We start from the raw sequence: 113,346 nt of genomic DNA, 5'->3' as shown, positions 1-113,346 counted from the left end.
AGTACGAGCTCTGGGACGCGCAGGTCGCCAAGTCCCGAGAGACAGTCGAAGCCGGCGGATCGAAGATCAACGAGCTCGACAAGCAGGCCTTCATCGATGCGATGAAACCGGTCTACGACAAGCACGTCACCGATCCTAAGCTTCAGGATCTCGTAAAGCGCATTCAGGAAACCCAGTAACGGGCTCCGATGCTCGGGAGACGGGTTCGCCTGTCTCCCATAAGGCAAATGAAAAAGCGGGAACGGTGATGGCAGAAGCTAAAAGCATCGGGGAGGCGCATGATACGGCCGAAAGGCCGCGCATGAACGCCGTCGTCCGATTGTTGAACAGGATTTGCAACGGAGCACTTTATATCGCGGGCGCGGGACTGGTCCTCATGACCTGTATCGTGTTCTGGCAGGTTTTTGTGCGCTATGTACTGAACTGGACGAATACCTGGACCGAACTCACGGCCGTCATGCTGATGAGCTGGTTCATCTTCCTGGGCGCCGCCGTCGGCGTGCGCGAGAATTATCACCTGGGCTTCGATGTCCTTCTCTATGCCCTGCCTCCGGGCGGCAAGAAATATCTGCGCGCGATCTCCGATTTGGTGGTGCTGGCCTTTGCCGTCGGGATGATCGTCTACGGCTGGCAACTGGTTCAGCTCCAGTGGCGGGCACGCCTGCCGGCACTCGGCATTCCCGAAGGCATCCGCTATCTGCCTCTGGTAGGCGGTGGCCTGCTCATCAGCCTTTTCGCCCTGGAGCGGCTGGTATTGCGCTTTTCCGGCTTCGACGTCGATGCCGATGCGGTGACCGAAGAGCCGATCCCGGCACTCGATCAGGTCAAGGAGGTCTGAGCCATGGAAAACTGGATCCTGTTCGGAACCTTCACGCTCCTGATGCTGATCGGCACGCCGATCGCCTTCTGCCTCGGCGTGGCGAGCTTCGCGACCATCCTCTATATGGGCCTGCCGCCGCTGGTCATTTTCCAGCAGATGAATTCCGGCATGAGCGTCTTCACGCTGCTTGCCATTCCCTTCTTCATCTATGCCGGCGACCTGATGGTTCGCGGTGGTATCGCCCAACGCATCGTCGCCTTCGCAGGCTCGCTGGTCGGGCATATGCGTGGCGGACTTGGGCAGGTGAACATCGCCGCCTCGACGCTTTTCGGTGGCATTTCCGGCTCCGCGGTTGCGGAGGCTGCCGCAGTCGGCGGGCTGATGATCCCGCAGATGAAGGCTCGCGGTTACGGCGCCGATTACGCGGTCAACGTCACGTCCATGGCTGCGCTCATCGCGCTTCTCCTGCCGCCGTCGCACAACATGATCATCTATTCGATCGCGGCCGGCGGGAAGATATCGATCGCCGACCTCTTCACCGCCGGCATCGTGCCAGGGCTGCTGTTTGCGGCAGCACTCATGGTAACCGCCTATTTCGTCGCCCGAAGCCGTGGCTACCCGACGGAGACTTTCCCGGGCTTCCGCCGCGTGGGCTATTTCTTCCTCAACTCGCTGCCGGGCCTGATGCTGATCGGGATCATCTTCGGCGGCGTGCGCTCCGGTATCTTCACGGCGACGGAAAGCTCGTGCATCGCGGTCTTCTACGCGTTTCTCGTGACGCTGCTGGTTTACCGCTCGCTGAGCTGGAAAAACTTCGTGCATTCGACGCTGGGTGCCGTGCGCACCACCGCCATGGTGCTCCTCATCATAGGCACGGCGGCGTCTTTCTCCTGGCTCATGGCTTACCTCCGGGTGCCGGCGCAGCTCATCGACCTATTGAACAATATCTCGCAGGATCCCTTGATGATCCTGCTCTTGCTCAACCTGCTCATGCTGCTGCTCGGCACGTTCATGGACATGGGGCCGATGATCATCATCTGCACCCCGATCTTCCTGCCGGTCGTCGTCGCCTATGGCATCGATCCTGTGCATTTCGGCGTGATCCTGATCCTCAATCTCGGTATTGGCCTCAATACGCCGCCCGTGGGAGCGGTGCAGTTCGTGGCCTGCGCGGTCGGCAAGATAACGGTCTGGGAGGCGATGCGCTCGATCTGGCCTTTCTATCTGGCCGGCATCGTGGTCCTGGGCCTGGTCACGTATATACCGGCCATCTCGCTGTGGCTGCCGAGTGTATTCCGGTAAAGGATGGACATGGCAAGCGACCTGACCGCGACTTCACGGGCCGAGCGGAAGCCCAAGCTCTCGGAGCGGATCGTCGCCGCCCTCCGCTCGAAAATCCTGTCGGGGGAAATCGGTCCGGCCGAGAGGCTGCCGACCGAGAGTCAGCTGACGGAGCTGTTCGGCGTCAGCCGGACCGTCGTGCGCGAGGCGATCGCCAGCCTTGCGGCCGACGGGCTCGTGGAATCGAGGCAGGGAGCCGGCATGTTCGTCTGCGAGCGGCCGGCCATGGCATTCAGTTCGATCACCCAGGACATAGGCAAGATATCGCATGYGATAAACGTCCTCGAGGTGCGCATGGGGCTTGAGATCGAAAGTGCGGGTCTTGCAGCCGTCCGCCGCAATGCCGCGCAGGAAGCGGCGATCCAGGAAGCCTTTTTCGAATTCGACCGGCTGCTTGAAAAGGGCAAGACGACTGGAAGAAGCGATTTCATGTTCCACAAGGCGATCGCGGAAGCCACCAACAATCCCTTCTATGTCGAAGTTCTCGATGCCCTCGGCATACGGGCCATCCCCTGCGACATCACCTCGCCCTGGGGAACCGATAGCACCTTGAGCCGGCAGTATCAGGAAGGGCTTCAGCAGGAACATCTTCGTATCCTGCAGGCCATTTCCGCCGGAGATCCTGAGGCCGCCCGGAATGCCATGCGGCATCATCTCACCGCGAGCCAGCAGCGCTACCGGGAGCGTTTGAACGACCAGAAGACCGAATACCGATTTGGCCGTGCGAACGTGCGTGCCGACCGATCGTGATACCAGGAAGGAAGAAGGATACCATGACCGAGAGCCACATCCGCCACACCACCCGTAATGCGTTCGATCCGGCGACCGCCGCCAAGATGGGAAGCGCGGACTTACGCGAAAATTTCCATATCGGCGGGCTGTTCGAAGCTGGAAAGATCAATCTCACCTACACGCATTACGACCGGATGGTGGTTGGCGGGGCGACGCCTGCTGGCGAGCCGCTGGCGCTGGAAACGATCCGGCCGCTCGGCACCAAGAGCTTTCTGGAACGGCGTGAGCTGATCGCCGTCAATATCGGGGGGGCTGGCTCGATCGAGGTGGACRGCGAGAAGTTCCCGCTCGGCCCGCGCGACATGCTCTATGCCGGCATGGGCAGCAACATGAGCTTTTCCTCCGACGACGCGTCTAGCCCGGCGAAATTCTACCTCCTCAGCGCGCCGGCGCATCAGAAACACCCGACCAAGCTCATCCGAATCGGTGATGCCAAGCGCCTCGACCTGGGCAGCCAGACGACATCGAATGAGCGTTCGATTTTCCAGTTCATTCATCCGGAAGGCGTCAAGACCTGCCAACTCGTGGTCGGCATGACGCAGCTGGCCACCGGCTCGGTATGGAACACCATGCCCTGCCACGTGCATGACCGGCGGATGGAAGCCTATCTCTATTTCGACCTGCCGGAAACGGCGAGAGTTTTCCATTTCATGGGAGAGCCGACGGAAACACGACACATCGTGATGGCCAACGAGGAGGCGGTGGTCTCCCCGCCGTGGTCGATCCATTCCGGCTGCGGCACTGCCAACTATGCCTTCATCTGGGCGATGGCGGGAGACAATGTCGATTACACCGACGTCGAAGTCGTGCCGATGGATGTCCTGCGGTGATTTTCGAGGGGGCCGGGCTTGCCGGCTCCAATCCCTTTGATGTGAGAAATGATATGACGACCAAGATATTTTCCCGGCAGAACGAAGGCGAGACGACCGATCTCGGGAGCGGCAACAAGCGCCGTGTCCTCCTTCATACCGATGAACTCATGATGGTGGAGTTCACCTTCGAAAAGGGTGGTGTGGGTGCGTTGCATTCGCACCCCCATGTGCAGGCAAGCTATGTCGCGGAGGGGCAGTTCGAGGTGACTGTGGGTGACGAGAAGGCGACGCTTTCGGCAGGAGACTCCTTCATCGTGCCTTCGAACGTGGTGCACGGCGTGGTGGCGCTCGAAGCCGGCAGGCTGATCGACAGCTTCACGCCGCATCGGGCCGATTYCCTCGCCTGACGGCCGGAATTACTGAGCAGGCGTCCGCCCGGCCTGGTTGCGCAGGGGCAGACGCCACAGCGCGGAGCGTTTCCCCTTGAGGAGGAGCTGGATCGGCCGCTCCAGGCATTCATAGGCGGCAATGCCGGCTATGGTGCCGACAATGACAGCGGCGAGCGCGATGGCGGGCACGGAGAGCGAAAGCGCGGTTCCGATGGCCGCGACGACCGAGATCGCGAATGTGTGCCAGAGATAGATGGAATAGGAGCTGTCGCCGAGATAGGTGAGCGCCGGGAATTTCGGAAGCTTGCCGTGGACCTCTATCGCAAGCGCCCCGGCAACGAGCATGATCGCCAGCGGGCCACAGGTCCAGGCATCGAATTCAAACCGCATCAGGTGTATCGTGGCAAAGCCCGCAATCGACAGGCAAACGAGAAGCAGGCCGATCCAGGGCGAGGGGAGGCGTCCGGCCTGCCAGATTTTCGCGATGGCGGCGCCGGCCACGAATTCCAGGATGACCGGTGCGGTATAGAAACCGGCGAGCGGATTTTCCGGCCGTAGCAGGGCGCCGCCGACGACGAGCAGACTGAATAGAAGCGCCAGAGCGGACAATCGCAGTGCCGGTTTCAGGAACAGGACGAGCGCGAAGACCGCATAGAAGAAGATTTCGTAATTCAGCGTCCACCCCTGAACCAGCACCGGCCAGAGGTTTCCGGAATTGGGCGAGGCGACCGGAATGAACAGGAACGATCCGGCGATGTGTGCCGGATCGAGCTTCAGGTTGGGAAAGAGGCCGAGGATCGCGCCGAGGACCATCACCACGGTCGCTATCCAGTAGGTGGGTGCGATGCGCAGGAGGCGGTTTCGGAAGAAACTCGCGGGTGAAGCCGGGCGGCTGTCGCTGATCGCCATCATGATGAAGCCGCTGACGACGAAGAAGATATCGACACCGGCGGCGCCAATCGTAAACGGCAGGCCCATGCGGTGGGCAGCATGAAAGATCACCACCGCGATCGCGGCGAATGCCCTGAGATACTGGATGGAATAGAGCGTCGGCATGCGGCTAGTCCTTCAGCCTGGCTGCGCGCTGCTGGAGCCGGAAACGAAGGGCTCGAAATGGGTTCGGACGGTGCGGCGCTCGGGAACCGTGAGCTTGCCCGCCGCGAAATAGAACAGGAAAGAGCCGATGTGATACGGGTGGATAATGTCCACTTCCACGAAGGAACGGACGAGAAGAAGGCTCGCCACGCCGAGGAGGACGAGCGATTCCGGGCTCCGTTCCACGGTCAGGAAACGTCTCAGATGGCCGGTGAGCGTCGAAAGCAGGATGAATGCCAGGATAAGGGTTCCGCCCAGCCCGGTTTCCACCATGGCTTCGATATAGGTGTTGTGGAAATGGAAGCCGCTTCGCGATCCGATATAGAACTCCTGCCACAGCCTCTCCGCCTCGGCAAAGCCCGGAACCCAGTAGCCCTGATAACCGACCCCGAAGAATGGGGTCTCGCCGGCCGCGGCAATACCCTGCTGCCAGAGATAGGTTCTGCCCGTGAGGGTGGAATCCTTCCCGAAGATTGCAAGGATCGCATCCATGGCCCCGAATTGCAGCGCGGCAGCGCCTGCGCCCGCCGCAAGCACGAGCGCCGCTCCGAAGAATAGCCGCCGGTTACGCGGAGCGAGCATCATGATGGCATAGAGACCGGCGCAGAGGGCGACGACGGCCAGCGTCGTGATGACGGAAGTCGCGGATTGGGAGGCGAAAAGGGAATAGGTGGAGAGAAGCCCGACCATTCCGCAGCCCGCAAGCCAGAGGTTGCGCGCGCGGAAAACCGCTGCCATTGCGAAGGAGAAGAAGACGCCGAGCGAGGCATAGAAACCGAGCTGGTTCTTCGAGGCGAAGGCGCCCACGAAGCTGTAGGTGCCGTCCAGCGCGTCGTAGTGGTAGCCGCCGAACAGAAGCGAGTAGACGAGCACGAGCCCGCAGCCGAGGATTGCTCCGCGGCAAAGGGTCTCGACGGACATCGTTCGCATGGCGATGAGCGCGCAGATGAGATGCGTCAGATACTGGACGGCCGCGCGCATCGAAACCGAGGGAGCAAGAGACCAGAACACCGATAGGAAGCAGAAGAGCGCGAAGCCGAAGATCCAGAGATAGCGGAAGGAATTGCCCGCCACGCGGCGATAGTCGACTAGGAGCAGGGGAAACCACAAGGCATAATAGGCCAGGATGGAGGCCGCTCCGAAATTGCTCGAATAGGCGAACACGAAGAAGGACAGGGCGATTGCCGCCATCCCATAGAGATCGTTACGCTGAGGCTCGATAAGAACCGACTTGGCGATCTTCATGCCATCCTCATTGCATCAGCAGTTCGGAGCTGACCTTCACCACATCACCGGGCCGAAGCTGTACGTGCTCATCGACGGAGACCTCTTTCGGTCCCTGACCTTCGTCGCGCACCACCACGTATTTTATCGTAGCAGCCTTGCCGTTCGGATCGAACTTCAGGGCCTCTGCCGATTGCGCCAGGGCTTCCGACATCAGTTCGCGGCTGGTGGAGATCTGCAGACCGAGCTTGTCGAGTTCGGCTTCCGTGTCCTGCAGCTCCTTGGCGCGCTGGGCCACCCAGTCGTTGCGGAGATTGATCTCGTCCTGGTTGGCCTTCGTTATATCCTGCTTGGCACGCAGGGTAGCGGTATCGATATCCAGAAGCGTCGATTCGACATCAGCGGCATCCTCCTCGACGGATAGACGCCGGGCGCTGGTGGCGAGGCCCTGTTCGGTGAGCCGGCTGACCCTGTCCCGGTCCTGCGTGACCAGTTCCAGCCGCTGCTTCTGGGTCGCGGCCTTCCGGCCGAGAGATTCGACCTCGGTCTCGAGGAGTGAACGCAGGTCGGCGAGCGCCTTGAGCTGCGCTTCATAGCGCTCCCGGCGGGACTTCATCAGCGCAGCCTCGCTCTCGATGAGTTCCTTGGCGTTGCCCACGCTCTCCAGTTCCTTGGGAACATTCAGTTCGCCAGCGCCGGAAACCTCCGCAAGCAAGCGGGCGCGGCGCGCCAGAAGGCGGCTGCGTTCGGAATCGTACACGGCGGCATCGCCGCGGGCATTGATGAAGTCACGAGCGAACCGCTGGCCCGCATCGGATCTGCGGAGCCCCCCGGCAAGGCTCACCGCCTTCAGCACGGTAAGGTTAGGCTTGAAGGGATATTCCCCCGGAGTATGGACGTCGCCCGCCACGAAAATCGGCCGGAATTCAGCGACTTCCACGGAGGCAGAGGGGAGATTGCGCAGGGCGAACTCGCTCTGCAGCCGTTTCCCGATCTCAGCCGCCACTTCGGACGTCGTTTTGCCGGCGGTATCCAGATCGCCGACAAAGGGAAGCGAAACGGCCCCCTGAGGGCCTACCGTATATTCGCCGCCGATCACATCCCAATTGCGGACGCTACCGTCAGCAGGCTGCCATTCGGCAACCCGGACACGGATCTTATCCATGACGCCAAGCTTGTAGGAGGTGTCCTCCGCTGCCGCAGCCGGGCAGGCGAAGGCAAGCAGAAGGAAGCCCGCTGCAATGCGCAGTCGTCCGGAGCTGCGGGCGGTAATGGAGTGGCGTGTCATGAAAGAATTCCTTCGTTCAGYGCGGGAATAGCCCCGCGCGAAGGGGCCGTGAGCCTGATCTGAATTGTGCATTCTGCTTCGGCTTGGCCGATGTTCAGTAGCTGCCGCGGGAGAGGCAAACGGCAGGTATGGTCATGGCGATGATCCAGACGTCCCGCCGCAGCGACCAGTTCTCGACATAGTGCGTGTCGAAAGCAATCCGGCGTTCATAGGAGACGTCGTTGCGGCCGCTGATCTGCCACAGACCGGTGAGTCCCGGACGAGTGCGCAGATAATAAACCGCAGAGGAGTCGTAGAGGCCGAGTTCCTCATCCACCACGGGCCGGGGGCCGACAACGCTCATCTCGCCTCGGATGATGTTGATAAGCTGGGGAAGCTCATCGAGGCTCAGTTTGCGCAGAACGGTTCCAACCGCGGTGACGCGTGGATCGTTTTTCAGTTTCCGGGTCGCGCGCCATTCTTCCGCGGCTTGCGGGTTCGTGGCGAGATGGTTCCGCAGAACCTCGTCGCCGTTGACGACCATGGTGCGGAATTTCAGGCATTTGAAATACTTGCCGTTATGACCGATCCGGCGGTGGCCGTAAAAGACCTTGCCCCCATCGGTGAACTTCACCAGCCCCATGATCATCAGGAAGATGGGGCTGAGCAGGACCAGGGCCAGAACGGCCGTGGTCACATCGAAACTGCGTTTTGCGATACCACCTATGGGCAAGGAGAGTTCAACCTCGCCGTTGGTCGAAAACGGAGAATCTGCCGAACGTGTCGCGGACTTCATAGAGAGAACTCCATTTAGGTTTTGCGATAGTCGGTGCCGTCGCTGGCATCATGCCGTAACGATGGGATAATATGTCTGTGTTCTGAATTTGATGCGAATGTTCTTTTTTCGAGGCAGCTGTCCTTGAGGGTAGAGGAAGGATTCGGGAGGGGCATTTGTACCCGGATCGGGTCGATTAAATCTCGCCTACGTCTAAATGATTACTTGGGCGGGTGCGTAAAGCCTCTGAAAAACATATTCGGTCTTTAGAGATCGAAGGGTGTTTCCGTGATTTCTTGTATGGGTAAGCCAAGATTAGCGCTTGCCTGTTGCAGCGAGCTCCGACCAAAGAATCTTCCCGTTAGGACCTAAGGCCTAAGTTTTTTGCACTGCAATACAATGCTGCAGCGCAAAGAGGCAGTTTGCCGGCTCAGAAGTTTGTAACAAAAGTTGATCGCAGTTCCGGGGAAACTTCACGGCCGAGCCCGCGATAGCCCCAACAATGAGGCCAACTGGGGCGATAAGGTGGCAAAAATGCGGCAAAGATCTTGCGGCGATGTTCTTTGCTCGGCCAAGAAAGCGATGAAAACTTACGAAAGTTTCACGAAATGCGTGGCATGAGATGGGTCGAAAACCTTGAAACATTGCAGTCATCCCAATATGGTTCTCGATGAGAGGAGCCAAGAGGACCGACAAACTGAGAAGATATCGGTTTGGGAGGAAAAGTTCATGTACGCACCACGTGTTTTTGTAAGCATGACTATGGCACTCCTCGCTTTCGCGATCGCCTCATACTTTATCAACGGTTCCATCCTGACGACGTTTGTACAGACCCTGATCTGTGCGGTTCTGCTGCAGGTCGGCTATTTTATTGGCGTGCTCTACCTTGTACGTCGCGAAAGGATGTCGCGACAGGAAAAAGCCACAGATTCGGCGGCAGTCAGGCGCAAGGGAGATGCGAGCCGGCACGATGATCTCCCGGCGAAGGCCGCCGCCAAGCTCGAGATTGGCGATCACTGAAGCAAACACGCGAATCCTCCCAGCCGGTGGACATAACCCCGGTCTCCTCCATACAGTCGTCATTTTCCTCACTTCATAGTCTGCGGGACAAAAGCGAAGGGAAGTGACATGAACGCCACCTCGACCGAAGCAATCTGCGTCATCATCGCCGCGAAGAACGCGGCAGGCACCATCGGGGATGCCATTCGTTCCGCGCTGCGGGAACCGGAAGTCGCCGAAGTGGTGGTGGTAGACGATGGATCATCGGATGATACGGCCCTTGCGGCGAGCCGCGCGGATGATCGCTCGGGACGGCTCAACGTCGTCTCGTTCAGCCAAAATCGCGGACCTTCGGCGGCGCGCAATCACGCGATCTCGGTTTCGCGCTCGCCCCTGATCGCCATTCTGGATGCGGACGATTTCTTTTTTCCAGGCCGTTTCAAGCCGATGCTGCAGGAGCAGGGGTGGGATCTGATCGCGGACAATATCGCCTTCATCCACGGCTCCTCGGGAGCGGTGGAACCAGCCCGCTTCGAGCCCCGGCCCCGCCAGATCTCGCTGGTCGAGTTCATCGAGGGAAACATTTCCAAGCGCGGGCTCAAGCGCGGCGAGATCGGCTTTCTTAAGCCGGTAATCCGCCGCTCGTTTCTCGACACGCATGGCCTTCGGTACAAGGAGGATTTGCGGCTCGGAGAGGATTACGAATTCTATGTCCAGGCGCTGGCGAAAGGCGCACGCTATACGGTGATCGAACATTGCGGCTATGGCGCGATCGTTCGCCACGACTCGCTCAGTGGTCGCCACCGCACGGAAGACCTGAGACGGCTCTATGAGGCCGACCGCGCACTACAGGCAGTTCCGGGCCTGCTGTCGCCCAAGGGAAGGGCGGCGATCGTCCGCCATGAGCGACATATCCGGGAACGTTATGAATTGCGGGCGTTTCTCGACACGAAGGCGCAGTCCGGCAAGGCGGCGGCGATTGCCTGGACATTGCGTCGGCCGATGGCGGTCCCGGCTATTGCTACGGGTATTCTCTCCGACAAGCTGGAAGCCCTGCGCAAGAGATCGGGCCTGGACAGGCCCGTTCCCACTCAGAACCTCCGCTACCTGTTGCAGGGCGTGCCGGCTGCTCAGAAGTAGTCGCGCCTAATTCCTTCCAGGACATCGCGGAAGCGCCCTTTCTGGCGCTCCAGCGCCTCGTCGGAGCTCAGTTGCGGTTCAGCGCGGCTTGCCTGCCAGAGCGCCAGCACGGAAGGGGCGGCGAGCAGCTGCTTCGCCATGCCCCTGAGACCGGCTTGGGATGGTGCGGGCCGCGTCAGCACGTCATCGCTTTGCTGGTGGCCATTATTCGGGGCTGTGGCGGCTCCCTGGGCATCGAAACGCATGCCCCAGAAACGTGAACGCTTGGCGATCGCCTCCGCGCGGGTCGAAACCGGAACATGGCGAGGCCGATAGGTTGCGCCGACGGTGCTTGCCCAATCGGTCCACTTGAAACCGTTGATCGCGCGCGACGTGCTGACGGCGATCCAGGGCACTCGGAAGGCGTCGGCAAGGATTGCGCCGTGCATGGATTCGGCGATCACGAGCTCCGACTGCGCGATGTGGCGAATGACGGATTTCGCCTCGCCGCGCGGATCGAGATAGGTGAGGCCGGCCGGTTCGCAAACTGCTTCCCACATGCCGAATTCGGCCGATTCCCAATGAGGAACGAAGGTCTTTTCGTAAAGCTTCGGCAGGTTCTGGAATTCCGGCATGTCGGAAATCATGACCGCCGGATCGGTGATCGCGCGCTCCGGCGGAAGCCCGAGCTTGCTGGCGGTCAGCGGGCCGCGCACGCACCGGACGTYCCATTCCGTCGTGTCGCTCACATCCGGCTGTGCGCCGTAGCCGGTGCCGCTGCCAACCACCAGCTTGCGGGTCCCGGCCGGCAGAAGATCGGGGGTCAGGACCGTTCCGACTCCGACAAGCAGCATGTCCGGCTGCACCTCCCGGAACCCCGGCAGGAGGAAATCCCATAGCCAGAGATTGAGGTCGTCGCCGAAGTTTCCGTGATGCGATTCCCAGTAGTAGGGCTTCATGATGGCCTCCTCGGGAGGGTTTCTGAGAATGGATGATTGGCTGTCATGCGATCAACGTCCGGCGCGGCTGAACTTTCCGGCGCCGAGTTCGAAGGCGGCTCGCAAGAGACCTGGATCACGGACGGCCCAGCGTGCGAGCAGGCTCAAATCGGGCACTCTGCGRCGCTTGACGAGGCCCGCCTGGCTCCACAGGGCCTGCCGCCTCGTGGTGTTCTTGTAGGAGGCGATCGAGGCGACGTCCTTCGGGCGCGCCGCAAACCGCTGCTCCAGGGTGTCAAGCGCAATCCAGGTGTTGAATTGCTGACGCAGGAACTGGGGCGATTGGTTGTCGATGCTGTGGAAGATGTTGAGGCCCCTGCCGCGGGTCGCACCGTCGTCATCGCACAGCAGGGTGCGGTTCGCCTTGAGTATGCAATCGCAGAAGAACAGCACGTCTTCTGCCGCAAGGCGCAGCGATGGTTCGAAGCGGACGTTTTCGAAAAGTGGCCTTCCGATCACCATGCAGGAGAGATGTAGGAAGCTCCAGTTCTTCAGCATCACGCTTGCGAGGTCCGGCATCTCGATCACCAGCGGAGCTTCGCTGAGACGTGTGCCGCCTTCCTGCTGCTCGAGCTCCGCCATGCCGAAGTGGTAGTAGAAGTCGTCACTCGCCTGCATCGAGGCCCAGTAGCACTCGGCATCGAAGCGGGTCATGGTGTCGTAGGCATTCTGCAGGTGATGCGGCAGCCATAGATCGTCGGAATCGAGAAGGGCCACGAAACGGGTGGAGGCCGGAACGTTGTTAAGGCCCGTATTGCGCGCGCCGCCCGGGCCGGCATTCGCTTGCTTGACCACCTTGATGCGGGATTTCTGTGCTTCTTCAAGAGGTTGAAGCTCGACATCCGCGGGGAGGGGTGACTCGTCGTCCACGACGATGATATCAAAATCCTGGAAGCTTTGTTCGAAGACCGATTTCAGCGCGCGGCGCAATATTCCGGATTCTTTCTGGTAAAATGGGATAACAACCGTGAACGTCGCCATTCTTTCGCCCCTGCTTTCTTCAAAGAATTGCCCGCCGAGGACCTCGTCGGGCTTGGGTAAGCGGCAGTTCGTGCCGTATTCCGGTAAACTCCAGCTATAGGAATCTAGATATGCCTCCAACGCAAGGCGTGAAAACGATCACGACGAACGTCGGCTGGAGCGTGCTATCAAAGACCGCGACATTCGGGCTGAAATTTGTCACGGTACCTATTCTGGCGCGGTTGCTCACTCCGGAGGACTTCGGCGCGGTCGCCGTCGCGCTGACGGTCGTGCAGTTTCTTGCCATGATCGGCGGCGCGGGTTTGACGTCTGCCCTGGTGGTCGACCGGGAAGGAGACGAGGAGACCACCCATACGGTCTTCTGGGCGAATCTGGCCATGGCCTGCCTGATGGCGCTGGCGCTTTTCTGGTGGTCCGACGAGCTTGCGGTGCTCATGGGAGCGGCCGAAAGCGCCTATTTGCTGCGGATCATGGCGTTGCTCATCCCGCTTCAGCTTGCAGGCGACGTCGCCTATTCGCTGCTCGCGCGGCAGATGAATTTCAGCAAGGATGCGGTTCTCAGCACGGTTTCCGAATGCGCCGCCGCGCTCCTCGCCGTGGCGCTCGCCTATTTCGGCTTCGGAGTATGGGCGCTCGTGGTGCAGCTCTTCTCCTCCGCGCTGATCCGGCTCGTCGGCCTTTATTTCATCTCGGGTTATGTCCCGCGTTTCGTCATGAAGCCGCGCAAGCTTGTTCCCCTGCTGTCCTTCACTTCGGGCATCATGGGCTCCGAAATCGCCAATTTCGTTACCTTCCAGTCGCCGATGATCGTCATCGCGCGTCTTCTCGGCCTCAGCGATGCAGGCGCTTTTTCCGCCGCGAACCGGTTTGCCAGCATTCCCAATCAGGTCGTGCTATCGGCCGTCATGGGCGTGCTTTTTCCGGCATTCAGGCTCATGGGCGACGACCGCAAGCGCCGCTCGGATGCCCTGATGCTGAGCACGCAGGTGACCACGGTGCTGCTGGCGCCTGCGATGTTCGGACTGTGGGCCATAGCGGAACCGGCCATGCTGGTGCTCTTCGGGCCTCAATGGGCCTATGCCTGGCCGGTGCTCGGCCTGCTGGCGGTATCGAAGGCGATCGTCACGCCCTGCAGCACCTTCATCCCCTATCTCAAGGGTACGGGTCACGGCCAGGTCCTATTCTGGTCGGCGGTCATTCGCGCGATCGCGACCACCGTGGCGATTGCCGGAGCCGCCTATTGGGGCGATCTCGTCGATGCCATGGTCGCGCTCTGCGTCGTCAACGCCATCACCCTCTTCGGGTATTCCTGGGCGGTATTCAGGGTCGATGATATTCCCTTCTTCAAGGGGCTGATGACCACCAGCCGTTCCATGATGACCGCGCTTGCGATGGGACTCGGCGTACGGCTCTTCCTGCACGCCTTCGCATCACAGTTAACCAATCCTTATCTGCAGGTGGCAGCGGGCGGGATTGTCGGCGCTGTCCTTTATGGAGTGCTGGTGTTGATCACCGAAAGGGCGTTGCTGCGGAAAATTTTCCAGATGGTCCGCCGGCGTGGAATTGCCCCGGAGAGTGCGATCTCTTCGGCCTGAGTTCGCCTTGCAATTGCCCATATTTTGCCACATTTGAGTCACGATGGCTCGCGGGCGCGTCTTCCCGCGAGCTCGGAACGGAGCTTTTCCACATCAACGGAAATTTATTTTTGGTGATGCTGCATTGCGGTAAAATGCAAAATAAGCACTTTCGAATTTAACCGATGTTCCAGGCGTTCGCGTACGACTGGAGGAGCGATTTAGGTCGCCGGCGGCTACGTTAGGTGACACTATCATGACAGTCGTTTTCGCAAGCCGCTGGAATTTTTGCTGCACCGCCACATTTTGTACCAAACTGGATATGATCCTTCTCGTTGCGGGCTCAAGTCTGCTCTGATTGAAATGGCGGTGACGGGAGGCACTGCCCCAAAAGGAGTGACTCGTTTTGACTGTCGATCAGAACATCTCCTCCCGTATCAATTTGATGCGGATCGTCCTGATCTCGGGYATTGTCTTCGTACATGTGCCCCACAATCCGGCAACGAGCCCCTTTCTGGGGGCGAACGGCCTATTCGACTGGTTGCGGGTTTTCATCGGCGATAGCCTGTTCCGCATCGGCGTGCCGTGCCTCAGTGTAATTTCCGGCTATCTCCTATTCCAGCGGGGACGGCAGGCGTTCGACTATGGCAAGGTGCTGCGTTCGAAGGCGAAGACCGTCCTGCTTCCGTTCCTCCTCTGGAATGGTGTGCTTTTGGCCGCCGTCCTCGCGATGCAGCACGTGGGGATCGGAGACGGCTATTTCCCGGATCTGTGGAGCGCCTCTCCCCGCGAGTTCGCGAGCCATGCCGTGGCAGYGGAAGGCTTCCCGATCAACCTGCCGCTCTATTTCCTGCGTGACCTGGTGGTCTGCATCCTGCTTTCTCCCATATTGGCGTTTCTGGTGCGCCGTTACGCGGCGATCACCCTGTCCGTGCTGTTCCTGCTGGCCATCCTGCCGGATGTGACGATGGGTATCGTGCTGAAGAAGTCGATCCTGTTCAGCTTCACCTTCGGCATCTTCCTTGCCCTTCGGCAATTCGATCCGAAAGCATTGGACGGATACGCGCTTGTGGGCTCCATCGCGGTGCTGGCAGCGGCGATCCTGCTCGCCATCGGGCAATATCACACCGGTCCGGATTTCCCCTTCTGGCTCGAGCTTGGCCGCAACACACTTGCGATCGTCGGCGCCATCGGGTTCTGGCTGATGTCTTCCTTCCTCATTCGAAGTTCGATCGGCAAGAAGCTCGCAGGCACCGGAAGTCTCAGCTTCTGGATGTTTTGCGGTCATTATCCGCTGCTGGTGCTTCTCTGGATGGTCTGGAACCGGGTCGGCAGCGAAGACGCCTACCCCTATTTCTATATCGGCGCGATCTCTCTCGTCTTCCTCATCCTCATCGTTTCGAACCGCCTCGTCCTGCGCGTGGCGCCGTCACTCTACCAGGTGCTGACGGGTAGCSGGGGGCGCAAGCGTTTGCCTCCGGGGCCGAACGAAGAACGCACACCCGTCGGCCCGAACGTGGCCGGCGAGGCAATGGTACAACAGCAGAGGTGAACGCCATGATGATTTCCCCGCATCTTCGACGAACCTGCAAATCGGGCGCTCTTGCTCTCGTTCTCACCTTCGGCATTGCGGCTCCGGCCGTATCGGCTCAGGATGATGCAAACGGAACGTCCTTCGTAGAGAACTTCGATCGGTTGGATAGCTCGTTCTGGTATGTCTCCGATGGATGGAGCAATGGCAGCCATCAGAACTGCACCTGGTCGAAAGGGCAGGTGCGCGTCGAAAACGGCGCGCTTCAGCTCGGATTTGTCGAGGCGGCTGCCGGTGAGCGGAAATATGCTTGTGGCGAGATTCAGACCCGAGCTCGTTTCGGTTACGGCACTTATGAGGTGCGGATGAAGACAGCAACCGGCTCCGGCCTGAACTCCGCCTTCTTCGGTTATATCGGTCCGGTGGATCATAAGCCGCATGATGAGATCGATTTCGAAGTCCTCGGCAAGAACACCGGCGAGGTGCAGGTCAATCAGTACATCTCCGGCAAGGGTGGTAATGAGAAACTCGTGCCGGTCGCCGGTGGCGCGGACCGGGACTTCAACGATTATGCCTTCATCTGGGAAGAGAACCGTCTGCGTTATTTCGTGAATGGCGAATTGGTGCAGGAGGTGACGGACGCGTCCAAGATCCCTTCCAATGCCCAGAAGATATTCCTGAGCCTGTGGGGTTCGGACACGCTGACAAGCTGGATGGGAGAGTTCTCCTATAACGGCCCGGTTTCCATGATTATCGATCGAGTTGCGTACACGGCGCTCGGAGAAAACTGCCACTTTCCGGAATCCGTCGTCTGCAAGCTCGACTGAACCGGTCGGCTCTTCCCACGAAAATGGAGTTGGAACGGGTGACCACGCATATCCTCTATCTGGCGCATGATCTCGCCGATGCGGCCATCCGGCGGCGTGTGCTGACTCTCAAGGCGGGAGGAGCGACGCTGACCATTGCCGGATTCCAGCGGGGAGAGAGCCTGCTGGCGGAGGATCCGGACGTCACGACCATCGAGCTCGGCAGGACCGCCGATGGTCGGTTCGCCCAGCGGATCGGTGCGGTGATCTCTGCGCGTTCGAAGCTGAAAACCCTTCTTACGGGCGTTCCGAAACCGGATGTCATCATTGCCCGAAATCTCGAGACGCTGGCGCTTGCCGGTAGTGCCGCCTCGCTCTTCGGTGGCGGCATTCCGATCGTCTACGAATGCCTCGACATCCACCGGCTGTTGCTCGACGAAGGTGTAAAGGGCCGTATCCTGAGGCTGGCGGAATGGTTTTACGGGCGACATGCGCAACTGCTGATCACCAGCTCGCCGGCTTTTGTCGAGAACTACTTCAAACCCCGCTCCGCGCTGAACCTGCCGGTCTTGCTCCTTGAAAACAAGGTGCTCGAACTCAATCCATCATCCGCGCCGAGCCCGTCGGCTGCACGGCCACCCGCTCCGGGAAAGCCGTGGCGCATCGGCTGGTTCGGAGCGCTTCGCTGCCGCAAGTCTTTGGAACGTCTGGTGGAATTCGCAAGACGGATGGATGGCCGCGTGGAGATCGTCCTGCGCGGCCGGCCCGCCTATAGCGAATTTTCCGATTTCGACGCGATCGTGAAGGCGGCGCCTCATATCGAATTCCATGGTCCCTATCGAAACCCCGAGGATCTGGCGACGATCTATGACGACGTTCAGTTCACCTGGGGGATCGATTTCTTCGAGGAAGGGCTGAATTCCGAGTGGTTGCTGCCGAACAGGCTTTACGAAGGCGGCTTGCACGGCGCTGTGCCGATTGCGCTTTCCCGGACCGAAACCGGCCGCTTCGTTCAGGAACGGGGCATAGGATTGACACTGAAAAGTGCCGATCCTGACGAATTGGTGACACTTTTTGAAACGATGGATGCCGCCCGTTACGCAACGCTCTTTACCCGCCTCGCATCGGTGGAGCGTTCGCAATGGGTAACCGGACCGGCGGAATGCCGCGGGCTTGTCGGCAAGCTAGCGGGGCTCGGTTCCGGGCGATCCTCACGGGCAACCAGTCCGGTCGTCTCAACCGTCCAATCCTGAGGTGGAAGTCATGATCTCGCGTCCTCTGCCCGATATGAAAACGCTGATCGTCATTCCCTGTCTCAACGAGGCGGCCAATATCGCTCGTCTCCTGCGCCAGTTGACCGATAGCCGCGGCAACATGAACTTCCTGATCGTCGTGGCCGATGGCGGAAGCACGGACGGGACGCGCGAAATCGTTAGTGGCCTGAAAGGCGAAATTCCCGATCTCGTACTATTGGACAACCCGAAACGCCTTCAGAGTGCGGCAGTCAACCTTGCCGTCGAGCGATACGGTGAGGGAAGGGACTATCTGATCCGCATCGATGCGCATGGCGACTATCCGGCGGATTTTTGCCAGGTCCTTCTCCAGGAGGCGGTCGATACCGGCGCCGATTCCATCGTGGTCGCGATGGATACGATCGGTTTCGGCACGTTCCAGAAGGCGACCGCCGTCGCGCAGAATTCCAAGCTCGGCAATGGCGGCTCGAAACATCGAAGCGGTGCCGCCGGGCAGTGGGTGGATCACGGTCATCATGCGCTGATGCGCATCGCGGCGTTCCGCACGGTTGCGGGTTATGACGAGAGCTTCAGCCATAACGAGGATGCGGAACTGGATTTCCGGCTGCGAAAGGCAGGGTTCCGAATCTGGATGACCGGCAAGACCCACATGATCTACTATCCGCGCTCGAGCGCGGGCAAGCTCTTCCGGCAATATCTCGGCTATGGGCGCGGGCGCGCCAGGAACCTCATCAAGCATCGCTCGGTTCCGAAGCTCAGGCAGGCATTGCCGCTGGCGGTGGTGCCGATTGCGATCGGCGCCTGTCTTGCCGTCCTGCACTGGTCGGCCGCCATACCCTTTCTTCTCTGGGCGGCTGCCTGCCTTGGCTACGGCATCTGGATCGCCATCGGCCAAAGGAATGCCTACGGGCCGCTTGCCGCGATCTCGGCGATGATCATGCACTTTGCCTGGTCTGCCGGTTTCTGGCTGGAGCTTCTGCGCATACCCTCTTTGCGCATACCGTCACGGAGGACGACCGGATGGGCGAGCTGATCAAGCTGCAAGCGCCAACCCGCATCGATATCGGCATCTGTACTTTCCGGAGGCCGGGGTTGGAAGACACGCTCCTGTCGCTTTTCGCCTTGCGGGTGCCGGAGGGCGTCAGGCTCCGCCTGATCGTGGCGGATAACGATGCCGGCCCGAGCGCCCGGCAGCTGGTCGATGGCCTGCGCCAGCAGTCGCCCTTCCCGATCGCTTATGTCCATTGCCCGAAATCGAATATTTCGATTGCGCGCAATGCCTGCCTTGCCGAATGCGATGCGGACTATCTCGTTTTCATAGACGACGACGAGACGGCATCGCCACAATGGCTGGCCGAGCTTTTGAAGGTCGCGAGAGAAACCGGAGCCGCCGCCGTCCTCGGACCGGTTCGCTCGCTCTATGATGCGGAAGCGCCCGACTGGATGCGGCAAGGTGATTTCCATTCGACCATGCCGGTCTGGGTCGGCAAGACCATCAGGACCGGCTACACCTGCAATGTGTTGCTGGATATGCGGTCCCCTGATGTGGAAGCACGGCGGTTTTCCCGGGCTCTCGGGCAGAGCGGCGGCGAGGATACGCAGTTCTTCTCAGATATTTTCGAATCGGGCGGCGTGATCGCCTTTGCCGAAGGCGCACTGGTCTACGAACCCGTGCCGGCTACCCGTGCGAGCCTGAGCTGGCTGGTCAAACGGCGCTTCCGCTTCGGCCAGACGCATGGGCGTATCCTCGCGGAAAAGAGCAATTCCCTCGGCGTGCTGAAGCACGCAGCCGTGGCGGGGCTGAAGGCGGCCTATTGCGCGGTCTTCACGGCGGCGACCTGCCTCTCGCCAGTGCGCCGCAACCGCAATTTCCTCAGAGGCGTCCTGCATGTGGGCACGCTGAGCGGTGTTCTTGGAATACGTGAAATTCGGCAATATGGGACTGCGGAGGCTGCATGATCGCGAGCACGGTTTTTCCTGACGTCAGCTTCGTGATAGCCGCCTATAATTCGGAGGATACGCTGGAGCGCGCGATCRACAGCGCGCTCGCCCAGGAAGCGGTGACCGTCGAGGTCATCGTTGTGGACGATTGCTCGACCGATGGCACGGCCGATCTCGTTCGCAGATATACCGATCCGCGGGTTCAGCTGATCTTGCAGGCCCGCAACGGCGGCCCCGGCGCGGCGCGCAATGCCGGTATTGCCGCGGCATCCGGGCGATGGATCGCTACCCTCGATTCCGATGATGCCGTATTGCCCCACCGCCTGGCATGCATGATCGCTCGCGCCGAGGCGGCAGGCGCGCAGATCGTCGTCGACAATCTCGACGTCGTCGCCATGGACGGTTCCAGGACGACGATGTTCTCATCGGACGATCTCGAACGGCGCGCGGTGGTGACCCTTCCGGATTTCATCCGCTCGAACGTGATTTTCGAATCGACCTTCAATTTCGGCTATATGAAGCCGATCTTCGAAAGGGCCTTTCTTGTTGAACATGGCCTCGGCTTCGATGAGGCCTTGAGGATCGGCGAGGACTACATCCTCTTCGCTTCGGCGCTTGCAAGCGGCGCACTCTGCGTCATCGAGCCGAAGGTCGGTTACATCTATCATATCCGCCAAGGGTCTATTTCGCGGGTTCTCGAGCATCGCCATGTCGAGGCGATGCTCGCCGCGGACAAGGTGTTCCTGTCGCGTTTCAAACTGGATGCCGAGGCTATGGCGGCGCAATATCAGCGCACCTCCAGCCTGGTGGAGGCGAGCTCCTTCCTGACGCTCGTCAATGAGATCAAGAAGCGGTCCATCGGCGGCTTTTTGAAAACCGCGATCGAGAATCCGCGTGCCCTCCGGCATTTGCGGATGCCGATCGCAATTCGCATGCGCCGGTTGATAGGAGCAGCCGGCGTTCACTGACCTGCCACCCGGACAAAGGGCAGCCCTTCAAGAAAGGACTAAGCAATGGAGCAGAACAGACCAGTTCGGAAAGCCGTTATTCCGGTCGCCGGAAACGGAACCCGATTCCTGCCGGCCACCAAGGCGATGCCCAAGGAGATGCTGACGATCGTCGATCGTCCGGTCGTGCAATATGCGGTCGATGAGGCGATGCAAGCCGGTATCGAGCACATCATCTTCGTGACGAGCCGCAACAAAACCGCAATCGAAGACTATTTCGACAGCGCGCCCGAACTGATCGCGACGCTTACCCGTTCGGGCAAGACCACGCAGGTCACACAGCTCGAGAAGATGCTGCCGGTGGCAGGAACCGTCAGCTATACGCGCCAGCAAGTGCCGCTCGGGCTTGGACATGCGGTATGGTGCGCGCGAGAGCTGGTCGGCAACGAACCTTTCGCGCTCCTGCTTCCCGATATGGTCTCCTATGGACGCCAGGGCTGCATGGCAGGTCTCATGGAACTCTACGAGGAAGTCGGCGGCAATGTCATCGCGGTGGAAGAATGCGCGCCGGAGGAAACCTCCAGCTATGGCATCGTTGCCATGGGCACGTCGGTACAGCATGGTTTCGAGGTAACGGGCATGGTTGAAAAGCCGGATCCCTCCGTAGCGCCGTCGAATTACTACATCAACGGGCGCTACATCCTTCAGCCGGAGATTTTCGAACTGCTTGCCGGGCAGGAGCGCGGCGCAGGCAACGAGATCCAGCTGACCGACAGCATGCAGCGTCTTGCGACGACGCAGTCGTTCTACGCCCATCCCTATCAGGGCCGTACGTTCGATTGCGGCAGCAAGCGCGGCTTCATCGAGGCGAATGTCGCGTTTTCCATGTTACGCGCGGACATGAGGGATCAGCTTTCCGTATCCCTGCCGGAGATTTTGTCTTCGCACGAAACGCGGGTTCAGGCCGCCTGACGGCATTCCGCAATCGAAGGAGATGACAGGGATAACCTGTCATCTCCAAAACAGAGTCCCATAGGGTAAAATGGCCATGGACCAGGTGAATTTCCGATCGAGAGCGGTCTTTCCGAGCGAACCTCGGGAAAACGATACCTTCATTGATCTCGACAAACTCTGGGCTGCGGCAGTGCGCCGTGCCGGCGTGATCGCGGCATGCGTCGGGGCTGCGGTGGTTTTGGCCGGTCTCTATCTCTTCATGGCGCAGCCGATGTATTCGGCCATGACCCAGATCCTGGTGGACGACGATCTTTCCCGCTATGCGGAGGAAGAGCAGAACGCCCAGACCAGCCAGCAGATCGACAACCGCATGTCGAGCGCGGTGGAAATCCTGAAATCCAAGGCGCTTGCCCTTAGGGTCGTGGACGACGCGGGCCTGGCAGACAACGAATTGCTGGCCAATCCGCCGCAATCCCCGGCTGCGCTCGTCAAGGGCAGCATCAAAAGCATCGTCTCCCTGCTGACACCCGGCAAGCCGCCGGTTTCGGAGGAGGCGGCAAGGGCCGGACGCCGGGAGACGGTGGCCGCCGTCCTGCAGCAGTCGCTGACCGTGGAACGGGTCGGCCGCAGCTCGGTGATCGCGGTCTCGATCCGCTCTCCCGATCCCCAGCTCTCCGCGATGCTGGCGCGCACCTACGCCAGCTCCTATCTGGAAGAGCAGCTCAACGCCAATTTCGACGCGACGGAGYGCGCCTCCGTCTGGCTGCAGGAAAGGCTCAACGATCTCAACACGCGCTCGCAGGAAGCGGCGATGGCAGTTGAAAAATACAAGATCGAAAAAGGGCTGATATCGCCACGCGGCGAACTCCTGTCCTCGCAGCAGCTGTCCGATCTCAACAGCCAGCTCATCGTCGCGCAGGCCGACGCGGCAACGGCATCGGCGCGCTACAATCAATACAAGGCGATCATCGACCAGGGATCGGAGGCGGCGGTCAACAATGCGGTCGTTTCCTCGCGAGATGCCGACAATTCGGTTCTCCAGGACCTGCGCAAGCGTTACACCRCCATCACCGAACGCGAACAGGGCATCATCCAGCAATTCGGCGCGGACCATCCGCAGGCCGTCGCGCTCCAGGCCGAGAAGGGCGATATCTCCAATCAGATTTATCGCGAGCTTCAGAACCTCACCGGCAGTTTCCGCAACGAATACGAAGTGGCGAGCTCGCGTGAGAGATCGCTGAGGGAAAGCATCGACCGCGTTGCCGGCCACAATTCCGAAGCCAATGTCGAAATGGTGCAGTTGCGGGAGCTGGAGCAGAAGGCGACGGCGTTGAAATCGCTCTACGAATCCTATCTCGGACGGTTCGAGGAGGCTTCGCAGCGGCAGTCCTTCCCGATCGCCAAGGCTCGCGTGATCTCCGAGGCAGGCGTGCCGACCGCGCCCTCCAGTCCGCGCAAGACGATGACCATGGCGCTTTCCCTGGTGCTCGGCCTGATGGCGGGCGGCGCGCTTGCGACGCTTCTGGAGTTTCGCGAGCGGTTCTTCCGTACCGGTCAGGACGTTCAGGACAAGCTCGGCGTCCGCTTCCTTGGTTATCTGCCGCTGATCGGCACTCAGCAGAATGCCGAAACGCCTGCGACTGCTGCCAAGGAGGAGCAGGATCAGACGAAAATGCCGGAAGGCGATCCGATCGCACTCCGGAAAATGATGCGCATTTCCGTCGATTCGCCCCGATCGAGCTTCGCCGAGACGCTGCGCAACACCAAGCTCGCTTCCGATATCGTGCTGCAGGGCAGAACCTGCCGGGTGATCGGCGTCGTTTCAGCGCTGCCGGGGGAGGGCAAGTCCACCGTCGCGGCAAACTTCGCCGGCCTGGTTGCTGCTTCGGGGCTGAGAACGCTGGTGATCGACGGCGATCTTCGTAATCCCGGCCTCAGCCGTATGCTGGCGACAGAGCCTCAGGTGGGGCTTGTCGAAGTCATACTGGGGGAGACGCCCTGGACGAGCGCTGCGCGCGTCGACCGCCGTACGCGGCTGACGATCATGCCGATGACTTCGCGCAGCAAGAAGCTGGCCCATACCAGCGAACTTCTTGCTTCGCAGGGCATGAGCAAATTCCTGGAGACCGTCAGCGACAAATTCGACGTCATCGTCGTCGACCTTGCTCCTCTCGTCCCGGTGATCGATGCAAAGGCATTCGCGCATAACGTCGACGGGTTCGTCTTCGTGACGGAATGGGGCGTCACGCCGGCCAAGACCGTTCAGAACGTGCTCAACAGCGAGCCGCAGATCGCCTCGAAACTGATCGGCGTGATCCTCAACAAGACGGATATGGAAGATCTGCATCGCTACGCTGACCCCGGCGCGCCGGAGCGGTTCCGCGAGCGGTATCTGTCCTATTACGGAGAAGAGGCTACTCTGAAAGGGTAGGCTAAATCAAATCTGTGTACCGATCGGATGAGGCCGCGCTTTCGGGCGCGGCCTTTTCGCTGCGGCTCGCCTGCCGGCCGAAGGTAAGGCGCCTCTATCGGTCAAAAGTCCGATAGCCGAAGGCAAAGGTCCGAAGCAGGAACAGCCCTCAATGGCGGGCGTTCTCCAATCAATCAGGAAAGGAGAATTGCGATGAAAAAGCTGCTTGTCATGTCGGCTGCGATCCTTGGCCTTGCCTCGGGGGCACAGGCACAGGAAAGCACGGTCAACGGTGCGGTGGGCGGTGCCGTGACGGGAGCCATCATCGGCGGGCCGGTGGGCGCTGCGGTTGGCGGCGCCGTGGGTGCGGTCGCAGGTACTGCCATCGATCCGCCGCCGGACAGGGTCGTGACCTATGTGCGCGAACAGCCGTTGCCGCCGCAGGCCGTGATCGTCGAACAGCCCGTGGTCGTGGGCAGGCCCGTTCCGGAGCAGGTCGTACTGATGCCGGTCCCCGAGGAACCTGCCTATGCCTATGCCGTCGTCAACGAACAGCGGGTGATCGTCGATCCGGGCAGCCGCACGGTCGTCCAGGTCCTGGACTGATGCGAACGGAAGGGCCGCGCAAGTCATCGTCCCCGCCGCCCCACGTGGCCCTTTCAAGAGCGGTGTGAAGTTTCCCTTTCAGCCGGGAACCTCACGCCGCTCCCTTGCCGATGATTAATGGCGCGCTAATTGAGCCATCCCTAATCCCATAAATATCGAGGGGTATTTCGATGCCGGACAAAAAATCAAACGAATCCGTGGTCATCGAGGAAACTGAAGCGGAACCGGTGCACGATGCTGCCGCCGAGATAACCCTGGCGGAGATAACCCGTCGTCTCGCCGAGCTTGCAGAACAGGCGAAGAGCCTCGTGGATCAGCCTCCGGAGGAAATGCCCTAATCGCTTTCCTGGAAATACCTGCTCGCCATCGCCATCTGTTCATTCGAGCAGATAACGGCCCAAGGAGGCCACATGATGACCACCACTACCGGCGCGGCCGGGTTCGGCGGGCGAGCACAGGATTTCGAAGGAATCGAACGGTTGCGCCGGTTAAGGCGCCTTTCGGCGCTCGCACGGCTCATGGATACCGCAATCCGCATTCCCGGCACGAATATCCGCTTCGGAGCCGATTCCATGCTCGGTCTTCTGCCGGTCGTGGGTGACGCGAGCGGCGCGCTCATCGGTCTGCTGATTATCAACGAGGCGCGCCGGATGGGTCTTCCGAAGGAGAAGATGGCGCAGATGTTCGGCAATCTCGCTGCGGATGCGGTCGCCGGCAGCGTGCCGGTCATCGGCGATCTGTTCGATATCTACTTCAAGTCACATCGGCGAAATGTGAGGATCATCCTCGATCACTTTGGACTGGATGAGGCCGATCTGAGGCGATCTCCTTGAACAGCACGCTTTGGTCGGTGAGATAGCGGGCAAAAATCGGCAGGCTGGCGCCGCCGACCGCGCGAGCCTGCGGACCGACCGCTCCCTCCACGATCTCGGGCATGACGACACCCTGAAGATCGAGTTTTCTCGCCTCTTCGTTTGTCGCCCGTACGATCCGTTCGCGCACCCAATCTGGAAAACCGCCGTCGATCACCGCAGCACTGAAATCGATGATGGAGGCGGCGGCCACGATCGCTTGCGCAAGAGCCTTTGCGGTTTCCTGAATCCAGCTTTCCAAAGGTTCACCGAAGTCGATCCACTCGTCGGCCGAGTACCACAGCGGCTCGGGATCGATACCTTTTTCCTGCAGCATCCGTTCCAGCACGAAAATGGAGGCGATCTCCAGGAGTTGCCGCGTTTCGCCGTTCTTTCCGCGTACGGGAAGCGGCCCCACCGCTCCCGCGGTTCCGGTGCGGCCGGAAAAGATCGCCGAATTCAGCACGATGCCGCCGCCGATGAAGGAGCCGATGAAGAAATAGACGAAATCCGGGTAGGAAGGGCCGATGCCGAAGACGAGTTCGGCTCCGCAAGCGCTGGTGGCGTCGTTCTGCAGATAGACGGGATAGGCGATTCTGGCGGATGCCTCTGCCTGCAGATCGAAATTGCGCCAGACATCCATCGCCCCTTCGGGCGCTCCCACTTCCTTTGCCCAGTTCCAGAGTTCGAAGGGGGCGGCGATGCCGATGCCGGCGATGCGGCCGCGCTGCGTTTCATCGAGCTTGGTTTCGAGCGCCGAAATACCCTTCGTAATGAAGGTCATGATGCGGTCCGGCAACGGAAAGGCGAAGGTCTCGTGAAGCTGGAGACGGATGCGTCCGACGAAATCCATCAGCACGAGATCAGCGCTGCGGCGGCCGATCTTGACTCCGAAGGAGTAGACGGCGTCCGGGTTCAACTGCATGGGAATCGAGGGCTGGCCCACCTTGCCGCGCACGGGCGCGCCGCGCAGCAGCAAACCTTCCTTTTCGAGCGAACGCATGATGACGGATGCGGTCTGGGCGGAAAGCCCGCTGCGGCGCGCGATCTCAGCTTTGGAAAGGGACCCATGGAGGCGGATAAGCGAAAGAACGAGCCGCTCGTTATAGGCCCGCACGCGCACCTGATTGGCTCCGCCGGCCGGGGTCAGCGTCGGTGAAAACGTTGATGTGTGAAGCATATCCTCCATGGACATTGGCATAACCTCCCGATGCCACGCCTGTCCAACCTTTACGTCCTCCCGATTAATAATTCAATCGGATTTATTTATTGACAAGAATTTCAAATCCCCCTTAATTAGCGGCTGTGAGGAGCGTGGCGGCTTGGAGGAGGTCTTGAGCAGTCTCTATGGCGTATGCCGCGCCCAATAGTTCTTGAACCGCTTTCGTCTGTAATTCTGGGAGGAGAAATCATGAAGAAGACCGTTTTATCAGCAGCTTTCGGTGCGCTTGCGCTGGGCGTCGCCTTTTCCGGGCCGGCATCGGCCCAGGAAGTATCCGCCTGCCTCATCACCAAGACCGATACCAATCCGTTCTTCGTGAAGATGAAGGAAGGCGCGACCGCCAAGGCAAAGGAACTCGGCGTGACGCTGAAATCCTATGCGGGCAAGATCGACGGCGACAGCGAAAGCCAGGTCGCGGCGATCGAAACCTGCATCGCCGACGGCGCGAAGGGCATCCTTATCACGGCTTCCGACACCAAGGGCATCGTGCCGAACATCAAAAAGGCGCGCGATGCGGGTCTTCTGGTGATCGCGCTCGATACGCCGCTCGAGCCGATCGATGCAGCCGACATGACGTTCGCCACCGACAACCTGCTCGCCGGCAAGCTAATCGGCCAGTGGGCGAAGGAGACGCTGGGTGATGCCGCGAGCGAAGCGAGGGTTGCCTTTCTCGATCTGACGCCGTCGCAGCCCTCTGTCGACGTGCTCCGCGACCAGGGGTTCATGATGGGCTTTGGTATCGACGCGAAGGATGCCAATCGCATCGGCGATGAGGACGATCCGCGGATCGTCGGCCACGACATCACCAACGGCAACGAAGAGGGCGGCCGCACCGCGATGGAAAACCTTCTCCAGAAGGATCCAACCATCAACGTCGTCCATACCATCAACGAGCCGGCAGCTGCCGGCGCCTATGAGGCGCTGAAGGCGGTCGGTCGCGAGAAGGATGTCCTTATCGTTTCGGTCGACGGCGGCTGCCCAGGCGTCAAGAACGTCGCGGACGGCGTGATCGGTGCCACCTCGCAGCAGTATCCTCTGCAGATGGCCGCGCTCGGCATCGAGGCGATCAAGAAGTTCGCCGATACCGGCGAGAAGCCGAAGCCGACCGAAGGCAAGGATTTCTTCGATACCGGCGTTACGTTGGTGACCGACAAGCCCGTTTCCGGCGTGCAGTCGATCGACACCAAGGAAGGCTTGTCCAAGTGCTGGGGCTGATGCCCGGCTGACACTCGCGCGGGGGCGCCTCGGCATCCCCGCGGCTTTCACCGATTTTTGACAGCGCGCCGAAGAAGGCGCAGCATAAGCCCGTCCCGCCAAGGGTTTCGTCTTGGCCGGATTACCGTGGGAGCGGGCTTGAGGCGGAGGAAACCCATGAGCGACCCAACGGCGGCCGCGCCGCATCACGATTACGAAAAGGTCCTGAAGGACAGTTCCACCGAGATCGCGTCATTCGATGGAAATGACCGCTCGGCGGTCCAAAAGTTCCGGCATTTCCTGCATACGAGCCCTTCGGCCGTATCGCTCATCGTGCTCATCATCTCGCTTCTGATCTTCGGATCGCTGCTCGGCACCAAGTTCTTTTCGGCCTTTTCGCTGACGCTGATCCTTCAGCAGGTGGCGATTACCGGTATCGTCGGAGCCGCGCAGACACTCGTCATCATGACGGCCGGCATCGATCTTTCGGTAGGCGCCATGATGGTGCTGTCGTCGGTGGTGATGGGCCAGTTCGTATTCCGTTACGGTCTGCCGCCGGAGATCGCCATTCTCTGCGGTTTCGGCGTCGGCGCGCTCTGCGGCTATATCAACGGGGTTCTGGTGGCGCGTATGAAGCTGCCGCCCTTCATCGTGACGCTCGGCATGTGGCAGATTGTGCTTGCGACCAACTTCCTCTATTCCGCCAATGAAACCATCCGGGCGCAGGATATCGAGACGACGGCGCCGATCCTGCAGTTCTTCGGCAGCACGTTTCGGATCGGCGGAGCAGTCTTTACCTATGGCGTGATCGCCATGGTTCTGCTGGTGGCATTGCTCTGGTACGTGCTGAACCATACGCCGTGGGGCCGGCATCTCTATGCGGTTGGCGACGATCCGGATGCGGCGGAGCTTTCCGGCGTGAACGTCAAGCGCATGCTCATCTCGGTCTACACCCTGTCGGGTCTCATCTGCGCGCTCGCAGGCTGGGCTCTCATCGGCCGCATCGGTTCTGTTTCCCCGACGGCCGGACAGTTCGCCAATATCGAATCCATTACGGCGGTGGTGATCGGCGGCATTTCCCTCTTCGGCGGAAGAGGCTCCGTCCTCGGCATGATGTTCGGTGCGCTGATCGTCGGCGTGTTCTCTCTGGGCCTGCGCCTTCTCGGCACGGATGTGCAGTGGACCTACCTCCTCATCGGCGTCCTCATCATCGTCGCCGTTGCAGTGGACCAGTGGATCAGAAAGGCGTCTGTCTGATGGCTCAGGAACAGAACAGAGAACCCATCCTCTCCGCTCGCGGGTTGGTAAAGCGTTACGGCCGCGTCACCGCCCTCGACCATGCCGATTTCGATCTCTATCCGGGAGAAATTCTGGCCGTTATCGGCGACAACGGCGCGGGAAAGTCCTCGCTCATCAAGGCGATTTCCGGCGCGATCCGTCCCGACGAGGGCGAGATCCGTATGGAGGGCAAGGAGGTGCATTTCTCCTCGCCCATGGAAGCTCGTGAGGCCGGCATCGAAACCGTCTACCAGAACCTCGCCCTTTCGCCGGCGCTTTCGATCGCCGACAACATGTTCCTGGGGCGCGAGATCCGCAAACCGGGCTTCATGGGCAAGGTCTTCCGCAAGCTCGACCATGGCGCGATGGAGAAATTCGCCCGAGCCAAGCTCTCGGAACTCGGACTGATGACCATTCAGAACATCAACCAGGCGGTGGAAACGCTTTCCGGCGGCCAGCGCCAAGGTGTGGCGGTCGCGCGTGCCGCGGCTTTCGGCTCCAAGGTCATCATTCTGGATGAGCCGACCGCGGCGCTCGGCGTGAAGGAAAGCCGTCGTGTGCTGGAGCTGATCTCGGATGTACGGCAGCGGGGCATTCCGATCGTGCTCATCTCCCACAATATGCCGCATGTCTTCGAGGTGGCAGACCGCATCCATATCCATCGCCTCGGCAAGCGGCTCACCGTCATCAATCCGAAGGATTACACGATGTCGGACGCTGTGGCCCTGATGACGGGTGCAAAGGCGGTAACCCCGGAAGCCGTGCCTGCATGAACGGACGCCTGGACGAGATCGCGGATGCCCTCATCGGCCGGGCCGGCGACGCGCGCCGTTTCCTGATCGCCATTGCCGGACCGCCAGGGGCGGGAAAGTCGACCTTCGCGGATAAGCTCGTCCAGGCTCTCCAAGAAAAGGGCGAGCTTGCGGAAGTCCTCCCGATGGACGGTTTCCATATGGATGACGCCGTCCTGAAGGAAAAGGGTCTGCTTTCGCGCAAAGGGGCGCCGGAAACTTTCGACGTCCGCGGTTTCATCGATATTATCAAGGCGGTACGGCAGGCGGAGGAAGAAGTGCTGGTTCCGGTTTTCGACCGGAGCCGCGAACTTGCCGTGGCGGCGGCGCGTGTCGTTTCTCCGGAGCATCGTTTCATCGTCGTGGAGGGGAACTATCTCCTCCTGAAAGAGGGGCGCTGGGCAATGCTCGCGGCTCTCTTTGACTATACGATCATGCTCACGCCGCCCGTCGAGGTGCTGGAGCAACGGCTCATTGACCGCTGGCGGCATTTCGGGCTTGCCGAGGATGCGGTCGAGAGCAAGGTTTCGGGCAATGATCTTCCCAATGGTCATCTGATCCTTGCGGGATCGCATACGGCCGACCTTACGCTTGCCGGAGCCGAGTGACGTTACCGATTACTCGGAGCCCTTTTGGGAGGCCTCGATCCGCTCTTGCACCTCCCGCTTCAGCTTTTTGCGGGGGCTCTCCGTCAACTTCTCCTTCGTCCGTTCGATCTGCCGGTCGCCGGCTTCGATCGGACTGCCTGAATCGTCCGGAATGCCGGGACCGCTTTGGGCGATCGATGCGGATTTCGGGCGGTCGTTAAGGCCGGTCGTGATCTTGCTGTTGCCGGGCATGGCGGCACCTCCTTTGGTCTCTCACCGTCAAGACCGGAACCGGCGCCCTAACCGATGGTTCCCGTTCTTTCGGCGGAACAGTCCTTCCCTGCAAAGGTTGGGACCGGTGAAGGAGGCAAAGAATGTTCAGGCAGAGAGATCGGTTTCGGATTGCCGCTGCGGCCTTGCTGATTGCGGTTTCGGGCCTTTTCGCGGCGCAATCCGGCTTTGCGGAGGAAAGAAGGCCGGCGAACGGAGACTGCGCCGCACCGCCCGATAGCCGGCCTCAAGACCGCTCCCAGCGCAATGGCCGAAATCTGTCGCAGAAGCTCGACCGCTGCAATGGTGAGTTGAAGGCGCCTGACGTCGGCGACAGCGATCTCGTGGAGCCTGCGCCTTCAATCGGAAATACACCCGTCATAAGGCCTGATGACCTGCCGCCCCATCGCAACCCTTCCAGCAATCCTGGCGGGCGATAAGCCTCTTCCTGGAACTTACGGGTTCCGGCTCGGTTCGGCCGTTTTTACCGCTGAGGATCAAGGAGGCCGCCATGGCTCATATAGACGCTGGCATGAGGGAGTGTATCGACAATTGCCTGAACTGCTACAGCATCTGCGTGTCCACGGCGATGAAGCATTGCCTGGAGGCGGGCGGCGAGCATACCGAGCCGGCGCATTTTCGCCTGATGATGGCTTGTGCCGAAATCTGCCGGACCTCCGCCCATTTCATGCTGATTGGCACGCCGCATCACAAGCATACCTGCCGGGAATGCGCCGAGATCTGTGCCGAGTGCGCGGATGACTGTGAGCGGATAGGCGAGATGCAGGAGTGCGTCGATGCCTGCCRCAAATGCGCGGAAAGCTGCCGCCGCATGGCAACCTGACCGGCTGCCATGCTCTTCTCACAGGCCGAAGGGATAGGTCTCCGGCTGTCCTTCGCGGGGATGTTCCGGTCCGAGCGGGGTGACCGGAGTGGTTTTATCGAACCAGACGAAAGCATCGAACTGCCTGGCGAGCGAAGCATACATATAGTGGCTCAGCCGCTCCGTTTCAGGGCGGTAGATCACGCCGATGAAGCGTTCCAGCAGCGGCTCCTCGAGACGCTGCCGGAGCGTCGCATCTCTTTCGAAATCCAGCAGAAACCGCTCCTCGCCCGCCTGATGAAACAGCTCCTCGAAACTGTCGCGCATCGCCGGGCGAATGGTCTTGATCTCCATGTCCCCGTCCCAATCCGTCGCTGCGGCAACCTCGCCCTCATGCGTGCCGAAGCCGATCAGGGCAGCCTCGTCGCCGAAACGCTCGCGGCAGAGCTGGCCGATGTTCACCTCTTCGCGCGCGTTGCCCATGTCGGTGTGGCGGGCGTCTCCGATATGGGAATTATGCGCCCAGACGACGGCCTTCGCCTCTGCGCCACGCGCGTCAAGCACATGTTCCAGCGTCTCGAACATATGCGTATCCCGCAGGTTCCAGGACTCGGCCCCGCCGTAATACATGATGCGATAATAGCGTTCCGCGGAAGCGACCAGCCTGGCGTTCTGAGCGGCATCCAGCAGGTCGTCTCCGTCCCTGGAGGCGCGGTCGAGCTGACGCCCGAGCATCTCGCGGCATTGGGCGATCACCGCCTCTTCGCATCTGCCGTAGCCTTCGGTCAGCACCGCGCGTCCATAGGTCGAAGGCTCGTTCTGCCACGGTGTAAGGCAGCCGTAGCGCTCCCGGGCGATCTTCGCCGCTTCCGGATCGGTCCGGTCGAGATAGGCAAGAACGGCGGAAATCGAGGCACTCATATTGTAGATGTCGAGGCCGTAAAAACCCGCCCGGCGCTCCGGATCGGCAATCGAAAGATTGTGTTCGCGCATCCAGCCGATGAAATCCGCCATTTCACGGTTACGCCACATCCAGGTGGGGAAACGCTGGAAAGGCGGTTCCATCGGCCTCCCGCCCGGACGATCCCGGACATAGCGGTCGATCGCGCTCGCATCCGGCCAGTCGGCTTCGACGGCGACGATGGTGAAACCATGTTTTTCGACAAGGCGGCGGGTGATCGCGGCACGGGCGCGGTAGAATTCCGAGGTGCCGTGGCTCGCCTCGCCCAGCAGAACGACCCGCCGGTTGCCGTAGCGGTCGAACAATCGGCCGAAAGCGGGATCATCGAAATCCGGCAATGTTTCGGCCACCTCGGCTATCCGCAGCGGCAGAGTAGGGGCACGCGCCGGCCTCAACCGTCCGAAGCGATCATCCCTCCAGCCCTGTTCGCCGATGAGCGGCACGAAGCGCACGCCGCCGAAGTCCTCTTCCTCGAAGGTTGTCGCGCTCATGCGGGTGATCCGGACGAGCCGCTGTTCTCCAGCCGAGYCGATCGGGATGATCAGGCGTCCACCGATCTCGAGCTGTTCCTTGAGGGCTTGCGGGGCCGACGGCCCGCCTGCGGCGACCAGGATCGCATCGAATGGGGCGGTTTCCGGCCAGCCTTTGGTGCCGTCGCCTATCCGGACGACGATATTGTCGAAACCGAGCTGGTTGAAACGGCGCCTGGCCTCTTCGCCAAGGCTGGCATATCGCTCGATCGTATAGACCTGCTCGGCGATCCGGCTCATGACCGCGGCTGCGTAGCCGGAACCGGTGCCGACGTCGAGCACGGTATCTCCGGGAGCGATCTCGGCCATCTCGATCATCAGCGCGACGATATAGGGCTGGGAAATGGTCTGGCCTTCGCCGATCGCCAGCGGCGAATCCTCATAGGCGAATTCCTCAAAGCCGGGGTCCACGAAGACTTCCCGCGGAACCTCGCGCATGGCACTGAGCACATGCGTATCCTTCAAGCCACGTCCGGCAAGGTGGACGTCGACCATCCGGTTTCGTGCATAGGAGAGGTCCAGCATGATGTCAGCCTCGGCTTGGACAAGAAGCCGCTTTCAGCTCTGCTAACTTTTTGCGGGAAGATAGGTTTCAGCGGAAGCTGATCTTCCTCGACAGGCCGCCTGCCTACCCGGTCGAGCGATAGATGCGGTCGAGCACATCGGCGACATCCACCAGCTTTTCGCAGGCTGCATCATAGGTCTCGCCTGCGGCCAAGCGCATCGCCCATTCGGAGGCGGCCCGGCCGCCCCAGGCATCCGGCGGTCCGCTCAATAATTCCGTGGAGGTGCCTTGGTACCGCTCAGCCTTGAAATCGTAGAACGAGCCGTTGACGTTCCGCATCGCGGCGCCGCCATTCGTTCCGAAGAAGCTCGCGCCGATGACGGCCTCCCGGCCCGCTTGCAATCTCCAGGAGCAGGCGATCCGCACGATTGCGCCGCCTTCGAGCACCAGCGTGGCGATGGCGAAGTCCTCGACCTGATCGCCGTCTGCCGGCAGGGGATTTCCGCCGCTCATCAAATGGCTTTGAACATGGGTCACCTTCGGAAAGTCGAGCGACCAGAGCGCCATATCTACGAGATGCACACCGAGATCCATCACGCAGCCGCCGCCGGAAAGTGCCTTGTCATAGAACCACGGCTTGTCGGGTCCGTAAGCATTGTGAAAGGTCAGGTCCGCCGCGAAAATCTTGCCAATCTCACCGGATCGGATCAGGCCGCGGATTTTCCGCATGGCTTCCGTCTGGCGATAGGATAGGTCCACCGCGAGCAGCCGGTCGGCGGCGCGGGCCGCTTCCACGACCGATCGAACTTCTTCCGCGGTGCGGCCTAGCGGTTTCTGACAGAAGACGGAGATGCCGTTTCGCAATGCGCGGATAGACTGTTCCGCGTGCTGGGCACTCGGGGTTGCGATTACGATACCGTCCAGTTCATGGGCGAGCAATTCATCGAGGCCGGAGGCAAGCTCGGCTGCCGGGGCGAGTTCTCGCGCTTCCGCCGCCATTTCGGGGGAAGGATCAGCGATCACCACGGCCTCCGCTGCGCCGGTATTGAGGATCGCCTTCATCCGATGACGGCCGATCCAGCCGACTCCGAGAAAGCCCAGCCTCACTGGTCTGGCAGGGGAAAGCAGATTTCGGTCCGGAAGCGCTTGGTTCATGGATAGATCACCAAAGCCTTGAGGAAACCTTCGGGGTGATCGCGCGTGGCGTTTAGCGCCTTGTCCAGTTCTTCCAGCCGATAGCGATGCGTATAGAGCGGCAGCGGATCAAGCCTGCCTTCCACCACGGCGTCGACGGCTTCCCGGATGCCCTGTATATAAACTCTCGGGTCCCGCTCGTGGGCGTTGACGACATCCAGGCCCCGCCAATTCCAGAGCTGCATGTTCACCTGTCGCGGTCCATCCTGATGATAGCCGGCGATGATAAGTCTGCCGCGTTCGCGGGTCAGCTCGGCGGCGAGATCGAGCGGCCATTGCTTACCGGTGGCCTCGATCACCCGGTCGCAGCAATCTCCGCCGGTGAGTTGCTTTACCTTCTCGATGATCTCCCAATGATCCTTCATCTCGATCGCATCCGCAGCGCCCATGGCCTTCGCCAGCTCGAGTGAGAAGCGACGCCGCGAAATGGCGATCACGTGTGCTCCCGTCCTTGACGAAAGCTGCGTCAGCAGGGCGCCCAGAAAGCCGATGCCGATGATCGCCACCGTCTGCCCGGCGGAGATTTCGGCGCGGCGGACGATGTTCATGGCACAGCCGAGCGGTTCTCCGGGAAACGGTTTGCCGGCGAGCTCTCTGGGCAGCTTGACGACCGCATCGGCCGGCGCGATATCGTATCCGGCATAGGCGTGATAGCTCAATGCGGCGACACGATCCCCCACATCAAGCCCTTCAACTCCTTCACCGATCGCGTCGATCGCTCCCCAGCCCTCATGGCCGAGGCCACCGGGCTCCGTCGGGAAGCGCATCCACTCAGGTCCGGCCCAGGGAGCGAGGTTGGATGCGCAGACGCCGCACCCTTCGAGCTTCACGCGCACCTCGCCGAAGCTTGGCTCCGGGACAGGAACGTGCCGCACCTCCAGTCGGCCGGGGCCGGTGACTACGGCGGCCGGCATCATCCGCACCTTTGTCATGACGCTGTTCATCCTCGCCCTTTCCGGTTTTGTTCAACCGCAATCTCGTGAAGGGATTAATGGCGAAAGCCCGGTTGGGTTCCCGGCAAGGAAGACATTGAAGTTGATGTCAAAGATGAACCTGCGGCTAGCCCCTTCGCACACAAGGGAAATTGGCCGGAACATTTTGGCTGAAGCTTAGTTCCGCCCTCGTCAGCATCATCATCATCCCTCAAACGACAGGTGAGCCCAGTGCCTCAGAAAGTGCTCGTTACCGGAGGATGCGGCTTTATTGGCCGCTATGTCACAGAGGAAATGCGCAGTGGCGGCTATTCGATCCGCATCCTTGACGCGATGATCGATCAGGTCCACGGCGATGGCTCGGCCACAGTACCCGAAGGTGTCGAATTCCTGCGCGGCGATGTCTGTGACAAAGGAGTTGTGACCGAGGCTTTGCAGGATGTCGACGCCGTCATCCATCTCGCCGCGGAAGTGGGCGTGGGGCAATCCATGTACGAGATCGCCCGTTACGTCGGCTGCAATGATTTAGGCACGGCTGTCCTGCTCGAATCCATGATCGGCATGCCGGTGAAACGCGTCGTCGTCGCCTCGTCGATGAGCGTCTATGGCGAAGGCCTATACAAGACCGCCGACGGTCAGCGGCTGGGGCAGATCCGGCGCAGGGCGTCGCTTGTCAAAGCGGGCGAATGGGAGCCGCTTGGTCCGAACGGCGAGGCGCTCACGCCGGTGCCGACGGATGAGGAAAAGCCGGTCGATCTCGCTTCCATCTACGCGCTTACGAAATACGCTCAGGAGAAGCAGGTGCTGATCTACGGCGAAGCCTATGGCGTCGAGGCGGTTGCCCTCAGATTGTTCAACGTCTTCGGGGCGGGCCAGGCGCTCTCCAATCCCTATACGGGGGTGCTCGCGAATTTCGCCTCGCGGCTAGCCAACGGCCAATCGCCGATGATCTTCGAAGACGGCAGGCAGAGGCGCGATTTCGTGCATGTGAAGGATGTCGCCCGGGCTTTCCGCCTTGCGCTTGAAAAGCCGAATGCGGCAGGCCACGTCATTAATATCGCGAGCGGCCAATCCTATACGGTCGCCGATGTCGCCCTGCTGCTGGCACAGGCGATGGGTGTGCCGGGGATCACGCCCGACATCATGCACAAGGCGCGCTCCGGCGATATCCGCAACTGCTTCGCCGACATCTCCAAGGCGCGCGAACTCCTGGGTTTCGAGCCTCTATACAGGCTGGAAAATTCGCTCGGCGAGTTCGCCGAATGGGTTCGCGGCGCCGTCGCTGTCGATCGCGGCGCGGAAATGAAACGGCAACTGGAAGAGCGGGGACTTGTGTCATGAGCGCATCCGGTTCCGCATCCCGCAAGGCGGCAAGGAAGCCGTCAGGCCCAATCCGGAGTATGGCTCCGATCGTCGTGACGGGCGGCAGCGGCTTCATCGGAACCAATCTCGCGGAAAGCTTTCTCGCCGAAGGCGAAGAGGTTGTTATCCTCGACAATCTCAGCCGGCCGGGAGTGGAGCAGAACCTCGCCTGGCTCAAGAAGCGGCACGGAGACCGGGTGCATCCGGTGCTGGCCGACGTGCGCGATTCAGGCGCCATCGAAGGGGTCTTTGCCGACGCCAAGGCGATCTTCCATTTTGCGGCCCAGACGGCTGTGACGACCAGCCTTGCCGATCCGATCGCCGATTTCGAGGCGAATGCCCGCGGCACCATCAATGTGCTGGAGGCGGTGCGCAGGGCCGGCAGAAAGGCGCCGGTGATCTTCGCAAGCACCAACAAGGTCTACGGCGCGCTTGAAGACGTCGGGATGCTGGAGCTGGCAGACCGCTATATTCCCGCCAGCGAGGACGTGCGTGAGCACGGTATCGGGGAAGACCGGCCGCTCGACTTCTGCACGCCCTATGGATGCTCCAAGGGTGTCGCCGACCAATACGTGCTCGATTATGCCAAATCCTTCGGTATTCCGACCGCCGTGCTTCGGATGAGCTGCATCTACGGACCGCGCCAGTTCGGGACCGAGGACCAGGGATGGGTTGCGCATTTCCTCATTCGCGCGCTCGCCGGTGAGCCGGTCTCCATCTACGGCAACGGAAAGCAGGTGCGCGACATCCTGCACGTAGACGATGCAGTCGCGGCTTATCGCACCGTCCTTGCAGCGATCGACCGGGTGAGCGGGCAGGTGTTCAATCTCGGCGGCGGTGCCGGCAATGCGGTCARCATTCTCTCCGTATTGCGCGAGATCGAGAAACTCACCGGCCGGYCGCTCGAAACCTCCTTCAGCGAATGGCGCGCGGGTGACCAGTACTTTTTCGTGGCCGATACCCGCAAGCTGGAAAGCCGTCTCGGATGGCAGGCACGGGTGCGTTGGCGGTCCGGCCTTCGGCATCTGGCCGAATGGCTGGTCGAGCATCGCTTCGGCGGCGCGCCGATCCTCGACGAACGACGGAGGGTGACGGCATGAACGGAACAAAGAACAAGATTGGTGTCCACCGCGTGCTGATGAGCCTGGATGCGGTCGGCGGGGTATGGCGTTATGCCATGGATCTGGCCGCCGCGTTGACGGCAAGGGGTATGGAGGTCGTCTTTGCCGGTTTCGGTCCACCGCCATCCGGTGACCAAGGGAAGGAAGCCGAAGCGATCGGCAAGCTCGTCTGGCTTCAGACGCCGCTCGATTGGATGGTGCGCGGCGAGGCTGCCGTCGAGGCCGTGCCGCGGCTGATAGCCGACCTCGTGGCGAAGGAGAATATCGATCTCGTCCATCTCAATCTTCCTTCCCAGGCGGCGGGGCTCCGCGTGCCGGTGCCGGTGGTGGTGGTTTCCCATTCCTGCGTCGTGACCTGGTTTGCGGGCGTGCGCGGTACGGCGGTTCCGGAGGACTGGCGCTGGCAGTATCGCCTCAACCGGGAAGGCTTCGACAGGGCGGATGCGGTGCTGGCACCCAGCCACAGCCATGCGCTGATGCTGGAAGAGGCCTATGGCCCGATCTCCAGCCTGCATGTGGTTCATAATGCCAGCAGCCTGGAAAACCTGCCGGGTCCCAAACGGGATTTCGTTCTTGCGGTCGGTCGCTGGTGGGACGAGGGCAAGAACGGCGCGGTCCTCGACCAGGCCGCGCGCACCATCGACTGGCCGGTGGTCATGGCCGGCTCGAATATCGGCCCCAACGGGCAATATCTGGAACTTGGCAACGTCGATCATCGGGGCGAACTCTCCCATCGCCGGGCCATGGTGCTGATGCGGCAGGCGGCGATCCTCGTTTCGCCATCGATCTACGAACCGTTTGGCCTCGCGCCTCTGGAAGCGGCGCGTGCAGGCGCCGCCCTCGTGCTTTCCGATATCCCGGTCTATCGGGAGCTGTGGGATGGCTGCGCGCTCTTTGCCGATCCGCGCGACCCACAGGCATTTGCCGATGCCGTCAATGGATTGGCGAAGAATACCGATCATCGGGCCGCGCTCGCGGTGAAGGCCTATGAACGATCGAATGCCTTCACCGTCGAGGCGCAGGCGGCTGTCGTGAAGAGCATCTACGAGCACCTTTTTCGGCGCAACCACACCCTGACGGCCGCGGAGTGACCATGAAGTTCGTCTTCTACACCCATTCGCTCGTTTCGGACTGGAACCATGGCAACGCACATTTCCTTCGCGGCGTAATGCGGGATCTCATTCGGCGCGGGCATCAGGCCCTTGCGCTCGAACCTGAAGGGGCCTGGAGCCGCGAAAACCTCCTGCGCCAACAGGGGCCGGCCGCGCTGCGGACATTCGGCGAGACCTTTCCCGCACTCAAGTCACGGGTCTATGGCGATAGCTTCGGCCACGAGGCCGCGATCGAAGATGCCGATGTGGTCGTGGTGCATGAATGGACCGAGCCGGCACTGGTGGCGAGGCTCGGCCGCGCCCGCAGGAATGGCGGCCGCTTCACGCTCCTCTTCCACGATACCCATCATCGTGCGGTCTCGGCCGAGAAGGATATCGCCGGCCTCGACCTCAGCGACTACGACGGCGTTCTCGCTTTCGGCGAAACCCTGCGCCAGCGTTATCTGCGGGCCGGCTGGGGCAGGGCGGTGTTCACCTGGCACGAGGCGGCGGACGACGTGTTATTCAGGCCGATGCCGGAGGTGGAAAAGGCGAGCGACCTGATCTGGATCGGGAATTGGGGYGATGACGAACGGTCCGCCGAGATCGCCGAGTTCCTTGTGCGGCCGACCAGGAGACTCGGGCTCAAGACCACGGTTCGCGGCGTGCGGTATCCCAAGCCGGCGCTTGCCGCGCTCAAGGACGCCGGCATTTCCTATGGCGGTTGGATCGCCAATGCGGAAGTTCCGCTTGCCTTCGCCCGGCACAGGGCGACGATCCATATCCCTCGGCGCCCCTATGTGCGGAACCTGCCGGGCATTCCGACCATCCGCGTTTTCGAGGCGCTTGCCTGCGGCATTCCGCTGATTTCGGCTCCTTGGGACGATGCCGAGCATCTCTTCCGTCCCGGCATGGATTATCTTCTCGCCCGCAGCGGAGGGGAGATGGAAAGGTTGCTGAACGAGATCCTTTCCGACCCCGATCTTGCAAAGGACCTTGCCGCATCCGGGCTCGAGACCGTTCGGGCGCGGCATACCTGCCGCCATCGCATCGATGAGCTGTTCGCCATCCTGGGAGAAGTCGGCACGGCTCGCGTCATGCAGAAACTGAAGCCAAGGGAGGCCGCCGAATGAAGATCGCCTTTTACGGATCGAGCCTTGTTTCCGCCTACTGGAACGGTGCCGCAACCTATTATCGCGGGCTGCTTCGTGCGCTGGCCGAAAAGGGATACGACATCACCTTCTACGAGCCGGATGTCTACGATCGACAGAAGAACCGCGATATCGACCCGCCTGATTGGTGCAAGGTCGTGGTCTATGAGGGCACGGTGGACGCGCTGAAGCGCGTGGCAGCGGAGGCAAGGCGAACCGATGTCGTCGTCAAGGCGAGCGGCGTGGGCTTCGAGGACGATCTCTTACTCGCGCAGGTGTTATCCGCTRCACAGCCCGATGCGTTGAAGATATTCTGGGACGTGGATGCGCCGGCCACACTTGCCGRACTCCGCGCAAATCCCGATCATCCGCTGCGCCTGGCGCTTGCAGATGTCGATCTTGTGCTCACCTATGGCGGCGGCGAGCCGGTGGTGGATGCCTACCGCACGGTCGGGGCGGCGGATTGCATTCCCATTTATAATGCGCTCGATCCCGAGACCCATCACCCGGTGCCGGAGGACCGGCGTTTTGCCGCCGATCTCGGTTTTCTCGGCAATCGGCTGCCGGACCGCGAGGCGCGCGTCGAGCATTTCTTCCTCGAACCCTCTTCCCGGCTGCAGGGGCAGACTTTCCTGCTCGGTGGCTCCGGCTGGCAGGACAAGTCCATGCCGCCGAACGTGAACTATATCGGGCATGTCTCCACCCGCGATCACAACGCCTTCAACGTCACGCCCAAGGCAGTGCTCAATATCTCCCGCGCGAGCATGGCGGAAACCGGCTTTTCGCCGGCAACCCGTGTCTTCGAGGCCGCCGGGGCAGGCGCCTGCCTCGTCACCGATCATTGGGAAGGAATTGATCTCTTCCTGAAGCCGGACGAGGAGGTGCTGGTCGCTCGCGACGGAAAGGACGTTGCCGATCTTCTCGCCGGCCTCAGCCGGGAGCGGGCGAAGGCGATCGGAGAACGGGCGCTCGCCCGCGTGCTTGCCCAGCACACCTATGCCCATCGCGCCGAGAAGGTGAATGCGATCTTCCGCGCCCATGCCGCCGCCAGAGGGGAGGCCGCCGCATGACGAAGCCGCTCGACATCGTCTTCCTCGGGCTGACGCTCTCTTCCTCCTGGGGAAATGGTCATGCCACCACATTCAGGGCATTGATCCGTGGCCTCGAGGCGGAGGGACATTCCGTGCTGTTTCTGGAGCGGGACGTGCCCTGGTATGCGAACCAGCGCGACCTGCCTGATCCGGACTTCTGCCAACTCGCCTATTATTCCGATATCGATGAGGTGGTTCGCCGCTATTCCGACCGCATCCGGTCTGCCGATGCGGTCATCATCGGCTCCTATGTGCCGGCCGGTATCGCRCTGATCGACAAGGTGACAGCGCTTCGGCCGAGGCGGCTCTGCTTTTACGATATCGATACGCCGGTCACGCTCGCCAAGCTCGACCGCGGCGATGAGGATTATCTGGCACTCAGGCAGGTGCCGCTCTTCGATGTCTATTTCTCTTTTTCGGGCGGCGAGGTGCTGGCGCGGCTCGAAAGGGAATATGGTGCTCGCAATGCGGCGGCGCTCTATTGCTCCGTCGATGCCGATCGGTACGGAAATACCGGCGAGGCCTTTCAATGGGATCTCGGTTATCTCGGCACCTATAGTCCGGATCGTCAGCCGTCGCTCGAACGCTTGTTGATCGAGCCGGCGCGCCGGCTGCCGCAGATGCGCTTCGTGGTGGCTGGCCCGAAATATCCAAGAGAGATCGATTGGCCGGAGAATGTCGAGCGGATCGAGCATTTGCCGCCGGCAGAGCATCCCTCTTTCTACAGCCGTCAACGTTTCACCCTCAACGTCACCCGATCCGACATGATCGCGGCGGGCTGGTCGCCGAGTGTGCGGCTGTTCGAAGCTGCAGCCTGCGGAACGCCGATCATCAGCGATTTCTGGCGCGGGCTGGATGACCTTCTGCCGGACGGCGAGGCGCTGGTGATCGCACGGCGGAGCGAGGACGTAATCGAGGCTCTGACACGGATCGATGAAGACCGCCGCAAGGCTATCGCCGCGGCGRCTGAGGCGCGCGTGATCGGCGGTCATACCGGCCTAGCCCGCGCCCGCGAGCTCGTCACCGCCCTTGAGACCATCGGGGAGCGGGCGCCAATCGCCACACAGGAACGGATTTCAGCTTGAAGCTCAAGGAGAGTGTCTAATGCTGCAACGGACCCGCAACGGAAAACGCAAGACCATTCTCGTGGCCGGCGGTGCCGGTTTCGTCGGCTCGCATCTTTGCGATGCACTGCTCGCCCAGGGTGACCGGGTGATCTGCATCGACAGTTATATCACCGGCTCCGAAACCAATGTTCGGCCGCTGATGAACCATCCCGAGTTTCGAATGATAGAGAAGGATATCTGCGACTTCCATGAAATGGACGAGCGGCTGAACCAGATCTACAATCTCGCCTGCGCAGCCTCGCCGCCGCAATACCAGGCGGATCCCGTTCATACGATGATGACCTGCGTTGCCGGCACCGGCAATCTGCTGGCGCTGGCCGAACGACATGAAGCTTCCTTCCTGCAGGCCTCGACAAGCGAGGTCTACGGCAATCCGGAAGTTCATCCGCAGCGGGAAGACTATCGGGGAAACGTCAACTGCACCGGGCCGAGGGCTTGCTATGATGAGGGAAAACGCGCAGCCGAAACGCTGTGTTTCGATCTGCTGCGCTCCGGCCGGGTGGACGCGCGCGTCGCCCGCATCTTCAACACCTATGGCCCGCGCATGCAGCCGAATGACGGACGCATCGTCTCCAACCTGATCGTCCAGGCGCTATCGGGTGAACCGCTCACCATCTATGGCAGCGGAGAACAGACCCGCTCTTTCTGCTATGTTTCGGACATGGTGGCTGGCCTGATCGCGCTCATGAATGTCGACCCCAATCCCGAAGCCCCTGTCAATCTCGGCAATCCGGGCGAATTCACCATCAATCAACTGGCGGACATGGTGCTCGCCATGGTGCCGTCCCCCTCCGAAATAGTCCACAGATCGCTGCCGAAGGACGATCCGCAACGCCGCCGACCCGACATTTCCCGGGCGAAGGCGCTTTTGAAATGGGAGCCGGCCATATCACTTTCGGAAGGGCTACGGCAGACGGTGGACTGGTTCTCCACGACGCCTCTCCGGCAGGAGCGGCCGCGGATCAAACCGTCTCTTCGGCGGTTGCCGACTTCGACAGGCATTTCCCTGGGAGCTTGACCCATGGATGCGAGGAGGAATAACGCGAGAGCGGATTTGGAGGAAAAGATCGCGGAACTAGGTCCCTGGTTCCACAACATGGAAATCGACGGGATCAAGACCGCGCCGGATCATTTCCTCGGAGACTATCCCGCCTTCAAGTGGGCGAAGTTCAAGCAGGTATTGCCTGACGATCTCCAGGGCCGCAGCGTACTCGACATCGGATGCAATGCGGGTTTCTATTCACTCGAGATGAAGCGACGCAATGCCGGCCGGGTGCTCGGCATCGATTCCGATCCGCACTATCTGCGGCAGGCGAGATTCGCGGCGGAATATTCGGACCTGGAAATCGAATTCCGGGAAATGTCGGTCTATGACGTGGCGAAGCTCGGCGAGATCTTCGATCTGGTGATCTTCATGGGCGTGCTCTATCACCTGCGCCATCCGTTGCTTGCGCTCGACCTGATCCACGACCATGTGGTCGGCGACCTTATGCTGTTCCAGTGCCTGCAGCGTGGCAGCGAGCGCATTCCCGACCTTGCGGGAGACTATGATTTCTCAGAGGAAGAGATATTCGACCGGCCGGATTATCCGAAGCTCTTCTTCGTGGAGGAACGCTATGCCTCCGACCCGACCAACTGGTTCTTCCCGAACAAGGCCGCAACTGAAGCCATGCTAAGAAGTTCCGGTTTCGTGATCGAAGCCAATCCCGAACCGGAGGTCTATCTCTGCCGGCGCGGTGAGCGGCACTATGCGGCCGATCCTCCGCCGATCCCGAGGTGAAGCTTCAATAGCTGACGGTGACCGCCTTGCCTTCTCTTGCCGCGCGAACCGCCGCATCCGCGAGCGTCAGAGCGATCAACCCGTCCTCCGCTGTAGGCGAAGGCGGCGTACCGGCCTCTAGGCTATCGATGAAGGCGGAGATTTCCGCGGCATAGGCCGCCGTGTAACGCGTCATGAAGAAATCATGCAGTGGCGGCCGGGTATAGCCATCCTTGGTGGCGAGCTMGATCGAGACCGGCCGCTGGTTTTCCGCTGAGACGGAACCGAGCGAACCATGTACCTCGATGCGCTGATCATAGCCGTAGCTGGCGCGCCGCGAATTCGAGATCACGCATTGCCTGCCGCTCGCTGTCGTCAGGATCAGGCTCGCGCTGTCGTAGTCGCCGAGTTCGCCGATCTTCGGATCGACGAGCACGGAACCTGAGGCCATGACGCTGACGATCTCCTCGCCGAGCAGGAAGCGGGCCATGTCGAAATCATGAATGGTCATATCGCGGAAGATGCCGCCGGAGACCTTGATGTATTCGGCGGGCGGCGGGCCTGGATCGCGGCTGGTGATGGTCACCATTTCTACCGTGCCGATCTTTCCGTCGTCGATCGCCTGACGTACAGCGCGGAAATGCGGGTCGAAGCGGCGGTTGAAGCCGAGCATTACCTCGGCGCCGGTCTTACGGACCGTTTCCAGGCAGGTTCTCGCCCGGGTCAMGTCGAGATCGATCGGCTTTTCGCAGAAAATTGCCTTGCCAGCCCTGGCGAAACGCTCGATCAGGTCCGCATGGGTGTTCGTAGGGGTGCAGATGATAACCGCATCGATCTGCGGATTGGCCTCGACAGCATCGATGGTGCTGACCGCGCAGCCGGCGCTATCGGCAATCGCCTGAGCGGCCGCCGGCATGGCGTCCACAACGGCGACGAGCTTCGCCCGCTTATCTTCCGCGATCGCGCGGGCATGCACCTTGCCGATGCGCCCGGCTCCGAGCAGCGCGAGTTTCGTCACCATGTGTCTCCTCCCAAGGATGTCTGAGCCATTCCATTTCGGAGCCGTCTTCAGCTTGCGCCACTGGTCTGAAATGATAGTGCTCGAATTGTCCAAATCTCGATTTGGAATATATGTTCTATTTTGCTAGATTGCGATTTCGTTCATGTCAAGCAGTGAAGCAGGAAGTGAAGTCATGGGAGAGACCGGCGGGCCGGCCACCATCAAGGCGTTCGAGGAGCGATTGCTGGAAGTGTCGGAAGACCTTCCTAAGCGCCTGCGCCAATGCGCCGATTATGTTGCGGCCAACAAGGACCGCATCGCCGTTTCTACCGTCGCGGAAATGGCGGAAGGCGCCGGCGTTCAGCCGTCCGCCTTCATGCGCTTCTGCCAGATTCTCGGCTTTTCCGGCTTTTCGGAAATGCAGCGGCTGTTTCGCGATTCCTATGTGGGCGGCTGGCCGGATTATTCGACGCGCCTGCACCACCTGCGGGAAAAAGCGGAGGGCAGCCCCTCGGCGCTGCTTGCCGAGTTCGTGGAGGCGGGGCGTGCTTCGCTGGAGAACCTCCTGAAGACGATCGAGCCGCAGACGATAGAGCAGGCGGTACAGGCGCTCGCCGGCGCCCATATGATCCATATCATCGGGCTGAGGCGCTCCTTTCCCGTTGCCAGCTACATGGCATATGCCTTCGAGAAGATGGATGTGCCGGCTATGCTGCACAGTGCTGTCGGCCGTCTCGACAATCGCAATGCCATTCGCTCCGGGGACGTGCTGCTCGCCATCACCTTTTCCCCTTATTCGTCCGAGACCATCGAACTGGTTGAATCAGTGAGGGAGCGCGGCATTCCGGTGGTGGCGCTCACGGATACGATCGTCAGCCCATTGCGGAAATTCGATGCGATCGCGCTTTCGGTGTCGGAGGTGGATTTCGGCGCTTTCCGCTCGCTTTCGGCGACCCTCTGTCTCGCGATTGCGCTTTCAGTTGCCGTCGGAACGCGACGTTCTGTCTGAATATTCGTATTGAAATGTAAAAAAATGGAATTTATAGTCCATTATTGAGATGTGCGGAATGCCAAATGGAGGGGCATTCCGGAGCGGCTCGCTGCCGGCAGGGAGGAAAACTTGACGTCACTCGATCTCATCACGATCGGCAGGTCCTCCGTCGATCTTTACGGCGCTCAGGTCGGCGGACGCTTGGAGGACATGGCTTCTTTCAACAAATATATCGGCGGTTCGCCGACCAATATCGCCGCCGGCGCGGCGCGGCTTGGTTTGAAATCGGCCGTCATCACGCGGGTCGGTGCGGAACATATGGGGCGGTTCATCCGCGAACAGCTCATCCGCGAAAATGTCGATGTGCGGGGCGTGAAAACCGATCCGGAGCGGCTGACGGCGCTGGTTCTGCTCGGCATCCGGGACCACCATCAGTTTCCGCTGATCTTTTATCGCGAGAACTGTGCCGATATGGCGCTTTGCGAGGACGATATCGATCCGGCCTTCATCGCCGAGGCGCGCTGTGTCTGCGCCACCGGCACGCACCTGTCCCACCCGAACACCGAAGCCGCCGTACTGAAAGCGTTGCGGCTTGCAAGGGAGAACGGCGCCCGCACCGCCCTCGATATCGATTACCGCCCCAATCTCTGGGGACTTGCGGGGCACGAGGCGGGCGAAAGCCGCTTCATCGAATCCGAGAAGGTGACGGCCAAGCTCCAATCGACGCTTCATCTGTTCRACCTCATCGTGGGCACGGAAGAGGAATTCCATATCGCCGGCGGCTCCACCGACACGCTGGAAGCGCTGAAGGYAGCGCGCAAGGTTTCGAACGCGGCGCTCGTCTGCAAGCGCGGGCCATTGGGTGCGGTGGTTTTCGAAGGCGAAATTCCGAACAGCCTGGATGATGGACAAACCGGGGAAGGATTCCCGATCGAAGTCTTCAACGTGCTCGGCGCTGGAGATGGTTTCATGGCCGGCCTCATGAAGGGATGGCTCACCGGCGAGGACTGGCCGACGGCCTTGAAATACGCCAATGCCTGCGGTGCCTTTGCGGTCTCGCGGCATGGCTGCACACCCGCCTATCCGAGCTGGGAGGAGCTGCAATATTTCTTCCGCACCGGCATCCGCAACAAGGCGCTGCGCAAGGATGCCGCGCTGGAACAGGTCCACTGGTCCACCACGCGTACAGGCGACTGGCCGGAAATCCGGGTTTTCGCCTTCGATCATCGGATGCAGCTGGAAGCGATAGCCAAGGAAGCCGGAAAGGAACAGGTCCTGATCGACGACTTCAAGGCGCTCTGCCTCCGGGCTGCGCTGGAGGTTTCGGGGGAGCGGCATGGCTACGGCATTCTCTGTGATGGCAGGCTCGGGCGCGAAACCCTCTACAAGGCGACAGGCACGGGCCTCTGGATCGGCCGCCCCGTCGAGTGGCCAGGGTCGCGGCCGTTGACGCTGGAGCCGGAGCTTGGTTCGGATTTTGGCGGGCTCAACGAGTGGCCGCTCGATAACGTCGCCAAGGTGCTCTGCTTCTACCATCCGGACGATGCGCCGCAGATGAGGGCCGAGCAGGAAGAAGTCATCCAGCGCCTCTTTGCGGCGACACGTCGGAACCGGCTGGAAATGCTGCTGGAAGTCATCCCCTCGAAGGTCGGCCCCGCCGACGACGGAACGGTGGCGCGGGTGATCGAGCGTTTCTACGAGATCGGTGTCTATCCGGACTGGTGGAAGCTCGAGCCGATGAAGACGGAAGCCTCCTGGGGCAATGCCTGCAAGGCGATCCTGAAGCATGATCCCTATACACGTGGTATCGTCGTGCTTGGCCTTGATGCGCCGATGGCGGAGCTTAGGGAGAGCCTGAAGACGGCCRCACGCTTCGACCTCGTCAAAGGTTTTGCAGTGGGGCGCACGATCTTCGGCGAGGCTGCGCGACGATGGTTTGCCGGCGAGATCCGCGACGAGGAGGCGGTGGCCGAGATGGCGGGCAAGTACCGCGACCTCTGCACGTTCTGGGATGCGGTTYGGGCGGAGGCGAAAAGCGGAAAGGGAGAGACAAGATGAAGACCGTGAGGCTGACGGCGGCGCAGGCGATGGTGCGCTACCTCGCCAATCAGATGACCGAGGAGGATGTGCCGTTCATTTCCGGTATGTGGGCGATCTTCGGCCACGGCAATGTTGCGGGCATCGGCGAGGCGCTTGCGGGCATCCAGGAAGAGCTTCCGACCTATCGCGGCCAGAACGAGCAGTCCATGGCGCATGCGGCGATTGCCTATGCCAAGCAGCTTCGCCGCAAGCGGGCCATGGCGGTGACTTCCTCGATCGGGCCAGGTGCGGTCAACATGGTGACGGCAGCGGCGCTCGCGCATGTGAACCGCCTGCCGGTGCTTTTCATTCCGGGCGATGTGTTCGCCAATCGCGGACCCGATCCGGTATTACAGCAGATCGAGGATTTCGGCGACGGTATCGCCACCGTCAACGATTGCTTTCGGCCCGTCAGCCGTTATTTCGACCGTATCAGCCGGCCGGAACACTTGCTGACCGCACTTCCGCGCGCCATGCGGGTGATGACCGATCCGGCCGATTGCGGACCGGTGACACTTGCCTTCTGCCAGGACGTGCAGGCCGAGGCCTATGATTATCCCGAGAGCTTTTTCGAGAGAAAGGTTTGGCACTGGCGGCGACCGAAGCCGGACGAGAACGAGCTGAAACGCGCCGTCGAAGCGATCAGGGCCGCGAAGCATCCGGTCATCGTAGCCGGCGGCGGCGTGCATTACTCCGGTGCGACGGAGGTGTTGCAGGATTTTGCCGCCAGGTTCCGCATTCCGGTCGTCGAAAGCCAGGCCGGTAAATCCGCATTGCCCTGGGATCATGCCTGCAACTTCGGCCCCGTGGGTGTTACGGGTGCGTCAAGCGCCAACGCGATCTGCGAGAATGCCGATCTGGTGATCGGCGTCGGCACGCGTTTCCAGGATTTCACCACCGGCTCCTGGGCGCTCTTCAAGAACCCGAAGCGGCGCATCCTTTCCCTCAATGTCCAGCCCTATGACAGCGTAAAGCATGAAGCCATCCCGCTCGTCTCGGATGCCAAGGTCGGGCTTGAGCTGATCGGTGCGGCGCTCGGCGAACATCGGTTCGAGGAGCCGGACAGCCGGTTGAAGGTGGAATGGTTCGCCAAGGCCGATGCGGTGACGGCCGCCCCGAAGGACGGCAATCTGCTGCCGACGGACATGCAGGTGATTGGCGCCGTTCAGCGCGCATCGCGCGACAATACCGTCGTGATGTGCGCCGCCGGCACCATGCCCGGCGAGCTGCATCAGCTCTGGAAGGCGGGCAGGCCGCTTTCCTATCATATGGAATACGGCTTCTCCTGCATGGGTTACGAGATCGCCGGCGGACTCGGCATCAAGCTGGCGGAACCCGATCGTGACGTCATCGTGATGGTGGGCGACGGCTCCTACATGATGATGAATTCGGAGCTTGCGACAGCCGTCGCCATGGGGATCAAGATCACCGTCGTCATCACCGACAACCGCGGCTATGGCTGCATCAACCGACTGCAGATGGCTACCGGTGGTGCCGAGTTCAACAATCTTTACAAGGACACCAATCAGGYCAATCCGATGCTGATCGATTTCGCCGCGCATGCGGCCTCAATGGGTGCGGAGGCGCGAAAGGTATCGACCATAGCGGAACTGGAAACGGCACTCGATGAAGCGCAGGGAGCCAAGGCCGCAACYGTGATTGTCATCGATACCGATCCTTATCCAACACCGGATGCAGGGGGTTTCTGGTGGGATGTGGCGGTGCCGGAGGTTTCCTCCCGCAGGCAAGTGAACGAGGCTCGCGCGGCTTACGAGGCGGCGTTGAAGGAAAGACGGTAAGATGATTTTGTACGGCACCAATCCCATCGCGTGGTCGAACGACGACGACCGCACGCTCGGCGCGCATATCAGCCTCGACCAGTGCCTGGATGAGGCTTCGAAAATAGGCTTCGACGGCATCGAGAAGGGGCACAAGTTCCCGCAGGAGCCGGGCGCGCTCAAGGCCGTGCTGGAGCCGCGCGGGCTGCGCTACGTCTCGGGCTGGCATTCCCTAAATCTATTGACCAACTCCATCGAAGAGGAAAAGGCAGCCATGCAGCCCGCCCTCGATCTTCTGAAGGCGATGGGTTCGAAGGTCATCATCGTCTGCGAGACGTCGAACGCCATTCATGGCGATGATGCTAAGGCTTTGAACGAACGGCCGCGCCTTGAGGAAGATCGATGGCAGGCTTTTGGCGCGGGCGTCGAAGCACTGGCGGAGTTTGCTGCAGGGCAGGGCATCACGCTCGTCTACCATCACCACATGGGCACGGTGGTCGAGAGTGAAGATGAGATCGACCGGCTGATGCTGCACACGGGCCCGTATGCGAAGCTGCTGCTGGACACCGGCCATTGCCTCTTCGGCGGCGGAAATCCGGAGCGGCTAGCCAGAAAGCACATGGCGCGTGTCGGGCACATCCATGCCAAGAACGTGCGGCCGGAGATCGCCCGCCAGGTTCGGGAGGATAGGCTTTCCTTCCTCGAAGGCGTGCGGCGCGGCGTCTTCACGGTGCCGGGCGATGCGGCAGGTGGTGTCGAGTTCACACCGGTGCTGAGGATCGCGGCCCAGCACGGCTATCAGGGGTGGCTGGTCATCGAGGCGGAGCAGGACCCGGATGTCCGCAATCCCTTCGAATACCAGAGCATGGGTCTTTCCTCGCTCAAGGCGATGGCGCAGGCGGTCGGTCTCGACAAGGTTCCGGCGGCGGAGGCGAGATCATGACCAATCTGTTGCRCAAACCCGAGGGCGCGAGGGGCAAGGTGCACGACGTGACGCCGAAGGATGCCGGCTGGGGTTATGTCGGCTTCGGGCTCTACAAGCTGAAACCGGGTGAAAAGGCTGCCGAGCAGACCGGCGAGACGGAAGTGATCCTCGTGCTGGTGGAAGGCAAGGCGAAGATTGCCGGCGGTGGCAAGGATTTCGGCGAACTCGGCGACCGCATGACCGTCTTCGAGCGTAAGGCGCCGCACTGCGTCTATATCCCCGCGGGGGCTGAATGGAGCGCGACTGCGACGACCGACTGCCAGCTTGCCGTCTGCACCGCGCCGGCCAAGCCCGGCCGTGAGGCGCGTGTGATCGGTCCGGAAGGGCTGGCTCTCACCGAACGCGGCAAGGGGGCGAACACTCGCTACATCTTCCCGATCGCCATGGAAGAGCGCGACGTGGCGGAGAGCCTGCTCGTCACGGAAGTCTTCACCCCTTCGGGCAATTGGTCGTCCTACCCGCCGCACCGGCACGACGAGGACAATTATCCGGAGATGACCTATCTGGAGGAAACCTATTATCACCGGCTCAATCCGGCGCAAGGTTTCGGCTTCCAGCGGGTATTCACGGAGGACGGATCGCTGGACGAGACCATGGCGGTTGCCGACGGCGATCTCGTGCTCGTGCCGAAGGGGCACCATCCCTGCGGCGCGCCCTATGGCTACGAAATGTACTATCTCAACGTGATGGCCGGGCCGATCCGCAAATGGCGGTTCAAGAACCATCCCGACCATGACTGGATATTCCGGCGCGACAATCCCTGACGCGCTGTCTTGAACGTCTTCGGCATCGAACTGGGAGGATGAGATGGCTGGCTTGGGTGTCGGGCTGATCGGGACTGGCTATATGGGCAAATGCCATGCGCTGGCTTGGAACTCGGTGGCGAGCGTCTTCGGTGATGTCGAAAGGCCACGGCTGGTGGCGCTTGCGGAGATCGATGCCGATCTTGCCGCACGCAAGGCGGCGGAACTCGGTTTCGCGACTTCCACCGGCAACTGGCGCGACCTGATCGCCGATCCGGCCGTCGATATCATCTCCGTTACTACGCCGAACGCCTTCCACGCCGAAATGGCGATCGCCGCGCTCGAAGCCGGTAAGCATGTCTGGTGCGAAAAGCCGATGGCGCCGCTGCTTGCCGATGCGGAGCGCATGCAGGCTGCCGCCAAGCGATCCCGCAAGCTTGCTGCGATGGGCTACAATTACATCCAGAACCCGATGATCCGCCATATCAAGGCGTTGATCGCGGAAGGAGCCATCGGCACGGTCAACCATGTCCGCGTAGAAATGGACGAGGATTTCATGGCCGATCCGAACGCTCTCTTCTACTGGAAGAGCGAGGCGGCATCCGGCTATGGCGCGCTAGACGATTTCGCCGTGCACCCGCTCTCGCTGCTCTTCATGCTGTTCGGTCACGTGGATGCGGTTATTGCCGATATGGTGAAACCCTATTCCGAACGGCCGCTTGCCGGCGGCGGCAGCCGCGGGGTCGAGAACCACGATGTAGCAAGCGTCCTGATGCGCCTTCAAGGTGGTGTCTCGGCCGTTCTGATGGCGAACCGCTCTGCCTGGGGCCGCAAGGGCCGCATCGCCCTGCAGATCTTCGGTTCGGAAGGCTCGATCCTCTTTGACCAAGAACGGATGAACGAATTCGAACTTTATCAGAACAAGGACGGCAAGGCCGAGCAGGGATTCCGCAGGGTGCTCGCCGCACCGGAGCACGCGCCTTACAACCGCTTCATCCCAGCCCCCGGCCATGGCCTCGGCTTCAACGACCTGAAGATCATCGAATGCCGGGAACTCATCTCTGCAATCAAGGGGGAGAAGGCGCATCTGATCGGCTTCGATGATGGCCTCCGGATCGAGCGCAGCGTGCATGCCATGGCCCGTTCATTCGCTGAACGGCGCTGGGTTTCGGTCGAGACGTGATTTCTCTCTGTATTCCCTGAAGTCAAAGGCCGCCTTTTGGGGCGGCTTTTGCGTGGGCAAAAAAAAGCGGCGCCGAAGCGCCGCGCAGTTGGCCTGGGAGGAGGATTGATTTCTTAAACCTTGGCCCGCTTCTTCTGGCGGTAGACGTCGGCCACCACTGCGGCGACGATGATCATGCCCTTGACGATCTCCTGGTAGTAAGCGTCCACGCGCAGGAAGGTGAAGCCGGAGGTCATGACGCCGAGGATGACTGTGCCGATCACAGTGCCGGTGATACGCCCCGCGCCGCCGGCGAGCGAGGTGCCGCCGATGACGGCTGCCGCGATGGCGTCGAGTTCGTACATCACGCCCATGCCCGCCTGTGCCGTCTGGGCGCGGGCCGCGGTGACGACGCCTGCGAGGCCCGCCAGCATCCCGGCGATCGCATAGACCTTAACAAGGTGCGCCTCGATATTGATGCCGGAGACGCGGGCCGCCTGCACATTGGCGCCGATCGCATAGGTGAACTTGCCGTAACGGGTATAGCGCAGCGCGACGTGAAAGATGATCGCCACAGCCAGGAAGACGACGACCGGCCAGATGCCCGTGCCGATGAAGGTGAAGTTCTCGGTCAGGCCGGAGACCGGCTGACCTTTCGTATACCATTTGGAAATGCCGCGGGCCGTCACCATCATGCCTAGGGTGGCGATGAAGGGCGGTATTTTCGTTCTGGCTATGAGCTGGCCGTTGATGAAGCCGGCCAGCAGGCCCGCTAGAATGCCGACTCCGATCGGCACGAAGAAGGGCATGTCGGTGAGGCTCGGATAGAGCGCTCGCGGCCAGGTGGAGGACTGGGCGACACTCGCCGACAGCATTGCCGTCATGCCGACGACCGAGCCTGAGGAAAGATCGATGCCGCCGGTGATGATGACCTGCGTCACTCCGACGGCGATGATGCCGATCACCGAGACTTGCAGGATCATGATCGTCAGACGCTGCTGGTTGAAGAGGAAGCTCTGGCCGACGAGGATCCAGCCGAGCAGCTCGTAAACGAGCGCGATGGCGATCAACACGAGGAAGATGTTCGCTTCGGGCGGCATGCGCCGCCGGCGTCGCGCCGGGGTCACCTTGAGATTGCCTTTTGCGGCAGTGTCCGTGCTCATTGTCTTCTCCTCCCTGGGTCTTCGTTGGCGTCAGCGCGAGGCGAGATCCATGACCTTGATCTGCGTCGCTTCCGCGCGATCGAGGAAGCCGGTCACCCGGCCTTCGTGCATGACCATGATCCGATCGCTCATTCCGAGGATTTCCGGCATTTCGGAAGAGATCATGATGACCGCCACGCCGTTGCGTGCCATTTCGCAGACAAGCCGGTGAATCTCCGCCTTGGCGCCGACATCGATGCCGCGCGTCGGCTCGTCCAGGATGAGGATACGCGGATGGGTGAGAAGCCAGCGGCCGATCAGCACTTTCTGCTGGTTGCCGCCGGAAAGGTTCTCCACACGCTCGGYGAGGCTCGGCGTCTTCACGCGAAGCTTGCGGCACATTTCCTCGCAGACTTCCTCCAGCTGGCTTTCCTGCACGAAGCCGTTCTTGACGAACTTGTCCTGAAGCACCGCGAGCTGCATGTTTTCCAGAACATCCAGGATCAGCAGGCAGCCGGTGTCCTTGCGGTCTTCGGTCAGGAAGGCCATGCGATTGCGGATGGCGGTGGTAGGCGTATCGATCACCACGGGCTTGCCGTCGATCTCGATCGTGCCGGAGGTCGCGGGCGTGACGCCAAACAGGGTTTCGGCGACATTCGACCGGCCGGAGCCGACGAGACCCGCCACGCCGAGGATTTCGCCGGCACGCAGATCGAACGAAACATCGTTGAAAATGCTCTTCAAAGTCAGGTTCTTCACCGAAAGAACGACATTGCCGATCGGCATCTCTTCCTTCGGGAACATCTGGGTGATCTCACGGCCGACCATCATGCGGATGATGTCGTCTCGGGTGACCTCTGTGGAGGCGTGGGTGCCGATATACTTGCCGTCGCGGAATACGGACAGCTCGTCGGCGATCTCGAAGAGCTCGTTCATCTTGTGGGTGATGTAGACGATGCCGATGCCCTGGTCGCGCAGACCACGGATGATACGGAAAAGGTGATCGACCTCGCGCTCGGTGAGCGCCGAAGTCGGCTCGTCCATGATGAGGACGTCGGATTCATAGGAGACCGCCTTGGCGATCTCAACCATCTGTCGGTTGGCGACCGAGAGGTCGCCGACCTTCGCCTCCGGATCAATGCCGATATTGAGGCGGTCGAAGAGCTCCTCCGTGCGCCGGTACATCTCGCCGTGATCGACCAGGCCGAAGCGGTTGAGGGGCTCGCGGCGAATCCAGATGTTCTCCGCGACCGTCATATAGGCCATCAGGTTCAGTTCCTGATGGATCATGGCAATCCCGTTCTCCAGCGCGTCGAGCGGGGAGGAAAGGCGGATGCCGACACCCTTCAGCTGCACCTTGCCCTTGTCCGGCTGATAGATGCCGGCAAGTATTTTCATGAGGGTAGATTTCCCGGCGCCGTTTTCACCCATCAGCGCATGCACGCTGCCGCGCTTCAGCCGGAAGGAGACGTCGTCGAGGGCGACCACGCCCGGAAATTCCTTGCGGATACCTTCGGCGGAAAGCAGATATTCCGCGTTCGGAATTGCGCCGCTCTTGCGCACGGCAGCCATTGTCGACGGGCTGACAACCATCGCCATCTCCTCAAGGCTCGATCGGGCAAATCGGGATGCGGGTTAGCCCCGCATCCCAGGTTTGTTCACGTCAGTTCTTGGCGACGAATTCCTGAACGTTCTCCGGTGTCACGAGCTGGAAGGGGATGTAGACCTTCTTCTCGACCGTCTCGCCCTTGGCGAGCTTCAAGGCTGCGTCCAATGCACCCTTGCCCTGGCCGGCCGCATCCTGGAAGACCGTCACGTCAAGGTCTCCGGCCTGCATGGCGGCGAGCGCATCCTGCGTGGCGTCGACGCCCGCCACAACGACGTCCTTCATGTCTTTACCGGCTGCTTTCAGCGCCTGAATGGCACCGATCGCCATCTCGTCATTGTTGGAGATCACCGCGTTGAACTCAATCCCGCTCGACAGCCAGTTGGTGACGAGGTCGGAGCCTTGCGTGCGCTGCCAGTTCGCCGTCTGCTCCTCGACGATCTCCATGCCCTTGCATTCGTCGGTGGCAACGATGTCGTGCACCGCCTTGGTGCGCATGCGGGCGCCCTGGTTGGAAAGCTCGCCCATCATGATGACCGCCTTGCCCTTGCCGCCGAGAAGACGGCAGACTTCCTTGGCCTCCAGCGTGCCGGCGACGATTTCTTCCGAGGCGACGAAGGCCTGCTTGTCCGGCAGGCTGTCGACGTTGACCGGCTCGCGGTTGACATAGACGAGCGGGATGCCGGCATCCGCGGCGATCTTTGACATCGCGGTAGTGGCATCGGTATCGACTGGGTTGACGATGATGGCGTCGACGCCCGCGGCAATGAAGTTCTGGATCTGGCTCTGCTGCTTGGCCACGTCGTTCTGCGCGTCTTCCACCTGCAGCGTCACGCCATCCATGGTCTTGGCGTAATCCTGCATGCCGTTGCGGAGCACGGTCAGGAAGTTGTCGTCGAACAGCGCCATGGACACGCCGACGGTTTCGGCGTGCGCGGCGGTGCTCAGCAGGATGGACAGAGTGGCGCCTAAAAAGAGCTTCTTCATGGTGATTTCCTCCTCAAGCGGTGTCCGGTGCCACCTGTTCTCGCCGGAAACCGGCCTCCGACCGGTTGCGCATTCCCCCGCGCTCCCAACGCGGGCGGCGAAACGGAACAAATGAACCGCTTCCCTGGAATGCGGATAATTTATTCCATTTTTTGGATTGGCGTCAACGGTACCGGAAGTGGAAAAGGAAGAATTCACCGCGAATCCCTGGATTTCTTGCCGTTATCGCCGACCGATCTCGAGTGAGATGATGGAATATTCGTTCCAATTTTAGCTCGCGTCTTGGCCGAAATGATGGAGCGGCAAGATCAAGGCAGAGAGGAAAGGAGTATTATGAGCCGGGTTTTTCTGCACCCTTGCCGCCTCGCGAGCGGATGAGCGTGCGCGCGGAGGTCTGCACCTGCGGCAGATGGTCGGCCTCCAGCGATGCGAAGAGCCAGTCGATGAAGACCCGCACGATCGGGGTCGAGCGTATGGCGGGCCTGCAAGCGACATAGAAGGCATCGTTTGCAGGGACGCTCAGATCGAAGGGTACGATCAGCTCGCCCTTGGCGATGAGTTGGCTCGCGGTGATCGTATCGCCGAGCGCTATTCCATGACCGTGCAATGCGGCTTCGGTGGAAAACCGAGCATCGCCCATGAAATGCTGCTGGCGACGGGGCAGATCGATCGCATCCGCCGCGGCAAGCCAGGTATTCCACTCGCGCCCGTCGGCATCGCCGTGCAGCAGCACATGGTCCTCCAGATCGCGGATGGAGCGCAGCGGCCGGCTGTTCAGGAGTGTCGGGCTCGCTACAGGAAAAAGCCGCAGGTTGCTCCAAAGGCGCGCCCAGGCATCCGGCCAGTTGCCGTCTCCGTAGAGAATACAGACATCGATATCGGGGGAATGCAGCCCTGCGGGGTCGTTCGATGCGGTGAGTTTCAGCCTTACGCCCGGAAACTGCTCGGTGAAGGAATTGAGGCGCGGCACGATCCAGAAAGAGAAGAGCGCCGGAACGCAGGTGATCGACAGTTCGCCGCTGGTGGCAGGGCGTTTCATCTGCGCGGTCGCTGCTGCGATCTCGCCGAAAGCCTGGGTGACGGCCGGCAGCAGGAGCGCGCCTTCCGAGGTGAGTTTGAGGCGTTTGGAGCCACGCTCGAACAAGGTGACGCCGAGGGATTCCTCCAAGGCCTTGATCTGATGGCTGACCGCACCGTGCGTGACGTTCAGCTCCCTTGCCGCCGCCGAGACGGAGCCGCGCCTTGCGGTCGCCTCGAAGGCCCGCAGCGGATTGAGGGGAGGGAGCCGGCTGGTCATTCCGGATTGTTCCGATGTGAGTTTTTCTCACATCATCTGCTAGAACAATCTCAATTGCTTTTCCAGCCCGTCTCGGCGGATAATGATGAAAACAGAGGCTGCGATCCTCAGAGAACAAAAAATAGGCTGCGTGCGCGCGGCCTCATGAACAGGTGAAGCAATCATGGCATTCGACGCGAAGAAGCTTGAGGAATTGCGGACGAAATTTCTTGCTGGCCAAGGCAGTGAAATCTTCGATCCGAAGTTCCGCAAGGTCGCCGACAAGATCTTCAACAAGCGTGGCACCCGCGTCGCGCCCTATTCCGGAATTCCTACCTTCGTGAGCGCGCCGCACCTGCCGGTGGATGCCGAAAACCCGGATTTCGAAGACCTGCAGGTGGCGATCCTCGGTATTCCGATGGATCTCGGCGTTACCAACCGGCCGGGTTCCCGCTTCGGGCCGCGAGCTCTGCGGGCTATCGAGCGCATCGGTCCCTATAACCACGTGCTGGAATGCGCACCGGTCTTCGACTTGCGGGTTGCGGATATCGGCGACGTTCCTTTCCGCAGCCGCTACCGGCTGGAGATGAGTCATGAGGATATCGAAAAGCGCGTCGGCCAGATCGTCGATGCCGGCGTGCTGCCGCTCTCGGTCGGCGGCGACCATTCGATCACGCATCCGATCCTGAAAGCAGTCGGGAAGAAAGCGCCGGTCGGCCTCATCCATATCGATGCCCATTGCGATACGAGCGGCTTTTTCGACGAGACGAAATTCCACCACGCAGGTCCGTTCCGCAACGCCGTGCTGGACGGCGTGCTCGACCCGACCCGGACGATCCAGATCGGCATCCGGGGCGCTGCGGAATATCTCTGGGAGTTTTCCTATGCTTCCGGCATGACGGTGATCCATGCGGAAGAGGTGACCGGCATGGGCATCCCGGCGATCATCGAGAAGGCAAAGGCGATCGTCGGCGACGGGCCGACCTATCTTTCCTTCGATATCGACAGCCTCGATCCGAGCTTCGCGCCAGGCACAGGCACACCGGAGATCGGCGGGCTCACCACCCGTGAGGTGCTGGAGCTCATCCGGGGTCTCAAGGGCATCAATCTCGTCGGCGGCGACGTGGTGGAGGTCGCGCCGCAATACGACGCGACCAATAATACCGCCCAGACCGGCGCGCAGATATTGTTTGAAATCCTCAGCTTGATGGTCTTCAGCCCTTCCGTGAAGGGGCGGGCCTGAGATAAATGCGCTATAAAGAGTGGGAACTCGCCCCGCTGACCATGTACCGCGCGGGCAAACAAAGGAGTAAGGATCATGCGTGACATTCTCAACGGCAAACTCGGCCGCCGCGCCGTGCTCGGGGCCGGGCTTGCCGGCGCTTCCATGCTGGCCATGCCGGCGGTGCTGCGCGCCCAGGACAAGAGCCTGAAGGTCGGCGTCTACGGAGGCTTCTTCAAGGATTCCTTCGACAAGAACATCTTCGCCGATTTCACCAAGGCGACCGGTATCGCCGTCGAATCCGTCGCTGAACCGACCGGCGAAGCCTGGCTGGTGCAGCTCGAGCAGGCCGCGCGCGCCGGCGCCGCCCCTGCAGACGTTTCAATGATGTCCCAGGTTGCGATCCTGAAGGGCCAGGCGAACGATCTCTGGGCGCCGCTCGATGCGGCCAAACTGCCGAACAGCAAGAACCTCATCGACCGCTTCATCAACAAGTATCCGGATGGCCGCATCGCCGGCATCGGTGCCGTTTCCTGGTATATAACGCTGGTAACCAATACCGACGTCTATAAAGAGGCGCCTACGTCCTGGGCAGCATTGTGGGACCCCGCCAATGCCGACAAGCTCGGCCTTCTGGCGCTCGTCTCCAATTCCTTCCTGCTGGAGGTGACCGCTAAGACCCATTTGGGCGGCACCAATGCGCTGGATACCGACGAAGGCATCATCAAGGCGCTGGAGAAGCTTGCCGAAGTGAAGCCGAACGTGCGGCTCTGGTATCGCGACGAAGCGCAGTTCGAGCAGGCGCTGAAATCCGGCGAAATCCCGATGGGGCAATATTACCACGACGTCACGGGGCTTGCCGCAGCCGACGGCTTCCCGGTCCGCTCCACCTTCCCGAAGGAAGGCGGCATCCTGGATTCCGGCTCCTGGGCCGTTTCGCGCGCCTCGAAAAAGACCGAGGAGGCGCATGCCTTCATCGACTATATGTGCCAGCCGGCAATCCAGGCGACGCTTTCCCGCAAGGTCGGCACTTCGCCCACGGTCAAGCGCGATCTGCTGGATCTGACGGACAAGGAATTCGCGGCGGTTTCTTCCGATATCGAGCCGATCATTCCGCGTTACGACCTCTATCAGACCAAGTCCGACTTCCTGAACCAGAAGTGGACGGAGATGATTGCGGGATAAGGCGAGCGCCGCTAAAGATCGCCCCTCATCCGGCTGCCGCCACCTTCTCCCTGCAGGCGGGGAGAAGGGATACGCCTTACCGGATTCGCGCTTCTCGCCCCGGTGCTAGGCAGGTTGCCCCTCCCCGCCTGTGGAGAGAGGGTTAGGGTGAGGGGCAAAACATGTTATCTACACCCGCCCAACCAAGCGCGGAGACCGAATGTCCGGATTGAACCTCAACAATGTGACGAAGCAGTTCGGCACGTTTACCGCCGTCAATGATGTCAGCCTTTCCGTTCCGGACGGCACGTTCGTCTGCCTGCTCGGCCCATCCGGTTGCGGCAAGACCACGCTGATGCGGATGATCGCCGGGCTCGACCTCCCGACCCACGGCTCGATCAATCTTGCCGGCCACGACATCACCGAAGTACCGACCCACAAGCGCGAGCTTGGCATGGTCTTCCAGTCGCTCGCGCTCTTTCCGCATCTGACGGTCGGCGAGAACATCGCCTATTCGCTGCGCATCCGCGGCGTCGGCAAGGAGGAGCAGAAGAAGCGGGTGGACGAGCTTCTGGCGATGATCCATCTGCCGGGTTTTGCGGACCGCTCCGTCAGCAAGCTTTCCGGCGGGCAGCGCCAGCGCGTCGCGATCGCCAGGGCGCTCGCGATTTCGCCCAAGCTCTTTCTGCTCGATGAGCCGCTTTCGGCGCTCGATGCCAAGCTGCGCGAGGCCATGCAGGTGGAACTGCGCCAACTCCAGCAGCGGCTCGGCATCACCACGATCGTCGTAACCCACGACCAGCGCGAGGCGATGACCATGGCCGATACGGTCGTTGTCATGAACGGCGGCGAAATCCGCCAGGCCGCGCCGCCGGTCGAAATCTATCGCCGGCCCGCCGACAGTTTCGTTGCCGATTTCATCGGCCAGACCAACCTCATTCCCTTCTCGGTGGACGGCGCCGGGCGCGCGACCGTTCTCGGCGAGGCGGTCGAGGGGCTTTCTGTTTCCCAAGGCGCCAAGGGCATGCTTTCCGTCCGTCCGGAGGATGTTCAGCTGACGGCTCCCGGCCATGGTGCAATCACGGGTACGGTCAGTTTCGTCCGTGATCTCGGCGGTGCGATCGAAACCTTCGTGGAAGCGGGCGGCCAGCAGATCGTCGCGGTTTCCTCGCCGCGCAACCGGCCTGAGGTGACGGTCGGCCAGAGTGTCGGTATCCGCCTCGATCCGGAAACCAGCGTGGTGCTCGCAAAATGAGACGCGAACCGCCCCAGCGCCTTGGTGATTACGGTCCGCTCTTTTTCCCGGCCGGGATGCTGACCGTATTCTTCGTGGTGCCGTTCGCCACGATGATCGCCGTTTCCTTCTTCCAGCGCGAGCAGGGCGGCTTCTACCAGCCGGCCTTCGTGCTGGACAATTATGCCCGTTTCCTCAGCCTGTTCTTCGGCCGGGTTCTGGGCTTCTCGCTGATGCTGGCGATCGCGGTGGCAATCGCCTGCGTCGTAATCGGCATTCCCTTTACCTACCTTTTGTCGCGTTCGAAGCGGAAGATACAGATCCTCTGGCTGGTGGCGCTGCTCTCCATTCTGTCGCTCTCGGAAGTGATGATCGGCTTTGCCTGGTCTACGTTGTTCTCGCGCACCGCCGGCCTCACCAATCTCTTCGTCTGGCTGGGATTGATGACGCAACCGCAGGCGCTGACGCCGAGCTTCGGCGCGGTGATGACGGCGATGACCTACCAGGCTTTTCCCTATACCGTTCTGGTCCTCTATCCGGCACTCGTGCGGCTTGATCCGACGCTGACGGAAGCGGCCCGCACGCTCGGGGCCTCGCCGGTGAAGGCCTTTTTCACCGTGGTCGTGCCGGCGCTCAGAAACACCATTCTCGCAACGCTCATCATGGTCTTCATCTTCGCGCTGGGTTCCTACCTGCTGCCGCAGCTTCTCGGCCGGCCGCAGCATTGGACGCTTTCGGTGCTCATCACCGATCAGGCGATCTACCAGTCGAACATGCCGTTTGCGGCAGCCATGGCCGTCTTTCTCGTTCTGGTGACGCTCGCCCTCGTAGGATTGGCACTCTATGCCGGACGTCAGAAGGAGGCTGCATGACCGCGCTGCGCCGCCTTTTCTTCTTTGTCGTCGGCCTGTTTCTGGCCTTGCCGCTGATCGTCGTCGCCGGTGTTTCTATCAACGAGAAACAGACGCTCGCCTTTCCGCCACAGGGTTTTTCGCTTTCCTGGTATGGCGAGATCTTCACCAATAGCGAATGGCGCAATGCGCTGATCGCATCCGTTACGCTGGCTGCGCTTTCGGCCGCGCTGGCACTTCTCGTTGCTTTGCCGCTCGCATGGTTCCTGTGGCGGCGGGTAGCGCCCTGGGCGAACATCTTCCGGCTTCTCGGTGTGGCACCCTTCACCTTGCCGCCGGTCATCACGGCGCTGGGGCTGCTCACCTTCTGGGCGACGACCGGCTTTTACGGCCAGCCCTGGACGGCGGTCATCAGCCACGCGATCTTCTTCGTTACTCTGCCGCTGGTGACGCTGTCGCTCGGGTTTACGGCGATCGACCGCTCGCTGGTGGAAGCGGCTGCGACCATGGGTGCCGATGACAGGACGATCTTTCGTACGGTCGTGATGCCGCTGATCCTGCCCTATGTGGTCTCCGGCTATGCCTTCGCCTTCGTGCTGTCGCTCAACGAATATATCGTCGCCTACATGACGGTGGGCTTCACGATGGAGACCCTGCCGATCAAGATCTTCAACGCGCTGCGATACGGCTATACGCCGACCATGGCCTCGGTCACGGTGCTGTTCCTGGCAATTGCAGCAGTGGTCTTCGGCCTCGTCGCCCGCTTCGGCGACCTGCCGAAATTGCTCGGAGCCATGGCGGAGGACAAATGAAAATTGCCGGTCTCCAGATGCAGTCGGTCATGGGAGATGTCGAGGCGAACCTCGCCAAGATCGAGGCTGCTGCGAGTGAGGCCGCTTCCCAAGGCGCCGAGTTGCTGATCGCACCGGAACTGGCGTTGACCGGCTATGGTGCGGCTGAGAAGTTTCCGTCGCTTGCCGCTCCTGCCCATGGCGAGATCACCGACCGGCTTTCGGATATGGCTGCAAGGTATGGTCTGGCAATCGTGGCAGGCTTCGCCGAGAAGACCCACGAAGCCGTCTTCAACAGCGCTTTCTTTGCCGACGGCAAAGGGCAGACAGCGGTTTATCGCAAGTGCAACCTCTATGGACCTTATGAGCGGCAGTGGTTCCGCCAGGAGGACCCGCGCGAGGTGCTGGCTACAGTGGGAAGTCTTCGGCTAGGCTTCCTGATCTGCTACGACGTGGAATTTCCGGAAAACGTCCGTCGTCTGGCAAAGGCCGGCGCCGATCTCGTGGTTGTGCCGACCGCGCTGCCGGAGGGCTGGTCCGGCAAGTTCATTGCCGAGCACATGATCCGGGTGCGTGCCTTCGAGAACCAGGTCTTCGTTGCTTATATCAACCATTGCGGAGCGGACGAGAACTTCACCTATGCCGGGCTTTCGCGGATCGCCGCGCCTGACGGCAGCGTGCTGGCCGAAGGTCCGGCTGGAGGCGAAGCGCTGCTGATTGCAAAGATCGATCCTGCCGCATTTGCCAAATCGAAAACGGAAAATACCTATCTGGCCGATTTGCGTCGGTAAGACACCGCGACACCGATCGCCGCGGTGCCTATATGGTTAGCGGCCCTTTGCGGCTCGCCACTTGGCGAAATCCGCCTTGGTCTCTTCCTTCGTCGCCGGGTATAGGCCGATGATAGAGCGGCCGTTCAGCACTTCCTCGGTGACGAAATCCTCGAAGGTGGTCATTTCCACGGCCTCGTCGGCGATCTCCTCCGCCAGATGTGCGGGCACGATCACCACCCCTTCGGCATCGCCGACGACGACGTCGCCCGGCCAGACCGCGACGTCGCCRCAGCCGATCGGCACGTTGTTGTCGAGCGCCTGGTGCAGCGTCAGGTTGGTCGGGGCCGATGGGCGGCTGTGATAGGTTGGAATATCGAGTTCGGCGATCTCCGGGCTGTCCCGGAAACCGCCATCGGTGACGACGCCGGCCACGCCGCGCACCATCAGCCGCGAGACGAGAATGGAGCCGGCGGAAGCGGCCCGCGGGTCCTTGCGGCTGTCCATCACCATCACATGGCCGGGCGGGCAGCGCTCGACCGCCGCGCGCTGCGGATGTTCCGGATTCTGAAAGACGGTGAGCGGGTTCAGGTCCTCGCGCGCAGGGATGTATCGCAGCGTGAAGGCCTGCCCCACCATGTTGCGGGCCTTGGGCTTCAGCGGATRCACATCCTGGATGAACTGGTTGCGCAGGCCGCGCTTGAAGAGCGCGGTGCAGAGCGTCGCGCAGCTCACGCTTTCGTATTTCTTGCGCGTCGCGTCGGAAAGCACGTAGTCGGTCATCAGGTCTCTCCCGCTTAGTAAATGTCTGGTTCACCGGCCGCGGCGCCGAATTCCCGCTCCAGGAAGTCGAAATCGCAGCCTTCATTGGCCTGCTTGATGTGTTTGGAGAACATCCAGCCGTAGCCGCGCTCGTATTTCTCAGCCGGCGGCACCCATTCGGCGCGGCGGCGGGCAAGAGTCGCCTCGTCCACCAGCATGTCGATCCGCCGGTTCGGCACGTCGACGCGGATGATGTCGCCCGTCTTGACCAGTGCGAGCGGCCCGCCGACATGGGATTCGGGCGCGACATGCAGGATGCAGGCGCCATAGCTCGTGCCGCTCATGCGGGCATCGGAAATGCGCAGCATGTCGCGATAGCCCTGCTTGAGGATCTTCTTCGGGATCGGCAGCATGCCCCATTCCGGCATGCCGGGGCCCCCCTTGGGGCCGGCATTGCGCAGGATCAGCACGTGATCGGGCGTGACGTCGAGATCCTCGCGGTCGATCATCGCCTTCATCTCGGGATAGCTGTCGAAGACGAGCGCCGGCCCCTCATGGACGCGCAGCCGCTCCTCACAGGCGGCGGGCTTCATCACGCAGCCATCGGGAGCGAGGTTACCCCTCAGGACCGCAAGCGAGCCCTCCGGATAGATCGGGTTGGAAAGCGGCCGGATGACGTCGTCATTATAGACCTCCGCGCCCTTCAGCGTCTCTCCGAGCGGGAAGCCGCTGACGGTCATTGCATCGAGATCGAGAAGATCCTTGATCTCGGCCATCAGGGCTCTGAGACCGCCGGCGTAATAGAAGTCCTCCATCAGGTACTTCTTGCCGGAAGGCCGGATATTGGCCACCACGGGCGTCGTGCGGCCCGCGAGATCGAGATCGTCCAGCGAAAGCGGCACGCCGGCGCGGCGGGCCATTGCGATCAGGTGCACGACGGCATTGGTGGAACAGCCGGTCGCCATCGCCACTGTCACGGCATTCTTGACCGAGGCGGGCGTGATGATCTTTCCCGGTGTCAGGTCTTCCCATACCATTTCGACGGCGCGGCGGCCGCAGCGTGTGCTCATGCGGATGTGGTTGGCATCGGCAGCCGGGATCGAGCTTGCCCCAGGCAATGTGAGGCCGAGGGATTCGGTGATCGCGGTCATGGTGCTCGCGGTGCCGAAAGTCATGCAGTGACCGTAGGAGCGGGCAATGCCTTCCTCGACACCGACCCACTGCTCGTCGGAGATCGTGCCGGCGCGCCGCTCGTCCCAGTATTTCCAGGCATCCGATCCGGAGCCCAGCCATTCGCCCTTGTAATTGCCGCGCAGCATCGGGCCGGCCGGAAGAAAGATCATTGGCAGGCCGGCGCTGACCGCGCCCATGATGAGGGCAGGGGTGGTCTTGTCGCAGCCGCCCATCAGCACCGTGCCGTCGATCGGATGTGCGCGAAGCAGTTCCTCGGCCTCCATGGCCAGGAAATTGCGGTAGAGCATCGACGTGGGCTTCAGCGCGCTCTCGGAGAGCGACTGCACCGGAAGCTCCACCGGAAAGCCGCCCGCCTGCAAAACGCCACGCTTCACGTCCTCGACGCGTTCCTTGAAATGGGCATGACAGGCATTGAGATCCGACCACGTATTGAGAATGCCGATGATGGGTTTCTTGCCCCAGTCCTTCTCGTCGTAGCCCATCTGCATCAAACGCGACCGATGACCGGACGAACGCAGGTCGTCGGGCGCGAACCATCTCGCGCTGCGGAGAGTATCTGCCTTTTTCATTGATCGTCTTCCAGAATATCCTGTTTGGCCCTGTCCGATGCTCCGTCCGGTTTGTCTCCTAAACTCGCGGAATGGAACATAGGGAGGTGGGACCACCTCTTCCCGGTGGGCAACTTAGCAGGCTTTTCACAGATTGATATATCAAATTTCAGCCTTGATATATCAAATTTCAGATGATAGCGGTTTGAGCATCTGAGCGGCACAGGAGGAAGGAATGACCGATCAGGAACCATTCCTGTCCGTCGAGCCGGTTTTTCTGAAAAGCCTGCGTGACCACGTCTATGGCCTCGTCCGCGAAGCAATCCTCTCCGGCCGGTTGAAAAGCGGCGACAAGCTGAACGAAAGGCAACTGGCAGCCCAGCTCGGCATCAGCACAACGCCGCTGAAGGAGGCGCTGCGCGTGCTGGAGGCGGAAGGGCTCGTGCGCTCGGAAGCGCGCCGCGGCATCTATGTCACCTTCGATGCGGCCCAGGCGGAAGAGATGATGCTGGCGCGGGCAGCGCTCGAGAGCATGATCGCCCGTCAGGCCGCCAAGCGCATCACCGAGGATCACATCGATCGCATGCGGGCTCTTCTACCGCTCATGCGGGCGGAATCGAGAGGCAGCGATGTGCTGCGTCTCATCGAACTCAACGAGCAGTTCCACAATCTGATCTACGAGGTCTCCGGCTGCAACTATCTGCGCCGTCTGCAGAGCGGCCAGCAGATTTACGACCATGCGRCCAGCGTGAACGTGCTTTCCGAGGAGCGGGAGCGGCTTCTCGCCTTCGACGAGCACGAGGCTATCGCAAATGCCATCATCGCACGGAATCCGGATTTGGCGGAGCGGTTGATGCGCGATCACGTCATACGTTCGGGCGAGAAGCATCTCGCCTTGTTGTCTCAGTTGGAAAAGCAAGGGAACTGAATGGATATTCGTGAATACAAGCGTGTCCTGACGGGCATTTCCGGGGTTCACGTCACAGCCTATTCGAAGGACGGGGAGATCGAGCCCGGCCTGACCGGCAGGATCATCCGCCGCATTGCCGATGCCGGCGTGCACAACATCGTTTCGGCCGGCAATACCGGCGAGTTCTACAGCCTCCGCTTCGAAGAGGTGCTGCGCCTGCAGGCAATCTGCATCGCGGCGGCTGACGGCAAGGCCGCGGTAACCGCCGCGGCGGGCCGCTCCGAACGCGAGGCGATCGCCACCGCTGCCGCTGCAAAGCAGGAAGGGGCGGACGGCGTCATGGTGCATCATCCGCTCGATCCGTTCGCAGCGCCGCACTGTCAGGCGGATTATTTCATCGCGATCGCGGAAGCCTCCGAACTGCCGCTGGTGGCCTATATCCGTTCGGATGCGATCCCCGTAGCCGATCTCGTGCGGATGGCAACCCATCCGAACATCGCCGGCGTGAAATTCGCGTCCTCGAACCTGATGCTGCTTGCCGAATGCGTTCGTGCCACCGAAGGGACGGATGCCGTCTGGATCTGCGGTCTTGCGGAAGGCTGGGCCGCGCCTTTCTATGCGTTGGGAGCTAAGGGTTTCACCTCCGGCCTTGTCAATGTCGATCCGCTGCGCTCTCTTGCGGTATGGAGGGCGCTGGAGGCAGGCGACTATGCGGCAGCGCGCGCCGAGGTCGCAAAAATCGCCGGCTTCGAGATGCTGCGAACCAAGTTCAACAACGGTGCCAATGTCACGGTCGTCAAGGAGGCCTTGATGCTGCGTGGTGAGGATGTTGGACCGGTGCGTCGGCCGGGGCTTCCGGCATTAGATGCCGAGGACCGCGATCGGCTTGCGCAGATGCTGAAAAGCTGGGAGCCGATCGCCGCCTGAGACGGCGGACGGACATCGAGGAACCGGCAGGGAGGATTTGATGGAATTCACGGCAATCGAGGGGCTTATCCTGTCGCTTGGGGAAAGCCCGGTTTGGGACGAACGACGCGGCCAAGTCTTTCTCTGCGACATCACCAACAATCGGGTGATTGCGCTGAAACTCGACGGTGAGATCGTCGGTGACTGGACCTTCGAGGCGAATGTCGGCTCGCTGGGCCTTTGCGAGAGTGGCCGGCTGGTGATCGCACTGGCGCGGGAAGTGATCCTTTTCGATCCCGAGACTGGGGAGCGGCGGACGCTCGTTCGGCTCAAGGGCGAGATCGACACCAATCGCTTCAACGACGGCAAGGTAGGGCCCGATGGCTGCTTCTGGGTCGGCACGATGGATCAACGCACCGACCGCGAGCCGATCGGCGCGCTCTATCGCGTCTCGGCGGACGGACGTATCGTGAAGAAGAAAACGGGCATGTTCACCTCGAACGGGCTTGCCTGGTCGTCGGATGGGCGGACGATGTTCCACACGGATTCGGCAGGCAAGTGGCTGGACCGGCATGAATTCGATGCGGCCACCGGCGAGATCGGCGAAGGCGTGCGGATCGCTCATCCCGACGAGGAGATGGGCCGGCCGGATGGCGGCGCCTGCGATGCCGACGGGTTCTACTGGAGCGCGGGCGTTTCCGCGGCTCGGTTGAACCGCTACGACCGGGACGGCAAGATCGTCGCGCAATATCCGGTGCCGGCGAGCGCACCGACCATGCCGTGCTTTTGCGGACCCGATTTGAGAACGATGCTCGTCACGAGCCACAGGCTCAACGCAGCGCGGCTTGCGGAATATCCTCTCTCGGGTGGCGTCTTCCTCGCCAGGGCACCGGCTGCGGGCGCCCCCGTTTCACGCATGAAGGGACTTTGATCCGATGTCAGATGCAGCAAGCCGGAAGGTTCTGTTGACCGGCGCGTCCGGCGTGCTCGGCCGCTTCCTGGCCGCCGAGCTTGCCCGCCGCTATCCGGGGCTCGTGCTCACCGATATCCTGCCGTTTCCGGATAAGGTTCTGGAAGGGGCACGTTTTGTGCAGGCCGATCTTGCGGATGCTGGCCGGATTGCGGAGATCACCGAAGGTGTCGATACTATCATCCATTTTGGAGGGGTCGCCAACGAGAAATCCTTCGAGACCATCCTGCCGGCCAATATAGTCGGCACGGTCAACGTCTTCGAGGCGGCGCGGACCAATCGGGCACGGGTTATTTTCGCGAGCTCGAACCACACGATCGGCTTTCATGAGCGCGACCGGAAGCTCGGCATTGCGGATCGGGTGAAGCCCGACGGCTTCTATGGCGTTTCGAAGCTTTTCGGGGAGAATGTCGGCAGTTTCTATTTCGACAAGTTCGGAGTCGAGAGCGTTCATCTCCGCATCGGCTCGGCTCTACGCAAACCTACCGAAACGCGCCATCTCTCGACCTGGCTTTCCTATCCGGACCTGCTGCGAATGGTTGTCGCGTCAATCGAGGCGGAAAAGACTGGTTATGCACTCCTCTGGGGAGTTTCGGCGAATACGCGCTCCTGGTGGGGTGAGGACGATGCGGCGCGTCTCGGCTACCGTGCCGAAGACAATGCCGAAGTTTTTGCGGACAAGGTGACCGCCGATCCGGATGATCCGATCGCCCGCCGCTTCCAAGGCGGTTCCTTTACTTCGCAGGGATACGGCCGCGCGCCCGAGGGGAAGAGTTAATATTGCGATCCCCTCAACCTAGTGGTGAGGGGATCGGCAAATCGGATGATATCCACCGCACGGAATTTTCTGATAGGAAGGATGGCTGACAGTTTCCGGCCGTCGCGGGCTTTCCTGTTCGAGAAAGTGTTGGATTGAATGCTTGTCGAAAAACTATCCATCCAGGGACCGTTGCTGATTATCCCGCAACGCCATGAAGATCGTCGGGGATGGTTTTGCGAGACATTTCGAGAGGATGTCTTCGCCCTGCATGCGCCGAATGTCCGTTTCGTTCAGCACAACCAGTCCTTTTCCAGATCAAGGGGCGTGGTCCGTGGATTGCATTATCAAATGCCGCCTGCCGCTCAAGGCAAGCTCGTCCGGTGCCTGAGAGGGGCGATCCGGGACATCGCCCTGGACATCAGGCGGTCCTCGCCGACTTTCGGCAGGCATGTCGCCGTGGAGCTTTCCGCTGAAAACGGCTGGCAGCTCTGGGTGCCAGAAGGTTTCGCGCACGGCTTCGTCACGCTGACCGATAATGCGGAGGTCTTCTACCAGGTCACCGATTACTACAATCCTGAAAGCGACCGGGGGATTGCCTGGAATGACCCGSCGCTGAATATCGATTGGGACATAGGCGAAGCGGAGGCTGTTTTGTCCGAGAAGGACAGGGGGCATCCGCTGCTCGCCAGCCAGGCCGATCTTTTTCCCTGACGCTCAATTGAGGCTGGAGGCTCCCTCGTGCGTATTCTGGTTACCGGCGGTGCAGGCTTCATAGGATCGGCCGTGGTGCGTCACCTCGTCCATGATGTGGGGGCTGAAGTCCTGAATGTCGACAAGCTCACCTATGCCGGCAATCTTGCATCGCTCGGCTCCGTCGAGAGCATGCCCAACTACCGCTTTCTGCAGGCCGATGTCTGCAATGGCGCGGTCATGCGGCAGGCCTTTGCCGAGTTCCGGCCCCACCGGGTGATGCATCTTGCCGCCGAAAGTCACGTAGACCGGTCGATCAACGGAGCTGCGGATTTCATCAATACCAATGTCATGGGCACTTTCGAACTGCTCCAGGCGGCTCTGCACCATTGGAGCGGTCTTTCCGGGGAGGAAAAGGAGGATTTTCGTTTCCTGCATGTCTCCACCGACGAGGTCTATGGTTCGCTTGGGGATGAAGGGCTTTTCCACGAGATGACGCCTTACGACCCCTCATCGCCCTATTCGGCCTCGAAGGCCGCTAGCGATCACCTGGCGATCGCCTGGCATCGGACGTATGGGCTGCCGGTGGTCGTCTCGAACTGTTCCAACAATTATGGCCCCTTCCATTTTCCGGAAAAGCTTATCCCGCTCACCATCCTGAATGCGCTCGAGCAGAAGTCACTGCCGATCTATGGCACGGGAGCGAATGTTCGCGATTGGCTCTATGTCGAGGATCACGCCCGCGCGCTGCATCTGATCGCCTCCCGCGGCAGGATCGGCGAAAAGTATAATGTCGGAGGTCAGAACGAGCGCAGAAACATCGAAGTGGTCAAGCGGATCTGTGCCATCATGGACCGGCTGAAACCGCAGGGCGCGCCTCACGAGAAGCTCATCAGCCATGTCACGGATCGCCCCGGACATGATGCCAGATATGCAATCGACGCGACGAAACTGAGGGCCGAGCTCGGCTGGAACCCGCGCGAGAGCTTCGACACGGGCATAGAGAAGACCATCATCTGGTATCTCGACAATGAACTCTGGTGGCGTCCCCTGCGCGAGAAGGTTTATTCGGGGGAGCGGCTTGGAACGCTGACGAAGGTGTAGCCGATGCGCGTGGTGGTGACCGGCAAGCAAGGTCAGGTGGCGCAAGCGCTTGTGGGCGCAGCGCCGGCCCATGGCATCGACCTGGTGCGGCTGGGCCGGCCAGAGCTCGATCTTGCCGAACCGCGCTCGATCCGGGAAGCCATCCTTGCCGCAAGGCCGGATGTCATCATATCCGCGGCAGCCTATACGGCGGTCGACAAAGCCGAAACCGAGAAGGAACTCGCCTTTGTGGTCAATGCCCATGGTGCGGGCGAGGTCGCCAAGGTTGCCGGCGAATTGTCGGTTCCGATAATCCATCTGTCGACGGATTACGTGTTCGACGGGCAAAAACACGCTCCCTATGCGGAGGAAGATGCGGTCACACCGCTCTCCGTCTATGGGGCTTCCAAACTCGAAGGCGAGAGGAAGGTCGGCCAAGCGACCCGGAACCACGCCATCTTCCGCACGGCCTGGATCTACTCGCCCTATGGAAAGAACTTTCTGAAGAGCATGCTGYAACTCGCGGAGACGCGGGATGAAGTCTGCGTCGTCGCGGACCAGCTTGGGTCCCCTACTTCTGCGCTCGATATCGCGCAGGCGCTTCTCGTGGCGGCCGCCAAGCTGCGGGAAAGCTCCGATCCGCTCCTGCGCGGCGTGTTCCATATGGCTGCCGCGGGGGAGGCAAGCTGGGCGGAGTTCGCCGAGGAAATCTTCCGGCTGGCTGAGGGACGTGGCCGAAGGAGGGCGCGGGTGAAACCGATCACCACGGCCGAATACCCGACTCTGGYCACGCGGCCGGCAAATTCGCGGCTTTCCACCGGCAAGCTGGAGCGGGCCTACGGCCTGAGGCTTCCCGACTGGAGAGTTTCGCTGGCTTCTACCATGCAAGAGTTGCTCGAGGGGCAGCGGAGGAAGTGAAATCATGAAGGGCATCATTCTCGCCGGCGGATCAGGCACCCGGCTCTACCCGATCACCCAGGCGGTCTCGAAGCAGTTGATGCCCATCTATGACAAGCCGATGATCTATTATCCGCTGACGACGCTGATGCTAGCGGGAATCCGCGATATCCTCATCATCACGACGCCGCATGATCTGGAAAACTTCCAGCGATTGCTGGGCGATGGTTCACAATGGGGCCTGTCGCTAGAATATGCCGCCCAGCCGCGGCCGGAGGGCCTTGCCCAGGCCTTCATCATCGGCGCGGATTTCGTCGGGGGCGGCCCCTCCGCTCTCGTTCTCGGCGATAACATCTTCTACGGCCACAGCCTGCCCGAGCTCCTCCAGCAAGGAGCCGCGAAAACCGAAGGCGCGACGATCTTCGCCTATCACGTGACCGATCCGGAGCGGTATGGCGTGGTGGAGTTCGACCGGGACATGACGGCCATATCCATCGAAGAGAAGCCGGCACGTCCCAAATCCAGCTGGGCGGTCACTGGTCTTTATTTCTACGATCATCAGGTCGTCGATATTGCGGCCGATCTGAAGCCCTCCGCGCGCGGCGAACTGGAGATCACCGACGTCAACCGCACCTACCTCGAGCGCGGAAATCTCTCCGTAACCCTCATGGGACGCGGTTTCGCCTGGCTGGATACCGGTACGCCTGATAGCCTGCTCGAAGCTTCCGATTTCGTGGGTACGCTGGAGCGGCGGCAGGGATTGAAGATCGCCTGTCCCGAAGAGGTAGCCTACCGCATGGGCTACATCGATGCCGGGCGGCTTGAGCTGCTCGCCGCAAACCTCGGCAAGAGCGCCTACGGAGGCTATCTCGCCAGGATCCTGCGGGATTAAACGATTGGCTACCTGCMGTTTTCTGGACATCCCCGACTTTACCTGCTGAGCCGATATGCCTTCCAATCGGTGTGAAGGCGGTTGCCATCTCGAACATGGCTCCATAGAACTCGTTGATGGAAATCATCGTTTCAGAAACGGCACTTAGCAGGAAGAGCGCCTTGAGCCTCAAATTCGGAACCAGTGGCCTTCGCGGGCTTGTCGTCGATCTGGAAGGGCATGCTTCGGCGCTCTATGCCACGACGTTTGCCCGGCATCTTCTGGAAAGCGGCATGGCGAAGGCGGGCGATCCCGTGCTTGTCGGCCGGGATTTCCGTCCATCCAGCCCAGACATTGCCGCCACCTGTATCGGCGCGCTTGCCCGGGCGGGCCTGATGCCGCTCGATTGCGGGGCCCTTCCGACGCCTGCCCTGGCGCTTTACGGCCTCCAAACCGGCGCAGCCTCGCTGATGGTGACCGGATCGCATATCCCGGCCGATCGGAACGGCATCAAGTTCTATCGGCCGGATGGTGAGATCGACAAACAGGACGAAGCACGCATTACCGCAATCGCCACGAGCCTGCAGCAAGACGACATCGACGCCACACCGGGAGCCGCGACGGATCGCTCGGCGGATGCCGAAGCGCTGTTCATCGCCCGCAATGCCGCCATTCTTCCGCTAAAGGCGCTTTCCGGCCTGAGGATCGGGGTCTATCAGCATTCCACCACCGCACGCGATCTGCTGGTGACAGTGCTCGAAGGCTATGGCGCGGAGGTCCTGCCGCTCGGGCGCTCCCAGGATTTCGTGCCCGTCGACACGGAAGCCGTGTCGGAGGAGACCATCGGTCTCTTGCGGAATTGGGCAGCCAAGCACGGACTCGATGCGATCGTCTCGGCTGATGGCGACGGCGACCGGCCGCTGGTGGCGGACGAGACCGGAGAACCCTTGCGCGGCGATCTTCTCGGTCTCATTGCCGCCAATTTCCTGGATGCCAAGGTGCTCGTCACCCCCGTCACATCCAATTCCGGGATCGAGAAGGYCGGCAGCTTCCGCGTCGTGCGTACCAAGGTGGGCTCTCCTTTCGTGATTGCCGGAATGATGCAGGCCCTTGATGAAGGGGCGAACGGGGTCATGGGTTTCGAGGCGAATGGCGGTTTGCTGACGGCGTCCGAGTTCTCCATCGCGTCCGGTCTGATCGATCCGCTGCCAACGCGGGACAGTTTTCTGCCGGTGCTGGCGGCTCTCTACCTTACTGCAGAACGGAAGCGGCCGCTTTCCGAGATCGCCGCCGGCTACCGGCTTCCTTTCGCCGCCGCCGACCGCCTGGAACATTTCCCCGTTGAAACCAGCGCAGCGCTGATGGCGCATCTCGGCGCCTCGCGGGACAATCTCGCTGTTTTCCTCGCGCCGATCGGGCCGGTTGCCCAAATCAGCGAAACGGACGGGCTGCGGGTGAGTCTGGCAGACGGCCGCATCGTTCATTTCCGTCCCTCCGGCAATGCGCCGGAGATGCGTTGCTATGTCGAAGCCGAGACGGAAGACGCCGCCAAGGCCTTGCTTCAACAAGGTCTTTCGCTGGTCCAGACCTGGGCGGACGGCGGAAAGAGAGCATGATGCTGAAGATCGGGCGCTGGCTGGCGCGAAAGAAATCTCCGGAGCCGAGAATCCCCCCACGGCGCCGGATCGATCTCGGTGAGAGGCCGCCGCGCTATCCGATCTACGTCATCGGTGATGTGCATGGCTGTCTGGACGAGCTTCTCGCGGCCGAGGAACGTATCCGCACCGATATCGTTGCGCGCGGGCGGCCCGGCCTCGTGGTGCTGCTCGGCGATTACGTCGATCGGGGGCCGCGTTCGGCAGAAGTTCTGGACCACCTCATTGCGCCGGATCGCCACAATCTCAGAAGAATTGCCCTATGCGGCAATCACGACGAGCTTTTTCTGCGTTTCCTGCAAAACCCGAAACGTTTATGGGACTGGCTGGAACTCGGCGGCCGCCAGACCCTGATGTCCTACGGCATCGATCCACAGGATCTGATTTCCCGTTACGGTGCCGACGGCGAGGCCCTTCGCTCGATTCTCGAACACGCCGTGCCGCAGAAACATCGTCAGTTTCTGGAAGAACTGCCGATCACCTTCCGCATCGGGGAATATTTTTTCGTGCATGCGGGCGTTCGGCCGGGAATCCCTCTCGAGGAGCAGAGCGATCAAGACCTCCTGTGGATCAGAGACCCTTTCCTGACAGAAGGCCCTCAATTGCCCTATCTCGTTATTCACGGGCACACGCCGGTTCAGGAGCTGGAGTTCGGGCCGGGGCGGATCGGGATCGATACGGGTGCCTTTTTCTCGGGCCACCTGACCGTTCTGAAGATCGACGAGGGGCGTGCAACGGTCGTATGAGCCCGTGGCCGCTCAGTCCACGCCGAAGAGATCGCGCGTATAGATCTTGTCCTTGACGTCGGCGATCTCGGGCGTGATGCGGTTGGCGAGGATCACGTCGCTGCGCGCCTTGAACTCCTCGAGATCACGGATGACCTTCGACCTGAAGAATTCCGGCTCGTTGTAGGACGGCTCGTAGACCACGACCTCGATGCCCTTCGCCTTGATGCGCTTCATTACGCCCTGGACGGAGGAATCGCGGAAATTGTCCGATCCCACCTTCATGGTCAGGCGATAGACGCCAACCACCTTCGGGTCCATGCGGTATATGCTGTCGGCGATGAAGTCCTTGCGTGTCGAGTTGGAATCGACGATCGCTCGGATGAGCGCCTGGGGAACTTCGCTGTAGTTCGCCAGCAACTGCTTGGTATCCTTCGGGAGGCAGTAGCCGCCATAGCCGAAGGAAGGATTGTTGTAATGGCTGCCGATCCGGGGGTCGAGGCAGACGCCGTCGATGATCTCCTTGGTCGCCAGGCCGCGTGAGGCGGCGTAGGTGTCCACTTCGTTGAAATAGGCTACCCGCATGGCGAGATAGGTATTGGCAAACAGCTTGATCGCCTCCGCCTCGCTCGATCCGGTGAAGATGACGGGAGCATCCTTGTGGATCGCTCCCTCCTGCAGCAGTTCCGCAAAGATCCTGGCTCTCGCGGATTTGTCGCCGACGATGRTCCGAGACGGGTAGAGATTGTCGTGCAGCGCCTTACCTTCGCGCAGGAACTCGGGCGAGAAGATGATGTCGCGATATCCGGTCCGTTTGCGGAGATGTTCTGTGTAGCCGACGGGAATGGTCGACTTGATGACGATGGTGGCGTTCCGGTTGACGGAAAGGACCGTATCCACCGCCGCCTCGACTGCCTTCGTGTTGAAATAATTGGTCTGCGGATCGTAATTTGTCGGCGTCGCCACGATGACGAAATCCGCATCCCTGTAGGCCGTGCTACCGTCGGTCGTAGCTGTGAGATTCAGTTTTCTGGTCGAGAGGAAGGTCTCGATATCGGGGTCCACGATGGGAGACTTGCGATTCAAGACGCTTTCGACGCGCTGCGGAGCGATATCGACGGCGACGACTTCGTGGTTCTGGGCGATCAGGACGGCATTCGAGAGACCGACGTAACCCAGCCCGGCGACTGCTACTTTCATTGTTCACTCTTCGTGGAATCGGATGAGTCGAAGGATATGCAGGATATCCCGATAGAGGTCGCAGATTTCTTCTTCATGAACATAGCGCGGTCAATGCGGTTACGCCACATCCGGTTCCGTGACGGGGCGGGCGATACCGCTCTAAAGGTGAAAACCCGGGGCAGCGAATGTGGACAGTATTATGGCCACTTGATTTTTTATTTCCTCAGGCTAATTGTCTCGCCACCAGACCGGGCCCCTCTGGCAGCTCGCATGAGCTGTGATGTCGGACTGGATCGTCTAACTGGGTGCCTGGTGTCCGTGGAAATCCGGCGATAACTCTGACGATCTATTCTGCAGCGGCGGCATATGCGGCTTCAGAACGATCGATCCATTGCGTCGGCCACGCATGCAGGTGCCCCTCTTTTGAGATTTTAAGAGATCGGGTGCCAAATGACTGAATTCTTCACGCCGGAGGCCTTTTCGGCGCTCCTGCAAGTCATCATGATCGACCTTGTTCTGGCCGGGGACAATGCCATCATCATCGGCCTTGCGGCCGCCGGCCTGCCGAAGGAGCAGCGCGCCAAGGCGATTCTCATCGGTATCATCGCCGCGACCGTGCTGCGTATCGGCTTTGCCCTTGTGACGACGCAGCTCCTCCAGATCGTCGGACTGCTGCTTGCCGGCGGTATCCTGCTGCTCTGGGTTTGCTGGAAAATGTGGCGTGAACTGCGCGCCAACCACGGGCAGGAAGAGGAAGCGACGGAAGCTCTGGAGAATGCCGACCTCAACGCCGATGGCACGGTTGCCGGCAACGCGCCGCGCAAGACCTTTGCCCAGGCTGCTTGGCAGATCGTCATCGCCGACGTTTCGATGTCACTCGACAACGTTCTGGCCGTCGCCGGAGCTGCCCACGAGCACCCGGAAGTGCTGATCTTTGGCCTCGTGCTTTCGATTGCCTTGATGGGTGTTGCCGCAAGCTTCATCGCGCGTCTTCTCAACAAGCATCGCTGGATCGCCTATGTGGGTCTGGCAGTCATCCTCTACGTCGCCCTGGAAATGATCTATCGCGGCGGTATGGAAGTACTGCCCTATATCGGCTTCTGACAAACTCGGGACGCGGCGCTTGCCGCCGCGCCCCACGCCGCGTCGGGCAGGGTGAAAGCCTGCCTATTTCGAGCCGCTTACCTGTCCGCCGGCAATCACTTCCAGATGTATTTGCCGCGGCGACAGGACCTCATGGTAGACGTCCGAGCGGCCGATATAGACGATCGTCGTCTCCCGCATTCCGGCGAGAAGTCTGGCGAGCGTTTCCTGCGTTTCGCGATCGAGGCCTTCAAGTGCATTTTCGATGATCAGCCAGCGCGGTGCAAGGATGAGGGCATTGGCGATGCGCAGCCGCACCTGGTCATCCTCGTCCAGAACCCTATCCCAGCGATCTTCAGAATCGAGCAGCCGCGTCATGCGAACCAGGCCCGCGTCGTTCAAGGCCAGCATCAGGCTCTCGTCGTCATAGTCGGCGGGATTGGCCGGGTAGGTCAGAACCTCGCGCAGCGTGACAGCCGGCAGATAACCCTTCTGGGGCATGAAGAGCATGCGGTCCTTGGTCGGCAGAACAACTTCGCCATGGCCCCAATGCCAGATGCCCGCAAGAGCCTGAAAGAGCATGCGCCGGTCGGCGCCGGGATCGCCGTTGATCATCAGCCGTTCTCCAGGCTTGATGACGACTTCCTCGTCCGGCAGGCGCAGCCCGTATTGCTCTTCTGGTCCGGAAAAGACCTCGAGGTGTCGTATACGCATCGTGCCGTCGCTGCTTTCAAGGCATCGGATTTCGGTTCGCGGCGGTGCCATCTCGATCATGCCAAGCGCGTTGCGGAAGGTCGAAACGCGCATCAGGGCCGCTTTCCAGTCGGCGATCTGGCGGAAATTGTCCACATACCAGCGCAAGGCGGCATTCACCTGATTGAAGGCGCCGACCGCCATCATCAGCCCCCCGAAGGAAAGATTGCCGGRGAAATAGACCGGGGCGGCGATCAGGATGGGTGCGATCGTCGACAACCAGCCGAAGCCTGCGGAAACCCATGTCAGGTTGGTATAGGCGGTCACCAGCCGGCGGATCACGCCAAGCACGGTGCTGATCGAGAGCTGGATGCGCCGTCTCTCGCTCTCTTCCCCGTTGGCGAGCGTGATCGCCGTCAGGTTCTCGTTGGCATGCATCAGCGCGAAGCGAAGTTCCGCTTCCTTCGAATAGCGCTCGGAATTGAGGATCGGCAGCCCTCCGCCGACGAAATTGCTGAGCATCGAGGCCGAACCGGCGTAGAGCAGGGCGGCCCAGACCATGTAGCCCGGAATGACGATTTCCCTGCCATTGAAACTGAAGGAGAAGTTCGCCGAAACGGCCCATAGAACGCCGATGAAGCTGACGAGCAGTATCGTCGAGCTCACCAGGCCGATCGCAAGCGTCGTCGTGATTTCGGAGAGATTTCTGGCATCCTCGTGCAGGCGCTGATCGGGATTGACGCCGATCACACCCACCTGCGCAAGGTGCAGCGCCCGTCTCGGCTTCAGCCATTGGTTCACGAGATCGCGAGATAGCCCCTCGCGCATGTAGAGGGCAGCCATCTGGTTGAGCCAAGCCTGCACGACATTGAGAACGAGCAACGATCCGCCGATGACGGCGAATACCTTCAACTGCTCGATAAAACTGGTGAGATCACGGCGCTCGAGGGCGTTGTAGAACGGTACGTTCCACTGGTTGAGGCGGTATTGGGCATAGGTCGTCAGCAGGATGATCGCGAGCAGTCCGAAAGCCAGCAGGACCACGCGGTTACGGACCGGCGAGGCCCAAAAGGCCCGCGACATCAGGCTGAGCTGGTCATAGAAACCGAGCTCGTATTCCTGTCCTTCAAGGGAGGGCTGGACTTCACCCTCTGCCAGATCAGCCATGCTACACCGTCCCGATCGCGTGCCCCACAATCAATATACCTACATAGGTGCAGCAATCATCCCCCTGCCATAGCCACTCTCGGCGGTCATGAGATTTTTCACGTCTTACCTGCCGGCATCAGCAAATGAACGCCTCAAAGTTTCGCTCATCGGCAGGTGAAGATTGACGTTGTCGCGCTGAATGGGTCGGGTGAACCAGCGATCGTAGATCTCCTGCATCTCCGCGCTTGCATAGATTTTCGCCAGCGCCGTATTCACCTCCTCGTGAAATTCCTTGTCGTTCAGGCGCACCATGAAACCATAGGGCTGGGGCTCCGCCACCACTTCCGTGGAAAGCGTATAGTCTTCCGGATTTCCGGTGCGGCCGATCATGGCACTCAGGAGCACTTCGTCCATGGCATAGGCCGAGGCCATGCCATTGGTGATCATGTCGAACGCCCCTTGCACGCTGTCGGACGTCACGATGGAGAGATTGAGCTTGCGCTCCCGGTTGATCTGGTTGATCTGGCCGACATTGACCGTGCCCAACGCCACGCTCACGGTTCGGCCCCTCAGGTCTTCGATCGTCCGCAGATCGTTTTTTGCCAAGGCGACGTAGCGGGTGGCGACATAGAAGTGGCTGCGGGTGAAGGCGACGCTGCGCCGCCGCTCAGGTGTGTTGGTGCTGCTGTTGCATTCGATGTCCATCGCGCCGTCGTTCAGCAATTGCACCCGATTGCTGGGCGTGCGGAAGACATATTCGATCCCGATGGCCGGAAGGCGCAGCCTTTCCCTCAACTCCTCGCTCAGGCGCTTGCAGATGTCGATCGAGTAGCCGACGACGGTTCCGTCCTTGTCCGTATAGGAGAAAGGCGGCGAATCGCCATAGCCGATGCGGATCTTGCCGGTCTCGGTTATTCGCTCGAGCGTCGATGCCGGAGCCTGCGCGCGCGCATGCGGCGCGGCGGCGAGGATAGCGGCGAAGATCGCCGCAAGCAGGTATCGAAAGATGGCTGAAACACGCAAGGCGACCTCCTTCAGTCGAGGTATTCGTGCGGGCTCTCGAATGCCGCCTGCAAGGTGGGTGAAATCGGAAGGTTGAGATTTCGGTCGTCCGGAGGGATCGGCGACATGAACCATTTCCCGTAGATCTCTTTGATCTCGCCGCTGACGAACACCTCCCTCAGCGCGTCATTAACGACTTCCTTGAAGGCGGAATCATCCTTGCGCATAAGGATGCCATAGGGCTCCGGGGGGCCGAAAGTATCCTCGGAAATGGCAAAGGCGGCGGGGTCCTCGGATGAGGCGACGAGTGCTGCAAGCAAAATCCCATCCATTACGAAGGCGGAGGCTCGTCCCTTTTCCACCATGGAAAAAGCATCGGCGTGTTGCCTGGCCAAGAGAACCGAGATGTTGAGGTTTTCACGGCGGTTCAGCGCATTCAGCTGCTCCACGTTGATGGTTCCGGTGGTGGAGACCACGCTGTGGCCGCTCAAGGACTTGATGCTCGTCAATCCGTCGCTCTTTCGAGAGACGAAGCGCGTCGCCGTGATGAAATGCGGATAAGAGAATGCCACCTGTTCGCGGCGCTCCGCCGTATTGGTGGTCGTGGTGCATTCGAGATCGACCTTGCCGCTCTTGACCAGCACGAAGCGGGTTGCGGCGGTCGAGGGAACCAGCACGACTTCCAGCTTGTCGAGCTTGAGATGCTGCCGGACACTTTCGGCGATCCGTCGGCAGAGATCGATCGAGTAACCGATGACCTTGCCGTCGCTCAGACGGTAGGAAAAGGGAGGGGCGTCTTCCCGGTAACCGATCGTGATCGTCCTGGTGTTTGCGATCGTGGCAAGCGTGTCTTCCGTGGCTTGCGCAAGGGAGGTTCCGGACAACAGTGCGGCAAGCAGGAAAGCCGCGGCTTCCGCCCTTCGGCCTCGGCGGGAAATATCGGAAAACAGCTTCGCAACGCGTTTCGGCATGTCACGATGCTCCTGTTGACGAGGTGCGGATCGGCGATCTTTTGACGAGGGCCGAAGCCCGCGTAAGAGGCGCAGGCCTGCCAATATGGTAGCCCTGTGCGAGATCACAGCCGGCAAGCCGCAGCAATTCCAATTCGATTTCGCTTTCCACGCCTTCCGCCGTGGTCTGTATTCCGAGACTCCTGGCGAGCTGCACGATGCCGCTGACGAGCGCCCCGTTCTCCGTGCGCGCTGCAAGCCCGTCGATGAAGCTGCGGTCTATCTTGATTTTCCGGATCGGGAGCTTTCGGAGATAGCTGAGCGACGCATAGCCGGTTCCGAAATCGTCCAGCACGATGCCGATGCCCATTCCGTCGATCTCCTCGATAACCGAGGAGGCGATCGCATCGGAGAGCATGACGGATTCGGTGACTTCCACCTCGAACCTGGAGGGAGCGAGGCCGCTTTCGGCAAGTGCGGAGCGAAGCGTGTCCACCAGGCTGCGATGGTGAAGCTGGATGGCCGAGATGTTGACGGTGACTACGGTGTCCTCCGGCATTTGGCGGGCGTCCCGGCAGACCTGGCGGATAACCCATTCGCCGATCTTGACGATCTGGCCGGTCTCCTCGGCGAGCGGGATGAACCGGTCCGGCGGTATCATGCCGTGTTCCGGATGGCGCCAGCGCAGCAGCGCCTCGTAACCGGCGGTCTTGCCTCCCGCAACGGTGACGATCGGTTGGTAATGCAGCGCGAATTGTCCGCGTTCCAGGGCCATCTCAAGGTCCTGCTCCAGCGCATAGAGGTTCGGGGTGGTCATCACCATGCTTTCCGTGAAGAAGCTATGGTTGCCGCGGCCACGGGTCTTGGAGCAGTAGAGGGCCACGTCTGCGCTCTTGAGAAGGGTCGAGCCCGTTGTGCCGTGAGAAGGAGCGCAGGCGATTCCGATACTCGTGCCGATGGAAATCCGATTGCCGAGAATGGTGAAGGGGGTTCCGATTGCCGAAATGACGGCCTCGGCGAGCCGGGAAGCTTCGGATGCCGGGTTCTGATCCACCCATTGCAGCAGGGCGAATTCGTCACCACCGAGACGGGCGGCGATATCCTTGGGACCGAGGAGCATGGCGATACGTTCGGTGACGGCAACCAGGAGAGCATCGCCGGCGGCGTGGCCGAAGGTGTCGTTGACGGACTTGAAGCGGTCGAGATCAAGCAGCATGACGTTAAAGCGGCTGTCCTCCGACGCGCTTGCCTCTATGGCGTCGGCCAGCGCCTTGTTGAAGAAGGCGCGATTGGGCAGTCCGGTCAGCGAATCGTGATGCGCCATATGCTCCATCTGCTTGGCCACTTCGCGGACCTGCCGCAGGTTCTCGCGCTCGACCACAGCTTCCCGCAGCGTTTCGATCGCGACGGCGAGGCGGCCGATTTCGTCGTGCCGGCCCTGGAAAGGCGTGACTGTGCCGGTATCGTCCCGGGCGATTCGCGTCAGAGCTTTCACGAGCGCGGGAACCGGACGGAAAAGCCTCCGCATGACCAGGGTCACGACCAGGCTGATCATGACCAGCATGGCGATGAGGATCAGGAACGAATTGCGGACTAGGTCGTCACGCGTGCGCAGAAGGTCCTCCGCCTCGCCGATGCTTGTGACGACCGACCCCAGAAGCTCGCCTGCGGAGGTGGCGACCGGCAGGGATGCGATGAAGTGCTCCCTTTCRCCAATCGTGGCGAAGCCGGTGAAGAAATTGTTCGGCTGATGCGGCGTTGGAAAAGCCAGATGCTCGCCGGACGTGGCGCCCGTGGCATCGGCGGAGCTGACGAGGCTGCCGGTTTCCTTATCGTAGCGGAAAAGCCAGACTTCGTTCTTGGWCTGCGCTGCGGCAAGCGCCAGGACGTCGACGGGGTTGAAGCCGGTATTGAGGACCGATTCGTCGTCTCCGAGCGGCCGCTCGCTGAGAATGCGGATGATCTGGCCGGAAGGGTCCGCCTCGACCGCGACGAAGGTATAGATGTTGCGAACCGTGAAGCTGGCGATCTGGGCGTTCATTTCCGCCTGGCGGCGCCACTGTTCCTGGGAATTCCGCTCCACCATGAGCAGTCCTGCCAGGGCGCCCACGCCGTAGGCGGAGATGACACCTGCGATCAGAAAGAGCGTGATCTTGCCGAACAGCGACTGATGCCAGCGCAAGCGGGAATGCGCTGATCCTGCCGGAGGAAACCCGACTGTCGTTTCGGTCTCGGCTTTGTCAGTGACCATTGCCCCCTTTATGGACCTCACCCATTCCCCAAAGCATCGACGGATCGATATCACTATATACGGCTCCTGCCTTAAAATATCGTATCGGTAGTGTGCGCCTTCCGTCTCGCGCGGGCATAGTAAACCGACCAATTATGACGGAATGAAAATCCTCGGCTCTTTTCAGGACCGGAGGTAGGGTCTAGACCAAGGACGGACTGGCGCGCCGCACCGCCTTGTGCCACATCCTGGCAAGGCCTGTGATGAACAGCCGGAGGAGGATGGAATGGATTTCGCTCTCAGCGACGAGCAGATCGCCATTCGCGAAATGGCCGAGGGGTTTGCGGCAGAGGAGATCGCCCCCTTCGCCATCGAATGGGATCAGAACAAGCATTTTCCCGTCGATACGATCCRCAAGGCCGGGGCTCTCGGCATGGGCGGCATCTATGTGCGCGACGATATCGGAGGTACAGGGCTCGGCCGGCTGGAGGCGGTGCTGATCTTCGAGGCCTTGGCCAGGGCCTGCCCTGCGGTGGGCTCCTACATTTCCATCCACAACATGTGTGCATGGATGATCGACCGCTTCGGCTCGGAGGAACAGCGGCAGGAATGGCTTCCCAGCCTTCTTTCGATGGACAAGCTTTCCAGCTACTGCCTTACGGAGCCGAGCGTCGGATCGGACGCCGGGAGGCTGAGGACGAAGGCGGTTCGCGACGGCGAGCACTATGTGCTCTCGGGGCAGAAGCAGTTCATTTCCGGTGCCGGCGTCTCTGACGTCTACGTCGTGATGGTACGGACCGGCGAGGAGGGGCCGAAGGGCATTTCGACCCTGCTGGTTCCAAAGGACACGCCGGGCCTTTCCTTTGGGGCTAACGAGAAGAAGATGGGCTGGAATGCCCAGCCGACCCGCGCCGTGATCTTCGACGGCGCGCGTGTCCCGGTGGCCAACCGCCTCGGTGCGGAAGGCGACGGCTTCAAGATCGCCATGGCAGGGCTTGACGGCGGGCGGCTCAACATTGCCGCGGCATCGCTTGGCGGCGCGCAGGCGGCGTTCGACAAGGCGCTCGCCTATGCCCGCGAGCGACAAGCCTTCGGCCAGCCGATCGTGGAGTTCCAGGCGCTGCAGTTCAAGCTTGCGGACATGGCCGCAAATATCGAGATGTCGCGCACCTTCCTGTGGCGCGCGGCGCTGGCCTTGGAGGAGAAGGCGCCGGATGCCACCATGCTTTGCGCCATGGCAAAGCGGATGGTGACCGACCGCTGTTTCGACGTAGCCAATGATGCACTGCAACTGCATGGCGGCTATGGCTATCTGGCGGATTACGGGGTCGAGAAGATCGTGCGCGACCTGCGCGTCCACCAGATTCTCGAAGGCACGAACGAAATCATGAACGTCATCGTCGCGCGCTCGATCATAGGCCAGACGCGGCATGCGAAATGAGAAAAGCAGGGAGGATCACCAATGACTGAGGCAATCGCGTTCATCGGGCTCGGCAATATGGGCGGGCCTATGGCCGCAAACCTGGTAAAGGCGGGCTACCGGGTCAACGGCTTCGATCTCGTCGCGGCCTCGCTGGAGGCTGCTTCGGCAAACGGTGTTGCGATCGCAGCAAGTGCTGCGGAGGCGGTGAAGGATGCCTCCGTGGTGATCACCATGCTGCCTGCGGGCAAGCACGTGATTGCGGTGTGGAACGATCTCGTGAAGGCGGTCCAGCCCGGCACGCTGATGATCGACTGCTCCACTATCGACGTCGAGAGCGCGCGCGAAGCGCATATCCTGGCGAAGGAGACCAGCTGCCTTTCGCTGGACGCGCCGGTTTCGGGCGGCACGGGAGGGGCGGCGGCAGGCACGCTGACCTTCATGGTCGGCGGCGCAGAGGCAGCTTTCGCGAGAGGCGAGCCGGTGCTGCAGAAGATGGGCAAGCGCATCGTCCATTGCGGCGATGCCGGGGCGGGTCAGGCCGCGAAGATTTGCAACAACATGATCCTCGGCATCACCATGGCGGGTGTCTGCGAAGCCTTCGTTCTCGCCGAAAAGCTCGGGCTTTCGCACCAGGCTCTCTTCGATGTCGCCTCCACCTCGTCAGGACAATGCTGGTCGATCAATACTTATTGCCCGGTGCCGGGGCCGGTGCCGACATCGCCCGCCAATAACGGTTACAAGCCGGGTTTTGCCGCCGCGCTGATGCTGAAGGATCTGAAGCTTTCGCAGGAGGCTGCCGCCGCGGCCGGCGCCGAGACTGCGATGGGCGCGCATGCCGCCGAGCTCTACGAAACCTTCAACGCGCTCGGCCGGGGCGGGGAGGATTTTTCCTCGATTATCAATTATTTCCGTGAACAGTCGCAAAAGACCGGAGAGGCGAGAGGATGAGCTACGAGACGATCATCGCAGAAGAAAAGGGGCGCGTGGGTCTCGTTACCCTCAACAGGCCGAAGGCGCTCAACGCCATCAAACGGCAGCTCGGCGAGGAACTTCTGGTGGCGGTCGAGGCGTTCGATCGCAATTCCCAGATCGGCTGCATCGTCATCACCGGTTCGGAAAAGGCCTTTGCCGCCGGCGCCGATATCAAGGAGATGCAGGAGCACAGCTCCGTCGACATGTATGTGAACGACTGGTTCTCGGATTGGAACCGGCTGACGCTTATCCGCAAGCCCATGATCGCGGCCGTCGCAGGCTTCGCGCTCGGCGGCGGATGCGAGCTCGCCATGATGTGCGATTTCATCCTCGCCGCCGACACGGCGAAGTTCGGCCAGCCGGAAATCAAGCTCGGCGTGATTCCCGGCATGGGCGGCAGCCAGCGCCTGACGCGGCTTGTTGGACGAGCCAAGGCGATGGAAATGTGCCTGACCGGCCGGATGATGGATGCGGAAGAAGYGGAAAGAGCCGGACTGGTCGCCCGCATCGTGCCCGCTGCCGATCTCATTTCCGACGCGTTGAAGACGGCGGAAACCATTGCAGGCATGTCGCTGCCGGCGGTGATGATGGTGAAGGAAGCCGTCAACCGTGCCGACGAGATGGGGCTGGCCGAGGGGCTGCGTTTCGAGCGGCGGCTTTTCCACTCGCTCTTTGCCTTCGAGGATCAGAAAGAGGGAATGACGGCATTCGTCGAAAAGCGGCAGGCGAATTTCAAGAATCGGTAGCACGTGTTGGCTGCTTCACTGAGCTTTCTCGTCGATCCTGTCCGCAGCCTTCTGGACCAAGCCGCGATCTCCGTTTTCATCGGCGAGATGGAAAGTCATTGCCGAGACGCGCCATTGCGAGCCGCGGCGCACCAGCACGTAGTCATAGGTGCCGGAGACCGTCCAGGTGGCGTTCTCCAGCCAATGGGTGGCTGTTACCGTAGCCGCAGCGATAGCCTGCTCGCCGTCGAGTTCGACGTTGATGTCTGAAAGTTGGTGACGCGTGGCATCGAACCCGGGCAAAAGACCTGACCAGGCGGCCATCAGTTCTCTGGGCGTGAGACGCCGGGCTTCGCCTCCCCAAAGAGAGGTGTAGTCGATGAGCGTTTCTGGAGCGAAGAAACCTTCGAGCGTCGTGAAATCGCGATTGTCGGCATAAACCGCAACCGCAGAGATGACGGCGGCCACCTTCGCCTCTTCGGCGGGCGTGGCGAGGGCTTCGTGCGAGGCCATGAGAACCGTCATGGAGGCGAAGCCGATAAGACGGTGGAGATTGAGCATATCGTTCTCCTATTCAGCCAGCCGTTCGGGAAGCGGCTTCAAGGGATAGTGCGCCCAGTAGAAGGCATCCGACTGATGCATGTCGGTAAGGAAGTTCGTCGCCTCGACGATCTTACCGTTTTCGATGCGGAACATCAGGGCGTAAAGCTGATCTATTTCCGGCCCGCTGCCGATATTGCTCCAGCCACGATGAATATCGACAACGAGATCATCCTGCGCCTGGAAGAAGATCGGTTCGGCCTTGAAGCGCCCCCTTGCGAGGCCGGTGAAGAACGCGATCACCTCATCGGCTCCACGTTTTTCGCCCGCAAGCGGATGATGTCCAGGAATACGCCAGACGATGTTTTCCGCCAGAAAGGGCCTGATAGCTTCCGGATTGCCGGTGGCGTAGGCGGCATAGTAATCGCGGATGATCTGGATATTGGCATCACTTGATTGGGCGACAGCATTCGAGCTTACGAGGAGAAGGGCCACTCCGGCAGCCATTCCTTTGAGGGTGTTCATCGGTTTCTCCCGCAATCAGTGTTTTGCGAACCAGTCGGCCACGCGCACGACGGCGGCATCGACCACGGCCGGATCGTCGTAGAACTGGAACTGGTTGACATCTCCCATCCAGACGAGCTCTTTTTCGCTCGCGCCGATCGCCCGGAAATGGCGGTAGGCGGCGCCGGGGCTGATGGCGTTCTCGGCATGGACGACAAGCGCGGGGATGGAGATGTTCGCGGCGCTCGGAATGGTTTCGAAGGCCAGTATCGCCTGGTAGGAGAGGTCCGGCCAGGTTTCCGTCCAGCCGGGCACGCGGGCCCTGCCGGCATAATAGTCGACGGCGGGTTGTACCGCCATGGCTGCAGGCGTCGAACCGTCGGAAACGGCCGGGCGTGTTACCACCGTGCCGGAAGTTTCGAAGGCTTGCCGGCCCGCCTTGCCTGCCTGATCGAGCGCGGCATAGCCTGCCGGCGTGAAGAATTCCCGGTAGAGCGCCGCATCCGTGTACCAGCCCGCGACGGTTGCCACGGCGTTCAGTCGGGGCTCCTCCGCCGCTACGCGGGCCATGTAGCCGCCGCCCGCGCAGATGCCTAGTCCATTGATGCGGGTGCGGTCGATCTCCGGCAGGTTTTCGAGAAAGCTTATCGCAGCCTTGATGTCGGCCACCTTGGCGGCTGGGTTCTCGTAGCCGCGGATTGCGCCGCCGCTTTCGCCGAAACCGGTGTGATCGAAGGCGAGGACGGCAAAGCCCCGCTCGGCCAGCCGGCGCGCATACTCGGCGGGGTTTTGTTCCTTGACGCTGGTCCAGGAGCCGGTGACGACTACCGCTGGATTGCTGCCCGTCGCTCCGGCCGGCAAATAGAGATTGCCGACGAGTGCGACGCCGCTGCTGTCGAAACTCACCTTGCGGATCACCGGCTCTGCGGCGAGCGAGGTGGAGGCGAGCAGGCTCAAGACCGCAAGGGTCGCGAAAGAACTCATCATGGACATGGCGTTTCTCCCTTGTGCTCAAGGGATAGCGCCATATTCGTATGCGATCAGGCTCCGATTCTGCGGAAGAATGATCCGATCCTGCTGTTCAATGCTTCCGCCACTCACCGGGTGTGGCGCCCGTCAGACGACGGAATTGCGCGGCGAATTTCGCGGAATTCATGTAACCGACACGCCAGGCGATCTCGGCAATCGGCAGCCGCGTGGCCCGCAGCAGTTCYTTGGCTTTCTCCATGCGGCGCGTGACGACGAAGGCATAGGGCGCAAGCCCCGTTTGCGCCTTGAAGCAGCGAGAGAAATGGAACGGGCTCATTGCCGCTGCGGCTGCGAGATCGGCGAGCGAGATGTCCTCGGCCAGATGATCCTCGATGTATTGAAGTGCCCGGTGAAGGCGGAGATCAGGCCGCAGCTTGGGCAGAGCGGTGCCCATGACCACGTTAGCAAGCTGTACCGCCACCGCCAGCGCCAGGCTGTCGCGATAAAGGTTGGAGCTTTCCCGTCCGGCGGCGTGCAGGTTAAGGCCGAGCTGCACGAGGAGCGGATCGAGGTTGCCTTTCGAGGGTGGAAAGCCGGAGAGTCCCTCAAGGCCGGCATCCGCAAGGCACCCGGCACCGAGTTCGAGATTCAAAAAATCATTTGGTTCGTCCCAGCGGCACCAGCCGTCGAAGCCTGCGGGAAAAAGCCAGCCCTGACCTGCGGAAAGTGGCTCATGGCTGCGCCTGTCGCCGCCATAGGCCGCATGGTGTGAGGGGAGAGGGGAGAGGACGATACCGAGAGTCACGCCGGAAAAGGCGAACCTGCCTTCGCCGGGGCCGGTGCGATTGAATGTCGAGTGCCCGCTCGGCCAGGCCATTCTTCCCGGCTCCAGGCGCGACCTGTAACTTCCGATATCCACCCACATGGCTGTCTCCTGGGGCCAAGGCTAATCTCTTGCGGGCGGTTTTCCTCATCAATTCCTCGTGGCCTCCCAATTCTGCTGGCTTTCGATTACCTGACGCGTAATTGATGAGAGAATGTCGCTTCCGCATGATCGCGCTGCCTGGATGCGCCGGGCGATCAAAGGAGATGAAGATGACCAATGCAAACGAAACCGCGCAACGCTATCTCGCCGTCTGGAACGAAACGGATGCTGCCCGTCGCCGGGCGCTGATCGCAGAAAGCTGGATTGAGGCCGCGATCTATGTCGATCCGTTGATGCAGGGTAGGGGTCATGCCGAGATAGACGGTCTGGTTGCCGCCGTGCAGGACCGGTTTCCCGGCTTCCGGTTCGAATTGATCGGCGAGGCGGATGGCCATGGCGACAACCTCCGCTTTTCTTGGGGTCTCGGTCCGGCCGGTGGCGAGGCGCTGATCAAGGGCACGGATTTCGCGCTGCTTGAAGGTGGGCGTCTGAAAGCCGTGCACGGCTTCCTCGATCAGGTTCCGGCGGCGGCATGACGATCGCCGTCCGTTCTTTGGGAGACTATCTGCGCGACTGGCGCCGCCGCCGGCACATGAGCCAGCTCGATCTGGCGCTGGAAGCGGATATCTCCCAAAGGCATCTCAGCTTCATCGAAAGCGGACGATCCCAGCCGAGCCGTGAGATGCTGCTGCATCTGGCGGAGCGGCTCGGCGTGCCGCTTCGCGAGCGCAATCCGATGCTGCTTGCCGCCGGCTTCGCTCCGGTCTTCGCGGAGCGGTCGCTGGACGATCCGGCGCTTGCGCCGGCGAGGCGTGCGGTGGATATGGTTTTGAAGGGCCATGAGCCGTTTCCGGCGCTTGCGGTCGACCGTCACTGGCAGCTTGTCGCGGCGAATGGCGCGCTTGCGCCACTTCTCGCGGGTGTTGCCGATCAATCCCTGCTGGAGCCGCCGGTAAACGTGTTGCGTCTCAGCCTGCACCCGGAAGGGCTTGCGCCTTCGATCGCCAATTTCAGCGAATGGCGGCATCACCTTCTGGAACGGCTGCACCAGCAGATAACGATGACTGGCGATCCGGTCCTTTCCGCTCTCCTTGAGGAGCTTGCGGCCTATCCTTTTCCGGATCATCCGCCGAAACCGACCGCATCCAGCGATTATGCCGGCATCGCCGTTCCGTTGGAGTTGCGCACCGATGCCGGGCTGCTCTCCTTCATTTCCACGACGACCGTCTTCGGGACGCCGGTCGACGTCACGCTGTCGGAACTGGCCGTGGAATCCTTTTTTCCGGCGAATGAGGAAACCGCCGAGCGGCTGCGGCGAATTGCCGAAGGCGGCTAATTACTTTTTCGCGCGAAGACCGTCCATCAGGAGGCCGATGAGGCGATGCGAGCGGTCGCGCCATTCGGGCGTATCCGGCATGGAATAGATGCTGGAAAGGGCGTGCAGCAGGTCCGTCGTGTCGATGTCCTTGCGGATGGAGCCTGCGTCGCTCGCCGCTTTCACCAGTCCCTCAAACGCGCTGCGAATGCGCCCGAAGCCTTCCGCGAACAACGAAGAATTGGTGTTCATCAAGATTTTCAGGCTGTTGGCCATGCCGCGCTTGGCGGCGATATAGCCGACGAAGCGGCGCATCCATTCCTCCAGCGCCGTATCCGGCGCGTGCGATTGCGCAAGCTCCGTCGCGGCAGCCGCAAGGTTTTCGAGTTCGCGGCGATAGATGACCTCGACCAGATGCTCACGGGTCGGGAAATGCCGATAGAGCGTTCCGATGCCGACACCGGCCTTTCGGGCGATATCCTCGAGTGAAGTTTCCACGCCATGTTCCGCGAAAGCGGCTGCCGCGACCTCGATGAGTTTCTCGCGGTTGCGCCGCGCGTCTGCGCGCAGCTTTGTCGTGGAAGAGGCGGGCTTCTGCTCGGCCGAGGCCAAAATAATGCTCCAGGCACATTGAGGACTTGACCGGAGCCGGCAAGTCGCTAGATTAAACGGAGGCGCCTCCGTTTAAGTGGAGTGCCTTCTACCTCTTAACCCAGAAGGAGGCGGGATGTCATGCCGAAACCCACTCATGGCCATCCCGTAACTCATAGCTAGGGTATCAGGGCCGGATTGCCAGCCCATTCCAATATCGAATTTCATTCTCGTGACGATGGCAGGAGCTTGATCCATGACACGAACGGTTCATCTTTCACTGGAGATCAATGGAAAGGCGCGCGAACTCGATGTCGAGCCGCGGGTCACCCTGCTCGATGCTCTGCGCGAGCATCTGGAACTTACCGGCACCAAGAAAGGCTGYGATCAGGGCCAGTGCGGGGCATGTACCGTGCATGTCGACGGCAGGCGCRTACTTTCCTGCCTCACACTGGCAGCTCAGGTCGAAGGCCGGCAGATCACCACGATCGAGGGCCTCGCAGCAGAGAACGGCGATCTGCATCCGGTGCAGGCGGCGTTTCTGGAGCATGACGCCTTCCAATGCGRCTATTGCACGCCGGGCCAGATCATGTCGGCGGTTGCCTGCATCCGCGAAGGGCATGCCGGGTCGGACGAGGAGATCCGCGAGTACATGGCGGGCAATCTCTGTCGATGCGGGGCCTATAACAGCATCGTCGCGGCGGTCCGCGAAGCGGCGGAGGTTGCGTGATGAGAGATTTTTCCTACTCCCGCGCGGTCTCCGCGGATCAAGCCCGCCAGGCTGCCATCCAATCCGGCGCCATGCTGCTTGCGGGCGGTACCACGCTTCTCGATCTCGCCAAATGCGGCGTGTTCCAGCCTGAAGCGGTCATCGATATCACGCACCTGCCGGGTCTTTCGGATATCGAAATGGACGCGGCCGGCGCAAGGATCGGCGCGCTCACCAAAATGGGCGAGGTGGCGGATCACCCCGCAATCCGAACGAACTTCCCCGCCGTTTCGGAATCGTTGCTGCTGGCGGCTTCCGCCCAGCTTCGCAACATGGCGACGATCGGCGGCAATCTCCTGCAGCGGACGCGTTGTCCCTATTTTCGCGATCCCGCCACGTTTCTGGCCTGCAACAAGCGCAGTCCGGGTTCGGGCTGCTCGGCGATCGGAGGCGTGACCCGCAACCATGCGGTGCTTGGCACGAGCGATGCCTGTATCGCCTCCTATCCCGGTGATCTCGCAGTGGCACTCGTCGCTTTCGACGCCACTGTCGATCTCGGCGGACGGGAAGTGGCCGTGGACGATTTCTTCCTGTTGCCCAGAGACAGGCCGGATCGGGAAACCGTCATCGAGCCGGGGGAGATGATCGCGGGCATCGTCATCCCTGCGTCGCCGGCCGCTAAGAACTCGACCTATCTCAAGGTCCGTGACCGGCAATCCTATGAATTCGCGGCGGCAAGTGCTGCGGTCGGTCTGGAACTCGAAGAGGACGGCCGGACGGTCCGCGACATCCGCGTCGCGCTTGGCGGGGTTGCCACCAAGCCATGGCGGGCGCGTGCCGTCGAGCAGGCGCTTGTCGGCAAGGCTATCGATGCAGCCTCGGTGGAAAAGGCAAGCCGTCTCGCCATGGAAGGCGCCGTTTCCCATGGCGCCAACCGCTACAAGATCGAACTTGCGCCGCGTGTCGTCGCGCGCGCCATCCTGCAAATGGGAGGTCTGGCATGACCATCATGGAAACCCGCACCAAACAGGGCGATGCCTCCGACGGCGCGCTGGGCGGACGCTTTTCGCGCCTCGACGGCAAGCTGAAGATCACGGGCGGCGCGACCTATGCGCTGGAGCACCCCGTCGAGGGGCTCGCCTATGCCGTGCTGGTGCAAAGCACGATCGCAGCCGGCCGGGTGGTAAAGGTCGATACCTCGAAGGCAGAACAGGCGCCCGGCATGCTTCTGGTCGTTACGCCGGAAACCGATCTGGGGCTGAAGGTCGCTTCCGACTGGTATGGCAATCGGCCCGACGATCAGCCCTATCATCCGCTTCCGCGTGACGTCGCTTTCAATGGTCAGGCGATCGCGGCCGTCATTGCCGAGACGCTCGAACAGGCGACCGAAGCGGCGCGGCTGGTCGAGGTCACCTATGAGGAGACGGCTGCCGTTGCCAGCATGGAGTCTCCGAATGCCGGAGAAGGCAAGCTGGTCGATCAGTTCAATATTGCCTGGGGCGAGGCCGAGGAGGCGCTTGCGGCATCGCCGGTGCGGATAGAGGCGGAATACAGCACTCCGCGCGAATATCACGTGCCGATCGAGCCGCACGGCCTGACGGCCAAATGGGATGGCGACCGGCTGACGATCTGGGAGCCGAGCCAGTGGACGCATGGCATGGCGCGTTCCTATGCGGAACTCTTCGGCTTGCCGGACGAGAACGTGCGCCTCGTGTCGCCTTTCATCGGCGGAGGTTTCGGTTCCAAGGCAACCGTGTATGCGTATGGAGCCGTCGCAGCGGCGGTGGCCCGCAAGCTCGGCCGGCCGGTAAAGCTTGCGGTCACCCGGCCGCAGAACTTCACCTCCTATGGCGGAAGAGCGGCGACGCGCCAGACTCTGGAGCTCGGGGCCGATTCCAACGGCATCCTGCAGGCGATCGTGCATCGCGGCGCCAGCGAGACCTCCACCTATGCCGATTTTCCGGAGCAGACGAGCGCCGCCACACCTCTCATGTATGCGGTGCCGAATTTCAGTTCGGAGCATCGACTGGTGCCGGCCAATACCGTGATGCCGGGTGCATTGCGGGCTCCGGGGAAGAACCCCAGCGCCTTCGGGCTGGAATGCGCGATGGATGAACTCGCCTATGCGGCCGGTATCGATCCGGTCGAAATCAGGCTCCGGAACTATGCCGAATACGATCCCCAATCCGGCAAGCCCTGGTCCACCCGCCAGATGCGCGAAGCGCTTGCGGCGGGCTCCGAGGCCTTCGGTTGGGCGAAGCGGAGCTTCGAGCCTCGTTCCATGCGTGACGGCCGCCAGCTTATCGGCTGGGGTGTCGGCTGCGGCACCTTTCCGGTGCTGCGGGCGGCGAGCGAGGCGATGATCCGCCTTCTTTCGGATGGCACGGTCGAGGTGGTCAGCGGCGCGATCGACATGGGGCAGGGGACCTATACGATCCTTGCGCAGACGGCTGCCGAAGCGCTCGGCGTTCCGGTCGGACAAATCGACGTTCGGCTTGGCGACTCTTCGCTTCCGGGCGCGACGGTCGCCGGCGGCTCGATGCTGGCGGGCGCGATCACCGGCGCGGTGCACAAGGCGGCGACGGCGGCGCGGGACGAGCTGATCGGGCTTGCCCTCAACGATGCCAACTCGCCTTTCCGGGATACGGGTGCCAACACCTTGACGGTCGCCGATGGCCGGATTGCCGTGCCTCGCGGCAATGGACCGTCGCTTACGGTGGCGGAATTGATGTCCGCCACGGGACGCGACCGGATCGAGGCCCGCCGCAATACGCTTCCGGAAGCCGATCAGGGACCGGAGGGACACAAGCGCGCCTGGACGACCATGACGGCCATCCAGGGGCCAACCGCCGGCGACTATTCGATGTATAGCTGGTGCGCGCATTTCGTCGAGGTGAGGGTTGATGAGGACTTCGGCACGATCCGCGTTTCACGCGTCGTCTCGGCTTTCGATTGCGGCCGGATCTACAATCCGAAGCTCGCTGAAAGCCAGTGGCGCGGCGGCATCATCATGGGCATCGGGCAGGCCCTGCTGGAAGAGGGGCTGGTCGACGAACGTAACGGCAGGGTCATCAACAACAACCTCGGGGATTACCTCGTGGCGACCAATGCCGATGTGCCGCATATCGAGGTCATTTCGGTCGGTATCCCCGATCTCAACGCCTCGGTGCTGGGCGGCAAGGGCGTGGGCGAGGTGGGTATTGTTGGCGTCGCGCCGGCGATCGCCAATGCCGCGTTTCATGCCACGGGCAAGCGCGTCCGCGATCTGCCGATCACGCTTGATAAGTTGATCTAAGATAGTGCCTCTTCGAGGGAATTGCCCCTCATCCGCTCGGCGGATGAGGGGCATCTGGGACCTTTGAATCAATCTCCCGAATAGCGTTCCTCGGCCCAGGGCTCGCCCCGCATATGGTAGCCGTTGCTCTCCCAGAAGCCGGCGCGGTCCCGGTCGAGGAATTCGATCCGGTGGAGCCATTTGGCGCTCTTCCAGAAATAGAGATGCGGCACGACGAGGCGCACCGGCCCGCCATGCTCGCGCGTCAGAGGCTGGCCCTCCCATTCGGTGACGAGGATCGCATCCGGCGAGGCGAAATCGGAGAGCAGCAGATTGGTGGTATAGCCGTCGTAGCTCGTCAGCATTACGGCAACCGCCTCGTCCCTCGGATCGACGGCATTCAGGAAATCGTGCGTCGAAATGCCCTTCCAATTATTGTCGTAGCGCGACCAGGTCGTCACGCAATGGATATCGGAGCGCATCTCGCTTTGCGGCAGAGCCTGGAAGGCCTTCCAGTCGAAGGTCTGGGCATGGTTGACGAGGCCGCGAACGTCGAGCCGCCATTGCGACGTCGTGACTTGCGGCTGCTGGCCGAGATCGAGGATCGGCCAGTTCTTCACCAGATGCTGGCCGGGCGGCAGGCGTTCTGCCTCTGAGCGTGAGGTATGGCCGGTCAGGAACTTGCCCTGCTCCGCCCATTTCCGTTTGGTTATGGTGAGCTTGGAATCTGGCGGTTGAAGGTCGTCGGCCATGTCCGGTTCTCCTTGCGTCCGGCGATAATCTGGTAAAGAAGGTGGTGAAATCAATCGCCCCTTTGGAAATACCGATGCCCGCCTTCAATACCCTCGTCGAAAAGCTGAGCCCGCCGCCTGTTCCATCCGTCTTCGCCTGGGGGCGCGCCTATGACGGCTCCAGGGGGCCGCTCATCGATCTTTCGCAGGCGGTGCCGGGCTATCCGGCGCATCCGGACATGCTGCATCTCCTGGGAGAAGCAGCGTCTTCCACGGCTTTTACCGGCTACGGGCCGATCGAAGGGGAATTATCGCTTCGGCAAGCCTATGCGGAACATGTTTCGGATGTCTACGGCGCCCGCGTGGAAGCGGAAAACATCCACATCACCTCCGGCTGCAATCAGGCCTTTGTCTGCGCGGCCATGACGGTCGCCGGCCCAGGCCAGACAGTTCTGATGACCGAACCCTTCTACTTCAATCACGAAACCACGCTCGCCATGATGGGCGTGAAGACGCGGTTCGCAGCCTGCCGGGCCGAGAACGGCTTCCTGCCCGACCTGGTCGATCTCGAAAAGGCGATCACCGGCGACGTGCGGGCGCTGGCGCTAGTCTCGCCCAACAATCCCACCGGGGCGATCTATCCTCCGTCCCTGCTCGAAGCGATCTTCAAGCTCTGCCGGGAAAAGGGGATATGGCTGATCCTCGACGAGACCTACAGGGACTTCATGCCCGAGGCCGACAGGGCCCCGCACGGATTGCTTGGGCTCGAGGGCTGGGAGGAGACACTGATCGGCCTCTACAGCTTCTCGAAATCCTTCTGCATTCCCGGCCATCGGCTCGGTGCAATTACGGCGGGCGCAAAAGTGATCGAGCAGGTCGCCAAGATCATGGACAACCTGCAGATTTGCGCGCCGCGTGCGGCCCAGGCTGCGGTCGCCGAAGCGCTGCCGCTGCTTGGCGCTTGGCGCGAGGAAAACCGGCAGGAAATCGGTCGCCGCGCCAAGGCCCTGAAGGCGGTGATGCGAGCAGTTCCCAGTTGGAAAATCGGGGCGATCGGCGCCTATTTCGCCTTCGTGCGGCATCCTTTCCGCGGCGTCGGCTCCGTCGAGGTTGCGGAAAAGCTCGCGAAGCAGGCCGGCATCATCTCTATCCCCGGTGCCTATTTCGGTGAAAATCAGCAGGATTATCTGCGTTTCGCCTTCGCCAATGCGGACGCGGCGACTATCGCCCGACTGGAAGAACGTTTGAAGAACTTTTCGCTGTCCTGAGGCGGTCGGCCGCGATATAAGCGGCCATGGTCCAGAGAGCAGGCAGCGCCGATCTTCCGCTTCACGGCGGCCGGGTTCCCCGGTGGCTTGGCGAGCGTATGACGAAGCTCGGCGCGCTCATTGCCGAAGCCATCGTTCAGCACTACGGCCGCGACGAATTCCTTCGGCGGCTCGCGCATCCGTTCTGGTTCCAATCCTTCGGCTGCGTCATGGGCATGGACTGGCATTCGTCGGGCATCACCACCAGCGTTATTGGGGCGCTCAAGCGAGGGCTCACGCCGCTTTCCGGCGAACTCGGCATTCATGTCTGCGGCGGACGCGGCCAGCATTCCCGCAAGACGCCGGGCGAACTGCTGACGATCGGCGACCGGGTCGGCATCGATGGCGGGGAACTTGCCGCCGCAAGCCGGCTGGTGGCCAAGGTCGACAGCGCGGCGGTGCAGGATGGGTTCGATCTTTATCTGCACGGCTTCATCGTCACCAACGACGGTAAATGGGTGGTGGTGCAGCAGGGCATGAACGGAGACAAGCGCCAGGCGCGCCGCTATCATTGGCTTTCGGAAGGGATCACGAGCTTCGTCGATTCCCCGCATGCGGCGATCGAAGGTCGCCAGCAGGGCGAGATCGTCAATCTTGCCGATCACCGGGCTGAGGCCTCCCGCATGGGGCAGCTGGACCTGCTTTCCTCGCTTGGACCGGACCGGATCGTCCGCGAGATTGTCGCACTGGAGCCGAAGCGAAAGACTGCGGCGCAGCCCATGCTGCCGCATCTCGTCATGCCGGAGCACCACGATGTCCGGGAGAAGGACGTCGACATGAAGCGGCTGCACGGCACGCTCGCTGCCGCGGCCGATCGCGGGCCGCAGGATTTCGAGCACCTGCTTCTCACTCCCGGCGTCGGCGCCCGCACCGTCAAGGCGCTCGCGATGGTCGCCGAGGTGGTACACGGGGCGCCCTGCCGCTTTTCCGATCCTGCGCGCTTCTCGCTCGCCCATGGCGGCAAGGACCGGCACCCATTCCCGGTTCCGCTCAAAGTGTATGACGAGACGATTGGTGTGATGAAATCCGCAGTCCTCAATGGCAGGCTCGGCCGCGAGGAGGAGCTTCAGGCGCTGAAGCGGCTGGACGACCAAGCCCGTCTTACCGAAAAATATGTCACCGGTCCCGACCTCAAGGAAATCGTGGCCGGCGAGTTCCGCCATTCGCATGAATGGGGCGGCCGCAGCGTCTTCGGCTGGGAAATGCCGGAGGCCGAGACGGCGGCGAAACGCCGATAAGCTGTAGTTCCTTTTGGGAACTTTCTGGCTCCTTTGACGCTTTACGACCTGCATTCGTAGTGGCGAACAGAGGCCAAGTATGACGAAACATGCCATATCCTGGTACAATGAAGCCGTCATCTACGGCATCGATGTCGAGAAATTCGCGGACGGAAACGGCGACGGCATCGGCGATTTCATAGGTCTTACGGAGAAGCTGCCCTATCTCGCCGACCTCGGCATCACCTGCATCTGGCTGCTGCCCTTCTACAGCAGCCCGGATCGGGACAATGGTTACGACGTCAGCGACTTCTATTCCATCAATCCGGATGTCGGGACCTTCGACGACTTCCTCAACTTCCTGCACAGCGCAGGTGAACATGGCATACGGGTCATCATGGACCTCGTGGCGAACCACACCTCCAACGAGCATCCGTGGTTTCAGGCGGCGCGCCGTGACAACCATTGCCGCTATCGCGACTACTATGTCTGGAGCCCAGATCCGCCGCCGGTCGCTGCGGGGGCCAAATCGATATTTCCCGGAGAGGTGGATAGCCTCTGGACCTATGACGAGGTGGCTCGGGCCTATTACTTCCACAATTTCTACGATTTCCAGCCGGAACTGAACTTCGCCAATCCGGAGGTGCGGCAGGAGATCCTCAGGATCGTCGATTATTGGCTGGCCTTCGGCATCAGCGGCTTCCGGCTCGACGCCGCGCCGCTCATCATTGCCGATAAGGGGCTGGAGCACGCCAATCCGCGCGATCCGCACGGCATCCTGATGGAGCTTGCAAGCTATCTGAGGGCGCGTCGCCCGACGGGGGTACTGATCGGCGAGGTCAATATGCCCCCGGAAGAGACGGGGCGATATTTCGGTGAAGGCGACCAATTACATCTTCTCTTCAATTTCATGCTCGCCTGCTATCTCTTCGCAGGATTTGCCAAGGAGGACGCGGCGCCCATCAATCATGCCATGAGCCTGCTGCCGGAGCCGCCGGCTGGCTGCGGATGGGCAAATTTCCTGCGTAATCTCGATGAACTCGATTTCTCGCGCGTGCCGCCGGAGCTGAAGGAGGCGGTATTCCAAGCCTTCGCGCCAGACAAGGAGATGCAGGTATTCGACCGTGGCGTGCGTCGCAGGCTGGCCCCCATGCTGAACGGCGACCAGCGGCGGATCGAACTGGCGCTCAGCATCATCTTCTCGCTCAGAGGACCGCCACTGATCGTCTATGGCGACGAGATCGGCATAGGGGAGGATCTCGGCCAACCCGGCCGAACTGCGGTGCGCATACCGATGCAGTGGTCGGCGCGGCGGAATGCCGGGTTTTCGAATGCGCCGGCAGGCAAGCTAAGGGTGAAACCGGTCGACCACGGGCCTTTCTCCTACAAGAAGGTCAATGTCGAGGAGCAGCAGAAAGATCCCCAATCGCTTCTCAATACCATCAAGCGATTGATCGTGCTGAGACGCGCCCAGCCGCTCTTCGTCAAGGGCAGGCCCGTGAGGCTCAGCGCCAGCAACCCCGCCCTCTTGGTTCATGGTTTCGAGGATGCCGGCAATTTGCTGCTCATCATCCATAATCTCGCCGGCCGGACCGTGGAGGCTGAAATCCACCTCGGCGGTATGGAGGCGGAAGCATTCACAGACCTGATCGGCAAGGCCGAATACAAGGCCTCACCCCGGCTGCGTCTCAAGCTCAAGCCCTATCAATATCTCTGGCTGAGTTCGGAGAGGGAGTGAGCCATGGCGCATATTGGGTATCACGCTTCCCATGAGCAGTTTTCGCCGAGCGAGCTTCTCGGTTATGTGAAACTTGCGGAAGAAGCCGGCTTTTCCGCAGTGATGTCGTCCGACCATTTCGCGCCCTGGAGCTTGCGCCAGGGGCAATCCGGCTTCGTCTGGGCCTTTCTCGGCGCAGCGATGCAGGCGACGAAGCGCATTCCCTTCGGGCTGATCACCGTGCCTTCCGGCTGGCGCTACCATCCGGCGCTGACGGCGCAGGCTGCTGCGACGATCGGAGAGATGTTTCCCGGCAGGCTGCCCTGGATGGCGCTCGGCAGCGGGCAGGCGCTGAACGAGCACATCACCGGCGAGCGCTGGCCTTCGAAAGAGGAAAGGAACGAGAGGCTGCTCGCCGGCGCGGAGATCATCCGAGCGCTGTTTTCAGGCGAGACGATCAGCCGGGAACACCCGATCAAGGTGGATGAGGCGAAACTCCATACGCTTGCGAAGACGCCGCCCAGGTTGATTGCGGGAGCGCTCTCGCCGCAAACGGCGGAATGGGCCGGTTCCTGGGCGGATGGATTGATCACCATCAACCAGCCGCGTGAAAACCTCAAGAAAATCATCGAGGCCTTTCGGAAGGGAGGAGGAGAAGGCAAGCCGGTCTATCTGCAGGTCCATCTCTCATGGGCTGAAAATGACCATGTGGCTAGGCAGAATGCATTCGACCAATGGCGCAGCAACGCGGTCAGCGCGGCCGTGGCCGAAACCCTGAAACTGCCGGAGGAATTCGACGGCGCCTGCGTGAAGGTGCGGCCGGAGGACATGGACGAACATGTGCGCATATCTGCCGATCCTGCCCGCCATCTGGACTCGCTCGGCCAAGATCTGGAAATGGGGTTTTCGGAAATCTACCTCCACAATGTCGGGCGCAACCAGCGCCCGTTCATCGAGTTCTTCGGCGAAAAAGTGCTGCCCAAACTTGCGGAACGAAGCCCCGCCTGAGCGGTTCATGTTGTGAACCAGGGAGGCTAGCATGGAACCCAGAGAAAAAGCGAAATCCGGCGGAGATGGGCCGAACATCACCAAGAGTTCCGGCACCGGCGAGACGCCACGCCGCCACGAGACCGATCCCGCCACCGCCGATCTCAACAAGGCCCGCAGGGTCTGGGAGGCCGAGACCAACCGCGATCCGAGCGGCCGGGTGGCGGATGCGGGCGATGCCGGCGGCGGCGCGCTTCCTTATGACGAGGAGGCGGAGGCCGATATCGTCGGCCGGCAGACCGCCGCCCGCAAGCCATTATCAAAGGACGACAAGGCGGAGTGACGTGGCGTTCAGGCGCGCTTTTCCGCCAGCATAACCAGGCGGCTCGCAAGGTTGCCGATCCGCTCCATGGCGATTGCGAGAACGTCGTCCGGCACGGTTAACGAAATGCGCAGGAAGCCGGCTGCCTGATCACCGAAGGATCTGCCGGGCATCACCGCCACCTTCTCTTCCTGCAACAGCTCCCAGGCGAACTCTTCGCCGCCGAGGCCGGTTGCCGCGACGTCGAGCAGGATGAACATCCCGCCCTCCGGCGGCATAGGCGTTACGAGATTGTTGCCGGCAAAGGCCTTTTCGACGATCGCGGCACGTCGGCGATAATTTTCGCGCATCACGTCGGCGGTTTCGAAGTGCTGGGAGAGCGCCATGGCCGTCATGTCGGCGATGAAGGGCTGCACGCCGAACAGCATGGTCTCGGAAACCGGCAGCACCTTTTCGCAGAATTCTTCCGGCCCTGCGGCCCAGCCGCTGCGGAAGCCTGGCGCGGCATGGGATTTCGAGATGGAGGAGACGACGATCGTGCGCTCCGCGAGTTCCGGGATATCGAAGGGCGAGGCGAACGGCGTTCCTTCGAAGATCAATTGTTCGTAGACCTCGTCGCAGACGATCCAGAGATCGTGCTTGCGGCAGACCTCACCGATCGCGGCGATTTCGGCAGCCGTCAGCACGGCGCCCGTCGGGTTGTGGGGCGTGTTGAGCAGGAGCACCCGGGCTTCGGGCGTGATCGCCCGTTCCAGATCCTCGGCCTTCATGTGGAACCTGTTCTCCGGCCTCAGCGGCACGGGGATCATGTGTGCGCCCGTCGAGGCGATCACGCCTTCGTAGGTGGCATAGAGCGGATCGCCGACGACGACGCCATCGCCTGCCTCGACGAGGCCGGCCATCACGCTGTAGAGCGCCGTCTGGGTGCCGGGAAAGCAGAGGAAATTATTCTCGGTCACACCCTTGCGGCGCTTCGAATATTTCTCCACCAGGGCATCCAAGACTGAAGGTTCGCCGCGGCCGTTGGAATAGCGGGTCCGGCCTGCATACATGGCGCGGGCAGCCTCATCGAGAAGCGCTCTGTCGGGTGCGATATCCGGCTCGCCGATCGTCAGCTCGATGATGTCCTCGCCCGCGGCCTTCATGCGTCGGGCGGCGAGGTGAACGGCCCAGCGACCGGAGCCGAGATGGGCGAGGCGATCGGTGATCGAAGCATAACGCATGGCATTTCCCTTTATTTATGTATCGGAGGCCGAAAGCTCGCCCGGCGGAAGTCGAAGCAGGGCTTCGACGGAAGAAAGAGCGGTTTCGGCAAGTCCTTTATCGGCAAACAGGTCCGCGGCAAGTGTGCCCTCCAGCCACAGGCCGTCGATCAGGCCGTTGACGGCGATCGCATGCGCCCGGCACTCCTCGCGACTGACTGTCCGGCCCTGTTCCGCATGAAGGGCAAGGAGCAGAGCTTCGAGCGCCTCCAGGAAAGTCAGGTAGTTTTCCCGATGAATGGCGGCGAAGGTGGGGTCGAGCGGGATATGGCTGATGAAGGCCGCCCAGAGCGATAGCGTACGCGGGTCCGTGACCGGCGGCGTCACGTTGGCGACGATGAAACGGCGCAGACGCGTGCGGGCATCGCCGCCCTCCGTCGCCGCGCGGATCGCTTCGTCCGTTATGCCGGTCATGACCTGCCGATAAGCCGCCTGCAGCATTTGGTCCTTGCCGGCGAAGTAATGGCGGATGAGACCGCCCGTGACGCCGGCGCGCGTGGCTATCTGCCGCACGGTTGCGCCCCGGATGCCGAATTCGGCGATGCAATCGAGCGTGGCGGCGATCAGGTCCTCACGCCGCTCGGCCTCGCTTGCCCTGTGATAGCTGCGCCGATTCACCGAAATCTCCGCACGGCGCGGATATCATTGAAAAATCGGGTAAAAGGCTTGGCGTAGGCGCCGCAGGCCTGCATCGAAACGGTCTCCCGGAATTGCGGATAGGGGCGGAATCCGCTCCCCGAAATTTGTCAGTGGTCGAAGTTATTATACGCTTGAATAACGGTCGCACAAGTGAGGCTTCATGCCTCAATTCTTATCCGGGACGATTAAGGGATCGTATACCTTAAAGCCACTAAGCCTCGCTGCATGTCCAACGATTTGGACGCAAACGATTGGGAGTTTAGGGATGTCGTCGGCCGAAGAGAAACGCGAACTGCAGAAGCGCCTTGATTTTCTGGGTTTCGATCAGGAGTCGCGTTCGACGCTGCGCGATCTTTCGCCGGTCATCAATGCCAGTATTTCCGAAGCACTCGATACTCTCTACCGCAAGATCAATGCGACCCCGGAAATCGCCTCGCTGTTTTCCGGCCAGGGTCACATGGACAGCGCGAAGAAGCGTCAGATGAGCCACTGGGCGGTGGTCGGCGAAGCGAGTTTCGACGAGCGTTATGTCGAGGGCGTGCGCGCGGTGGGAGCCGCCCATGCGCGGATCGGGCTCGATCCCCACTGGTATATCGGCGGTTATGCGCTGGTGATGGAACGGCTCATCCATGCCGTCGTCGCCGAGAGATGGCCTTCGCGTTTCGGGCGGGGCAATTCGGCAAAGCTCGCAAGCGAGATCAGCACGCTGGTCAAGGCGGCGATGCTCGACATGGATTACTCGATCACGGCTTATCTCGACATCATGGCCGCTGAGCGCAAGCGTGCCGAAGAGGCGAGACGCGCCGGCGAGGAGGAACAGGAAATCGCGCTCGAAGCCCTGGACCGCGTGCTTCAGGGGCTTTCCGCCGGCGATCTCGAAACGCGGCTGCCGGATAGCCTGCCGGTCAATTTCTCCCGTATGGTTCGTGACTACAACAACAGCGCCGAGAAGCTGCGCAGTACGCTTGCCACAGTGCACAATACCGGCGAAGAGATTCTCGCCAGCACCAACGCGATCTCACAGGCGACCAAGGATCTTGCGCGGCGCACCGATGAGCAGGCAAGCGGACTGGAGGAGAGTTCTAGCACGCTGCACGAACTGACCCAGAGCGTTGCGGATACCGCGGAAGGTGCCAACAAGGCGGCCGTTGCGGTCGATGTCGCGCTGTCGGAGGCGCGTGCCTCCGGCCCGGTGGTCAAACAGGCGGTCACGGCCATGGGCGCCATCGAGCAATCTTCCGAAGAGATTTCCAAGATCATAGGCGTGATCGACGAGATTGCGTTCCAGACCAATCTTCTGGCGCTCAATGCGGGCGTGGAAGCCGCTCGCGCAGGGGAGGCGGGACGCGGCTTTGCGGTCGTGGCTCAGGAAGTGCGGGCGCTGGCGCAGCGCTGCGCCGATGCCGCCAAGGAAATCAAGGACCTGATTTCGGGCAGTTCCAAGCAGATCCAGGCAGGCGTCGATCTCGTCAACAATGCCGGCCATGCGCTGGGGCAGATTACGTCGCGCATCGACGACATCAATACGATCGTCAAGAATATCGCGGCCGCGGCGGCAAGCCAGTCGGCCGGCTTGCAGGAAGTCAACGGCTCGCTCGGCCGGATGGATTCACTGACCCAGCAGAATGCCTCCATGGTGCAGGAAACCTCCACCCGCACGTCAGATCTTCGGGATGCGGTGGAGAGGCTGGTTACTGCGCTGCGCGGTTTCAAGACTCGCGGCGCCGCGGAACTCGGCCGGGATGCCCGGCAGCCGGAAGCAGCCAAGCGCCGCGCCGCCTGAGCGGGTCGGCGGGCCCGGCCGGCCAAGCAGAAAAAGGCGCCTCCCTGAAAAAGGAGGCGCCAGTTGGGAGGGTATTTATGACGCCRTCGATCGGACAGAGTTCTGCGATCGACGTCGCCTGAACATCGGGCCCCCACAAAGGTTCCCGTCTTTATGCGCATATCTCCGGTCCATATCCCGCTCGGTGCCGGAACAATCGCGATGCCGGCCGGTTCTGTCCTTGCATTCAAAACGGAGACAGGAGCCAATGAGCAAGGCAGTTCAGACCACCGATCACGATGAAATCCGCCATTGGATCGAGGAACGCGGCGGCCATCCCGCGCGGGTAAAAGCGGCGGGCGAAGGCGGCTTGCTGCGCGTCGATTTCGGCCGGCCCGAGGAGGCGCTGGAAGAAATCTCCTGGGAGAATTTTTTCGYGGTCTTCGACGAGAACGAGCTTTCCTTCCTTTACCAAGAGGAAACCGATGACGGCAAAACAAGCCGTTTCAACAAGTTCGTAGCGCGAACGCGACATTGAACGCAGCCGCTTCGTCTTGTGGCACGCGATTGAGGAGGACGAGACATGACGTCCAAGCACTTCAAGACCCGAAAGCCGAGCGATGCCGACCTGAAGTCCGATCCGGGTATCGGCCAATCGAAAGGGTTGAACCGCCGTATCGGCAATGAAGAGATCGCCGGCGACAACACGGATGAAGGCGATGTCGCGAACGATACGCTACCATCCGGCGGTGTCGATCCCGACCAGCGCGGCCGTGCGAACAAGTAGGCGGCAAGAAGGAGGAACTCACCATGCAGGGTGCGAAGACCCACGAGCAGCAGCGCAACATCATCGAAAAGCGCGAGAAAACGGCCAATGCCGGCAAAGACTTCGATGCGAAGGCTGATCTCAAGCGCAGCGAGGCCGCGCGCAAAGCTTTCCGCAAGGGCGATGACATGAGCATGCGCACGGCGGATGTTTCGATGAACGATGACCCTTCCATCATCCGCGGGCGCAACCAGGAAAGCGAGCATCGCAAGGGCAGCGGCGGTAGCCGATAGCGGCGCCCACCGGAACGAAGGTGCTCTCCCAAGGTTGTCCGGGTGCCGGCCGGGGGTTATGATCCCTGAAGGGCAGGGCAACAACATCCGGCCGTGGCGACTTCGTCGCGGCGGAGCGTCTTGGGAGGATGACATGTTCGGATTTGGCCCCACCTTTGCAGACCGTGGCGATGCCGGAAGGCAATTGGCGGATGCCCTTCAGGAACAGGCCCACGCCAATCCCGTGGTGATGGCGTTGCCGCGAGGCGGCGTGCCCGTCGCCTTCGAGGTTGCGCGGCGGCTCGATGCGCCCCTCGATCTCTTGATCGTCCGCAAGATCGGCGCTCCCGGCCAGCCGGAATATGGCATCGGCGCCGTCGTCGATACCAAGGAACCGCATGTGGTCGTCAACGAGGAAGCAGTGCGGAACTTTACGATACCACCCGGTTATCTCGCGACGGAGCGAGATCACCAACTCTCCGAAATCCAGCGGCGTCACCGCATGTATTTCGGGGAGGACGAGCCGCGCGATCACGATCATGCCGGCAGGGATGTCATACTGATCGACGACGGTATCGCCGTCGGGGTTTCCATCCGGGCCGGCATCCATGCTCTGAAACAGATGGGTGTTGCCTCCATCTGCATCGCCGTCCYCGTCGCGCCCCGAGACGTGGTGGAAGCCTTGAGGGACGAGGTCGACGAGATCGTTTGCCTCTCGGCTCCCGAGCGCCTTCACGCGGTCGGCGCTCATTACGGCGATTTTTCACAGACGACCGATCAGGAAGTGGTTCGGCTGCTGAAGGAAGCGCGGAAATTCGGCAAGGCGCACTGAAACGGATCTAAACCTCGACGGTTGCCAGCAGCGGAAGATGATCGGAGGCGCGGCGGGCGAGGGGCGTCGAAATCACGCCGGCCTCGCGCACCTGGATGTCCGTGGACACGAAGATATGGTCCAGCCTCAGAAAGGGATAGCGGGATGGAAATGTTGGTCTTGGCTGCATCACGGTGCGGTTCTGGACATCGGCCATTCCCCGGGAGAGATTGTGATAGACCGGCGAGGAGGGGATGGAGTTCATGTCGCCGATCAGGATTATAGGTTTCCCCCGACAATCGGGATGGCCGAGCCAGTCGGGTCCCCGCAGCACTGCCGTTTGTTTCAGCCGATCGCGGCGCCGGAGGCCGAGATGGGTGTTGAACACCTGAAGCTGCGTATCGCCGGCGGTTATCTCCACCCAGACCACGCCCCGCTGCTCTCCATGGGAGGGCAGGACGTCTCCCTTGACCAGCCGCATCGGGAGCGCCGTCAGCACCGCGTCGCCGTAATGCTCCTCCTCCACCTTCAGCGCAGCATGAAAGTGGAATTCCATGCGCAGCAGGGATGCGATGATATGGGCCTGATCCATGCCACCGGTGCGGTTGCGACCGACATCCAGTTCCTGCAGCCCGATGATATCGGGCTCGAGAGCGGCGATCACCTCCGCCACCCGGGCGGGATCGAGCCTGCGGTCGGTGCCGATGCAGCTATGGACGTTGTAACTCAGGATCTTGAGTGCCTGCCGGGCGGGGAATGGTCGTGTCTCGATGTCCGTCATGCCGCAGGGAACCCCTTTCCCCGGCTTTTCGTTCCCACAACGGGCTCCGGCAACAGAGGAAGAGGATGATCGCCAGGCGGCACGTGCTGAGATTGTTGATCGCCGCGGCGATCTGCCTTGCCGTTCTCCTCGTCTACCGCAGCCTGGGACGGTACTCGTTCGAGGAGATCGAGGAGGCCGTCGGCGCCATCCCAAAATGGCGGCTATTTTCTGCCCTCGGTTATGTCGCCTGCTCCTATCTTTGCCTCACGGGTTTTGATGCGCTGGCGCTGAGATATGYCGGAAAGCCGCTCTCCTATCCGCGCACGGCACTCGCCTCCTTCACGAGCCTTTCGATCGGTCACAATGTGGGACTGGCGGCGCTCAGCAGCGGCGCGGTCCGGTACCGCTTCTATTCCCGCTGGGGGCTTTCCGCCGAGCAGGTCGCCAAGGTGATCGTCTTTTGCGGGGTGACGGTGGGGGTGGGGCTCGCCACACTCGCGGGGCTTGCCCTGCTCCTGAGGCCGGGTGGCGATCCCAACCTGCTGGGCCTCGACAGACCGGCAGCGATCCTTCTCGGCGTTGTGTGCCTCGCCCTGCCGCTTGCCTATGTGCTGATCTGTGCTTTCGTCCGCCGGCGGCTCAGGCTGTGGAGCTGGAGCTTCGAACCGCCCCGGCCGGTGCTCGCTCTGGGGCAGATCGTCATCGGCACATTGAACTTCTCCTGCGTTGCGGCCTGCATTCACCAGCTTCTCGCGGGCTTTTCTGATGCCGGCTATCTGGATGTTGCGAGCGCTTACGTCACCGCCAATATCGCGGCGCTGATCAGCCATGTGCCGGGCGGCCTCGGCGTTCTGGAGGCAACGATGCTGAGCATTCTGCCGGATGCGGAATCGATCGGCGCGCTGGTTGCCTTTCGCGTTCTCTATTTCTTCGTGCCGCTGACGACCGGCGTGCCGATCCTGATCGCGAGCGAGGCCTATTATCGCCGCCGTCCGGAAAAGGTTTCAGAACAGGCGACGAGTTAGGCGGGAGAAAAAGCGCCGGATACCCGCCTGGAATTGCGGAACGGGCCAATAAGGCTGCTTGGGGTCGACAAGTCCGGTCCCGATCATGGATTGCGTCTCGCCACCGCGAGGATCGACGTCGAAGGGCCGCAGCCCGCGCGGGCGAGTGTTCAGGGCATCCACGGCGGCGAGCATGGAACCAGTCCGGGCGATGATTTCGGCCACGTCCTGCGGCGAGGCGTCGAGATGTTCCGCCAGCAGATCGTTGCGGATGGCGGCAATGGCGCTCTGGCCCGCAGGCGAGCCGGTTTCAATGGCCAGGTCGCATTCCGTGTCGAGCCCCTCGGAGCGGTTGTTGAGGTTGGACGAGCCGACGCGAATGAAGCGGTCATCCATGATGATGACCTTGGAATGCACGATGACTTCCTGCTCGCCCCCTTTTCCGTCCGGAACGACCGCGTAGAAGACCCGAAGCCGCCTGTTGCGATCGACGCGCTTCAGACGACGGATGAGGCGATTGCGATTATGCCCCATCATCAGCTTTTCCAGGAACCCATGGGATTTTCGGGTTACGACCACGAGGATTTCCGGTCCGTCGGTTTCTCTGAGGCGACGGGCAAGCGTGCGCGCGACGCCGAAGGAGGCAAGATACTGGGTTTCGATATAAAGGTGGCGCTTCGCGTTTCTCAGCGCATCGTGGGTCAACCGGATCGCCTCCCTGTGGCCCCGGTGTCCCTTCCACTTCCACGCCTCGGTAAGCGCCAGCGCGGCGTTGCAATCCGTCAGCGCCGGCTCCAGATCCTCGGGCCAGGGGGACTCCCCCGCGATCTTGCATGGCGCGAGGTTCTCTCCGGTCGCCTTCTCCCACCGGCGACGGGCGACGACGCCAATCATCCCAGCCGCGTCTCCGCTCACGATCGCCTGCACGTCATGCAACGGGCCGTAGCTCGTCCCGTCCGGAGCGATCCGGCGGGTATCTTCGACCCGGTGGCTGCGATCGTCCCAGCGTTTCGCGGTAATGTCGATGCCGCCGAGGAAGGCGGTCCGATCATCTATCGTGACGATCTTTTGGTGGTGGCTCGCCCGCAGCGGATGACGGAAGTCGAAGCGCAGGGAAATGCGGGGATGATCGCTCCATTCCATCTTGCCGAAAACCTTGAGGCTCTTGCCCGAATAGACCGGCCCCATTCCCCAGACGAGGAGACGGATTTCCAGCTCCGGCCTTTCCTCCACCAGCATGTGAAGCAATTGCCCAAGCGTTTCGCTATCGGGTTCGTCCTGCCGCAGGCGAATGTCCGGGTTGAAGTCCCAGCCGACGATGAAGATGGATTTCCGGGCCTTGCGGAGAACCTGATCGAGCCGCCGGAAGTAATCGGCGCCGTCCACCAGGAATGCCGCCTTGTCGACCCTTGCGCTGCGCCATGCGTTGCGGCCGGGCCGGATGATCGGATCGATCTGGACGAATTCGTGTGTGGAAAGCTCTATCGCCACGTCCAACTGCGCCATCTCCTGAGATCAGTGATAGATGAACGTGCGAAATTTTCCCTTTGTTCCAGCGGCCTCTCTCGCGCTGAAGAGCGCAGGAGAGGGTGGCATTACTGGTCTATGCTGTGGGGAGGCGGATTGAGGGGTTCAGTGCCGCCAAATTCCGCTCCATTGAAAAGCTCCATCGCGGTCAACATGCAGAGAAGAATGAACAGGGCCGCGGCAAACAGCTTCCAGAGCTCCAGCTTGGGCGCTCCATGTTCTTCGCCGGGTTTATCTCCGCTATTGGTGTGCATGTCGCTACGGGTTGCCATAATCACCTCCTGTCGCCGCCGAACCCATTATTGAACGCTGCTGCCCGGTGGCATGTAGACCGGCGGATTTTCGGTTTCATCCGGATTGGGCAGTGGTGCTTCGTCCGGAAGGCGGTCCGGCTCGGGCTCGTCGATCGGCGGCTCCGGCTTCCATGTCGGCGCCGGCATCGGCGGCTGTTCGCTCGGTTCGCGTGGATCGGGCATCATGATTACTCTCCCTTGCGGTACTCTTCCTTGCAGGAGCACAACGGAGGCCGGCGGCTATTGTTCCTCCGGAAGGGCCCTCCGATCGGAGCCYTTTCGGGCGGTATCTTCGGGCTCCAGCAAAGAGCGGCGGAACTTCGCGCGTCCTCTCAAGTTGATGCGGTGCGTCCGACGAGCCCCGGCTCGTCGGGTGGTCGAAGATGCCAGGAGAAACGACATGACCCATGCCAGAGATAATTTCATCGCATGGCTTCGGGATGCCCATGCGATGGAAGAGCAGGCGATAACCATGATGACGGCGCAATCGCGCCGCCTCGAGAACTATCCCGATCTCAAAAAACGCATCGAGCAGCACCTGATCGAAACGCGCGCGCATGCGGAAGTCCTGGAAGACCTGCTTGAGCGGTTTCCGGCGGGAGGCGCCTCGACGCTCAAGGATATCGCGGGAAAGCTTACCGCAACTGCCCAGGGACTTGGAGGAATATTCACGAGCGATGAGGTGATCAAGGGAGCCATGGCGAGCTACGCATTCGAACACGTGGAGATTGCAAGTTACCGGGTGCTGATCGCATCGGCGGACGAGCTGGGCGAGGTCGAGGCGAAAGCGGTGTTCGAGCGTATTCTGGGGGAGGAGATCGCAATGGCCGACTGGCTGGAGGAAAACCTCGACAATGTCACGCGGGTCTTCCTTATGCGCGACGAACGCGATCTGCAGGCGAAGCGTTAGGGGAAAATCCGCCAGCCGCCCGTCGGACGGCTGGCAGAAGCGCAATCAATTCTTGGTGTGGGGCATTTCCCCCAGATGGATGTGGAGTTCTCTCTCATCCCGCACACCTTGTTGATAAAGCTGCAGAATTTGTACAGCTAGATCATTGGCGGCCAAGCTTCCACCATCCAGTCCACGTTCCGCGCACAGCGTATTGAAAAAACGCTGGAGGAAAGCCAGTTCACTTGGTTCGAATGCATGCGTAAGGACTGCCGTATTCATTGTTTTCGGCCTCCATTACGGGGCGAAGCGTGTCTTGCCTCCCGTCGCCATCGCCCCTTAATACCCTGGCGATGGCCAACAGTGACTCTTTCCCCCATTCTTTGCAAGGGCGATCTTGACTTTAAATTCGGTTGAAGTCTGCGAGATGTGAATCTCACTCGGTTGTGATGATTCGCTCTGCTAATCCTCTTTCAAATGATTGGCTTCGTGATCGTGAAACTGCTCAGTCTGCACGGTCTTGCTGTCGAGGCCGCGCTGGCGGGAATGCTGAGCCTTGTCGCGATTGGAAAGCACCGTATTTTCGGGAATGCGCTCCTTGTCGATGTCCGTCAT

113 protein-coding genes and 1 pseudogene (2 of these 114 running past the window's edge) are annotated in these 113,346 nt (G+C 61.4%); 77 read left to right on the top strand and 37 right to left on the bottom strand.

From position 1 onward, the window contains the following. The 6 genes from LCM4573_RS04805 to LCM4573_RS04780 all read left to right on the top strand — a co-directional run. Positions 1 to 179 carry the 3' end of a TRAP transporter substrate-binding protein gene (locus LCM4573_RS04805; RefSeq protein WP_071004946.1) on the top strand. The gene continues 799 nt to the left of window position 1, outside the view, so only the last 179 of its 978 coding nucleotides appear in the window; its start codon lies beyond the left edge, outside the window; the stop codon is at positions 177 to 179. A gap of 122 nt (positions 180 to 301) precedes the next feature. Further along, positions 302 to 838, top strand: coding sequence for a TRAP transporter small permease (locus LCM4573_RS04800; protein ID WP_071005191.1), 537 nt, complete (start codon positions 302 to 304; stop codon positions 836 to 838). Between the two features lie 3 nt (positions 839 to 841). Then, positions 842 to 2,122 (top strand): TRAP transporter large permease, encoded by a 1,281-nt coding sequence (locus LCM4573_RS04795; protein ID WP_071004944.1) that lies wholly within the window; start codon positions 842 to 844, stop codon positions 2,120 to 2,122. A gap of 9 nt (positions 2,123 to 2,131) precedes the next feature. Then, positions 2,132 to 2,911: a FadR/GntR family transcriptional regulator gene (locus tag LCM4573_RS04790; protein WP_071005190.1), complete on the top strand. Its 780-nt coding sequence runs from the start codon at positions 2,132 to 2,134 to the stop codon at positions 2,909 to 2,911. Positions 2,912 to 2,934: 23 nt separating this feature from the next. Next, the gene (gene kduI, locus LCM4573_RS04785; protein WP_071004942.1) at positions 2,935 to 3,783 is read left to right on the top strand and encodes a 5-dehydro-4-deoxy-D-glucuronate isomerase; all 849 of its coding nucleotides are present in this window, start codon (positions 2,935 to 2,937) and stop codon (positions 3,781 to 3,783) included. Between the two features lie 53 nt (positions 3,784 to 3,836). After that, positions 3,837 to 4,172 (top strand): cupin domain-containing protein, encoded by a 336-nt coding sequence (locus LCM4573_RS04780; protein ID WP_071005189.1) that lies wholly within the window; start codon positions 3,837 to 3,839, stop codon positions 4,170 to 4,172. Positions 4,173 to 4,181: 9 nt separating this feature from the next. Here LCM4573_RS04780 and LCM4573_RS04775 read toward each other — a convergent pair whose 3' ends face one another. The 4 genes from LCM4573_RS04775 to LCM4573_RS04760 form a co-directional block, all read right to left on the bottom strand. Beyond that, on the bottom strand, positions 4,182 to 5,210 hold the full coding sequence (locus tag LCM4573_RS04775) for an acyltransferase (protein WP_071004940.1): 1,029 nt from the start codon (positions 5,208 to 5,210) through the stop codon (positions 4,182 to 4,184). A 12-nt stretch (positions 5,211 to 5,222) separates the two neighbouring features. Next, complete coding sequence (locus LCM4573_RS04770; RefSeq protein WP_071004938.1) at positions 5,223 to 6,494, bottom strand: O-antigen ligase; 1,272 nt, start codon at positions 6,492 to 6,494, stop codon at positions 5,223 to 5,225. Positions 6,495 to 6,501: 7 nt separating this feature from the next. Continuing rightward, positions 6,502 to 7,761, bottom strand: a complete 1,260-nt coding sequence (locus tag LCM4573_RS04765; RefSeq protein ID WP_071004936.1) for a polysaccharide biosynthesis/export family protein — start codon at positions 7,759 to 7,761, stop codon at positions 6,502 to 6,504. Between the two features lie 94 nt (positions 7,762 to 7,855). Next, complete coding sequence (locus LCM4573_RS04760; RefSeq protein WP_071004934.1) at positions 7,856 to 8,536, bottom strand: sugar transferase; 681 nt, start codon at positions 8,534 to 8,536, stop codon at positions 7,856 to 7,858. Positions 8,537 to 9,244: 708 nt separating this feature from the next. Here LCM4573_RS04760 and LCM4573_RS28755 point away from each other — a divergent pair. Then, positions 9,245 to 9,535 carry an exopolysaccharide production repressor protein gene (locus tag LCM4573_RS28755; protein WP_071005188.1) on the top strand — a complete coding sequence of 97 codons (291 nt, stop codon included), beginning with the start codon at positions 9,245 to 9,247 and terminating at the stop codon, positions 9,533 to 9,535. Positions 9,536 to 9,643: 108 nt separating this feature from the next. Next, the gene (locus LCM4573_RS04750) at positions 9,644 to 10,654 is read left to right on the top strand and encodes a glycosyltransferase family 2 protein (protein WP_071004933.1); all 1,011 of its coding nucleotides are present in this window, start codon (positions 9,644 to 9,646) and stop codon (positions 10,652 to 10,654) included. Here LCM4573_RS04750 and LCM4573_RS04745 read toward each other — a convergent pair. Then, the gene (locus tag LCM4573_RS04745; protein WP_071004931.1) at positions 10,645 to 11,592 is read right to left on the bottom strand and encodes a polysaccharide pyruvyl transferase family protein; all 948 of its coding nucleotides are present in this window, start codon (positions 11,590 to 11,592) and stop codon (positions 10,645 to 10,647) included. The two genes, LCM4573_RS04750 and LCM4573_RS04745, sit on opposite strands and share 10 nt — an antisense overlap. A gap of 51 nt (positions 11,593 to 11,643) precedes the next feature. Continuing rightward, positions 11,644 to 12,612, bottom strand: a complete 969-nt coding sequence (locus LCM4573_RS04740; protein WP_071004929.1) for a glycosyltransferase family 2 protein — start codon at positions 12,610 to 12,612, stop codon at positions 11,644 to 11,646. A gap of 110 nt (positions 12,613 to 12,722) precedes the next feature. Between LCM4573_RS04740 and LCM4573_RS04735 the strand changes: the two genes are divergently transcribed. The 12 genes from LCM4573_RS04735 to LCM4573_RS04685 all read left to right on the top strand — a co-directional run bounded on the left by LCM4573_RS04735 (position 12,723) and on the right by LCM4573_RS04685 (position 25,467). Then, positions 12,723 to 14,207: a lipopolysaccharide biosynthesis protein gene (locus LCM4573_RS04735; RefSeq protein WP_071004927.1), complete on the top strand. Its 1,485-nt coding sequence runs from the start codon at positions 12,723 to 12,725 to the stop codon at positions 14,205 to 14,207. A 385-nt stretch (positions 14,208 to 14,592) separates the two neighbouring features. Then, entirely contained in the window at positions 14,593 to 15,738 is a 1,146-nt protein-coding gene (locus LCM4573_RS04730; RefSeq protein WP_071004925.1) for an acyltransferase, read from the top strand. Between the two features lie 5 nt (positions 15,739 to 15,743). Continuing rightward, on the top strand, positions 15,744 to 16,544 hold the full coding sequence (locus LCM4573_RS04725) for a glycoside hydrolase family 16 protein (RefSeq protein ID WP_274534842.1): 801 nt from the start codon (positions 15,744 to 15,746) through the stop codon (positions 16,542 to 16,544). Between the two features lie 38 nt (positions 16,545 to 16,582). After that, a complete protein-coding gene (locus LCM4573_RS04720; RefSeq protein ID WP_244505223.1) occupies positions 16,583 to 17,776 on the top strand; it encodes a glycosyltransferase in 1,194 nt (397 codons plus the stop codon). Between the two features lie 10 nt (positions 17,777 to 17,786). Next, on the top strand, positions 17,787 to 18,809 hold the full coding sequence (locus tag LCM4573_RS04715; RefSeq protein WP_071004919.1) for a glycosyltransferase family 2 protein: 1,023 nt from the start codon (positions 17,787 to 17,789) through the stop codon (positions 18,807 to 18,809). Then, the gene (locus LCM4573_RS04710) at positions 18,797 to 19,735 is read left to right on the top strand and encodes a glycosyltransferase family 2 protein (protein WP_071004917.1); all 939 of its coding nucleotides are present in this window, start codon (positions 18,797 to 18,799) and stop codon (positions 19,733 to 19,735) included. The genes LCM4573_RS04715 and LCM4573_RS04710 overlap by 13 nt, the downstream gene beginning before the upstream one ends. Continuing rightward, positions 19,732 to 20,685: a glycosyltransferase family 2 protein gene (locus tag LCM4573_RS04705; protein ID WP_071004915.1), complete on the top strand. Its 954-nt coding sequence runs from the start codon at positions 19,732 to 19,734 to the stop codon at positions 20,683 to 20,685. Before LCM4573_RS04710 ends, LCM4573_RS04705 begins: the two co-directional genes overlap by 4 nt. Before the next feature lie 45 nt (positions 20,686 to 20,730). Further along, positions 20,731 to 21,636: a UTP--glucose-1-phosphate uridylyltransferase gene (locus tag LCM4573_RS04700; protein WP_071004912.1), complete on the top strand. Its 906-nt coding sequence runs from the start codon at positions 20,731 to 20,733 to the stop codon at positions 21,634 to 21,636. 76 nt (positions 21,637 to 21,712) lie between these two features. Further along, positions 21,713 to 24,049 carry a polysaccharide biosynthesis tyrosine autokinase gene (locus tag LCM4573_RS04695; protein WP_071004910.1) on the top strand — a complete coding sequence of 779 codons (2,337 nt, stop codon included), beginning with the start codon at positions 21,713 to 21,715 and terminating at the stop codon, positions 24,047 to 24,049. Positions 24,050 to 24,241: 192 nt separating this feature from the next. Next, positions 24,242 to 24,634 (top strand): DUF1236 domain-containing protein, encoded by a 393-nt coding sequence (locus LCM4573_RS04690; protein WP_071004908.1) that lies wholly within the window; start codon positions 24,242 to 24,244, stop codon positions 24,632 to 24,634. Positions 24,635 to 24,804: 170 nt separating this feature from the next. Beyond that, positions 24,805 to 24,972, top strand: a complete 168-nt coding sequence (locus LCM4573_RS28020; protein WP_157895481.1) for a hypothetical protein — start codon at positions 24,805 to 24,807, stop codon at positions 24,970 to 24,972. A gap of 75 nt (positions 24,973 to 25,047) precedes the next feature. Continuing rightward, the gene (locus LCM4573_RS04685; RefSeq protein ID WP_071005186.1) at positions 25,048 to 25,467 is read left to right on the top strand and encodes a DUF4112 domain-containing protein; all 420 of its coding nucleotides are present in this window, start codon (positions 25,048 to 25,050) and stop codon (positions 25,465 to 25,467) included. Here LCM4573_RS04685 and LCM4573_RS04680 read toward each other — a convergent pair. After that, positions 25,415 to 26,680 carry an ROK family transcriptional regulator gene (locus tag LCM4573_RS04680; RefSeq protein ID WP_071004906.1) on the bottom strand — a complete coding sequence of 422 codons (1,266 nt, stop codon included), beginning with the start codon at positions 26,678 to 26,680 and terminating at the stop codon, positions 25,415 to 25,417. The two genes, LCM4573_RS04685 and LCM4573_RS04680, sit on opposite strands and share 53 nt — an antisense overlap. Before the next feature lie 216 nt (positions 26,681 to 26,896). Here LCM4573_RS04680 and LCM4573_RS04675 point away from each other — a divergent pair, with 216 nt between their 5' ends. The 4 genes from LCM4573_RS04675 to LCM4573_RS04660 all read left to right on the top strand — a co-directional run bounded on the left by LCM4573_RS04675 (position 26,897) and on the right by LCM4573_RS04660 (position 30,578). Then, the gene (locus LCM4573_RS04675; protein ID WP_071004904.1) at positions 26,897 to 27,922 is read left to right on the top strand and encodes a sugar ABC transporter substrate-binding protein; all 1,026 of its coding nucleotides are present in this window, start codon (positions 26,897 to 26,899) and stop codon (positions 27,920 to 27,922) included. Positions 27,923 to 28,078: 156 nt separating this feature from the next. Beyond that, positions 28,079 to 29,158, top strand: coding sequence for an ABC transporter permease (locus LCM4573_RS04670; protein WP_071004902.1), 1,080 nt, complete (start codon positions 28,079 to 28,081; stop codon positions 29,156 to 29,158). Then, positions 29,158 to 29,952, top strand: coding sequence for an ATP-binding cassette domain-containing protein (locus LCM4573_RS04665; protein ID WP_071004900.1), 795 nt, complete (start codon positions 29,158 to 29,160; stop codon positions 29,950 to 29,952). Before LCM4573_RS04670 ends, LCM4573_RS04665 begins: the two co-directional genes overlap by 1 nt. Then, positions 29,949 to 30,578, top strand: coding sequence for a nucleoside triphosphate hydrolase (locus LCM4573_RS04660; protein ID WP_071004898.1), 630 nt, complete (start codon positions 29,949 to 29,951; stop codon positions 30,576 to 30,578). Before LCM4573_RS04665 ends, LCM4573_RS04660 begins: the two co-directional genes overlap by 4 nt. 9 nt (positions 30,579 to 30,587) lie before the next feature. On the opposite strand, the gene LCM4573_RS04655 is transcribed toward LCM4573_RS04660, so the two are convergent. Then, positions 30,588 to 30,809 (bottom strand): hypothetical protein, encoded by a 222-nt coding sequence (locus LCM4573_RS04655; protein ID WP_071004897.1) that lies wholly within the window; start codon positions 30,807 to 30,809, stop codon positions 30,588 to 30,590. Between the two features lie 122 nt (positions 30,810 to 30,931). Between LCM4573_RS04655 and LCM4573_RS04650 the strand changes: the two genes are divergently transcribed. Together LCM4573_RS04650 and LCM4573_RS04645 are read left to right on the top strand one after the other, a co-directional pair. Beyond that, positions 30,932 to 31,267, top strand: a complete 336-nt coding sequence (locus LCM4573_RS04650; RefSeq protein WP_071004896.1) for a hypothetical protein — start codon at positions 30,932 to 30,934, stop codon at positions 31,265 to 31,267. Between the two features lie 71 nt (positions 31,268 to 31,338). Next, positions 31,339 to 31,671 (top strand): four-helix bundle copper-binding protein, encoded by a 333-nt coding sequence (locus tag LCM4573_RS04645; RefSeq protein ID WP_071004894.1) that lies wholly within the window; start codon positions 31,339 to 31,341, stop codon positions 31,669 to 31,671. 18 nt (positions 31,672 to 31,689) lie between these two features. On the opposite strand, the gene LCM4573_RS04640 is transcribed toward LCM4573_RS04645, so the two are convergent. From LCM4573_RS04640 to LCM4573_RS04630, 3 genes are all read right to left on the bottom strand, one after another. After that, positions 31,690 to 33,666 (bottom strand): protein-L-isoaspartate(D-aspartate) O-methyltransferase, encoded by a 1,977-nt coding sequence (locus LCM4573_RS04640; protein WP_071004892.1) that lies wholly within the window; start codon positions 33,664 to 33,666, stop codon positions 31,690 to 31,692. 103 nt (positions 33,667 to 33,769) lie between these two features. Next, complete coding sequence (locus LCM4573_RS04635; RefSeq protein WP_071004891.1) at positions 33,770 to 34,801, bottom strand: Gfo/Idh/MocA family protein; 1,032 nt, start codon at positions 34,799 to 34,801, stop codon at positions 33,770 to 33,772. Next, positions 34,798 to 35,784, bottom strand: coding sequence for a zinc-binding dehydrogenase (locus LCM4573_RS04630; protein WP_071004889.1), 987 nt, complete (start codon positions 35,782 to 35,784; stop codon positions 34,798 to 34,800). Before LCM4573_RS04630 ends, LCM4573_RS04635 begins: the two co-directional genes overlap by 4 nt. Positions 35,785 to 36,003: 219 nt before the next feature. On the opposite strand from LCM4573_RS04630, the gene LCM4573_RS04625 reads away from it, so the two are divergent. The 8 genes and pseudogenes from LCM4573_RS04625 to LCM4573_RS04590 all read left to right on the top strand — a co-directional run bounded on the left by LCM4573_RS04625 (position 36,004) and on the right by LCM4573_RS04590 (position 44,495). Then, positions 36,004 to 37,113 (top strand): NAD(P)-dependent oxidoreductase, encoded by a 1,110-nt coding sequence (locus LCM4573_RS04625; RefSeq protein ID WP_083347303.1) that lies wholly within the window; start codon positions 36,004 to 36,006, stop codon positions 37,111 to 37,113. 53 nt (positions 37,114 to 37,166) lie between these two features. Further along, positions 37,167 to 38,234, top strand: a pseudogene (locus tag LCM4573_RS04620) (SDR family NAD(P)-dependent oxidoreductase); the annotation flags it as partial. A 38-nt stretch (positions 38,235 to 38,272) separates the two neighbouring features. After that, positions 38,273 to 39,346 carry a glycosyltransferase family 4 protein gene (locus LCM4573_RS04615; RefSeq protein WP_071005185.1) on the top strand — a complete coding sequence of 358 codons (1,074 nt, stop codon included), beginning with the start codon at positions 38,273 to 38,275 and terminating at the stop codon, positions 39,344 to 39,346. A 2-nt stretch (positions 39,347 to 39,348) separates the two neighbouring features. Then, positions 39,349 to 40,479, top strand: a complete 1,131-nt coding sequence (locus LCM4573_RS04610) for a glycosyltransferase (protein ID WP_071004882.1) — start codon at positions 39,349 to 39,351, stop codon at positions 40,477 to 40,479. Continuing rightward, on the top strand, positions 40,476 to 41,567 hold the full coding sequence (locus tag LCM4573_RS04605; RefSeq protein ID WP_071004880.1) for a glycosyltransferase: 1,092 nt from the start codon (positions 40,476 to 40,478) through the stop codon (positions 41,565 to 41,567). Before LCM4573_RS04610 ends, LCM4573_RS04605 begins: the two co-directional genes overlap by 4 nt. Further along, positions 41,564 to 42,673, top strand: a complete 1,110-nt coding sequence (locus tag LCM4573_RS04600) for a glycosyltransferase (RefSeq protein ID WP_071004879.1) — start codon at positions 41,564 to 41,566, stop codon at positions 42,671 to 42,673. Before LCM4573_RS04605 ends, LCM4573_RS04600 begins: the two co-directional genes overlap by 4 nt. Positions 42,674 to 42,692: 19 nt before the next feature. Continuing rightward, on the top strand, positions 42,693 to 43,733 hold the full coding sequence (locus LCM4573_RS04595; RefSeq protein ID WP_071004878.1) for a UDP-glucuronic acid decarboxylase family protein: 1,041 nt from the start codon (positions 42,693 to 42,695) through the stop codon (positions 43,731 to 43,733). 3 nt (positions 43,734 to 43,736) lie between these two features. Next, on the top strand, positions 43,737 to 44,495 hold the full coding sequence (locus tag LCM4573_RS04590) for a TIGR04290 family methyltransferase (protein ID WP_071004877.1): 759 nt from the start codon (positions 43,737 to 43,739) through the stop codon (positions 44,493 to 44,495). A 4-nt stretch (positions 44,496 to 44,499) separates the two neighbouring features. Here LCM4573_RS04590 and iolG read toward each other — a convergent pair whose 3' ends face one another. Further along, positions 44,500 to 45,495: an inositol 2-dehydrogenase gene (gene iolG / locus LCM4573_RS04585; protein ID WP_071004875.1), complete on the bottom strand. Its 996-nt coding sequence runs from the start codon at positions 45,493 to 45,495 to the stop codon at positions 44,500 to 44,502. Between the two features lie 172 nt (positions 45,496 to 45,667). On the opposite strand from iolG, the gene LCM4573_RS04580 reads away from it, so the two are divergent. The 6 genes from LCM4573_RS04580 (at position 45,668) to LCM4573_RS04555 (ending at position 53,233) form a co-directional block, all read left to right on the top strand. Beyond that, entirely contained in the window at positions 45,668 to 46,483 is an 816-nt protein-coding gene (locus LCM4573_RS04580; RefSeq protein ID WP_071004872.1) for a MurR/RpiR family transcriptional regulator, read from the top strand. Positions 46,484 to 46,594: 111 nt separating this feature from the next. Beyond that, positions 46,595 to 48,523 (top strand): 5-dehydro-2-deoxygluconokinase, encoded by a 1,929-nt coding sequence (iolC, locus tag LCM4573_RS04575; RefSeq protein ID WP_071004870.1) that lies wholly within the window; start codon positions 46,595 to 46,597, stop codon positions 48,521 to 48,523. Beyond that, a complete protein-coding gene (gene iolD / locus LCM4573_RS04570; RefSeq protein ID WP_071004868.1) occupies positions 48,520 to 50,343 on the top strand; it encodes a 3D-(3,5/4)-trihydroxycyclohexane-1,2-dione acylhydrolase (decyclizing) in 1,824 nt (607 codons plus the stop codon). Before iolC ends, iolD begins: the two co-directional genes overlap by 4 nt. A 1-nt stretch (position 50,344) precedes the next feature. Further along, entirely contained in the window at positions 50,345 to 51,265 is a 921-nt protein-coding gene (iolE, locus tag LCM4573_RS04565) for a myo-inosose-2 dehydratase (protein WP_071004866.1), read from the top strand. Further along, a complete protein-coding gene (iolB, locus tag LCM4573_RS04560; RefSeq protein WP_071004864.1) occupies positions 51,262 to 52,071 on the top strand; it encodes a 5-deoxy-glucuronate isomerase in 810 nt (269 codons plus the stop codon). Before iolE ends, iolB begins: the two co-directional genes overlap by 4 nt. A gap of 43 nt (positions 52,072 to 52,114) precedes the next feature. Further along, positions 52,115 to 53,233: a Gfo/Idh/MocA family protein gene (locus LCM4573_RS04555; RefSeq protein ID WP_071004862.1), complete on the top strand. Its 1,119-nt coding sequence runs from the start codon at positions 52,115 to 52,117 to the stop codon at positions 53,231 to 53,233. Between the two features lie 113 nt (positions 53,234 to 53,346). On the opposite strand, the gene LCM4573_RS04550 is transcribed toward LCM4573_RS04555, so the two are convergent. The 4 genes from LCM4573_RS04550 to gcvA form a co-directional block, all read right to left on the bottom strand. Then, a complete protein-coding gene (locus tag LCM4573_RS04550) occupies positions 53,347 to 54,375 on the bottom strand; it encodes an ABC transporter permease (protein ID WP_071004860.1) in 1,029 nt (342 codons plus the stop codon). 30 nt (positions 54,376 to 54,405) lie between these two features. After that, positions 54,406 to 55,947: a sugar ABC transporter ATP-binding protein gene (locus LCM4573_RS04545; RefSeq protein WP_071004859.1), complete on the bottom strand. Its 1,542-nt coding sequence runs from the start codon at positions 55,945 to 55,947 to the stop codon at positions 54,406 to 54,408. A gap of 70 nt (positions 55,948 to 56,017) precedes the next feature. Beyond that, positions 56,018 to 56,947, bottom strand: a complete 930-nt coding sequence (locus tag LCM4573_RS04540; RefSeq protein WP_071004858.1) for a sugar ABC transporter substrate-binding protein — start codon at positions 56,945 to 56,947, stop codon at positions 56,018 to 56,020. 331 nt (positions 56,948 to 57,278) lie between these two features. After that, a complete protein-coding gene (gcvA, locus tag LCM4573_RS04535; RefSeq protein ID WP_071004857.1) occupies positions 57,279 to 58,244 on the bottom strand; it encodes a transcriptional regulator GcvA in 966 nt (321 codons plus the stop codon). 163 nt (positions 58,245 to 58,407) lie between these two features. Here gcvA and speB point away from each other — a divergent pair, with 163 nt between their 5' ends. The 6 genes from speB to LCM4573_RS04505 all read left to right on the top strand — a co-directional run bounded on the left by speB (position 58,408) and on the right by LCM4573_RS04505 (position 64,276). Beyond that, a complete protein-coding gene (gene speB, locus LCM4573_RS04530; RefSeq protein ID WP_071004855.1) occupies positions 58,408 to 59,466 on the top strand; it encodes an agmatinase in 1,059 nt (352 codons plus the stop codon). A gap of 75 nt (positions 59,467 to 59,541) precedes the next feature. Next, complete coding sequence (locus LCM4573_RS04525) at positions 59,542 to 60,630, top strand: PotD/PotF family extracellular solute-binding protein (RefSeq protein ID WP_071004853.1); 1,089 nt, start codon at positions 59,542 to 59,544, stop codon at positions 60,628 to 60,630. A 199-nt stretch (positions 60,631 to 60,829) separates the two neighbouring features. Next, positions 60,830 to 61,864, top strand: coding sequence for an ABC transporter ATP-binding protein (locus LCM4573_RS04520; protein WP_071004851.1), 1,035 nt, complete (start codon positions 60,830 to 60,832; stop codon positions 61,862 to 61,864). After that, entirely contained in the window at positions 61,861 to 62,715 is an 855-nt protein-coding gene (locus tag LCM4573_RS04515; RefSeq protein ID WP_071004850.1) for an ABC transporter permease, read from the top strand. Before LCM4573_RS04520 ends, LCM4573_RS04515 begins: the two co-directional genes overlap by 4 nt. Further along, positions 62,712 to 63,506, top strand: a complete 795-nt coding sequence (locus tag LCM4573_RS04510) for an ABC transporter permease (protein ID WP_071004849.1) — start codon at positions 62,712 to 62,714, stop codon at positions 63,504 to 63,506. Before LCM4573_RS04515 ends, LCM4573_RS04510 begins: the two co-directional genes overlap by 4 nt. Beyond that, the gene (locus tag LCM4573_RS04505) at positions 63,503 to 64,276 is read left to right on the top strand and encodes a carbon-nitrogen hydrolase family protein (RefSeq protein WP_071004843.1); all 774 of its coding nucleotides are present in this window, start codon (positions 63,503 to 63,505) and stop codon (positions 64,274 to 64,276) included. Before LCM4573_RS04510 ends, LCM4573_RS04505 begins: the two co-directional genes overlap by 4 nt. Before the next feature lie 36 nt (positions 64,277 to 64,312). Here the strand turns inward: LCM4573_RS04505 and LCM4573_RS04500 are convergent, their stop codons facing one another. Both LCM4573_RS04500 and araD read right to left on the bottom strand, forming a co-directional pair. After that, entirely contained in the window at positions 64,313 to 65,038 is a 726-nt protein-coding gene (locus LCM4573_RS04500) for a ribonuclease activity regulator RraA (RefSeq protein WP_071004835.1), read from the bottom strand. Positions 65,039 to 65,052: 14 nt separating this feature from the next. Beyond that, on the bottom strand, positions 65,053 to 66,780 hold the full coding sequence (araD, locus tag LCM4573_RS04495) for an L-arabinonate dehydratase (protein WP_071004833.1): 1,728 nt from the start codon (positions 66,778 to 66,780) through the stop codon (positions 65,053 to 65,055). Positions 66,781 to 66,994: 214 nt separating this feature from the next. Here araD and LCM4573_RS04490 point away from each other — a divergent pair, with 214 nt between their 5' ends. From LCM4573_RS04490 to LCM4573_RS04445, 10 genes are all read left to right on the top strand, one after another. Then, the gene (locus LCM4573_RS04490) at positions 66,995 to 67,687 is read left to right on the top strand and encodes a GntR family transcriptional regulator (protein WP_071004832.1); all 693 of its coding nucleotides are present in this window, start codon (positions 66,995 to 66,997) and stop codon (positions 67,685 to 67,687) included. Continuing rightward, complete coding sequence (locus LCM4573_RS04485) at positions 67,688 to 68,596, top strand: dihydrodipicolinate synthase family protein (protein ID WP_071004830.1); 909 nt, start codon at positions 67,688 to 67,690, stop codon at positions 68,594 to 68,596. 40 nt (positions 68,597 to 68,636) lie between these two features. Further along, positions 68,637 to 69,506: an SMP-30/gluconolactonase/LRE family protein gene (locus LCM4573_RS04480; RefSeq protein ID WP_116285297.1), complete on the top strand. Its 870-nt coding sequence runs from the start codon at positions 68,637 to 68,639 to the stop codon at positions 69,504 to 69,506. Between the two features lie 4 nt (positions 69,507 to 69,510). Then, positions 69,511 to 70,323: an NAD(P)-dependent oxidoreductase gene (locus LCM4573_RS04475; protein ID WP_071004825.1), complete on the top strand. Its 813-nt coding sequence runs from the start codon at positions 69,511 to 69,513 to the stop codon at positions 70,321 to 70,323. Positions 70,324 to 70,461: 138 nt separating this feature from the next. Beyond that, complete coding sequence (gene rfbC / locus LCM4573_RS04470; RefSeq protein WP_071004823.1) at positions 70,462 to 71,016, top strand: dTDP-4-dehydrorhamnose 3,5-epimerase; 555 nt, start codon at positions 70,462 to 70,464, stop codon at positions 71,014 to 71,016. 27 nt (positions 71,017 to 71,043) lie between these two features. Then, positions 71,044 to 72,099 carry a dTDP-glucose 4,6-dehydratase gene (gene rfbB, locus LCM4573_RS04465; protein WP_071004822.1) on the top strand — a complete coding sequence of 352 codons (1,056 nt, stop codon included), beginning with the start codon at positions 71,044 to 71,046 and terminating at the stop codon, positions 72,097 to 72,099. Between the two features lie 3 nt (positions 72,100 to 72,102). Further along, positions 72,103 to 72,996, top strand: a complete 894-nt coding sequence (rfbD, locus tag LCM4573_RS04460; protein ID WP_071004820.1) for a dTDP-4-dehydrorhamnose reductase — start codon at positions 72,103 to 72,105, stop codon at positions 72,994 to 72,996. Between the two features lie 4 nt (positions 72,997 to 73,000). After that, positions 73,001 to 73,867, top strand: a complete 867-nt coding sequence (gene rfbA / locus LCM4573_RS04455) for a glucose-1-phosphate thymidylyltransferase RfbA (RefSeq protein ID WP_071004818.1) — start codon at positions 73,001 to 73,003, stop codon at positions 73,865 to 73,867. A 161-nt stretch (positions 73,868 to 74,028) separates the two neighbouring features. Then, entirely contained in the window at positions 74,029 to 75,462 is a 1,434-nt protein-coding gene (locus tag LCM4573_RS04450; RefSeq protein WP_244505222.1) for a phosphomannomutase, read from the top strand. Next, the gene (locus LCM4573_RS04445; RefSeq protein WP_071005184.1) at positions 75,462 to 76,247 is read left to right on the top strand and encodes a metallophosphoesterase family protein; all 786 of its coding nucleotides are present in this window, start codon (positions 75,462 to 75,464) and stop codon (positions 76,245 to 76,247) included. Before LCM4573_RS04450 ends, LCM4573_RS04445 begins: the two co-directional genes overlap by 1 nt. Positions 76,248 to 76,259: 12 nt before the next feature. Here LCM4573_RS04445 and LCM4573_RS04440 read toward each other — a convergent pair whose 3' ends face one another. Then, the gene (locus LCM4573_RS04440) at positions 76,260 to 77,426 is read right to left on the bottom strand and encodes a nucleotide sugar dehydrogenase (RefSeq protein WP_071004811.1); all 1,167 of its coding nucleotides are present in this window, start codon (positions 77,424 to 77,426) and stop codon (positions 76,260 to 76,262) included. Between the two features lie 432 nt (positions 77,427 to 77,858). Between LCM4573_RS04440 and LCM4573_RS04430 the strand changes: the two genes are divergently transcribed. Further along, entirely contained in the window at positions 77,859 to 78,512 is a 654-nt protein-coding gene (locus tag LCM4573_RS04430; RefSeq protein ID WP_071004808.1) for a TerC family protein, read from the top strand. A 63-nt stretch (positions 78,513 to 78,575) separates the two neighbouring features. Here the strand turns inward: LCM4573_RS04430 and LCM4573_RS04425 are convergent, their stop codons facing one another. The 4 genes from LCM4573_RS04425 to LCM4573_RS04410 all read right to left on the bottom strand — a co-directional run bounded on the left by LCM4573_RS04425 (position 78,576) and on the right by LCM4573_RS04410 (position 84,536). Further along, on the bottom strand, positions 78,576 to 80,351 hold the full coding sequence (locus LCM4573_RS04425) for an ABC transporter ATP-binding protein/permease (RefSeq protein ID WP_071004806.1): 1,776 nt from the start codon (positions 80,349 to 80,351) through the stop codon (positions 78,576 to 78,578). A 105-nt stretch (positions 80,352 to 80,456) separates the two neighbouring features. Beyond that, on the bottom strand, positions 80,457 to 81,356 hold the full coding sequence (locus LCM4573_RS04420; RefSeq protein ID WP_071004804.1) for an amino acid ABC transporter substrate-binding protein: 900 nt from the start codon (positions 81,354 to 81,356) through the stop codon (positions 80,457 to 80,459). Between the two features lie 11 nt (positions 81,357 to 81,367). Then, entirely contained in the window at positions 81,368 to 82,306 is a 939-nt protein-coding gene (locus LCM4573_RS04415) for an amino acid ABC transporter substrate-binding protein (protein WP_083347300.1), read from the bottom strand. 1 nt (position 82,307) lies between these two features. Then, entirely contained in the window at positions 82,308 to 84,536 is a 2,229-nt protein-coding gene (locus tag LCM4573_RS04410) for an EAL domain-containing protein (RefSeq protein ID WP_083347299.1), read from the bottom strand. Positions 84,537 to 84,801: 265 nt separating this feature from the next. Between LCM4573_RS04410 and LCM4573_RS04405 the strand changes: the two genes are divergently transcribed. Genes LCM4573_RS04405 through LCM4573_RS04395 form a run of 3 tightly spaced genes read left to right on the top strand, consistent with a single transcriptional unit; the run spans position 84,802 to position 87,656 of the window. After that, positions 84,802 to 85,956 carry an isobutyryl-CoA dehydrogenase gene (locus LCM4573_RS04405; RefSeq protein ID WP_071004803.1) on the top strand — a complete coding sequence of 385 codons (1,155 nt, stop codon included), beginning with the start codon at positions 84,802 to 84,804 and terminating at the stop codon, positions 85,954 to 85,956. A 21-nt stretch (positions 85,957 to 85,977) separates the two neighbouring features. Beyond that, positions 85,978 to 86,886, top strand: coding sequence for a 3-hydroxyisobutyrate dehydrogenase (mmsB, locus tag LCM4573_RS04400; RefSeq protein ID WP_071004801.1), 909 nt, complete (start codon positions 85,978 to 85,980; stop codon positions 86,884 to 86,886). Next, a complete protein-coding gene (locus tag LCM4573_RS04395; RefSeq protein WP_071004798.1) occupies positions 86,883 to 87,656 on the top strand; it encodes an enoyl-CoA hydratase in 774 nt (257 codons plus the stop codon). The genes mmsB and LCM4573_RS04395 overlap by 4 nt, the downstream gene beginning before the upstream one ends. A gap of 15 nt (positions 87,657 to 87,671) precedes the next feature. Here the strand turns inward: LCM4573_RS04395 and LCM4573_RS04390 are convergent, their stop codons facing one another. The 4 genes from LCM4573_RS04390 to LCM4573_RS04375 all read right to left on the bottom strand — a co-directional run bounded on the left by LCM4573_RS04390 (position 87,672) and on the right by LCM4573_RS04375 (position 90,573). Then, entirely contained in the window at positions 87,672 to 88,196 is a 525-nt protein-coding gene (locus LCM4573_RS04390) for a nuclear transport factor 2 family protein (RefSeq protein WP_071004796.1), read from the bottom strand. Positions 88,197 to 88,205: 9 nt separating this feature from the next. Further along, positions 88,206 to 88,700: a nuclear transport factor 2 family protein gene (locus LCM4573_RS04385; RefSeq protein WP_083347298.1), complete on the bottom strand. Its 495-nt coding sequence runs from the start codon at positions 88,698 to 88,700 to the stop codon at positions 88,206 to 88,208. Between the two features lie 15 nt (positions 88,701 to 88,715). Beyond that, a complete protein-coding gene (locus LCM4573_RS04380) occupies positions 88,716 to 89,672 on the bottom strand; it encodes an alpha/beta hydrolase (protein ID WP_083347297.1) in 957 nt (318 codons plus the stop codon). 88 nt (positions 89,673 to 89,760) lie between these two features. Then, complete coding sequence (locus tag LCM4573_RS04375) at positions 89,761 to 90,573, bottom strand: AraC family transcriptional regulator (RefSeq protein WP_083347296.1); 813 nt, start codon at positions 90,571 to 90,573, stop codon at positions 89,761 to 89,763. 170 nt (positions 90,574 to 90,743) lie between these two features. On the opposite strand from LCM4573_RS04375, the gene LCM4573_RS04370 reads away from it, so the two are divergent. Both LCM4573_RS04370 and LCM4573_RS04365 read left to right on the top strand, forming a co-directional pair. Then, positions 90,744 to 91,109, top strand: coding sequence for a nuclear transport factor 2 family protein (locus LCM4573_RS04370; RefSeq protein ID WP_071004794.1), 366 nt, complete (start codon positions 90,744 to 90,746; stop codon positions 91,107 to 91,109). Beyond that, positions 91,106 to 91,909 carry a helix-turn-helix domain-containing protein gene (locus LCM4573_RS04365; protein WP_071004792.1) on the top strand — a complete coding sequence of 268 codons (804 nt, stop codon included), beginning with the start codon at positions 91,106 to 91,108 and terminating at the stop codon, positions 91,907 to 91,909. Before LCM4573_RS04370 ends, LCM4573_RS04365 begins: the two co-directional genes overlap by 4 nt. On the opposite strand, the gene LCM4573_RS04360 is transcribed toward LCM4573_RS04365, so the two are convergent. After that, positions 91,910 to 92,500 (bottom strand): TetR/AcrR family transcriptional regulator, encoded by a 591-nt coding sequence (locus LCM4573_RS04360; protein ID WP_071004789.1) that lies wholly within the window; start codon positions 92,498 to 92,500, stop codon positions 91,910 to 91,912. Positions 92,501 to 92,735: 235 nt separating this feature from the next. Between LCM4573_RS04360 and LCM4573_RS04355 the strand changes: the two genes are divergently transcribed. Genes LCM4573_RS04355 through LCM4573_RS04345 form a run of 3 tightly spaced genes read left to right on the top strand, consistent with a single transcriptional unit; the run spans position 92,736 to position 96,483 of the window. Beyond that, a complete protein-coding gene (locus LCM4573_RS04355) occupies positions 92,736 to 93,209 on the top strand; it encodes a (2Fe-2S)-binding protein (RefSeq protein WP_071004787.1) in 474 nt (157 codons plus the stop codon). Continuing rightward, the gene (locus tag LCM4573_RS04350; RefSeq protein WP_071004785.1) at positions 93,209 to 94,192 is read left to right on the top strand and encodes a xanthine dehydrogenase family protein subunit M; all 984 of its coding nucleotides are present in this window, start codon (positions 93,209 to 93,211) and stop codon (positions 94,190 to 94,192) included. The genes LCM4573_RS04355 and LCM4573_RS04350 overlap by 1 nt, the downstream gene beginning before the upstream one ends. After that, a complete protein-coding gene (locus LCM4573_RS04345; RefSeq protein ID WP_071004783.1) occupies positions 94,189 to 96,483 on the top strand; it encodes a xanthine dehydrogenase family protein molybdopterin-binding subunit in 2,295 nt (764 codons plus the stop codon). The genes LCM4573_RS04350 and LCM4573_RS04345 overlap by 4 nt, the downstream gene beginning before the upstream one ends. 68 nt (positions 96,484 to 96,551) lie before the next feature. Here LCM4573_RS04345 and LCM4573_RS04340 read toward each other — a convergent pair whose 3' ends face one another. Next, complete coding sequence (locus LCM4573_RS04340; protein WP_071004782.1) at positions 96,552 to 97,214, bottom strand: sulfite oxidase-like oxidoreductase; 663 nt, start codon at positions 97,212 to 97,214, stop codon at positions 96,552 to 96,554. Between the two features lie 74 nt (positions 97,215 to 97,288). Between LCM4573_RS04340 and LCM4573_RS04335 the strand changes: the two genes are divergently transcribed. The 5 genes from LCM4573_RS04335 to LCM4573_RS04315 all read left to right on the top strand — a co-directional run bounded on the left by LCM4573_RS04335 (position 97,289) and on the right by LCM4573_RS04315 (position 102,764). Further along, positions 97,289 to 98,461, top strand: coding sequence for an aminotransferase (locus tag LCM4573_RS04335; RefSeq protein WP_071004780.1), 1,173 nt, complete (start codon positions 97,289 to 97,291; stop codon positions 98,459 to 98,461). Between the two features lie 26 nt (positions 98,462 to 98,487). After that, positions 98,488 to 99,738 (top strand): DUF763 domain-containing protein, encoded by a 1,251-nt coding sequence (locus tag LCM4573_RS04330; protein WP_071004778.1) that lies wholly within the window; start codon positions 98,488 to 98,490, stop codon positions 99,736 to 99,738. A 79-nt stretch (positions 99,739 to 99,817) separates the two neighbouring features. Continuing rightward, positions 99,818 to 101,455 (top strand): alpha-amylase family protein, encoded by a 1,638-nt coding sequence (locus tag LCM4573_RS04325; RefSeq protein ID WP_071004776.1) that lies wholly within the window; start codon positions 99,818 to 99,820, stop codon positions 101,453 to 101,455. Positions 101,456 to 101,458: 3 nt separating this feature from the next. After that, positions 101,459 to 102,442 (top strand): TIGR03885 family FMN-dependent LLM class oxidoreductase, encoded by a 984-nt coding sequence (locus tag LCM4573_RS04320; protein ID WP_071004774.1) that lies wholly within the window; start codon positions 101,459 to 101,461, stop codon positions 102,440 to 102,442. A gap of 31 nt (positions 102,443 to 102,473) precedes the next feature. Continuing rightward, complete coding sequence (locus tag LCM4573_RS04315; RefSeq protein WP_071004772.1) at positions 102,474 to 102,764, top strand: hypothetical protein; 291 nt, start codon at positions 102,474 to 102,476, stop codon at positions 102,762 to 102,764. Between the two features lie 8 nt (positions 102,765 to 102,772). On the opposite strand, the gene LCM4573_RS04310 is transcribed toward LCM4573_RS04315, so the two are convergent. Together LCM4573_RS04310 and LCM4573_RS04305 are read right to left on the bottom strand one after the other, a co-directional pair. Next, the gene (locus tag LCM4573_RS04310) at positions 102,773 to 103,966 is read right to left on the bottom strand and encodes a pyridoxal phosphate-dependent aminotransferase (protein ID WP_071004770.1); all 1,194 of its coding nucleotides are present in this window, start codon (positions 103,964 to 103,966) and stop codon (positions 102,773 to 102,775) included. A 15-nt stretch (positions 103,967 to 103,981) separates the two neighbouring features. Continuing rightward, on the bottom strand, positions 103,982 to 104,623 hold the full coding sequence (locus LCM4573_RS04305) for a TetR family transcriptional regulator C-terminal domain-containing protein (RefSeq protein ID WP_071004768.1): 642 nt from the start codon (positions 104,621 to 104,623) through the stop codon (positions 103,982 to 103,984). A gap of 286 nt (positions 104,624 to 104,909) precedes the next feature. On the opposite strand from LCM4573_RS04305, the gene LCM4573_RS04300 reads away from it, so the two are divergent. The 5 genes from LCM4573_RS04300 (at position 104,910) to LCM4573_RS04280 (ending at position 108,276) form a co-directional block, all read left to right on the top strand. Further along, entirely contained in the window at positions 104,910 to 106,427 is a 1,518-nt protein-coding gene (locus LCM4573_RS04300; protein WP_071004766.1) for a globin-coupled sensor protein, read from the top strand. Between the two features lie 247 nt (positions 106,428 to 106,674). Further along, positions 106,675 to 106,944 (top strand): hypothetical protein, encoded by a 270-nt coding sequence (locus tag LCM4573_RS04295; RefSeq protein ID WP_071004764.1) that lies wholly within the window; start codon positions 106,675 to 106,677, stop codon positions 106,942 to 106,944. A gap of 45 nt (positions 106,945 to 106,989) precedes the next feature. Then, positions 106,990 to 107,193, top strand: a complete 204-nt coding sequence (locus LCM4573_RS04290) for a hypothetical protein (protein ID WP_071004762.1) — start codon at positions 106,990 to 106,992, stop codon at positions 107,191 to 107,193. A gap of 23 nt (positions 107,194 to 107,216) precedes the next feature. Next, complete coding sequence (locus tag LCM4573_RS04285; protein ID WP_071004760.1) at positions 107,217 to 107,465, top strand: hypothetical protein; 249 nt, start codon at positions 107,217 to 107,219, stop codon at positions 107,463 to 107,465. A gap of 133 nt (positions 107,466 to 107,598) precedes the next feature. Beyond that, a complete protein-coding gene (locus LCM4573_RS04280) occupies positions 107,599 to 108,276 on the top strand; it encodes a phosphoribosyltransferase (RefSeq protein WP_071004758.1) in 678 nt (225 codons plus the stop codon). A 7-nt stretch (positions 108,277 to 108,283) separates the two neighbouring features. Here LCM4573_RS04280 and LCM4573_RS04275 read toward each other — a convergent pair whose 3' ends face one another. Further along, positions 108,284 to 109,036 (bottom strand): endonuclease/exonuclease/phosphatase family protein, encoded by a 753-nt coding sequence (locus tag LCM4573_RS04275; protein ID WP_071004757.1) that lies wholly within the window; start codon positions 109,034 to 109,036, stop codon positions 108,284 to 108,286. Positions 109,037 to 109,101: 65 nt separating this feature from the next. Between LCM4573_RS04275 and LCM4573_RS04270 the strand changes: the two genes are divergently transcribed. After that, positions 109,102 to 110,043 carry a lysylphosphatidylglycerol synthase domain-containing protein gene (locus LCM4573_RS04270; RefSeq protein WP_071004755.1) on the top strand — a complete coding sequence of 314 codons (942 nt, stop codon included), beginning with the start codon at positions 109,102 to 109,104 and terminating at the stop codon, positions 110,041 to 110,043. Here the strand turns inward: LCM4573_RS04270 and LCM4573_RS04265 are convergent. The 3 genes from LCM4573_RS04265 to LCM4573_RS04255 form a co-directional block, all read right to left on the bottom strand. After that, positions 110,023 to 111,513 carry a phospholipase D-like domain-containing protein gene (locus LCM4573_RS04265; RefSeq protein ID WP_244505243.1) on the bottom strand — a complete coding sequence of 497 codons (1,491 nt, stop codon included), beginning with the start codon at positions 111,511 to 111,513 and terminating at the stop codon, positions 110,023 to 110,025. The two genes, LCM4573_RS04270 and LCM4573_RS04265, sit on opposite strands and share 21 nt — an antisense overlap. Before the next feature lie 104 nt (positions 111,514 to 111,617). Continuing rightward, a complete protein-coding gene (locus tag LCM4573_RS04260) occupies positions 111,618 to 111,821 on the bottom strand; it encodes a hypothetical protein (protein WP_071004753.1) in 204 nt (67 codons plus the stop codon). 27 nt (positions 111,822 to 111,848) lie between these two features. Continuing rightward, the gene (locus LCM4573_RS04255) at positions 111,849 to 112,028 is read right to left on the bottom strand and encodes a hypothetical protein (RefSeq protein WP_071004751.1); all 180 of its coding nucleotides are present in this window, start codon (positions 112,026 to 112,028) and stop codon (positions 111,849 to 111,851) included. A gap of 214 nt (positions 112,029 to 112,242) precedes the next feature. Between LCM4573_RS04255 and LCM4573_RS04250 the strand changes: the two genes are divergently transcribed. Continuing rightward, positions 112,243 to 112,752 carry a ferritin-like domain-containing protein gene (locus LCM4573_RS04250; protein ID WP_071004750.1) on the top strand — a complete coding sequence of 170 codons (510 nt, stop codon included), beginning with the start codon at positions 112,243 to 112,245 and terminating at the stop codon, positions 112,750 to 112,752. 45 nt (positions 112,753 to 112,797) lie between these two features. On the opposite strand, the gene LCM4573_RS04245 is transcribed toward LCM4573_RS04250, so the two are convergent. Beyond that, positions 112,798 to 113,013, bottom strand: a complete 216-nt coding sequence (locus LCM4573_RS04245) for a hypothetical protein (protein ID WP_071004748.1) — start codon at positions 113,011 to 113,013, stop codon at positions 112,798 to 112,800. Between the two features lie 180 nt (positions 113,014 to 113,193). Beyond that, a protein-coding gene (locus tag LCM4573_RS04240; protein WP_071004746.1) for a hypothetical protein crosses the window boundary here: on the bottom strand, positions 113,194 to 113,346 show its 3' portion. The gene runs 66 nt beyond the window's last position; only the last 153 of its 219 coding nucleotides appear in the window; the start codon falls outside the window, past its right edge; its stop codon occupies positions 113,194 to 113,196.

It is taken from the genome of Rhizobium sp. LCM 4573, assembly GCF_001854865.1.
Classification (GTDB): Bacteria; Pseudomonadota; Alphaproteobacteria; order Rhizobiales; family Rhizobiaceae; genus Neorhizobium.
Note: the sequence above shows the minus strand (reverse complement) of the source record. Positions and strands in the feature narration are given on the sequence as shown.

Coding starts and splice junctions, on each gene's coding strand:
- LCM4573_RS04800 (WP_071005191.1), top strand. CDS start 302: ATGAACGCCGTCGTCCGATTGTTGAACAGGATTTGCAACGGAGCACTT.
- LCM4573_RS04795 (WP_071004944.1), top strand. CDS start 842: ATGGAAAACTGGATCCTGTTCGGAACCTTCACGCTCCTGATGCTGATC.
- LCM4573_RS04775 (WP_071004940.1), bottom strand. CDS start 5,210: ATGCCGACGCTCTATTCCATCCAGTATCTCAGGGCATTCGCCGCGATC.
- LCM4573_RS04770 (WP_071004938.1), bottom strand. CDS start 6,494: ATGAAGATCGCCAAGTCGGTTCTTATCGAGCCTCAGCGTAACGATCTC.
- LCM4573_RS04765 (WP_071004936.1), bottom strand. CDS start 7,761: ATGACACGCCACTCCATTACCGCCCGCAGCTCCGGACGACTGCGCATT.
- LCM4573_RS04760 (WP_071004934.1), bottom strand. CDS start 8,536: ATGAAGTCCGCGACACGTTCGGCAGATTCTCCGTTTTCGACCAACGGC.
- LCM4573_RS28755 (WP_071005188.1), top strand. CDS start 9,245: ATGTACGCACCACGTGTTTTTGTAAGCATGACTATGGCACTCCTCGCT.
- LCM4573_RS04750 (WP_071004933.1), top strand. CDS start 9,644: ATGAACGCCACCTCGACCGAAGCAATCTGCGTCATCATCGCCGCGAAG.
- LCM4573_RS04735 (WP_071004927.1), top strand. CDS start 12,723: ATGCCTCCAACGCAAGGCGTGAAAACGATCACGACGAACGTCGGCTGG.
- LCM4573_RS04725 (WP_274534842.1), top strand. CDS start 15,744: ATGATGATTTCCCCGCATCTTCGACGAACCTGCAAATCGGGCGCTCTT.
- LCM4573_RS04715 (WP_071004919.1), top strand. CDS start 17,787: ATGATCTCGCGTCCTCTGCCCGATATGAAAACGCTGATCGTCATTCCC.
- LCM4573_RS04710 (WP_071004917.1), top strand. CDS start 18,797: ATGGGCGAGCTGATCAAGCTGCAAGCGCCAACCCGCATCGATATCGGC.
- LCM4573_RS04700 (WP_071004912.1), top strand. CDS start 20,731: ATGGAGCAGAACAGACCAGTTCGGAAAGCCGTTATTCCGGTCGCCGGA.
- LCM4573_RS04690 (WP_071004908.1), top strand. CDS start 24,242: ATGAAAAAGCTGCTTGTCATGTCGGCTGCGATCCTTGGCCTTGCCTCG.
- LCM4573_RS28020 (WP_157895481.1), top strand. CDS start 24,805: ATGCCGGACAAAAAATCAAACGAATCCGTGGTCATCGAGGAAACTGAA.
- LCM4573_RS04685 (WP_071005186.1), top strand. CDS start 25,048: ATGACCACCACTACCGGCGCGGCCGGGTTCGGCGGGCGAGCACAGGAT.
- LCM4573_RS04680 (WP_071004906.1), bottom strand. CDS start 26,680: ATGTCCATGGAGGATATGCTTCACACATCAACGTTTTCACCGACGCTG.
- LCM4573_RS04675 (WP_071004904.1), top strand. CDS start 26,897: ATGAAGAAGACCGTTTTATCAGCAGCTTTCGGTGCGCTTGCGCTGGGC.
- LCM4573_RS04670 (WP_071004902.1), top strand. CDS start 28,079: ATGAGCGACCCAACGGCGGCCGCGCCGCATCACGATTACGAAAAGGTC.
- LCM4573_RS04665 (WP_071004900.1), top strand. CDS start 29,158: ATGGCTCAGGAACAGAACAGAGAACCCATCCTCTCCGCTCGCGGGTTG.
- LCM4573_RS04660 (WP_071004898.1), top strand. CDS start 29,949: ATGAACGGACGCCTGGACGAGATCGCGGATGCCCTCATCGGCCGGGCC.
- LCM4573_RS04655 (WP_071004897.1), bottom strand. CDS start 30,809: ATGCCCGGCAACAGCAAGATCACGACCGGCCTTAACGACCGCCCGAAA.
- LCM4573_RS04650 (WP_071004896.1), top strand. CDS start 30,932: ATGTTCAGGCAGAGAGATCGGTTTCGGATTGCCGCTGCGGCCTTGCTG.
- LCM4573_RS04635 (WP_071004891.1), bottom strand. CDS start 34,801: ATGAACCAAGCGCTTCCGGACCGAAATCTGCTTTCCCCTGCCAGACCA.
- LCM4573_RS04630 (WP_071004889.1), bottom strand. CDS start 35,784: ATGAACAGCGTCATGACAAAGGTGCGGATGATGCCGGCCGCCGTAGTC.
- LCM4573_RS04615 (WP_071005185.1), top strand. CDS start 38,273: ATGAGCCTGGATGCGGTCGGCGGGGTATGGCGTTATGCCATGGATCTG.
- LCM4573_RS04595 (WP_071004878.1), top strand. CDS start 42,693: ATGCTGCAACGGACCCGCAACGGAAAACGCAAGACCATTCTCGTGGCC.
- LCM4573_RS04590 (WP_071004877.1), top strand. CDS start 43,737: ATGGATGCGAGGAGGAATAACGCGAGAGCGGATTTGGAGGAAAAGATC.
- LCM4573_RS04580 (WP_071004872.1), top strand. CDS start 45,668: ATGGGAGAGACCGGCGGGCCGGCCACCATCAAGGCGTTCGAGGAGCGA.
- iolE (WP_071004866.1), top strand. CDS start 50,345: ATGATTTTGTACGGCACCAATCCCATCGCGTGGTCGAACGACGACGAC.
- LCM4573_RS04555 (WP_071004862.1), top strand. CDS start 52,115: ATGGCTGGCTTGGGTGTCGGGCTGATCGGGACTGGCTATATGGGCAAA.
- LCM4573_RS04550 (WP_071004860.1), bottom strand. CDS start 54,375: ATGAGCACGGACACTGCCGCAAAAGGCAATCTCAAGGTGACCCCGGCG.
- LCM4573_RS04540 (WP_071004858.1), bottom strand. CDS start 56,947: ATGAAGAAGCTCTTTTTAGGCGCCACTCTGTCCATCCTGCTGAGCACC.
- gcvA (WP_071004857.1), bottom strand. CDS start 58,244: ATGACCAGCCGGCTCCCTCCCCTCAATCCGCTGCGGGCCTTCGAGGCG.
- speB (WP_071004855.1), top strand. CDS start 58,408: ATGGCATTCGACGCGAAGAAGCTTGAGGAATTGCGGACGAAATTTCTT.
- LCM4573_RS04525 (WP_071004853.1), top strand. CDS start 59,542: ATGCGTGACATTCTCAACGGCAAACTCGGCCGCCGCGCCGTGCTCGGG.
- LCM4573_RS04520 (WP_071004851.1), top strand. CDS start 60,830: ATGTCCGGATTGAACCTCAACAATGTGACGAAGCAGTTCGGCACGTTT.
- LCM4573_RS04515 (WP_071004850.1), top strand. CDS start 61,861: ATGAGACGCGAACCGCCCCAGCGCCTTGGTGATTACGGTCCGCTCTTT.
- LCM4573_RS04510 (WP_071004849.1), top strand. CDS start 62,712: ATGACCGCGCTGCGCCGCCTTTTCTTCTTTGTCGTCGGCCTGTTTCTG.
- LCM4573_RS04505 (WP_071004843.1), top strand. CDS start 63,503: ATGAAAATTGCCGGTCTCCAGATGCAGTCGGTCATGGGAGATGTCGAG.
- araD (WP_071004833.1), bottom strand. CDS start 66,780: ATGAAAAAGGCAGATACTCTCCGCAGCGCGAGATGGTTCGCGCCCGAC.
- LCM4573_RS04485 (WP_071004830.1), top strand. CDS start 67,688: ATGGATATTCGTGAATACAAGCGTGTCCTGACGGGCATTTCCGGGGTT.
- LCM4573_RS04480 (WP_116285297.1), top strand. CDS start 68,637: ATGGAATTCACGGCAATCGAGGGGCTTATCCTGTCGCTTGGGGAAAGC.
- LCM4573_RS04475 (WP_071004825.1), top strand. CDS start 69,511: ATGTCAGATGCAGCAAGCCGGAAGGTTCTGTTGACCGGCGCGTCCGGC.
- rfbA (WP_071004818.1), top strand. CDS start 73,001: ATGAAGGGCATCATTCTCGCCGGCGGATCAGGCACCCGGCTCTACCCG.
- LCM4573_RS04445 (WP_071005184.1), top strand. CDS start 75,462: ATGCTGAAGATCGGGCGCTGGCTGGCGCGAAAGAAATCTCCGGAGCCG.
- LCM4573_RS04430 (WP_071004808.1), top strand. CDS start 77,859: ATGACTGAATTCTTCACGCCGGAGGCCTTTTCGGCGCTCCTGCAAGTC.
- LCM4573_RS04415 (WP_083347300.1), bottom strand. CDS start 82,306: ATGCCGAAACGCGTTGCGAAGCTGTTTTCCGATATTTCCCGCCGAGGC.
- mmsB (WP_071004801.1), top strand. CDS start 85,978: ATGACTGAGGCAATCGCGTTCATCGGGCTCGGCAATATGGGCGGGCCT.
- LCM4573_RS04390 (WP_071004796.1), bottom strand. CDS start 88,196: ATGCTCAATCTCCACCGTCTTATCGGCTTCGCCTCCATGACGGTTCTC.
- LCM4573_RS04385 (WP_083347298.1), bottom strand. CDS start 88,700: ATGAACACCCTCAAAGGAATGGCTGCCGGAGTGGCCCTTCTCCTCGTA.
- LCM4573_RS04380 (WP_083347297.1), bottom strand. CDS start 89,672: ATGTCCATGATGAGTTCTTTCGCGACCCTTGCGGTCTTGAGCCTGCTC.
- LCM4573_RS04370 (WP_071004794.1), top strand. CDS start 90,744: ATGACCAATGCAAACGAAACCGCGCAACGCTATCTCGCCGTCTGGAAC.
- LCM4573_RS04365 (WP_071004792.1), top strand. CDS start 91,106: ATGACGATCGCCGTCCGTTCTTTGGGAGACTATCTGCGCGACTGGCGC.
- LCM4573_RS04350 (WP_071004785.1), top strand. CDS start 93,209: ATGAGAGATTTTTCCTACTCCCGCGCGGTCTCCGCGGATCAAGCCCGC.
- LCM4573_RS04345 (WP_071004783.1), top strand. CDS start 94,189: ATGACCATCATGGAAACCCGCACCAAACAGGGCGATGCCTCCGACGGC.
- LCM4573_RS04340 (WP_071004782.1), bottom strand. CDS start 97,214: ATGGCCGACGACCTTCAACCGCCAGATTCCAAGCTCACCATAACCAAA.
- LCM4573_RS04335 (WP_071004780.1), top strand. CDS start 97,289: ATGCCCGCCTTCAATACCCTCGTCGAAAAGCTGAGCCCGCCGCCTGTT.
- LCM4573_RS04330 (WP_071004778.1), top strand. CDS start 98,488: ATGGTCCAGAGAGCAGGCAGCGCCGATCTTCCGCTTCACGGCGGCCGG.
- LCM4573_RS04325 (WP_071004776.1), top strand. CDS start 99,818: ATGACGAAACATGCCATATCCTGGTACAATGAAGCCGTCATCTACGGC.
- LCM4573_RS04320 (WP_071004774.1), top strand. CDS start 101,459: ATGGCGCATATTGGGTATCACGCTTCCCATGAGCAGTTTTCGCCGAGC.
- LCM4573_RS04315 (WP_071004772.1), top strand. CDS start 102,474: ATGGAACCCAGAGAAAAAGCGAAATCCGGCGGAGATGGGCCGAACATC.
- LCM4573_RS04310 (WP_071004770.1), bottom strand. CDS start 103,966: ATGCGTTATGCTTCGATCACCGATCGCCTCGCCCATCTCGGCTCCGGT.
- LCM4573_RS04300 (WP_071004766.1), top strand. CDS start 104,910: ATGTCGTCGGCCGAAGAGAAACGCGAACTGCAGAAGCGCCTTGATTTT.
- LCM4573_RS04290 (WP_071004762.1), top strand. CDS start 106,990: ATGACGTCCAAGCACTTCAAGACCCGAAAGCCGAGCGATGCCGACCTG.
- LCM4573_RS04285 (WP_071004760.1), top strand. CDS start 107,217: ATGCAGGGTGCGAAGACCCACGAGCAGCAGCGCAACATCATCGAAAAG.
- LCM4573_RS04275 (WP_071004757.1), bottom strand. CDS start 109,036: ATGACGGACATCGAGACACGACCATTCCCCGCCCGGCAGGCACTCAAG.
- LCM4573_RS04260 (WP_071004753.1), bottom strand. CDS start 111,821: ATGGCAACCCGTAGCGACATGCACACCAATAGCGGAGATAAACCCGGC.
- LCM4573_RS04255 (WP_071004751.1), bottom strand. CDS start 112,028: ATGATGCCCGATCCACGCGAACCGAGCGAACAGCCGCCGATGCCGGCG.
- LCM4573_RS04250 (WP_071004750.1), top strand. CDS start 112,243: ATGACCCATGCCAGAGATAATTTCATCGCATGGCTTCGGGATGCCCAT.
- LCM4573_RS04245 (WP_071004748.1), bottom strand. CDS start 113,013: ATGAATACGGCAGTCCTTACGCATGCATTCGAACCAAGTGAACTGGCT.